The sequence below is a fragment of the Streptomyces sp. NPDC034111 genome, from assembly GCF_055575375.1.
Genome location: NZ_JBVIST010000012.1, coordinates 114,679 through 195,787 on the forward strand (window position 1 = coordinate 114,679; position 81,109 = coordinate 195,787).

74 protein-coding genes and 1 tRNA gene (1 of these 75 cut by a window edge) are annotated in these 81,109 nt (G+C 72.4%); 40 read left to right on the plus strand and 35 right to left on the minus strand.

Annotated features, from left to right (window positions below):
* On the plus strand, window positions 1-1,021 hold the 3' portion of the coding sequence (locus ACZ55A_RS24920; protein ID WP_468844010.1) for a Zn-dependent alcohol dehydrogenase. It extends 80 nt beyond the left edge of the window; the window shows 1,021 of its 1,101 coding nt (coding positions 81-1,101); the start codon falls outside the window, past its left edge; it ends in the stop codon at window positions 1,019-1,021.
* A 9-nt stretch (window positions 1,022-1,030) separates the two neighbouring features.
* On the opposite strand, the gene ACZ55A_RS24925 is transcribed toward ACZ55A_RS24920, so the two are convergent.
* Window positions 1,031-1,687 (minus strand): TetR/AcrR family transcriptional regulator, encoded by a 657-nt coding sequence (locus tag ACZ55A_RS24925; protein WP_468844012.1) that lies wholly within the window; start codon window positions 1,685-1,687, stop codon window positions 1,031-1,033.
* Window positions 1,688-1,765: 78 nt separating this feature from the next.
* Between ACZ55A_RS24925 and ACZ55A_RS24930 the strand changes: the two genes are divergently transcribed.
* A complete protein-coding gene (locus ACZ55A_RS24930) occupies window positions 1,766-2,926 on the plus strand; it encodes an acyl-CoA dehydrogenase family protein (RefSeq protein ID WP_468844015.1) in 1,161 nt (386 codons plus the stop codon).
* Between the two features lie 127 nt (window positions 2,927-3,053).
* On the plus strand, window positions 3,054-3,719 hold the full coding sequence (locus ACZ55A_RS24935; RefSeq protein WP_468844017.1) for a TetR/AcrR family transcriptional regulator: 666 nt from the start codon (window positions 3,054-3,056) through the stop codon (window positions 3,717-3,719).
* A gap of 4 nt (window positions 3,720-3,723) precedes the next feature.
* Here the strand turns inward: ACZ55A_RS24935 and ACZ55A_RS24940 are convergent, their stop codons facing one another.
* On the minus strand, window positions 3,724-4,185 hold the full coding sequence (locus ACZ55A_RS24940) for a MaoC family dehydratase (RefSeq protein WP_468844020.1): 462 nt from the start codon (window positions 4,183-4,185) through the stop codon (window positions 3,724-3,726).
* Between the two features lie 138 nt (window positions 4,186-4,323).
* Between ACZ55A_RS24940 and soxR the strand changes: the two genes are divergently transcribed.
* Entirely contained in the window at window positions 4,324-4,812 is a 489-nt protein-coding gene (gene soxR / locus ACZ55A_RS24945) for a redox-sensitive transcriptional activator SoxR (protein WP_468844022.1), read from the plus strand.
* A gap of 118 nt (window positions 4,813-4,930) precedes the next feature.
* On the opposite strand, the gene ACZ55A_RS24950 is transcribed toward soxR, so the two are convergent.
* Window positions 4,931-6,373 (minus strand): amidase, encoded by a 1,443-nt coding sequence (locus ACZ55A_RS24950; RefSeq protein WP_468844025.1) that lies wholly within the window; start codon window positions 6,371-6,373, stop codon window positions 4,931-4,933.
* A 317-nt stretch (window positions 6,374-6,690) separates the two neighbouring features.
* Entirely contained in the window at window positions 6,691-7,368 is a 678-nt protein-coding gene (locus ACZ55A_RS24955; protein WP_468844027.1) for a type III effector protein, read from the minus strand.
* A gap of 128 nt (window positions 7,369-7,496) precedes the next feature.
* On the opposite strand from ACZ55A_RS24955, the gene ACZ55A_RS24960 reads away from it, so the two are divergent.
* The 3 genes from ACZ55A_RS24960 to ACZ55A_RS24970 all read left to right on the plus strand — a co-directional run bounded on the left by ACZ55A_RS24960 (window position 7,497) and on the right by ACZ55A_RS24970 (window position 9,057).
* Window positions 7,497-7,931, plus strand: coding sequence for an Hsp20/alpha crystallin family protein (locus tag ACZ55A_RS24960; RefSeq protein ID WP_468844030.1), 435 nt, complete (start codon window positions 7,497-7,499; stop codon window positions 7,929-7,931).
* A gap of 101 nt (window positions 7,932-8,032) precedes the next feature.
* A complete protein-coding gene (locus ACZ55A_RS24965) occupies window positions 8,033-8,455 on the plus strand; it encodes a DUF2267 domain-containing protein (protein ID WP_468844032.1) in 423 nt (140 codons plus the stop codon).
* A gap of 206 nt (window positions 8,456-8,661) precedes the next feature.
* Window positions 8,662-9,057 carry a DUF2267 domain-containing protein gene (locus ACZ55A_RS24970; protein WP_468844035.1) on the plus strand — a complete coding sequence of 132 codons (396 nt, stop codon included), beginning with the start codon at window positions 8,662-8,664 and terminating at the stop codon, window positions 9,055-9,057.
* Here the strand turns inward: ACZ55A_RS24970 and ACZ55A_RS24975 are convergent.
* On the minus strand, window positions 9,041-9,766 hold the full coding sequence (locus ACZ55A_RS24975; RefSeq protein WP_468844037.1) for a 3-keto-5-aminohexanoate cleavage protein: 726 nt from the start codon (window positions 9,764-9,766) through the stop codon (window positions 9,041-9,043). The two genes, ACZ55A_RS24970 and ACZ55A_RS24975, sit on opposite strands and share 17 nt — an antisense overlap.
* Before the next feature lie 68 nt (window positions 9,767-9,834).
* A complete protein-coding gene (locus ACZ55A_RS24980) occupies window positions 9,835-10,437 on the minus strand; it encodes a hypothetical protein (protein ID WP_468844040.1) in 603 nt (200 codons plus the stop codon).
* Between the two features lie 259 nt (window positions 10,438-10,696).
* On the opposite strand from ACZ55A_RS24980, the gene ACZ55A_RS24985 reads away from it, so the two are divergent.
* A complete protein-coding gene (locus ACZ55A_RS24985) occupies window positions 10,697-13,516 on the plus strand; it encodes a penicillin acylase family protein (protein WP_468844042.1) in 2,820 nt (939 codons plus the stop codon).
* A 189-nt stretch (window positions 13,517-13,705) separates the two neighbouring features.
* On the plus strand, window positions 13,706-14,677 hold the full coding sequence (locus tag ACZ55A_RS24990) for a LysR family transcriptional regulator (protein ID WP_468844044.1): 972 nt from the start codon (window positions 13,706-13,708) through the stop codon (window positions 14,675-14,677).
* A gap of 80 nt (window positions 14,678-14,757) precedes the next feature.
* Here ACZ55A_RS24990 and ACZ55A_RS24995 read toward each other — a convergent pair whose 3' ends face one another.
* From ACZ55A_RS24995 to ACZ55A_RS25015, 5 genes are all read right to left on the minus strand, one after another.
* Window positions 14,758-14,976 carry a hypothetical protein gene (locus ACZ55A_RS24995; RefSeq protein ID WP_468844047.1) on the minus strand — a complete coding sequence of 73 codons (219 nt, stop codon included), beginning with the start codon at window positions 14,974-14,976 and terminating at the stop codon, window positions 14,758-14,760.
* A 135-nt stretch (window positions 14,977-15,111) separates the two neighbouring features.
* Window positions 15,112-16,470 carry an MFS transporter gene (locus ACZ55A_RS25000; protein WP_468844049.1) on the minus strand — a complete coding sequence of 453 codons (1,359 nt, stop codon included), beginning with the start codon at window positions 16,468-16,470 and terminating at the stop codon, window positions 15,112-15,114.
* Window positions 16,471-16,518: 48 nt separating this feature from the next.
* On the minus strand, window positions 16,519-17,757 hold the full coding sequence (locus ACZ55A_RS25005; RefSeq protein ID WP_468844052.1) for a glycosyltransferase: 1,239 nt from the start codon (window positions 17,755-17,757) through the stop codon (window positions 16,519-16,521).
* Window positions 17,758-17,821: 64 nt separating this feature from the next.
* Window positions 17,822-18,919: a class I SAM-dependent methyltransferase gene (locus ACZ55A_RS25010; protein WP_468844055.1), complete on the minus strand. Its 1,098-nt coding sequence runs from the start codon at window positions 18,917-18,919 to the stop codon at window positions 17,822-17,824.
* Entirely contained in the window at window positions 18,916-20,112 is a 1,197-nt protein-coding gene (locus tag ACZ55A_RS25015) for an acyltransferase family protein (RefSeq protein ID WP_468844058.1), read from the minus strand. Before ACZ55A_RS25015 ends, ACZ55A_RS25010 begins: the two co-directional genes overlap by 4 nt.
* Window positions 20,113-20,835: 723 nt before the next feature.
* On the opposite strand from ACZ55A_RS25015, the gene ACZ55A_RS25020 reads away from it, so the two are divergent.
* Window positions 20,836-21,339 (plus strand): dirigent protein, encoded by a 504-nt coding sequence (locus tag ACZ55A_RS25020; RefSeq protein ID WP_468844061.1) that lies wholly within the window; start codon window positions 20,836-20,838, stop codon window positions 21,337-21,339.
* A 111-nt stretch (window positions 21,340-21,450) separates the two neighbouring features.
* Here ACZ55A_RS25020 and ACZ55A_RS25025 read toward each other — a convergent pair whose 3' ends face one another.
* On the minus strand, window positions 21,451-22,740 hold the full coding sequence (locus tag ACZ55A_RS25025; RefSeq protein ID WP_468844064.1) for an exo-beta-N-acetylmuramidase NamZ family protein: 1,290 nt from the start codon (window positions 22,738-22,740) through the stop codon (window positions 21,451-21,453).
* Between the two features lie 196 nt (window positions 22,741-22,936).
* Between ACZ55A_RS25025 and ACZ55A_RS25030 the strand changes: the two genes are divergently transcribed.
* The 3 genes from ACZ55A_RS25030 to ACZ55A_RS25040 all read left to right on the plus strand — a co-directional run bounded on the left by ACZ55A_RS25030 (window position 22,937) and on the right by ACZ55A_RS25040 (window position 26,151).
* A complete protein-coding gene (locus ACZ55A_RS25030) occupies window positions 22,937-23,707 on the plus strand; it encodes an SDR family oxidoreductase (RefSeq protein WP_468844067.1) in 771 nt (256 codons plus the stop codon).
* A 111-nt stretch (window positions 23,708-23,818) separates the two neighbouring features.
* Window positions 23,819-25,513: a class I adenylate-forming enzyme family protein gene (locus tag ACZ55A_RS25035; RefSeq protein ID WP_468844069.1), complete on the plus strand. Its 1,695-nt coding sequence runs from the start codon at window positions 23,819-23,821 to the stop codon at window positions 25,511-25,513.
* A 26-nt stretch (window positions 25,514-25,539) separates the two neighbouring features.
* On the plus strand, window positions 25,540-26,151 hold the full coding sequence (locus ACZ55A_RS25040) for a TetR/AcrR family transcriptional regulator (RefSeq protein WP_468844072.1): 612 nt from the start codon (window positions 25,540-25,542) through the stop codon (window positions 26,149-26,151).
* 23 nt (window positions 26,152-26,174) lie between these two features.
* On the opposite strand, the gene ACZ55A_RS25045 is transcribed toward ACZ55A_RS25040, so the two are convergent.
* The 7 genes from ACZ55A_RS25045 to ACZ55A_RS25075 form a co-directional block, all read right to left on the minus strand.
* The gene (locus tag ACZ55A_RS25045; protein WP_468844075.1) at window positions 26,175-27,401 is read right to left on the minus strand and encodes an acyl-CoA dehydrogenase family protein; all 1,227 of its coding nucleotides are present in this window, start codon (window positions 27,399-27,401) and stop codon (window positions 26,175-26,177) included.
* A 6-nt stretch (window positions 27,402-27,407) separates the two neighbouring features.
* Window positions 27,408-28,460, minus strand: coding sequence for a phosphotransferase family protein (locus tag ACZ55A_RS25050; RefSeq protein ID WP_468844077.1), 1,053 nt, complete (start codon window positions 28,458-28,460; stop codon window positions 27,408-27,410).
* A gap of 198 nt (window positions 28,461-28,658) precedes the next feature.
* Window positions 28,659-29,588 (minus strand): MBL fold metallo-hydrolase, encoded by a 930-nt coding sequence (locus tag ACZ55A_RS25055; RefSeq protein ID WP_468844080.1) that lies wholly within the window; start codon window positions 29,586-29,588, stop codon window positions 28,659-28,661.
* Between the two features lie 119 nt (window positions 29,589-29,707).
* Window positions 29,708-30,070, minus strand: a complete 363-nt coding sequence (locus ACZ55A_RS25060) for a DUF202 domain-containing protein (RefSeq protein WP_468844083.1) — start codon at window positions 30,068-30,070, stop codon at window positions 29,708-29,710.
* Window positions 30,071-30,073: 3 nt separating this feature from the next.
* Window positions 30,074-30,484 carry a YidH family protein gene (locus ACZ55A_RS25065; protein WP_468844086.1) on the minus strand — a complete coding sequence of 137 codons (411 nt, stop codon included), beginning with the start codon at window positions 30,482-30,484 and terminating at the stop codon, window positions 30,074-30,076.
* Between the two features lie 43 nt (window positions 30,485-30,527).
* A complete protein-coding gene (locus ACZ55A_RS25070) occupies window positions 30,528-31,061 on the minus strand; it encodes an NUDIX hydrolase (RefSeq protein WP_468844088.1) in 534 nt (177 codons plus the stop codon).
* A gap of 423 nt (window positions 31,062-31,484) precedes the next feature.
* The gene (locus tag ACZ55A_RS25075; RefSeq protein ID WP_468844090.1) at window positions 31,485-32,378 is read right to left on the minus strand and encodes a DMT family transporter; all 894 of its coding nucleotides are present in this window, start codon (window positions 32,376-32,378) and stop codon (window positions 31,485-31,487) included.
* A 211-nt stretch (window positions 32,379-32,589) separates the two neighbouring features.
* Here ACZ55A_RS25075 and ACZ55A_RS25080 point away from each other — a divergent pair, with 211 nt between their 5' ends.
* The 6 genes from ACZ55A_RS25080 to ACZ55A_RS25105 all read left to right on the plus strand — a co-directional run bounded on the left by ACZ55A_RS25080 (window position 32,590) and on the right by ACZ55A_RS25105 (window position 38,581).
* Window positions 32,590-34,245, plus strand: coding sequence for an FAD-binding dehydrogenase (locus ACZ55A_RS25080; protein WP_468844093.1), 1,656 nt, complete (start codon window positions 32,590-32,592; stop codon window positions 34,243-34,245).
* Between the two features lie 334 nt (window positions 34,246-34,579).
* On the plus strand, window positions 34,580-35,575 hold the full coding sequence (locus ACZ55A_RS25085) for a hypothetical protein (RefSeq protein WP_468844096.1): 996 nt from the start codon (window positions 34,580-34,582) through the stop codon (window positions 35,573-35,575).
* Window positions 35,576-35,641: 66 nt separating this feature from the next.
* Window positions 35,642-36,400: a molybdopterin-dependent oxidoreductase gene (locus ACZ55A_RS25090; protein WP_468844098.1), complete on the plus strand. Its 759-nt coding sequence runs from the start codon at window positions 35,642-35,644 to the stop codon at window positions 36,398-36,400.
* Complete coding sequence (locus ACZ55A_RS25095) at window positions 36,384-37,022, plus strand: cytochrome b/b6 domain-containing protein (RefSeq protein WP_468844101.1); 639 nt, start codon at window positions 36,384-36,386, stop codon at window positions 37,020-37,022. The genes ACZ55A_RS25090 and ACZ55A_RS25095 overlap by 17 nt, the downstream gene beginning before the upstream one ends.
* 99 nt (window positions 37,023-37,121) lie before the next feature.
* The gene (locus ACZ55A_RS25100) at window positions 37,122-37,307 is read left to right on the plus strand and encodes a hypothetical protein (protein ID WP_468844104.1); all 186 of its coding nucleotides are present in this window, start codon (window positions 37,122-37,124) and stop codon (window positions 37,305-37,307) included.
* Complete coding sequence (locus ACZ55A_RS25105) at window positions 37,304-38,581, plus strand: MFS transporter (protein WP_468844106.1); 1,278 nt, start codon at window positions 37,304-37,306, stop codon at window positions 38,579-38,581. The genes ACZ55A_RS25100 and ACZ55A_RS25105 overlap by 4 nt, the downstream gene beginning before the upstream one ends.
* Here ACZ55A_RS25105 and ACZ55A_RS25110 read toward each other — a convergent pair.
* The 3 genes from ACZ55A_RS25110 to ACZ55A_RS25120 all read right to left on the minus strand — a co-directional run bounded on the left by ACZ55A_RS25110 (window position 38,557) and on the right by ACZ55A_RS25120 (window position 41,095).
* Window positions 38,557-39,735, minus strand: coding sequence for a sensor histidine kinase (locus ACZ55A_RS25110; RefSeq protein WP_468844108.1), 1,179 nt, complete (start codon window positions 39,733-39,735; stop codon window positions 38,557-38,559). The two genes, ACZ55A_RS25105 and ACZ55A_RS25110, sit on opposite strands and share 25 nt — an antisense overlap.
* A complete protein-coding gene (locus ACZ55A_RS25115) occupies window positions 39,732-40,499 on the minus strand; it encodes a response regulator transcription factor (RefSeq protein WP_468844110.1) in 768 nt (255 codons plus the stop codon). Before ACZ55A_RS25115 ends, ACZ55A_RS25110 begins: the two co-directional genes overlap by 4 nt.
* 188 nt (window positions 40,500-40,687) lie before the next feature.
* Entirely contained in the window at window positions 40,688-41,095 is a 408-nt protein-coding gene (locus tag ACZ55A_RS25120; protein ID WP_468844112.1) for a (2Fe-2S) ferredoxin domain-containing protein, read from the minus strand.
* A 144-nt stretch (window positions 41,096-41,239) separates the two neighbouring features.
* On the opposite strand from ACZ55A_RS25120, the gene ACZ55A_RS25125 reads away from it, so the two are divergent.
* Window positions 41,240-42,670 carry a cytochrome P450 gene (locus ACZ55A_RS25125; protein ID WP_468844115.1) on the plus strand — a complete coding sequence of 477 codons (1,431 nt, stop codon included), beginning with the start codon at window positions 41,240-41,242 and terminating at the stop codon, window positions 42,668-42,670.
* Between the two features lie 366 nt (window positions 42,671-43,036).
* Window positions 43,037-44,734 (plus strand): ABC-F family ATP-binding cassette domain-containing protein, encoded by a 1,698-nt coding sequence (locus ACZ55A_RS25130; protein ID WP_468844117.1) that lies wholly within the window; start codon window positions 43,037-43,039, stop codon window positions 44,732-44,734.
* Between the two features lie 84 nt (window positions 44,735-44,818).
* On the opposite strand, the gene ACZ55A_RS25135 is transcribed toward ACZ55A_RS25130, so the two are convergent.
* From ACZ55A_RS25135 to ACZ55A_RS25150, 4 genes are all read right to left on the minus strand, one after another.
* Complete coding sequence (locus tag ACZ55A_RS25135; protein ID WP_468844120.1) at window positions 44,819-45,241, minus strand: NUDIX domain-containing protein; 423 nt, start codon at window positions 45,239-45,241, stop codon at window positions 44,819-44,821.
* A 16-nt stretch (window positions 45,242-45,257) separates the two neighbouring features.
* Window positions 45,258-45,935: an HAD family hydrolase gene (locus tag ACZ55A_RS25140; protein ID WP_468844123.1), complete on the minus strand. Its 678-nt coding sequence runs from the start codon at window positions 45,933-45,935 to the stop codon at window positions 45,258-45,260.
* Between the two features lie 163 nt (window positions 45,936-46,098).
* The gene (locus ACZ55A_RS25145) at window positions 46,099-47,091 is read right to left on the minus strand and encodes a pseudouridine synthase (protein ID WP_468844125.1); all 993 of its coding nucleotides are present in this window, start codon (window positions 47,089-47,091) and stop codon (window positions 46,099-46,101) included.
* A 303-nt stretch (window positions 47,092-47,394) separates the two neighbouring features.
* Window positions 47,395-47,479 (minus strand) — tRNA-Leu (locus ACZ55A_RS25150).
* Between the two features lie 407 nt (window positions 47,480-47,886).
* Between ACZ55A_RS25150 and ACZ55A_RS25155 the strand changes: the two genes are divergently transcribed.
* The 3 genes from ACZ55A_RS25155 to ACZ55A_RS25165 all read left to right on the plus strand — a co-directional run bounded on the left by ACZ55A_RS25155 (window position 47,887) and on the right by ACZ55A_RS25165 (window position 50,671).
* Window positions 47,887-49,212 (plus strand): M20/M25/M40 family metallo-hydrolase, encoded by a 1,326-nt coding sequence (locus tag ACZ55A_RS25155; RefSeq protein ID WP_468844127.1) that lies wholly within the window; start codon window positions 47,887-47,889, stop codon window positions 49,210-49,212.
* Between the two features lie 231 nt (window positions 49,213-49,443).
* Window positions 49,444-49,677, plus strand: coding sequence for a chaplin (locus ACZ55A_RS25160; RefSeq protein ID WP_468844130.1), 234 nt, complete (start codon window positions 49,444-49,446; stop codon window positions 49,675-49,677).
* A gap of 184 nt (window positions 49,678-49,861) precedes the next feature.
* Window positions 49,862-50,671 (plus strand): chaplin, encoded by an 810-nt coding sequence (locus ACZ55A_RS25165; RefSeq protein ID WP_468844133.1) that lies wholly within the window; start codon window positions 49,862-49,864, stop codon window positions 50,669-50,671.
* A 191-nt stretch (window positions 50,672-50,862) separates the two neighbouring features.
* Here the strand turns inward: ACZ55A_RS25165 and ACZ55A_RS25170 are convergent, their stop codons facing one another.
* On the minus strand, window positions 50,863-51,051 hold the full coding sequence (locus tag ACZ55A_RS25170; protein ID WP_006607658.1) for a DUF5703 family protein: 189 nt from the start codon (window positions 51,049-51,051) through the stop codon (window positions 50,863-50,865).
* Window positions 51,052-51,098: 47 nt separating this feature from the next.
* Here ACZ55A_RS25170 and ACZ55A_RS25175 point away from each other — a divergent pair, with 47 nt between their 5' ends.
* Entirely contained in the window at window positions 51,099-51,785 is a 687-nt protein-coding gene (locus tag ACZ55A_RS25175) for a hypothetical protein (protein ID WP_468844137.1), read from the plus strand.
* A gap of 442 nt (window positions 51,786-52,227) precedes the next feature.
* Here the strand turns inward: ACZ55A_RS25175 and ACZ55A_RS25180 are convergent, their stop codons facing one another.
* Window positions 52,228-54,834, minus strand: a complete 2,607-nt coding sequence (locus tag ACZ55A_RS25180; RefSeq protein ID WP_468844166.1) for a helix-hairpin-helix domain-containing protein — start codon at window positions 54,832-54,834, stop codon at window positions 52,228-52,230.
* Window positions 54,831-55,814, minus strand: a complete 984-nt coding sequence (locus ACZ55A_RS25185; protein ID WP_468844170.1) for an aldo/keto reductase — start codon at window positions 55,812-55,814, stop codon at window positions 54,831-54,833. Before ACZ55A_RS25185 ends, ACZ55A_RS25180 begins: the two co-directional genes overlap by 4 nt.
* 293 nt (window positions 55,815-56,107) lie before the next feature.
* On the opposite strand from ACZ55A_RS25185, the gene ACZ55A_RS25190 reads away from it, so the two are divergent.
* A complete protein-coding gene (locus ACZ55A_RS25190; protein WP_468844172.1) occupies window positions 56,108-57,163 on the plus strand; it encodes an LLM class F420-dependent oxidoreductase in 1,056 nt (351 codons plus the stop codon).
* A 267-nt stretch (window positions 57,164-57,430) separates the two neighbouring features.
* A complete protein-coding gene (locus ACZ55A_RS25195; protein WP_468844175.1) occupies window positions 57,431-58,219 on the plus strand; it encodes a ferritin-like domain-containing protein in 789 nt (262 codons plus the stop codon).
* A 39-nt stretch (window positions 58,220-58,258) separates the two neighbouring features.
* Here the strand turns inward: ACZ55A_RS25195 and corA are convergent, their stop codons facing one another.
* The gene (gene corA, locus ACZ55A_RS25200; RefSeq protein ID WP_468844177.1) at window positions 58,259-59,254 is read right to left on the minus strand and encodes a magnesium/cobalt transporter CorA; all 996 of its coding nucleotides are present in this window, start codon (window positions 59,252-59,254) and stop codon (window positions 58,259-58,261) included.
* Window positions 59,255-59,313: 59 nt separating this feature from the next.
* Here corA and ACZ55A_RS25205 point away from each other — a divergent pair, with 59 nt between their 5' ends.
* The 5 genes from ACZ55A_RS25205 (at window position 59,314) to ACZ55A_RS25225 (ending at window position 66,190) form a co-directional block, all read left to right on the plus strand.
* Window positions 59,314-60,012 (plus strand): histidine phosphatase family protein, encoded by a 699-nt coding sequence (locus ACZ55A_RS25205; RefSeq protein WP_468844179.1) that lies wholly within the window; start codon window positions 59,314-59,316, stop codon window positions 60,010-60,012.
* Window positions 60,013-60,121: 109 nt separating this feature from the next.
* A complete protein-coding gene (locus ACZ55A_RS25210) occupies window positions 60,122-60,712 on the plus strand; it encodes a DUF3090 domain-containing protein (protein ID WP_468844181.1) in 591 nt (196 codons plus the stop codon).
* Window positions 60,676-61,614 carry an SCO1664 family protein gene (locus ACZ55A_RS25215; RefSeq protein ID WP_468844183.1) on the plus strand — a complete coding sequence of 313 codons (939 nt, stop codon included), beginning with the start codon at window positions 60,676-60,678 and terminating at the stop codon, window positions 61,612-61,614. Before ACZ55A_RS25210 ends, ACZ55A_RS25215 begins: the two co-directional genes overlap by 37 nt.
* Before the next feature lie 119 nt (window positions 61,615-61,733).
* A complete protein-coding gene (gene mshC, locus ACZ55A_RS25220) occupies window positions 61,734-62,963 on the plus strand; it encodes a cysteine--1-D-myo-inosityl 2-amino-2-deoxy-alpha-D-glucopyranoside ligase (protein ID WP_468844185.1) in 1,230 nt (409 codons plus the stop codon).
* 170 nt (window positions 62,964-63,133) lie between these two features.
* Entirely contained in the window at window positions 63,134-66,190 is a 3,057-nt protein-coding gene (locus ACZ55A_RS25225) for an NPCBM/NEW2 domain-containing protein (protein ID WP_468844188.1), read from the plus strand.
* 109 nt (window positions 66,191-66,299) lie between these two features.
* Here the strand turns inward: ACZ55A_RS25225 and ACZ55A_RS25230 are convergent, their stop codons facing one another.
* Window positions 66,300-67,370 carry a PAC2 family protein gene (locus tag ACZ55A_RS25230; RefSeq protein WP_468844191.1) on the minus strand — a complete coding sequence of 357 codons (1,071 nt, stop codon included), beginning with the start codon at window positions 67,368-67,370 and terminating at the stop codon, window positions 66,300-66,302.
* A 262-nt stretch (window positions 67,371-67,632) separates the two neighbouring features.
* On the opposite strand from ACZ55A_RS25230, the gene ACZ55A_RS25235 reads away from it, so the two are divergent.
* From ACZ55A_RS25235 to ACZ55A_RS25270, 8 genes are all read left to right on the plus strand, one after another.
* Window positions 67,633-69,012 carry an enolase C-terminal domain-like protein gene (locus tag ACZ55A_RS25235; RefSeq protein ID WP_468844194.1) on the plus strand — a complete coding sequence of 460 codons (1,380 nt, stop codon included), beginning with the start codon at window positions 67,633-67,635 and terminating at the stop codon, window positions 69,010-69,012.
* Window positions 69,009-69,815 carry an SDR family NAD(P)-dependent oxidoreductase gene (locus ACZ55A_RS25240; protein WP_468844196.1) on the plus strand — a complete coding sequence of 269 codons (807 nt, stop codon included), beginning with the start codon at window positions 69,009-69,011 and terminating at the stop codon, window positions 69,813-69,815. The genes ACZ55A_RS25235 and ACZ55A_RS25240 overlap by 4 nt, the downstream gene beginning before the upstream one ends.
* A 97-nt stretch (window positions 69,816-69,912) precedes the next feature.
* A complete protein-coding gene (locus tag ACZ55A_RS25245; RefSeq protein ID WP_468844199.1) occupies window positions 69,913-70,944 on the plus strand; it encodes a sugar ABC transporter substrate-binding protein in 1,032 nt (343 codons plus the stop codon).
* A complete protein-coding gene (locus ACZ55A_RS25250) occupies window positions 70,944-72,566 on the plus strand; it encodes a sugar ABC transporter ATP-binding protein (protein ID WP_468844202.1) in 1,623 nt (540 codons plus the stop codon). The genes ACZ55A_RS25245 and ACZ55A_RS25250 overlap by 1 nt, the downstream gene beginning before the upstream one ends.
* On the plus strand, window positions 72,563-73,597 hold the full coding sequence (locus ACZ55A_RS25255; RefSeq protein ID WP_468844204.1) for an ABC transporter permease: 1,035 nt from the start codon (window positions 72,563-72,565) through the stop codon (window positions 73,595-73,597). The genes ACZ55A_RS25250 and ACZ55A_RS25255 overlap by 4 nt, the downstream gene beginning before the upstream one ends.
* Before the next feature lie 44 nt (window positions 73,598-73,641).
* Entirely contained in the window at window positions 73,642-74,637 is a 996-nt protein-coding gene (locus ACZ55A_RS25260; protein WP_468844237.1) for an aldo/keto reductase, read from the plus strand.
* Window positions 74,637-75,470 carry an amidohydrolase family protein gene (locus ACZ55A_RS25265; protein WP_468844207.1) on the plus strand — a complete coding sequence of 278 codons (834 nt, stop codon included), beginning with the start codon at window positions 74,637-74,639 and terminating at the stop codon, window positions 75,468-75,470. Before ACZ55A_RS25260 ends, ACZ55A_RS25265 begins: the two co-directional genes overlap by 1 nt.
* A gap of 150 nt (window positions 75,471-75,620) precedes the next feature.
* Entirely contained in the window at window positions 75,621-76,403 is a 783-nt protein-coding gene (locus tag ACZ55A_RS25270) for an SDR family NAD(P)-dependent oxidoreductase (protein ID WP_468844209.1), read from the plus strand.
* 48 nt (window positions 76,404-76,451) lie between these two features.
* On the opposite strand, the gene ACZ55A_RS25275 is transcribed toward ACZ55A_RS25270, so the two are convergent.
* The 4 genes from ACZ55A_RS25275 to ACZ55A_RS25290 all read right to left on the minus strand — a co-directional run.
* Entirely contained in the window at window positions 76,452-77,123 is a 672-nt protein-coding gene (locus tag ACZ55A_RS25275) for a FadR/GntR family transcriptional regulator (RefSeq protein ID WP_468844211.1), read from the minus strand.
* Window positions 77,124-77,183: 60 nt separating this feature from the next.
* A complete protein-coding gene (locus tag ACZ55A_RS25280; RefSeq protein ID WP_468844214.1) occupies window positions 77,184-78,230 on the minus strand; it encodes a glycoside hydrolase family 18 protein in 1,047 nt (348 codons plus the stop codon).
* 181 nt (window positions 78,231-78,411) lie between these two features.
* Window positions 78,412-80,016 (minus strand): glycerol-3-phosphate dehydrogenase/oxidase, encoded by a 1,605-nt coding sequence (locus ACZ55A_RS25285; RefSeq protein ID WP_468844216.1) that lies wholly within the window; start codon window positions 80,014-80,016, stop codon window positions 78,412-78,414.
* A gap of 13 nt (window positions 80,017-80,029) precedes the next feature.
* Window positions 80,030-81,109 (minus strand): FGGY family carbohydrate kinase (locus ACZ55A_RS25290; RefSeq protein ID WP_468844218.1); only part of this gene is annotated, 1,080 nt, incomplete at its 5' end.

Here is an 81,109-nt window from a genome sequence, read left to right on the forward strand (position 1 = left end):
GCAGGTCCGGATCCGGCTCGCCGCCGCCGGCGTCTGCCACTCCGACCTCTCGCTGTCCAACGGCACGCTGCGCCAGCCCGTCCCGGCCGTCCTCGGTCACGAGGGCGCGGGCACCGTCACCGCGGTCGGACCCGACGTCACCACAGTGGCCCCCGGCGACCCCGTCGTCCTCAACTGGGCGCCGTCCTGCGGGGACTGCCACTTCTGCGGACTCGACGAGCCCTGGCTGTGCGCCAACTCCGGCCTCGCCGCGAACGCGCCGTACGCCACGCTGGCCGCCGGTGCCGGTGAGCTCTACCCGGGCCTGGGCACCGCCGCCTTCGCCGAGGAGACGGTGGTGCCCGCGCACGCCGCGCTGCCGCTGCCGGCCGGGGTGCCGCTCGCCGACGCCGCACTGCTCGGCTGTGCGGTGCTCACCGGCTGGGGCGCCGTGCACCACAGCGCCGCGGTGCGCGCGGGGGAGTCGGTGGTGGTCTTCGGCGTCGGCGGGGTGGGCCTGGCCACGCTCCAGGCGGCCCGGATCGCCGGTGCGGGGCCGATCGTCGCGGTGGACGTCTCCCCGGCGAAGGAGGAGCTGGCCCGTGCGGCGGGCGCCACCGACTTCGTGGTCGCCGACGGGCCCGCGTTCTTCGAGAAGGACGGCGCCAAGCGGATCCGCAAGCTCACCGGGGGCGTCGGCGCCGATGTCGCCATCGAGTGCGTGGGCCGCGCCGACACCATCCGTACGGCCTGGTCGGCCACCCGGCGCGGCGGCCGGACCACGGTCGTCGGCATCGGCGGCCAGGACCAGCAGGTCTCCTTCTCCGCCCTGGAGCTCTTCTACTTCGGCCGGACCCTCTCCGGCTGCGTCTACGGCAACAGCGACCCGGCCCGCGACCTCCCCGTCATCGCCGAACACATCCGCTCCGGTGCCCTGGACCTCTCCATGCTGGTCACCGACCGCATCGGCCTCGACGACATCCCGGCCGCCTTCGACGCGATGCTGGCGGGGAAGGGCGGGCGGGCGCTGGTGGTCTTCTAGGGGTGTCGTCTAGGGGGCGCCGGGCGCCGGGGTGAGGTCCGGGTGCTGGAGGGACAGGCCGTCCACGAGGGCCCGCAGGCCGGTTTCGAAGGCGCCCTCGTCCACCTGGCGTTGATGCTCCGCCAGGCGGTGCGCCTGGCCCAGGTGCGGGTAGTCGGCGGGGTCGTAGGCGCTCGGGTCGTCCACGAAGCCGCGGGCGAACGAGCCCAGCGCGGAGCCCGCGACGAAGTAGCGGACCATCGCGCAGACCCGGGTGGCCTGCGCGGGCGGCCAGCCCGCCCCGACCATGCCGCCGAACGCCGCATCGGCCATCCTCAGCCCGGCCGGGCGGCGGCCCGGGCCCTGGGCGAGGTACGGCACGATGTGCGGATGCGCGGCCAGCGCCGCGCGGTAGGAGCGGGCCCAGCCGAGCAGCCCGGTGCGCCAGTCGCCCTGTTCGAACGCCGACACATCGACCTTGGCGATGACCGTGTCGGCGACCGCGTCGAGGATCTCGTCCTTGGTCGTGAAGTGGTTGTAGAGGGACGGCCCGCTGACCCCCAGCTCCGCCGCCAGCCGCCGGGTGGAGAGCGCCGCCAGCCCCTCGGCGTCGATCAGCTCCAGCGCCGTGGAGACGATGCGCTCGCGGCTCAGCAGGGGCTTGCGGGGTCGGGCCATGCCGCACATAGTAGAGGCTGCCCAGCGAAAACTAGCAGTGCTAATTAATCGTCCGCGGCGCTGCTGTCGTCCACGAGGGGGGCCGGGATGGATCTGGAGCTGACCGCGGAGCAGACCGCGGTACGGCAGCTCGCCAAGGACTTCGTCGACCGCGAGGTCGCGCCGTACGCCGCCGCCTGGGACCGCGCGGAGCAGGTCGACCGCGGCATCGTGCGCAAGCTCGGTGACCTCGGCTTCCTGGGGCTGACCGTCCCCGAGGAGTACGGCGGCTCCGGCGGCGATCATCTCTCCTACGTCCTGGTGACCGAGGAGCTGGGCCGCGGCGACTCCTCGGTGCGCGGCATCGTCTCGGTCTCCCTGGGGCTGGTGGCCAAGACGATCGCCTCCTGGGGCGACGAGCGCCAGAAGAGGGAGTGGCTGCCGCGGCTCACCTCCGGCGAGGCGGTCGGCTGCTTCGCCCTGACCGAGCCCGGCACCGGCTCCGACGCCGCGGGCCTCGCCACCCGGGCGGTCCGCGACGGCGGCCCCGACGGGGACTGGGTCATCGACGGCGCCAAGATGTTCATCACCAACGGCACCTGGGCCGATGTCGTACTGCTCTTCGCCCGCACCGGCGACGCCCCCGGCCACCGGGGCATCAGCGCCTTCCTGGTCCCTGCCGACAGTCCCGGCCTGGCGCGCCGCGAGATCCACGGGAAGCTGGGGCTGCGCGGCCAGGCCACCGCCGAGCTGGTCCTGGACGGCGTACGGGTGCCCTCCTCCGCCCTGCTCGGCCCCGCCGGCAAGGGCTTCTCGGTGGCGATGTCCGCCCTGGCCAAGGGGCGGATGTCGGTCGCGGCCGGCTGCGTGGGCATCGCCCAGGCCGCGCTGGACGCCGCGGTCGGCTACGCCGGTCAGCGCGAGCAGTTCGGCAAGCCCCTCGCGCGCCACCAGCTGGTGCAGGAGCTGATCAGCGATATCGCGGTGGATGTGGAGGCGGCGCGGCTGCTGACCTGGCGGGTGGCCGATCTGATCGAGCGCGGCGAGCCGTTCGCGACCGCCGCGTCCCAGGCCAAGCTGTTCGCCTCGGAGGCCGCGGTGCGCGCCGCCAACAACGCCCTCCAGGTCTTCGGCGGCTATGGCTATATCGACGAGTACCCGGTCGGCAAGCTGCTGCGGGACGCCCGGGTGATGACCCTGTACGAGGGCACCAGCCAGATCCAGAAGCTGCTCATCGGCCGCGCGCTGACCGGGGTCTCCGCCTTCTGACCCGCCCGTCGGGCGCCGGTCGGCCCGGCCGCCCGCCGGACAGCCCCTAAGCGCTTGCTCAGTGGCGCGGTATGGTGTTCGATCCGTCAGGGGAACGTCCCTGGCGGATCGAGGAGCGGGGTACGCGATGGGTGCGGCGGCACAGCAGGCTGCGGAGGAGAACGAGGAGTGGGCCGGGGTCACCCCGGATGCCGCCCGGCGGCTGGTCGGCGCCGCCGTCGAGGCGTTCGCCGAGCGCGGCTACCACGCCACCACCACCCGCGACATCGCCGGCCGGGCCGGGATGAGTCCGGCCGCCCTCTACATCCACTACAAGACCAAGGAAGAGCTGCTGTACCGCATCAGCGGCATCGGCCACGAGAAGGCGCTGCGCATCATGGGCGCCGCCGCGGAGGCCGGCGGCACGGCCACCGAGCGGCTGCGCGATGCGGTCCGCACCTTCGCCCGCTGGCACGCCGAGCACCACACCACCGCGCGGGTCATCCAGTACGAGCTCCAGGCGCTGAGCCCGGAACACCTCGACGAGATCACCGGGCTGCGCCGCCGGACCGACCGGCTGCTGCGGCAGATCATCCAGGACGGCGCGGACACCGGGGAGTTCCGGGTCGACGACGTACCGGGCACCACCCTCGCGGTGCTGTCGCTGTGCGTGGACGTTGCCCGCTGGTTCTCCGCGGACGGCCGGCGCACGCCCGACGAGGTCGGCACGCTCTATGCCGACCTCGTCCTGCGCATGGTGGGCGCACCGCCGGGCGCCGCTGCCGGGGCGGGCCCCGCTGCCGGCAGCGGCTGACCGGCTACAGATAGAAGCGGCTGACCGACTCCGCCACGCACACCGGCTTGTCGCCGCCCTCCCGCTCGATCGTCACGACCGTGGTGAGCTGCACTCCGCCCTTGACCTCGGCGACCTCCGCGAGCCTGGCGGTGGCGCGCAGCCGCGAGCCGACCGGCACGGTGGCGGGGAAGCGCACCTTGTTCGTGCCGTAGTTGATCCCCATCGTCACGCCGTCGACCCGCATCAGCTGCGGTACGAGGGCGGGCAGCAGCGACAGCGTCAGATACCCGTGCGCGATGGTGGTGCCGAAGGGGCCGGCCGCCGCCTTCTCCGGGTCCACATGGATCCACTGGTGATCGCCGGTGGCGTCGGCGAACAGATCGATCCGCTTCTGGTCGACCTCCAGCCAGTCGCTGGGGCCCAGCTCCGCGCCGACCGCGGCCCGCAGCTCGTCGAGCGATCCGAACACTCGGGGCTCTGCCATCTCCGTCTGCCTCCTTGGGATCCGTCCGTCATCTGCACCGGCCGCACGCTTACTAAGCGCTTGCTCAGGATGCTGAGTGCGGGCACCCGCTGTCAACGGCTGCGGAGATCGGGAAGAGGAGCGCCTAGGGTTGAAGGCGTGCCCCAGCTTCCGTACAAGGTCCATGAACTCACCGTCGGCCAGCTCTCCGCGCGTAGCGGCGCCGCGGTCTCCGCGCTGCACTTCTACGAGTCCAAAGGGCTGATCAGCAGCACCCGGACGGCCGGCAACCAGCGCCGCTACACCCGCGACGCGCTGCGCCGGGTCGCCTTCGTGCGGGCGGCGCAGCGGGTCGGGATCCCGCTCGCGGTGATCCGCGACGCACTGGCGGAGCTGCCGGACGAGCGCACCCCCAACCGCGACGACTGGGCCCGGCTGTCCCAGGTCTGGCGCTCCGAACTGGACGAGCGGATCAGCCAACTCGTCGAACTGCGCGACCGGTTGACCGACTGCATCGGCTGCGGCTGCCTCTCGCTGGAGAGGTGCGCCCTGTCCAACCCGTACGACAACCTCGGCGAGCAGGGCCCCGGCGCCCGGCGGCTGCGGGTCGACCGGGGCGCCAAGGACCCGGAGTGCACGGGGGAGTGAGCGCCGCGGCCCGGCGGTGAGCGCGGCGCCCCGGCAGTCGGTGGGCGTGGCGCCCCGGCAGCCGGTGGGCGTGGCGCGCCCGCCCCGGTGCGGGACGGGCGCGCGCCCTACGGTCCGCTCACCACACCGCCGGCTTGCGGGCCAGCCACGGGCGGGCCTGCTCCAGCTGCGCGGACAGCGCGATCAGGGTGGCCTCGTCGCCGTACCGCGCGGCCAGCATCACCCCGATCGGCAGGCCCTCGGCGTTCCACTGCAGCGGGACGTTCACCGCAGGCTGTCCGGTGGCGTTGTAGAGCGCGGTGAACGGGGTGAAGGCCCCCATGGCGGCGAACTCGGCCTGAAGGTCGGTGTCGTTGCGCAGCCCGCCGACCGCCGGCGGGGGCGCGGCCAGGGTCGGCGAGAGGATCACGTCGTAGCCGGTGCCCGCCGGCATCAGACGGTCGGCGATCGACTGGGCGAGCGCACGGAAGGTGTACACCGAGCGGGCGAAGTCGGTGCCCGGCACCTCGGCGCCCCGGCGGCGCAGATACCGGGTGAGCGGCATCAGCAGCTCCTCGCCCTCCGCCGGCACCGGGCGGATCGCGGCCAGGACGGACCAGACGCGGGTGAAGGCGTGCAGGACCGCGCCGTCGGGCGGCAGCGTCAGCTCCTCGACGTCATGGCCGAGTCCGGTCAGCAGCGCCGCGGTGTCGGCGGCCGCCGTACGGCAGTCGGGGTGCACCGCTACGTCGGGGTCGGGGGCCTGGGCCAGCCAGGCGATCCGCAGCCGGCCGGGGTCGCGCAGCGCGTACGAGGCGAAGGTCTCGCCCGGCGGCAGCGAGGGCGCCGTGTACGGGTCGCCGGGCATGGTGCCGGCCATGACGTCCAGCAGGGCGGCCGCATCGGCGACCGTACGGGCCAGCGGGCCGGAGGTGGTCAGGCCGGTGACGTCGTGCAGCAGCGGGCCGCCGCTGATCCGGCCGCGGCTGGGCTTGATGCCGTACAGCCCGCACACCGACGCCGGGATCCGGATCGAGCCGCCGCCGTCGCTGGCGTGCGCGAGGGGCGCCAGCCCGCCGGCCACCGCCGCGGCCGCCCCGCCACTGGAGCCGCCCGCCGAGCGGGAGAGGTCCCAGGGGGTGCGGGCGGGGGGTGCGACGCCGTTCTCGGTGTAGCAGGGCAGCCCGAATTCAGGGGTGTTGGTCTTGCCGAGCAGGATCGTGCCGCCCGCGCGCAGCTTGGTCACCACATGGTCGTCGACGGCCGGCACCTGCCCTTCCAGCGCCCGTGAGCCCATCGTGCAGCGCACCCCGGCGACCTGGTTGAGGTCCTTCACCGGCACCGGAACGCCGTGCAGCGGCGGGAGTTCGCGGCCCTCGCGACGGGCCGCGCCGGCCTCGCTCTCGGCCTCCGCAGCCTGCTTGCGGGCGATCTCCGGGGTGCGGGTGAGGAAGGCGCCCAGGGTGTCGTCGAGCCGGTCGATCCGCGCCAGGTAGTGCTCGGTGAGCTCGACGGGGGAGAGCTCACCGGACCGGATCCCCTCGGCCTGTTCGAGCGCGGTCAGATCGTGCAGTTCGGCCATGGACGTCCACCCTCTCCTACGGGCGCCCGCGCGGCCCTGCTGCCGCACGGGCTGAAGGGCCGACGTCCGCCCGGTGCGAGGCGGGTGGGTGGCGGCCCTGAACCGTTGTTTCAGTTTCCGGGCGCGTTCGTAAAGGCCGTACCGAGGCGGGAGGGTGACGCACAGCCATACGAGGACGAGGGGGCAGCGCGCCGGGTGGTGCGGTGCCCCCTCGGACGGTGGGAAGGAGGGCCCGGGGCCGTACCGGGCGGGGGTCGCCGGGACGGCGAGGATGGCCGGAATCCGTCCGGGGCCTGGTGCGCCGTCCGCGGTGGGCCTCAGGAGGTGCGGCGCGCGTCGTCGCTGTTCCGGCGGAGCTGAGCGGTGTGGCGGGTGATGGCGTCGATGCGGGTGGCGAGGTCGGGGTGGTGCTTGTGCAGATGCGGCCGGGCCTCGGCCAGCGGGCCGACCAGGTTGGCGGCGTCGTTGTCGGCGAGTGCCCGGCCGAGGTGGTCGAGGGGACCGCGGGCGGTGGCGGGCAGGTCGGTCAGGGCGGTGATCTGGCCGGCGAGCCGGCGCAGTTCGGCGGCGTTGTGGCGGGCCCAGGCGGTGACGCTGCGGTCCGCGGCGCGCCGGTCCCGGGTGGCCTTGACGCGCTGTTCGCCGGTGGTGTCGGCGGCCCCCGGGCGCAGGCGCAGATAGCGGCGTTCGGCGGCCTGGCGGCTGGCGACGCCGAGCGGATGCGCCAGGTCTGCCCAGCTGGCGCCCGCCTGGCGGGCCGCCTCGATCAGGCCCGTCTCCCAGCCCGCCAGCTTCTCGCGCACCTCGCGCAGCAGCAGCAGGGAGGCCAGCGCCTGCTCGGGTCCGTCGCCGGCCGGCGGATCGGTGGCCGCTTCCGTGGCGTGCGCGGCGCGTACGGCCCGGTCGATCGCCTCCAGTGCCGCGGCGGCGGCGAGGAAGGAGGCCGGGGTGGGCTGCGGGTCCTGGGGCGGGGCGGACTGGTGGGGCGCGGTCACCGTGGTCTCCTCCGATCTTGTCACCCTTTGGATGACTTCTTCGTTTGTCATCGAATGGATGACATGATACAACGGTGTCAGGTGAAGCGCATTGGCAGTAGTGCCCGACTCACTGGAGGTGTTTTGCGATGTTGATGCGCACCGACCCGTTCCGCGAGCTCGACCGGCTCACCCAGCAGCTCCTGGGTACGTCCGGCACCTGGTCCCGGCCCTCCCCGATGCCGATGGACGCCTATCGCGACGGTGACGAGTATGTGATGGCCCTCGACCTGCCCGGTGTCTCGCCGGACGCGATCGACATCGATGTCGAGCGGAACATGCTGACCGTCAAGGCCGAGCGCAGGCCGGTCGCCAAGGGCGACGATGTGCAGGTGGAGCTGTCCGAGCGCCCGCTGGGCGTCTTCTCCCGCCAGGTCGTGCTGGCCGACACGCTCGACACGGAGCACATCAAGGCCGACTACGAGGCAGGTGTGCTGACCCTGCGCATCCCGATCGCCGAGCGTGCCAAGCCCCGCAAGATCGCCATCGGCGGGGACGCGAAGCACAAGCAGATCAGCGGCTGACCGAGCCGCGCCCGCAACGGCGGAGGACGGGGAAGTGACCTCCCCTCCCCTTCGGCCCCGTCCTCCGCGCTCCGGAGAAGAAGGGGGAACGAGCGGTGTCCATGCGATGGGAGGTGTTCCTGGACCGGGTCCAGGAACGTGGCGAATACGGCACACAGCAGGAGGCGGAGCGGGCGGCCCGGGTCGTCCTGGCGCTGCTGGGTGCCCATCTGGTCGGCGAAGAGCGGGCCGAGCTGGCCGCCCGGCTGCCCGAGGAGTGCGCCCTGATCCTGCTCAACCCGCTACAGGCCGCCGAGCCGTTGTCCCCCGAACGGTTTGTGCGCGCCACCGCGGCCTGGATCGAGGGAGCCACCGAGGAGACCGCCAAGTGGGATACCGGCGCCGTGCTCAGTGTGGTCGCGGACGCCGCGGGCGAGGAGCTGATGCGCCGCCTGCTGCTCCAGCTCCCACCGGGCTACGACCTGCTCTTCGGCGCCCCCGTCCGGCTTGACGCGCAGAGTGCACCGGGCGCGGGGCATGGGTGAACCAGAGCCTTGCGTCCGGCCGCATCACCGAACCGTGTTACCGAGAACCACCACCCTTCAGGGCCCGTCAACCGGGCCCTTCACAAAGCCCTCCTGAAGCACCTTGAGAAATCCGTCAAGAGGCCCTTCAGGAGGGCCCGTTGAGGAGAAAGGCGACCACTCCACCGATGTTCACCCCGTCCGAACCGGTACGGCCCGCACCGGGCATGACATTCCCTCAGATGCTGGAACGCGTACGGTACGAAGGGGCGTACCCCACCCGCGAGCGGGCCGAGGAAGTCGTCCGCGGGGTACTGGCGGCACTCGGCCGGCAGATCACCGGCGACGAACGCGTCGATCTCGCGGCCCGCCTGCCCGTCGAGGCGGCCCGGGTCTTCACCGCCCAGATCCCCGACACCGAACAGCTCACCGGCTGGGGCTTCGTGAAGGACCTCGCCGAGCGCACCGGCGGCACACCGGCCACCGCGCGCTGGGACACCGGGGCGGTCCTGACGACCGTGGCCCAGCTCGCCGGTCCCGAACTCCTCACCCGTATCCTCGCCTCTCTCCCCTCCGGGTACGCCCTGCTGTTCGGCCGCGCCGAACTCACCCGGGCAGCCTGAGCGCCACCGCCGCCCGCACCAGCTGGGCGTTGCCGGCGGCCGGGCGCCCGTCGGGGAGCAGCAGGGTGTCCTCAAGGCCTATCCGGGTGTCCAGGGCCAGTTCCCGGGCCAGTTGCAGCACCGGCCAGGCGCTGCGGTCCGTGCCGTGCAGCAGCACCGGGCGGCCGTGCCCGGCCGCGGCCAGTGTGGCCAGCAGCTCCCGGGCCGTGCTGCGGGCGGACGCGGCGTCGGCGTCGCGGTCGGTCACTTCGGCCAGGACCCGCAGCACCCGGTGCGCCAGCGGTGAGCGGAGGAACAGCTCCGGGGCGTCCGTGCCCGACCAGAGGCCGGCCTCGATGCCGACACCGCGCTTCAGGAGGGTGGCGGCGACCTCCTCGGCGCCCGGCTCATGCCAGTTCACCGAGGCGTAGTCGGGCAGCACCGTCCAGGACCCGATCTGTTCGGCCCTGCGGAGGGGATCCGGCTCGACCCAGGCACCGGTCGTCACGCCTATCGGGACGTCCACCGCCGCCCGGACGGCTTCGACGGTGGGGCCGACCACGTGCGGCGAGAGCGACTCACTGCCGCACGGGGCCTTCGGGTGGACATGGACCTCCTCGGCGCCGGCCGCCACCGCCTGCCGCGCCGCCTCGGCGAGCGCGGCAGGCGACATCGGCACGGCAGCCGAATCGGCCGCGGTACGGGGGCCGTTGAGACATACCTGAATCATGCACCCAGCATCGCATCAGGGTCTGACAACGGACCGTGCTGCGGTGTTCCCGCCCGCGGCCGGGCCGCTCAGGCGGCCGCGAACCGGGCGTGGGCCGCGGCCGTCAGCGCCTCGGGTGCCAGCACCGCGACCGGGGGCAGCACTCCGCACTGCCGGCAGGCGGGCCCGGACGCCGCGACGTCCGTGGTCTCGGGAAGCCAGGCGAAGCGGGTGCAGCCGCACACCGGGCAGTCCCGGCGCGGCCGCCCCGACTCCATCGCCGTGATCATGCTGTGCAGCACCACCGCGAGGCGTGCCGCCGGGTGCCGTTGCGGAGATTCGCACGGCACGATGTCACAGCCGCCCCAGGTCCGGCGGTGCCAGTCGTCGAGCGCGCTGGGCTGCCGGATGCCGTCGTGCTTCTCCTTGCGGCGCCGGGCGGCGAACTCCTCCTCGTACGCGAGCCAGAGGCTACGGGCCTCCTCGAGCTCGGTGAGCGCGGCGATCAGCCGCTCCGGGTCAGGGTTGCGGTCCTGGGGTGCCATACCGGCCCGGGTGCACAGGTGGTGCCAGGTCGCCCGGTGCCCGTAAGGGGCGAAGCGTTCCAGGCATTTGCGCAGGGCGGTGCGCCGCTGAGCTGCGACGAGTCGTGGATTGCGGACCTGTTCTGCGAGGGCTCTGAAACCGGCCATTTCATCCCACCTCCGTGGGGAGGACCCGACGTGGACGGGGGTGGGACGTAACCGATCACCAGCTGGATCCACCGAACTTATGTGCGGTTCGGCTGACGGTCCCTCCGGAGGGTGCTCCGCGGTGCCGGGCGGACGTCTGTGGGGAATTGGCAAACATGACTGTTGTTCATCTTCCGGTGAGGGATAACCGCCGGTAACGTCCCGCCCGCCCTCCCCCGAGCTCTTGAACGAGCAGGGGGACCCCCATCGAGGAGCAGGAATGCGACGACGTACCGGACGGCTCAGGACTGCCGCGGCGGCAGCCCTGTTCGCGTTGGGGGCCACGGTGGTGGCCCCGCCCCCCACCGTGGCCGCCGCGCCGAACGAGGCCCATGACTACTGCCAGGGCCAGTGCGGCGACATCCTGCCGCCCGGCGCCACCGGCAACGCCACCCTGGTGGAGATCCTCGGCCACAAGCTGTTCGGCACCCACCCCGAGCACTCCACCGACCAACTCGCCCCGTACGCCGCCCTGGCGAACGGCTATCAGTCGCTCACCGACGAGACGCTGACGAACTTCTTCAACGATGCCTCCTTCGGTGTCCCCCAGGATCAGGTGGGCAAGGTCACCGCGCCCCGTGACGACGTCACCATCACGCGCGACAAGAAGACCGGCGTCCCGCACATCAAGGGCACCACCCGCTACGGCACCGAATTCGGCGCCGGGTACGCCGCGGGCCAGGACCGGCTCTGGCTGATGGACCTCTTCCGGCACATCGGCCGCGGCCAGCTGACCTCGTTCGCCGGCGGCGCGCTCGCCAACCAGGGCCTGGAGCAGCAGTTCTGGCCGCAGGCGCCGTACACCGAGAAGGACCTCCAGGAGCAGGTCGACTACATCAAGGACCACAACGGCGCACGCGGAAAGCAGGCCATGGCGGACGCCCAGGCCTATGTCGACGGGATCAACGCCTACCGCGAACAGTCCAAGAACGGCCGCTACTTCCCCGGCGAGTACGTGCTCACCGGCCATGTCGACGCGATCACCAACGCCGGTGAGATCGAGCCCTTCAAGATGACCGACCTGATCGCGCTGGCCTCCGTCGTCGGCGGGCTCTTCGGCAACGGCGGGGGAGGGGAGGTCACCAACGCGCTGTCGCTGCTCGCCGCCCAGCAGAAGTACGGCGTCCAGAAGGGCACCGAGGTCTGGGAGTCCTTCCGGGAGCGCAACGACCCCGAGGCCGCCAAGACCCTGCACGACGGCCAGAGTTTCCCGTACGCCGTCAAGCCGGCCAAGGCCAAGGGCACCGCGCTGCCCGACCGCGGTTCGGTCACCCCCGAGCCGCTGGTCTTCGACCGCACCGGCGCGGCCACGTCCAAGGACCGGACACCGCCCCAGGACCCGGTCAGGGCCCCGAAGAAGTACAAGAAGCTGGAGGGGCTCTTCAAGGACGGCGTGCTGCCCGAGGGGAGCCTCAACCCCACCCAGCGCCGCGGGATGTCCAACGCCCTGCTGGTCTCCGGCAAACACACCGCCAGCGGCCACCCGGTCGCCGTCTTCGGCCCGCAGACCGGCTACTTCGCGCCCCAGCTGCTGATGCTCCAGGAGATCCAGGGACCCGGCATCAGCGCCCGCGGCGCCTCCTTCGCGGGCGTCGGCATGTACGTCCAGCTCGGCCGCGGCCAGGACTACGCCTGGAGCGCCACCTCCGCCGGCCAGGACATCACCGACACCTACGCGGTCGAACTGTGCAACGCCGACGGCTCGAAGCCCACCCAGGACTCCACCTCCTACCGCTACCGCGGCGCCTGCCTGCCCATGGAGAAGCTGGAGCGCACCAATTCCTGGAAGCCCACCATCGCCGACCCGACGGCGGCCGGCTCGTACCGGATGCAGGTCTTCCGCACCAAATACGGAACCGTCACCCATCGCGCGGCCATCGGCGGCAAACCCGTCGCCTACACCGCGCAGCGCTCCACCTACCGCCACGAGGCCGACTCGATCATCGGCTTCCAGATGTTCAACGACCCCTCCGCCGTCCATGACGCGAAGTCCTTCCAGAAGGCCGCCCAGCACATCGGCTACGCCTTCAACTGGTTCTACGCCGACTCCCGCGACATCGCGTACTACAACAGCGGCCTCAACCCGGTCCGCAACCCCGCCGTCGACCCGTCGCTGCCCGTCAAGGCCGACACCGCCTACGAGTGGCAGGGCTACGACCCCGCCACCAACACCACCGACTACACCCCGCCCGCCCAGCACCCGCAGTCCATCGGCCAGGACTACTACATCTCCTGGAACAACAAGCAGGCCAAGGACTACGACTCGGCCGGCTTCGGCAACGGCCCGGTGCACCGCGGCAATCTGCTCGACGACCGGGTGCGCGCCCTGACCGAGGAGGGCGGGGTGACCCGGGCGTCGCTGACCCGGGCCATGTCCGAGGCCGCGGTCACCGACCTGCGCGGCGAGGACGTACTGCCCGAACTCCTGCGGGTGCTGGGCAGCAAGCCGGTCACCGACCCCGGCCTGAAGACCGCGGTCCAGCAACTGGCGGCCTGGCGCAAGGACGGCGCACAGCGAAGGGAGACCGCCGCGGGCTCGCACACCTACACCCACCCCGATGCGGTGCGCCTGATGGACGCCTGGTGGCCGCTGCTGACCGAGGCCGTCTTCAAGCCGGGCCTCGGCGACGACCTCTACACCGCGCTCACGGCCGGCCTGGCCATCGACGAGTCACCGTCGGCCGGCCACGGCCCCACCGGCGGGCACGCCGGATCGGCCTTCCAGTACGGCTGGTGGAGCTACGCCGACAAGGACCTGCGCGCGGTCCTCGGCGAGAAGGTCAACGGCCCGCTGGCGCAGCCCTACTGCGGCGGCGGCGACCTCTCCACATGCCGTGACACCCTGCTCAGCACGCTCCGGCAGGCCGCCGCAAAGACGGCCGAGCAGGTCTACCCGGGCGGCGCCGGCTGCAAGGCGGGCGACCAGTGGTGCGCGGACGCGATCATCCACCGCGCGGTGGGCGGGCTGACCCACGACACCATCAGCTGGCAGAACCGGCCGACCTATCAGCAGGTCGTGGAGTTCCCGGCACACCGTTAGCCGGCCGGCAGCACCCCCCACTGAGGGCCCCGGGCGCGCACCCGGGGCCCTCGTGCCTGCGCGGCCGGGACGGGCCCGCCCCCTCGGGCTATGCTGCACAGTCCTGAATTCCAGGGGACGGGACGCGAGTAGGGGTGCATGGCCTTGTCAGGTCCGCAGCAATACCCGACGGAGCTGCTTGATACCACCATGGACCAGCTGCGTACGCTGATCGTCGTCCACGAGGCGGGTACCGCGCTCGGTGCCGCCCGCCGGCTGGGACGCGAACAGTCCAGTGTGCAAAAGCAGTTGGACACGCTGAACCGCACCTTCGCCGCGCTGTGCGGTGAGGAACTGGTCCTCAAGCAGGGGCGGGGGCGCAACGCCCTGTTCACCGCGACCGGGGAGGCGATGGTCGGTCTGGCGCGGCGCACGCTCGGCGAGTGGTCGGACGCGGTGCACGACGCCCGCCGCCGGCTCGGCCGGACGCTGTCGGTCGGCACCACCCGCTACACGCTCGGCTTCCTGCTGGACGCGGTGGAACGCGTCAGCGAGGACTACGAACGCGATGAGGTCGACCTCAAGGTCACCCACGTCCGCACCGGCGACCTCTTCACCAAACTGCGCTCCAAGGAGCTCGATCTGGTCTGCGGCAGCGTCGTCGTCACGGAGGGCGACGAAGCGGAACTGCTGGCTCCGTACGAGGTCATGGAGTGGCGGCGCAGCGGTCTGTCGCTGCTGACGAATCTGCCGCCGGACCAGCTCCCCGGCACCTCCTTCGGCGCCCACGAACTGTCCGGGCTGCCGCTGGTGATCTCCACCCGCGGTCTCATCGGCCGCTTCCTGACCTCGTGGTACGGCCCCGACTTCCGCCAGAGGCTGTCCGTCGCGGCCGAGATAGAAGCCGCGCACTACGGCTTCGAGCTGCTGCGTTCCGGGGTGGTGAGCGGGGCGATGCTGGTCACCCGTGGCATCGGGGAGGCGGCCGCGGACGGCCGGCTCCCGGAGGCCGGCGGGCTGCGCACCCTGGAGATCGTCGGGGAGGTCGGGCCCCGGACCGAGGTGCTGGTCGGGGTCTTCATCCGGCGCGGTGAGCGGGCCTCGAGTCCGCCCGGCCACCCCCTCAACCTGCTGTGGGACGCGCTGTCGCGGGAGAGCGAACGGTGGTGGCTCAAGCCGTGACGGCCGGGCCCGGGGCGCTCAACGGCCGCGCCGCTCCGGCACCTGTTCCAGAGCGCGTTCCCCGTAAGGGCGTTGCATGATTACTGCTCTGCTGGTGGTTGATTCCTGTTCTCGCACTCGGGATTCAGGCAGAACGCGGTGAGAACGACCATCGGAGGTGTCTGCCCGTTCACCGGCCGCTCACGGCCGACGATCTGAAGCGGGCCGGAACACCGGTCGCAGCACACGGCCTTGCCGTCTCGCCCCCGCTGGGCTGCCTTGAGGATGCGGTTCACGTGATCGCCATCGTGACTGGTCATGTACTCACCGTAGCCATCTTCGGGGGTGGGACGGGGGCCTTCTTGCCACCCGCCCCGACCGACGACCGGGGCCGGGTGACCGCGTCGCGCTCCCCTCTTCGTCTCCGCGTACATCTCGCGCGCCCAGTGGGGCGCTCAGCGGCCGCGCCGCTCCGGCCCGTCTTCCAGATCGCGTCCCCGGGTCTCCGGCAGCGCCAGCACGCACCCCAGCGAGACCACCGCCATGGCGCTCACGTACCAGCCCACGGAGGCGGAGCCGAACGCCGACTGGAGCCGGGTGGCGACCAGCGGAGCCACCGCACCGCCCAGCACCCCGCCCAGGTTGTAGGCCAGCGAGGCGCCCGAGTACCGCACCGTCGTGCCGAACAGCTCCGGCAGATACGCGCCCATCGGGCCGTACACCACGCCCATGCAGAACAGCGCGCCACCGAGGCCCAGCGCGATCAGCACCGGCGCTCCGGTGTCCAGCAGCGGGAAGAGGGCCGGCCCCCAGACCACCGCGAGCCCGCTGCCGGCGAGGATCAGCCTGCGGCGGCCGGCCCGGTCGGAGCGGGTGGCGGCGAGCCAGGTACCGGCGGCGAGGAAGAGGCAGGCGACCAGGGAGAGCCCCAGCATCGTGTTACGGGAGATGCCCAGGGTGGCGGTGGCATAGGCGAGACAGTAGGTCGTCGCGGTGTAGAAGAGGCCGTAAGCGACGATCATGCCGCCCGCGCCCAGCAGCAGTTCGCGCGGATGCCGGCGCAGCACCTCCACGGCCGGGACCCGCCCGGCCTCCTGGGCGTCCCGCACCTTCGCGAACACCGGTGTCTCGCTGATCCTCAGCCGTACGAACAGCCCCACCCCGACCAGCAGGAACGACAGCAGAAACGGCACCCGCCAGCCCCACGCCCGGAACGCCGCGTCATCGAGCACCGACGACAGCAGCCAGAACACCCCGGTCGCCGCGGAGAACCCCACACAGGGCCCGAGTTGCGGGAAGGCCGCATACAGCCCCCGCCGCCCGCGCGGCGCATGCTCCACCGCGAGCAGCGCGGCCCCGCCCCACTCGCCGCCCAGCCCGATGCCCTGGAGGAAGCGCAGCGCGGTCAGCAGCAGCGGCGCCCAGACACCTAACGTGCCGTACCCCGGCAGCAGCCCGACGCACGCCGTCGACAGCCCCATCAGCAGCAGCGACACCACCAGCACGGACTTACGGCCCACCCGGTCCCCGAAGTGCCCGAACACCAGCGACCCCAGAGGCCGCGCGGCGAAGGCCACCGCATACGTGGAGAACGAGGCGAGCGTGGCGTTGACCGGCGCGAGCGTCGGGAAGAACGCCTGGTTGAGGACGAGCGCGGCGGCTGTCCCGTAGATATAGAAGTCGTAGAACTCGACAGCCGTCCCGACGAACGAGGCAACAGCCACCCGCCGCAGGCTCTCGGAGCCGTCCGCCCCGTCGGTCCGGGCCCGGTCGTCGGCCGCTGCCGGTGCTGATGTCGCATCACTGTTCTTCACGAGCGCACTTTCCCGGTGGGCGCGGGAGCCGGTCAAGAGGGGCCAAGGCTAGACATCCCGGTCCCCCTTACGGCCCACGGGGTCCGTCAGGTGTTCCACCGCCGTGACGACATGGCCGGCGCCGTCCTCGGCGTTGATCAAGGTGGCGAGCCGGCGGGCGCGTTGGGCGTAGCGAGGGTCGTGCACGGCCTTGCGGAGGGCGGAGGCCAGGCAGCGGGCGGTCAAGTTGGGGAAGGGCACGCGGGCCGGGCTGACGCCCCGGGCGGTGAGACGCGAGGCCCAGAAGTACTGGTCCAGCATCACCGGCACCGGCACCGCCGGGACCCCCGCGCGCAGGCCGGCGGCCGTGGTGCCGGCGCCCGCATGGTGCACCACGGCCGCCATCCGCGGGAACAGCTGGTCGTGCGGGACCTCTCCCACGGTCAGGACATCGTCCCCCGTCACGTCCAGACCGGCCGATCCGGTCTGGACGACACCGCGTACCCCGGCGAGCTCGAACGCGCGCTTGAGGAGATCGCCGAGTTGCTCCGGGTCGCCGGGCGCCATGCTGCCGAAGCCGACGAACACCGGTGGCGGGCCGGAGCTGAGGAAATCGGCCAGCCGGGGTTCCGGTGTCCAGTCGGGGCTCTCCGACGGCCACCAGTAGCCCGCCACCTCCAGCGCCGGCCGCCAGTCCGCGGGCCGGGGCACCACCGTCGGGCTGAAACCGTGGTGGACGGGCCATGTTGTGCTCCGCCGCGCGAGGGCGGCCCGGGTCACGCCCAGTTGCCGCCGGAGATGGCGTACCCCCGGAGCGAAGGCGAGCTCCAGCACGGACCGGGCGCACCGCCACGCGGCCCGGTTTCCCAGCGGCCCCCATGACGGCATGTCGAAGAGGACCGGCGGGAACTCCCGGGTGGGGGCGAGCGGTTGCAGAAAGACGCCGGCGCTGGGCAGCCGCAGGCCCTCGGCCGCCACCAGCCCCAGGGGGGCCAGACTGCCGGACACCAGCAGCGCCTCCGTACCCGACAGGCATGCCTCGGCCAGCGCATCCGCCATTGTGGGCGCCCACTCCCGCGCCAGCCGCATCTGGTCGGCGAGGGAAAGGCGGGACCCCCGGTCGCCCTCGGCGGCGTAACGGTCGAGCGGCAGGGCGTGGAAGGCCAGGCCGCTGCGGCGGACCAGTTCGGCCGAGCGGGAGTCCGCGGCGAGGGTCACCGTGTGACCGGCCTCCTGAAGACGGGTCCCCAGGCCCGTGTAGGGAGCCACGTCCCCGCGTGAACCTGCGGTGGCGATCAGAATCTGCATGGTGGGTACCCCGCTTCCCGGGAGTCTGTGTGGTGGTGGTGGCGGTGCGGCCGGCCGTGGTGGGTCAGGCCCTGCGGGCGATCACCCGGTAGGCGTTGGACAGCCGGGTGCGCCGGGCGAGGGGCGCCAGCAGGAGGTCGAGGGCGAAGAGGGTGAGGACGGCGGGTACGGCGGCGAGCAGCGAGACGGCGCGGACACACCGGCTGAACGGGCCAGGACTCCGCGGCAGCCAGGGCAGGTCCTCGCCCGGCAGTACGGCCTTGAGCACGTTCAGCGCCGCGGACGTCAGGTCGGTGGGGACATGGGGCTGCTGCCGGTCGGTGGCCACGACGGTGAAGCCCTGCTCGGCCAGTGCGCCGCGCAGGTTGTCCAGCGGGACCAGATGCAGATGCTGCGGCTGGAGCCAGGGGCCCCACCACCGTCCGAGCAGCCGGGCCGCCGCGGACTGCGGGTCGGGCACTTCGATCAGGAGGTGCCCGCCGGGGCGCAACACCCGGTGCGCGGCGGCCAGTTCGCGCCGCGGGTCCAGTGTGTGCTCCAGGTAGTGATGCATGCTCACCACGTCGTACCGGCCGGCCAGTCGGCCGGCGAGGTCGGGGAAGGAGCCCCGGTGGGCCCGGGTGATACGGCCGTTGCGCTCGGCGAGTTCGACGCCTTCGCCCAGGTCGAGCCCGTGGAACTCGGAACCCGGGTGGATCTTCCCGGCCTCCGCGCAGAAGTGGCCGTGGCCGGTGCCCACGTCCAGCCAGCGCGCCGCGGGGCCGAACGGCAGCAGCGCCCGGGCGCGGGACCGGTAGAGCCTGACGGCGAGCGGCGAACCGGCCGTCCGCGCCATCGTCGCCTCGCCCAGGCCGTCGTAGCAGTCGCGGTAGTAGAAATCGAGCCCGGCCGCGCTCAGCCGCGGGTTCTGGAACACATGCCCACAGCCGAGGCATTGATCGAGCACAAAGGTTCCCGGTTTGCCCTGGGGGTCGGCGGTGGTGCGCAGGCGCCGGCCCAGCCGGGCGGAGCCGCACCAGGGACAGGTGGTGCGCCGGGCTTCGAAGAACCGCTCCAGCCCGTGCTTCAACTCGTCCTGGTAGGGGGCGCGGCGGGCGGCGATCTGCTCACTCCGGGCCGTCCGGGCCCTGGGAGCCCGCCGTGTCCCGCGCGTCCTCTTCACAGCGACCCCCGTCCGGCCGCCCGTCCGGGCGAGCGGTGCCGCCCCCGGAGAGCGGCACGCGGCGCGGAGAAGCGGCGCGTGCACGGCCGCTCCACCCGGGCGTACAGCAGCCATGAGGCCAGGACCACGACCGGGAGGGCGGCCGCCACCGCCGCCACGGCGCTCCAGCCCTGGTGGGTCAGACCCAGATACGCCGGTCCCAGCACCAGGAGGTGCACGAGGTACATGGCGTAGGAGATCTCACCGAGGAAGACCAGCGGCCGGGTGCGCAGCAGCGACGGTTTGCCGCGCAGGTCGAGATCCGCGACGGCCAGGACCAGCACCACGAGCGGGGCCACGGTCGAGGCCGCGTACATATAGGTGTGCGGCAGGAACGAACTGTTCACCACGATCGTGCTGATGACGCCCAGCCCGGCGGCGAGCGCGCCCATCCGCGGCAGCCGGACGCCCGTCGCATGGATACGGGCCGCCAGCATGCCGAGGACGAACTCGGGCAGCCGGGACAGCGGCAGCATGTGCACGAACCAATACCCGGGAAAGGACGATCCGCCGGGGTCGCTGAGCGAAGTGCACAGCAGCGGAAGGGCCCAGACGAGGGCGACGGCAATCCCCATGCCGATCAGCAGTCCACGACGCGTCAGCCGCTCGACCCGTGGCCGGAGGAGCGGGAAGAGCGCATAGAAGAACATCTCGGCGGCCAGCGACCAGGAAACGGGATTTCCCGCGGAGAGGAAACGCTGACTGGGCACCCAGGTGTTCACCAGAAAAAGGCTGGAAAGGTTGGCCACCGTACCGGAATTGTGCGCGGCCGTACCGACGCAGGCGAGTGCCACCATCACCACACACCAGGTAAGGACATGACCGGGCAGAATTTTGGCGGCCCGCCGCCGCCAGAAGGTGCGTGCGGTGTCGCCCGGCCGGGCGGAGTGGGTAAGGACATAGCCGCTCAGGATGAAGAAGAGCGATACCGCACTCGCCCCCACCCATACCTCGGGGCCGGGTGACGCGGCGAGGTGCGGGTCGATCAGCAGCATGCTGTGTGTGAAGACGACTCCGCCGGCCGCGGTGAAACGCAGCCCGGTCAGCGAAGGCAACCGGCGGGGGCCGTTGCCGGAGCCGGCGGGGGAGGGGGAACCGGAACCGGTACCGGAGGGGGAGCCCGAGCGGGACGACGACCGGGAGAGATGACGCATACAGGCCTCCTGCGCGGAAACGCCCAGGCCGATGACCGTCACCCACCTGCGGAGGGTTGCGTGAGAGGGCCGCCCGGGGATCGGTGTGCACGACTGATCCGGTGTCCGTGCAGCGGAATGGGCGGCCCATAGCGCGAACGGGTCGATTCACCCATCGCGACGCACCCCCGGCATAGGGTGGTGACCCGATTTCACCCTTACGGCCTAGAGACCTTCCGGCGGGCCCCGCGCCCGCCCCGGCGCGACGGTGCAGGCCGTGGCGCGGCCGGTGCGGATCCGGGTGCGGCGGGCGGCGCGGAGTGCCTCCCGGTTAAAGCGATTATCCGAGTATCGGAGTTTTTGAACGGCCTTTAAAGGGTTTCCCGGGGGCGGTACTCTCAATTTGCTGAGTGCATTTAGCCGGTGCGGTTCATGGCCGGTCATCTGCTCGCTGTCAGCCCATACGGCGAAGCAGGCATTTCCATTGTCGGGATGCGAAGTCCCGTCTGTTCAAGGGAGTGTCATGTTCGCCTTTACTTCGCGGTCGCCGCTGCATTTCTGGCGCGCGGCCTCGATTCCGGTTCCGCGTTCGTGGCAGGAACCGAAATTCCCTTAGGTGTCCATGCCGGGGAATCGCTCGCACCGGCGGGGCCGGCGTGTATGCGGCCGAACCGGAGCCCGAACGTCTCACCGCTCACGGCAAAAGCCAGTGAACCTCTCCTCTAGTCCCACAGGAGTCCAACTGTGCGTTACTTCAAGCATGTCGGTCTGGGCGCGGCCACCGCTCTGGCGGCCCTCCTCGTCGGCACTCACCCGGCGTCGGCTGCCACCGACCACGGAGGCGGACGCCATCTGCCGGGAGAAGAAGTCTTCCAGCTGGTCGCGGAGACGACCCAGTTCAACTTCATCGATGTGGACGGTTCGTCAGGGTCCAGCCAGGGGGACGAACTCGTCGTCTCCGGGAATCTGCGCCGCGGCAGCGTCACCGTCGGCACCTTCAGCGAGGTCTGCACCATTACCCGGACCGCGCCCGCGGACGAGTTCGACCTCCAGTGCGCGGCCGACTTCGCCCTTCCCCTGGGGCAGCTCACCCTCCAGGGCCGGTTCACCATCACCAACGCCGGCCCCGGCAACATCGACCTCGCGATCACCGGAGGCACCGGGCGCTACCGCACCGCCCACGGCTATGTGCACGCCACCAACGTCAGTGACACCGTGACACAGCTGGACGTCCACCTCATCCGCTGACCGGCCGGACACCATGTCCCAGGGGCAGCCATCGGCGAGGTGGCTGCCCTCCCGGGCCGGGTCACGGCAGTGTGACCCGGCCGGTGCCGTACGGGCCCGTCCGCCGTCCCGTCAGGGTCCCGCCGGGTAGCGCAGATAGCGGGCCCGTACGGCACGGAACGCGGCGAGGCCGGTCTGCCAGGCGGCGACGATCTCGTCCGCCCCCGCGCCCGCGTCGATCATCTTCCGTACCGTCGACGAGCCGGTCAGCCGGTCGATGGCGTTGTCCGGGCGCCAGGCGAAACCGCTCCAGACCCGTTTCGCGGTCACCAGCAGAGCGATGCCGGTGCGTACCGGGTCGTACGACTCCCGGTCGTGCACATGGAGTTGGACGCCGCCGATCGTCCTGCCCTGGAACTTGGAGAAGGTGGGGGTGAAGTAGGCCTCCCTGAAGTGCACTCCGGGCAGGGCGAGTTCGCTTGCGGCCTCGGCCCAGTGGCGGTCGATGCCGTCGGCGCCCAGCAGTTCGAAGGGGCGGGTGGTGCCGCGGCCCTCGGAGAGGTTGGTGCCCTCGAAGAGGCAGGTGCCCGAGTAGACCAGGGCGGTGTCCGGGGTGGGCATGTTGGGGCTCGGGGGCACCCAGGGCAGCCCCGTCGCGTCGTAGAGGTCGCGGCGCCGCCAGCCGGTCATCCGGACGGTCTCCAGCTCGACCGGGCCCCCGGCGGCCTGCGGCACGAACTCGCCGTTGAACAGCAGCGCCAGCTCGGCCACCGTCATGCCGTGCGCCTGTGCGATCGGCTCCCGGCCGATGAAGGAGGCGTACGCCTTGTCCAGCACCGGGCCGGTGGCCGCGCGGCCGGTGACCGGATTGGGCCGGTCGAGGACCACGAAGCGTTTGCCGGCGAGCACGGCCGCCACCATGCAGTCGTAGAGCGTCCAGATGTAGGTGTAGAAGCGCGCGCCGACGTCCTGGATGTCGAAGACGAGGGTGTCGACACCGGAGGCGGTGAAGATGCCGGCGAGTTCCCGGCCGCTCTTGTTGTAGGTGTCGTAGACCGGCAGTCCGGTGGCCGGATCGTCGTAGCGGCCCTCGGAGCCGCCCGCCTGGGCGGTGCCCCGGAAGCCGTGCTCGGGGCCGAACACGGCGGTCAGCCGTACCCGCTCGTCGGCGTGCATCACGTCCACGATGTGCCGCACCTGCCGGGTCACCCCGGTGGGGTTGGTGATGATGCCGACCCGGTGGCCGTCCAGCAGGCGGTAGCCGTCGGCGGCCAGCCGCTCGAAACCGGTGTGCACCCGGCGCCGGCCCCCTCCGGCCACCGGCCCTGCCGCCCGGGCGGGCGCCGCGGCCGTGGTCAGGGCCGCGCCGGCCGCTCCGGTCGCCGCCAGTTGCCCCAGCAGCGCGCGTCTCGACAGAGCCATCCGCCACCTCCGTGATCAGAGAATCACCCGGATATGTGTCGTGTGCACGCTAACGCGCCCGGGGGCGCCGGGGAACAGGCCTCGCCATGGCACGCACCCGCGGCCCTCCCACGGCGCAAACGCACCCTTTCGCTCCGACATACCGACTGGTTAGTCTGCCCTGGGCCGAGCCGATCCGACCGAGGGAGACCCAGCAGTGGAAGCCGTACGGGACAAGGCCGTAGTCGTCACCGGGGCCGGCGGGGGGATCGGTGCCGCCCTGGCGCGCCGGTTCGCGGCCGAGGGCGCCCGCGTCGTGGTCAACGATCTGGACGAGGCGAAGGCCCGGCAGACCGCCGAGGAGATCGGGGCGGTCGCGGTGCCCGGCGATGCCTCCGGCGTCGTCCCCGCCGCCCGCGAGGCACTGGGCGGCGCCATCGACGTCTTCTGCGCCAACGCCGGGGTCGGCACCGGCGGAGGGCCCGACGCGCCCGAGGACGACTGGGCGCTGGCCTGGGACGTCAATGTGATGGCCCATGTCAGGGCGGCCCGCGAGCTGGTGCCGGAGTGGCTGGCGCGCGGCAGTGGGCGTTTTGTCTCCACCGTCTCCGCAGCCGGCCTGCTCACCATGGTCGCCGCGGCCCCGTACAGCGTCACCAAGCACGGCGCCTACGCCTTCGCCGAGTGGCTTTCGCTGACCTACCGGCACCGCGGCATCGACGTCCACGCCATCTGCCCCCAGGGCGTACGCACCGACATGCTGGCCGCCACCGGGGCCGCCGGGGAGCTCGTGCTGACCCCCACGGCCGTCGAACCCGACCACGTCGCCGACGCGCTCTTCGCGGCGATGGCCGACGGCCGCTTCCTGGTACTGCCGCACCCCGAGGTCGCGGAGTACTACACCGCACGGGCCGCCGACCCCGACCGCTGGCTCGGCGGGATGAACCACCTCCAGCGGAAGCTGGAGCAGGCCGAGGGCCGCTCCTAGGACGGTCCGTACGGGGGTGGCGCACGGCCCGGGCCCGGGCGCCACCCCGCTTCTTCGCAGGTGTTCCCCGCAGTGCATGATCTGGCGAGCAGGAAGAAAGGGCCGCACCCGATGACCTCCTACCAGGACAAGCCGTGGCTGGCACAGCTGACCGACGCCCAGCGCGCCCCCGTACAGCCGCCCCCCTCGGCCCTGCACGCCTTCCGGACCGCGGTCCGCGCCGACCCCGGCCGTACGGCGCTGGCGTACTTCGACGGCCGGCTGTCCTACGCCGAGACCGATGCGCTCTCCGACGGCATCGCCGCCCACCTCGCCGCGCAGGGCTTCCACCGCGGCGACCGGGCCGCGGTCATGCTCCAGAACACCCCGCACTTCGTGCTCGCGCTGCTCGGCGTCTGGAAGGCCGGCGGCGTGGTCGTGCCCGTCAACCCCATGTACAAGTCCGCCGAGGTGCGGCACATCCTGGACGACGCCGAGGTCACCGCCGTCCTCTGCGCCGACCGCACCTGGGACGGCTTCCTGCGCACCACCGCCGCCGAGGCGCCGTCCGTCCGGATCGCGCTCACCACCTGCGAGAAGGAGCTCCAGACCCGGGATGACGCGCGGGTGCTGCGCTTCGACACGCCCGGGCCGCAGGAGGGCGCCGAGGACCTGCTGGCCGTCGCCCGCGCCGGCGGCCAAATCCTCCCCCACCGCCTCAAGGGCGTGGGAGGTGCCCCCATGGTCCCCGACGGCCCGGAGCTCACCGCCGACGACATCGCGCTGATCAGCTACACCTCCGGCACCAGCGGCACCCCCAAGGGCGCCACCAACACCCACGGCAACATCTCCTTCAACGCCGAACGCCAGCGCACCGGCCTGGGCCTGCCCGAAGGCGCCACCTACTTCGCGCTCGCCCCGCTCTTCCACATCACCGGCATGGTCTGCGAACTGGCCGCCTGTTTCGCCAACGCCGGCACCCTCGCCCTCGCCTACCGTTTCGAGGCGGGCGTCGTCCTGGACGCCTTCCTGGAGCACCGCCCCGCCTACACGGTCGGCCCGTCCACCGCCTACATGGCGCTGATGGCCCACCCCGGCGTCACCCGCGACCACTTCGCCTCCTTCGTCACCCTCTCCTCCGGCGGCGCGCCGCTGCCGCCCGCCCTCGTCGAGAAGTTCCGGTCCGACTTCGGCCCCTACGTGCACAACGGCTACGGGCTCACCGAGTGCACCGCCCCCTGCGCCAGCGTCCCGCCCGGCAAGCAGGCCCCGGTCGACAAGGTCTCCGGGACGCTCGCCGTCGGGGTGCCCGGGCCCGACACGGTCGTCCGGATCATCGGCGAGGACGGCGCGGACCTGCCGTTCGGCGAACAGGGCGAGATAGCGGTGCGCGGCCCGCAGGTCGTCCCCGGCTACTGGCGCCGCCCGGACGCCACCGCCGAGGCCCTGCCGGACGGTGAACTGCGCACCGGCGACATCGGCTTCATGGACACCGACGGCTGGCTCTACGTCGTCGACCGCAAGAAGGACATGATCAACGCCGCCGGCTTCAAGGTGTGGCCCCGCGAGGTCGAGGACGTGCTCTACAGCCACCCCGCGGTGCGCGAGGCGGCGGTCGTCGGGGTGCCCGACGCCTACCGCGGTGAGACCGTCAAGGCGTACGTCAGCCTGCGGCCCGGCGCCACGCCGCAGCCCGACGAGCTGGCCGCGTACTGCAAGGAACGGCTCGCCGCGTACAAATATCCCCGTGAGGTGGAGATCCTGGCCGAGCTCCCGAAGACCACGAGTGGCAAGATCCTGCGACGGGAGCTGCGCCACCGCGCATGACGTACGACGAAGGACAGGTGAGGGCGATGGCCGGCACGAAGGACGGCAACGGCAACGGCAGCGGCGGCGCGAAGCCGGTGGCCCGGCGGCTGCTGGCCACCGCCACCAAGCTCTTCGCGGAGCAGGGCTATGACCGCACCTCCGTCCAGGAGATCGTCGATGCGGCGGGCGTCACCAAGGGCGCGCTCTACCACTACTTCGGCTCCAAGGAGGACCTGCTCCAGGAGGTGTACGCCCGTGTGCTGCGCCTTCAGCAGGAGCGGCTGGACGCGTTCGCGGACGCCGACGAGCCGGTCGAGAAGCGGGTGCGGGACGCCGCGGCCGATGTCGTGGTGACCACCATCGAGAACCTCGACGACGCGTCGATCTTCTTCCGCTCCATGCACCACCTCAGCCCGGAGAAGAACAAGCAGGTACGCGCCGAACGCCGCCGCTACCACGAGCGGTTCCGGGCGCTGATCGAGGAGGGACAGCGCAGCGGCGTGTTCTCCACGGCCACCCCCGCCGACCTCGTCGTGGACTACCACTTCGGGTCGGTGCACCACCTGTCCACCTGGTACCGCCCCGACGGCCCCCTCAGCCCGCAGCAGGTCGCCGACCACCTGGCCGACCTCCTGCTGCGGGCACTGCGCCCGTAGGACGGATCCGCAGGGAAGCCGCCCTACAGGTACTGCTTCAGCTCACGCCGCGCCAGCGACCGCTGGTGCACCTCGTCCGGGCCGTCCGCCAGCCGCAGCGTGCGCGCCGCCGCCCACAGCTCGGCCAGCGGGAAGTCCTGGCTGACCCCGCCCGCCCCGTGCAGCTGGACCGCCTTGTCGAGGATGTCCACGACCGTGCGCGGGGTGGCGATCTTGATGGCCTGGATCTCGGTGTGCGCGCCCTTGTTGCCGACGGTGTCCATCAGCCAGGCGGTCTTCAGCACCAGCAGCCGCAGCTGCTCCACCGCCACCCGGGCGTCCGCGATCCACTCCTGGACCACGCCCTGCTGGGCCAGCGGCTTGCCGAAGGCCGTACGGGACACCGCGCGGCGGCACATCAGCTCGATGGCGCGCTCGGCCATGCCGATCAGCCGCATGCAGTGGTGGATCCGGCCGGGGCCCAGCCGGGCCTGGGCGATGGCGAAGCCGCTGCCCTCCTCGCCGATCAGGTTGCCCGCCGGCACCCGTACGTCGTGGAAGACCACCTCGGCATGGCCGCCGTGGTAGTGGTCCTCGTAGCCGTAGACCTGCATGGCCCGCTTCACCTCCACACCGGGGGTGTCGCGCGGGACCAGGATCATCGACTGCTGGCGGCGGATGTCGGTGGCGTCAGGGCCCTCGCCGGTCGCCGTCCTGCCCATCACGATGAAGATCCGGCACAGCGGGTTCATCGCCCCGGAGATGTACCACTTACGGCCGTTGATGACGTACCGGTCGCCGTCCCGCACGATCCGCGTCTCGATGTTGGTGGCGTCCGACGAGGCCACCTCCGGCTCCGTCATCGCGAACGCCGACCGGATCTCACCCGCCAGCAGCGGCTCCAGCCACTGCTTGTTCTGCGCCTCGTTGCCGAACTGCGCCAGCACCTCCATGTTGCCGGTGTCCGGCGCCGCACAGTTCAGCGCGGTCGGCGCCAACTGCGGGCTGCGGCCGGTGATTTCGGCCAGCGGCGCGTACTGGAGGTTGGTCAGCCCGGCGCCGTGCTCCTCGTCCGGGAGGAAGAGGTTCCACAGCCCCTGCCGGCGCGCCTCGGCCTTCAGTTCCTCGACGACCGGCGGGGTGTCCCACGGCGAGGCGAGGGCGGCCCGCTGCTCATCCGCGGTCCGCTCGGCCGGGTAGACGTGTTCGTCCATGAACGTCAGGAGCCTTGCGCGCAGCTCCTCGGTACGGGCGTCGAATGCGAAGTCCATGGTGCCTCAGCCTTCCTTGAGGGTGGTGAGTCCGCGGTCGATGAACACGGGGACGAGCTCGCCGATCCGGTCGAACCCGGCGCCGACGGTCTGGCCGAGGGTGAAGCGGTAGTGGATGCCCTCCAGGATCACGGCGAGCTTGAACCAGGCGAAAGCGGTGTACCAGGCGATCGCGGAGGTGTCGCGGCCGGAGCGGCGGGCGTAGCGCGCGATCAGCTCGTCGGGGGAGGGGTGGCCCGGCGCACCGCTGGTGGTGCTGACCGGCGACTCGGGCAGGCCCAGGTCCGAGCTGTACATCACCAGCAGTCCGAGATCGGTCAGCGGATCGCCGAGCGTGGACATCTCCCAGTCGAGTACGGCATTGATGGTGTGGTCGGCGCCGACCAGGACGTTGTCGAGGCGGTAGTCGCCGTGCACGACGGTGGGCGCGGGGGAGGCGGGCAGCGCCCGGCCCAGCGCCTCGTGCAGCTCGTCGATCCCCGGCAGCTCCCGGTTCTTGGAGGCCTGCAACTGCTTTCCCCAGCGCCGCAGTTGGCGCTCCAGGAAGCCCTCAGGGCGCCCGAAGTCGCCCAGCCCGACCGCCTGCGGGTCCACGGCGTGCAGCTCCACCAGGGTGTCGACCAGGGAGAGCACCACGGAGCGGGTGCGCTCGGGGCCGAGCGGGGCGAGCTGCGCCGCCGTACGGTACGGGGTGCCCTCGACCAGCTCCATCACATAGAAGGGCGCCCCGATCACCGAGTCGTCCTCGCACAGCAGCAGCGTCCCGGGCACCGGCACCGGAGTGTCGTGCAGTGCGCTGATCACCCGGTGCTCGCGCCGCATGTCGTGCGCGGTGGCCAGCACATGGCCCAGCGGCGGCCGGCGCACGACCCAGGAGGAGGAGCCGTCGGTGACCCGGTAGGTGAGATTGGAGCGCCCGCCCTCGATCAGCTGCGCCCGCAGCGGCCCGCCGGCCAGCCCCGGCCGTTCCCGGTCCAGATGCGCGCGCAGGCGGGCCAGGTCGAGACCGGGGGGATCCTCCCGGTCCGGTGCCGGCGGGGGAGGGGTGCTCTTGCTCATCGTGCTCCTCCGTACGGAGTGGACGGTCCATCGGTCGGTCGATCGCTGCCCCGATCATGCCGACTAGTCGGTATGGAGTCCAGTGCCGAAGCATGGGGCATCGGTCACGCGAGCGCCGAGGCGAGACTTTTCCGCCACGCCACAGGGCCGGCCTGCGACCCTTTCCGACGGATCAGCACCGCACAGTGCCCCCGGCCCTCACGCGTGACAGGCCACCGGCACCCCGCCGTTCATCGCCGTCATATCGCCGAACCCCGCCATCGGATCGAGCGGCGCGCCCGGCTCCCCGCCCGCCAGCTCCGCATACGCCCGGTGCAGGTTCGCCACCAGCCGCTCGCTCTCGGCCAGCTCCCCGAACGGGCCGAGATCCGCCTCCCGGGCCACCTCCAGCGGCGTACGCCCGGCCGCCCGGCCCTCCTCGGCCAGCCGGCCGACGAACTCCAGGTAGCGCTCGATCCCGTCGTACACCTCGGGGCCGGTCACCGGCCCGTGCCCGGGCACGACGGTGGTCGCGTCCAGCGCACGCAAGCGCTCCAGGGCCCGCAGCGAACCGGTCAGCGACCCCATGAAGATGAACGGGGTCCCGCCGTGGAAGACCAGGTCGCCGGTGAAGACGATGCGCTGCCGCGGCAGCCAGACAAGGGTGTCGCCGGTGGTGTGCGCCACGCCCGGGTGGAGCAGCCGCACCTCGATGTCCCCGACGTGCAGGGTGAGTTCGTCCTGATAGGTGACGGTCGGCGGAGTGAGCCGGATGTCGCCGTACTCCACCTGCGGCCACACCGCATGCAGCTGATGCCCGGCGGCCAGCAGCTCGCGGCGGCAGGCGGAGTGCCCGATGACCGTCGCCTCGGGCGCGAAGACGCCGTTGCCGTAGGTGTGGTCGCCGTGGTGGTGGGTGTTGACCACCACGCGGGGCGCCGGCGCGCCGCTCTCCGCGATCCGCCGCTGGAGCAGCCGCGCCCGGCGCTCGGTGGCGGCGGTGTCCACGAGCAGGGTGGTGTCCCCGTCGGTGACGAAGCCGGCGTTGTTCAGGCACCAGCCGCCGTCCGGCTGGATGAAGGCATGGACACCGGCGGCGAGCTCGGTGAGGTACGGCTCCGCCGTGGTTCCTGCGCTGGTGTCGCCCATGCGGGTGCTGCCCTCCGTGTGATGTCCCGTCACGCTCCCCCGAAGGGACCGGAATTGGTCCGTACCGGGGTCGCGTTACGGTACCCCGCGGCACCCCGCACCGGGAGCCGGGTCCGCCGTCAGTGCCCCGGCCGCACCAGCAGCATCCCACCGCCCAGCGCCAGCGCCAGCGTGCAGCCGACCAGCAGCAGGGCGGCCCGCGGCGGCAGATCCGGCGGGCGGCCGGTGGCCATGGCCCGCATCCGGCGGTGCGCAACGGCCAGAAACGCCAGCCACAGCAGCCCCATCAGCACCGCCAGGACCACCTCCACCGGCCCCGGCGCCGCACTCTCCAGCAACTGCCGGCCGGCCAGCACCGCCACCGCCGTGGCGGACAGCGTGGTACGCCGCCAGGCCAGCCTGGTCCGCTCCGGCTGAAGCCCGGGATCCCGGTCGGACGCCGGACGCGGTCCCGCACCGCCCGGCCGCGCGCCACCGGCCATCGGCTAGCCCGTCCAGCCCAGCAGCACCAGCACGACCACCGCCACCGCCAGCAGCCCGACGGCCAGCGCCAGCACCGTCGGGAAGCGGGAGACCGGCAGGTCCTCACCGCGCCGCATCGCCCGCTCACAGCGCACCCAGTGGTTGACCGCCCGCAGCGCACACAGCGCCCCGCCCGCCAGCAGCACGACGGTGAACCCCAGCCGCACCCCCTCGTGCAGCCGGGGCAGGAACTGATCCACCGCGAACCCGCCACCCACCAGCGCCAGCCCGGTACGCAGCCAGGCCAGGAAGGTGCGCTCATTGGCGAGCGAGAAGCGGTAGTCGGGAGTCGTGCCCTCCGCACGGACCCGCGCGGGCGAGAACCACAGCCGTACGGCCGCGACCGCCGACCGCAGCCCGTCGGCGAGGGTCACGGCCGCACCCGCCTCGGCCGGCCCGTTGCCCGCTCCGCCCGCATCAGACCGTCCCCGCCTCCCGCCGGGCCAGCAGCTCCCGGTACGCGGCCATCCCGTCCGGCGTCCACCGCCACCGGTCCAGCCGCCCGATCAGCTCCTCCTCCGTCAGGAACGCATACCAGTCGATCTCCTCCTCCTGCGGAGCCACCGGCAGAGTGCAACGCACCTGGTAGACCGCGGACCACCAGGTGTGCTCGGCCGTCTCGTAGAGGAACTTGAACAGCGGTTCCGGCGGCTGGAGCCCCTGCACACCCAGCTCCTCCTCGGCCTCCCGCAGCGCCGCCTGGTCGTAGCTCTCACCGGTGCCGACCACACCGCCCACGAACATGTCGTAGTGCGCGGGGAAGACCAGCTTCTGCGGGGTGCGGCGATGCACGAAGATCCGGTCCTCGGCGTCCCGGACCAGCACGAACGTGGCCCGGGTCCGCATTCTGCGGGCGTACGTCTCGGCGCGCGGGGCCTGCCCCACGACCTGATCGTTCTCGTCGACGACATCGAGGATCTCGTCCGCGTTTCGCGCTTGCGTGTTGGCCATGTGGCTATTCTCCCCACGTTGTCGGCCGTCCCGCCGTGTGTCGTCTCGCCGTTGCGCCTGCGGCGGGCGTTGGTTTGTCGGGTGCGGTGACGGTCCTCCGGGGCAGGGTTTCCGGACTGCTTCGCTTTACGTCCGGAAACCCTGCCCCTCCGGCCCGTCCCCTCCCGTTGAGGGGAGGGGAGAAGCCCGGTGGGGGTGCCCGTAAGTGGGCGGGTGCACGCTAATGGATCCAGTCACACGGGACACTCAACGCCCGCCCCCACTCAGGTTTTCCCACCCACCACGGGAGGGGCCGCGCCGCAGGACGAAGTCCGGAGGAGCGGCACCGCACCCGACAACCCACGCCCGCCGCAGGCGTTACGGCGAGACGGAACACGGCGCCGCAGCCGAAAACGTGGGAGGCCCCAAAAACGTGGGAGGAACTCAGCCCGGCTGGAGCTGCCGTACGTCCTCCGTCCGGCCCGCCCCCGGCGGCATCGCCGGATGTGTGCCGATCAGGACGATGCCTGAGACCACGGCCACGATTCCGGCTGCCTCCCATGCCAGTGCCCCGGCCGTCACCTGCAACCGGTCGCCGAGGAAGCCCACTCCGCAGGCGATCCCGGCCAGGGGCTGGGCCGCGGTGAGTGCCGGGAGGGACAGCCGCAGGGGGGCCGACTCGAAGGCGCTCTGCACCATTACCAGTGCCAGCACGCCGAGCACCACGATCGCGTACGGCTGCCAGCTGGTCAGCAGCGCCGACCAGCCGCCCTTGCCGAAGTGCTCCCCGCTGATCCGGGTCAGCGCGTCCTGGAGGCCGTAGATCAGGCCGGCTGCGACGCCCAGCAGTGCGGCCTCCAGGCTCACATGGGTGCGCTCGCGTTTGGCGACGGCTGCCAGCAGCAGGGCGGTGCCCAGCACGATTCCCATGATCAGCCACTGCCACAGATGGTCGGCGCTGCGGGTCCCGCCCTGTGGCCGGCCGGCCACGATGAAGGCCGTCACGCCGCCCGCCAGCAGCCACAGTCCGGCCCAGCCGGTGCGGCCGAGCCGCTGCCGGGTCAGCCGTCGTGACAGTGCCATCGCGAAGAGCAGATTGGTCGCCAGCAGTGGCTCCACGAGAGTGATGTCGCCCATCCCCAGCGCCACCGCGCCGAGTGCCATCCCCACCACCATCAGGCCGATACCGGCCACCCACAGCGGCATCCGCACCAGATCGAGCAGCAGCCGCAGCGAGAGGTAGTCCTTCATCGGGGCGTGCTGTGCGGCGGCCTGCTGAAGAACGAAGCCGAGTCCCAGACAGCAGGCCGCACCAAGGGCGAGCAGTATCACCGTCACGTCGCACACCTCATATCGCGCGTGGGCGGGGGATGCGCCTGAGGATAGTCATCCGGCGGCAGGCGGGGCGTGGCCCTGGTCACTCACCATTCTCCCGCGCGCCCCCGCGTACTGCGCGGTAATCAAACGGTTGACGCGCCGCTCGGGCGCCTTGAAGATCGTGCCACCACGGTGGCCGGTGCCGGCCGGCGTGCCCCGGTGAGGAGAAGAGATGGCGTACGACGCTGATGTGATCGTGATCGGAGCGGGCCTCGCGGGGCTGGCGGCCACCGCGGAGCTGGCGGACGCCGGACGCAAGGTGATCCTGCTGGACCAGGAGCCCGAACAGTCCCTCGGCGGGCAGGCGCACTGGTCCTTCGGCGGTCTCTTCCTGGTCGGCTCGCCCGAGCAGCGCCGGCTGCGGATCCGTGACAGCCATGCGCTGGCCTGGCAGGACTGGCTGGGCACGGCCGGCTTCGACCGGCCCGAGGACCACTGGCCGCGCCGATGGGCCGAGGCGTACGTCGACTTCGCCGCGGGGGAGAAGCGTTCCTGGCTGCACCGGCAGGGCGTACGGTTCTTCCCCGTCGTCGGCTGGGCCGAGCGCGGCGGCTATGACGCCACCGGGCACGGCAACTCCGTGCCCCGCTTCCACGTCACCTGGGGCACCGGACCGGGCCTGGTCGCACCGTTCGAGCGCCGGGTGCGGGCCGGTGTGGCGCGCGGCCGGGTGGAGCTGCGCTTCCGGCACCGGGTCACCGGCCTCACCCGCAGCGCCGGCGGCGTGGACACGGTCAGCGGCGAGATCCTGGAGCCGTCGGACGCCGCACGCGGCAGGCCCAGCAGCCGCGAGGTCAGCGGCGCCTTCGAGCTGCGGGCCCAGGCGGTGATCGTCACCTCGGGCGGCATCGGCGGCAACCATGAGCTGGTGCGCGCCAACTGGCCCGCGCGGCTGGGCAAGCCCCCCGAGCGGATGCTCTCCGGCGTCCCGGCACATGTGGACGGCAAGATGCTCGGCATCGCCGAGGAGGCCGGCGGCCGGCTCATCAACCGCGACCGGATGTGGCACTACACCGAGGGCATCGAAAACTGGAACCCGATATGGCCGATGCACGGCATCCGGATCCTGTCGGGCCCCTCCCCGCTGTGGCTGGACGCCCGCGGCAAGCGGCTGCCGGTGCCGCTCTTCCCCGGCTTCGACACCCTCGGCACGCTCGAACACATCATGACGACCGGCCATGACCACACCTGGTTCGTGCTCACCCGGAAGATCATCGAGAAGGAGTTCACCCTCTCCGGCTCCGAGCAGAACCCCGATCTGACCGGCAAGAGCATCCGCGAGGTGCTCGGCCGGGCCAGGGCCGGCGCCCCGGGCCCGGTGCAGGCCTTCATGGACCACGGCGCGGACTTCCTCGTCGAGCGCTCGTTGACCGATCTCGTACGGCGGATGAACGAGCTGACCGGGGAGCCGCTGATCGACGAGGCCGCGCTGCGCGACGAGATCGTGGCCCGCGACCGGGAGATCACCAACCCCTTCACCAAGGACCTCCAGGTGACCGCGGTGCGCGGGGCCCGCAAGTACCTGGGCGACCGGCTGATCCGCACCGTGGCCCCGCACCGGCTGCTCGACCCGAAGGCCGGCCCGCTGATCGCCGTACGGCTCAGCATCCTCACCCGCAAGACGCTCGGCGGTCTGGAGACCGACCTCGACTCCCGGGTGCTGACCGACGGCGGCACACCGCTGCCCGGCGTCTACGCGGCGGGTGAGGCGGCCGGGTTCGGCGGCGGCGGGGTGCACGGCTACCGCTCGCTGGAGGGCACCTTCCTCGGCGGCTGTCTCTTCTCCGGGCGTACCGCGGGCCGGGCGGCGGCCAGGGCGGTGGGCTGAGGGGACGGTGGGCGGGGGCGGTGCGTGGGGCGTGCGTCAGGTGGGGCGTGCGCCACACCGGAGGCTCCGGGGCGCCCCCGAAGGCGCCGGTTGCGGGCGGGTTTCTCCAGGTCGCGAACCAAAGCCGTTGCCGAGGTGGAGAGTTGGCGGATCCGGCCAATCCTCGTTCCGTCTTGACGCGGAGCTCTGCGTACCGCTTTGCTGTGGGTGATGACTGGTGCGGACCAATCCGTCACCCTCTGTATATGCGCGCGCAGATCCGGCCCCGCCCCGACCGGCACGACGGTGCGGTGCCCCGGCCCCTGCCGCGCGCCATGGAGCCCCCTGACCCGTGATGTCCCTTGCCCCTTCGCCGCCCTCCCCGCCGCCCCTCGCACCCACCTGCCACCCCCCGGCCCCGGCCCCGGACGACACCCAACTCACCGAGGCAGCCGAGGCGTTGGCCCTCGGCCAGTGGGCCCCGGTGCGTACCCTGCTCGCCGGTACCGGCACCGACTGGGACCGTCGAGGCCACCGTCTGACGGTCCTGGCCACCTGCCCGGGCAGCGCTGCCTGGGCCGCCGACTGGCAGCTCGCCGAACCGGACAGCGGCGACGCCGCCACCCTGCTGGCCCTCGCCACCGTCCGGCTCGCGCTGCGCGGCAAGGCCGGCCCCCGCGCCGCCGCCGAGGCCTGCGCGGCCGCCGCCCGGATGCTGCCCGACGACCCCACCCCCTGGCTCGGCACGCTGCTCCTCGCCCGGCACACCGGCACCCCGGACGAGCGCGCCCACGCCTTCCACCAGATACGGGCCCGCCACCCCGACCACCACCACGCCCACCACCTGATGGCCGCCTGCCTGGCCGAAGCGCCACCGGACGCCACCGGCCCCGCCGACGGCCCGCGGCACCCCGCCGACGCCTTCGCCGCCCGCGCCGCGGCCCGCGCACCCGCCGACTCCCCGCTCGCCCTGCTCCCCGTCGTCGCACACGCCGAGCGCTACCGCGTACGGGCCGCCGCCGGCCTGGAGCCCGCCGACCCCGCGCACTCCGGCCACTGGTCCACCCCGCGCGCCCACCGTCTCCTCCAGGGCGCCTTCGACTGGTGGCTGGAATGGGAGGGCGAGGACCACCCGCGCCGCCGGGTCGATCTCAACTTCCTCGCCCACGCCACGTTCTGCGAAGGCCGGATGGCCGAGGCCGCCGCCCTCTTCCAGCGCATCGGCCCGCACCCGACCCGTGCCCCTTGGTCGTACCCGGCCCGCGACCCCGAGGACGCCTTCCGCGCCGCCCGCGACACCGCGCTCCGCCGGGCCTGCGCCCGCGCGGCCCGCCGGGCCGGGCCCACCTGATGACGAAAGTCTGACGCCGGGGCCGGGACGCTGGCCCCGGCGCCCGCGGAGTGTTCGAATCGAAGGGTGACCAAGGAAGCGAATCCGGCCGGAGCGGCGGACCACGGAGGCGGCGCGGACGGCCGCGGCACCCCCATCGGCCGCCGGGTCGTGCTCGGCATGCTCGCCGCCGGCGCCGCCGGCGTCGCCACCGCCCCCGTCCTTCAGCGCGCCTACGACAACACCCTCGGCGCCGCCGCCCAGAAGGACCCCACCGGCCTGTCCGGACTGCTCCCGGCCGGCGGCGGCTTCCGCTACTACTCGGTGACCGGCTCCGTACCGCACAAGGACGAGCGCAGCTACCGCCTCACCGTCGACGGCCTGGTGCGCCACCGCGCCAGCTACCGCCTCGCCGACCTGCGCGCGATGCCGCAGACCCGGCTCGTCCGCGACGTCCAGTGCGTCACCGGCTGGCGGGTGCCCCACACCCCCTTCGAGGGCGTCCGCCTCTCCGCCCTCCTCGACGCCGCCGGCGTCCGCCCCGGCGCCAAGGCCGTCCGCTTCACCTGCTTCGACGGCGCCTACAGCGAATCCCTCACCCTCGAACAGGCCCGCCGCGACGACGTCCTGGTCGCCCTGCGGATGCAGGACCGGCCGCTCGGCCACGACCACGGCGGGCCGGTGCGCCTCTATGTCGCGCCCATGTACTTCTACAAGTCGGCGAAGTGGCTCTCCGGGATCACCGTCACCGACCACGTCCAGCCCGGATACTGGGAGCAGCTCGGATATGACGTCGACGCCTGGGTCGGCCGGTCGAACGGACGCGACGATGTCCCGACCACCTGAAACCCCCGCACCCCGCCCCCGCGTGCCGCGCTTCACCCCCGCCGAACACTGGGTGCACCGCACCACCGCCACCCTGATGGCCGTCTGCGTGCTCACCGCCGCCTGCCTCTACCTCCCCTTCCTCGCCCAACTCGTCGGGCGCCGCGCCCTGATGGTCACCGTCCACGAGTGGTCCGGCATCCTGCTCCCCGCCCCGCTGCTGCTCGGCCTCGGCTCCCGCGCCCTGCGCGCCGACCTCCGCCGCCTCAACCGCTTCGGCCCGCACGACCGCCGCTGGCTGCGGCTCGCCCTGCGTCGCCGGCACGGGCGTACCGCGGGAAAGTTCAACGCCGGCCAGAAGCTCTACGCCGCCTGGATCGCCGGTGCGGTCCTGGTCATGATGGGCACCGGCCTGCTGATGTGGTTCACGCACCTTGCCCCGCTGGTATGGCGCACCGGCGCGACCTTCGTCCACGACTGGCTCGCCCTCGCCGTGATCATCGTGATCGCCGGCCACGTCTGGAAGGCGTACGCCGATCCCGAGTCGCGCCGGGGGATGCGTACCGGTTCGGTGGACGCGGAGTGGGCCGGGCGGGAGCACCCGCTGTGGGAGCACGAGGGCGAGACCCACAAGTCCCGGTAGCCCGTTGCGTTTTGCTGCCTCCGCACGTTTTCGGCCCTGCTGTCGTGCGCCATCGGTGGGGGCGCGCGTTCCGGGTCCCGTTCCCGTATCTTCGTCCACATGGCGCGGCCGATCACTTACCTGCACCCTCAGGCCACCACCTGCCTCGCCGAGGACGGCGAGGCGCGGTGGCGGGACGCCGGAACCCTCCTGCGCCGACCGGCCCTACGCCTGACGCTCCATCACCTCGCCCCGTTCAAGGCGGAGTTGCCGCAGGTCATCGGCCGGCACCGGGACGAACGGTGAGCGGACTGCTACGCCGGCACCGGGACTTCCGGCTGCTGTGGTGCGGTGAGACGGCGGGGAAGTTCGGGGCGGCGGTCACCCAGGTGACCATGCCGCTGATCGCGGTCTCCACCCTGCACGCCTCGCCGTTCGCGGTCGGACTGCTCGGCGCGTGCAGCTGGCTGCCCTGGCTGCTCATCGGCCTGCCCGTCGGCGTATGGGTGGACCGGCTGCGCCGCCGCCCCCTGATGCTGGCCGCCGCCGCCGTGTCACTGGTGCTCTTCGCCGCGGTACCCGTCCTGGCCCGGGCCGGCGGGCTCGGCCTCGGGCTGCTGATCACGGTGGCCCTGCTGACCGGCGCCGCGGCAGTGGTCTTCCAGACCGCCTACAGCGCCTACCTCCCCACCCTGCTCGCGCCCGCCGACCAGCCCGAGGGCAACGCCAAACTGCACGGCAGCGCCTCCGCCGCACAGATCGCCGGGCAGGGCGCGGGCGGCGCCGTTGCCCAACTCGGCGGCGCCGTCAACGGACTGTCCGCCCACGCCGCCACCTTCCTCGTCGCGCTGCTCTGCCTGCTCGGCATCCGCCACCGCGAACCGCATCCGCGGGCCCACGGCCGCACACCGCGGCCCCTGACCACGGAGGTCGCCGAAGGGCTGCGGCTGATCGCCGGCGACCGCTGGTTCCGTACCCTCACGGTCTTCGGCGCCACCTCCAACCTCGCCCTCATGGGCTATCAGTCCCTCCTGGCCGTCTTCCTCGTCCGCGAGGTCGGCCTGGCACCCGGCGCGGTCGGCGGGCTGATGGCGCTCGCCGGTACGGGCGGTGTCGCGGGCGCCTTCGCCGTCCGCCGCACCGCCGCCCGGCTCGGCACCGCCCGCGCCATGCTCCTGTTCGAACTGGCCGTGCCCAGCGCCGCGCTGCTCATCCCGCTCACCACCTCCGGCGCCGGGACGCTGCTCTACGTCGCGGGCAGCTTCGGCGTCTCCGCGGGCGTGGTGGCCGGCAACATCCTCAAGGCCGGATTCCAGCAGGGCTACTGCCCGCCGCAGCTGCTCGGCCGGCTGGTCGCCGGCAGCTCCTTCCTCAACTACGGCACCCTGCCGCTGGGCGCCCTGCTCGGCGGCGCGCTCGGCTCCGCCCTCGGCCTCCGCCCCGCCATGTGGATCACCACCGCCGGGGTGCCGCTGGCCGCCCTCATCCTGCTCTTCTCACCGGTCCGCACCGTCCGCGACCTGCCCCGGCGCCATGCCGGCGCGGAAGCCGAGGCTCAGACCGTCGGCGGCTCGGTATGACCCTCCACCGGCTCCGCAGGCGTCTGTGTCTGCGCCTCCGCCGCCGGCAGCGCCACCTCGAAGCGGCAGCCCGCGCCGGTGTTGCACACCGTCGCCCGGCCCTCATGGGCCTCCACGATGCCGCGGACGATCGCCAGCCCGAGACCCGCACCGCCCTTGCCGTCCGCACGCGGGGTACGCGCACTGCCGCCGCGCCACCCGGTGTCGAAGACCCGCGCCAGATCCTCCGGCGGGATACCGCCGCAGCCGTCCTCCACCGCCAGCACCACCCGGCCCTCCTCGTGCCGCGCACTGACCGCGACCGTCCCGTCGGCCGGCGTCGCCCGGATCGCATTGACCAGCAGATTGCCCAGCACACGGGTGATCTGCTGGGCGTCCACCCGCACCGGCAGTGGCGCCACCCCGCCGTCCACCAGCCGCACCCCGCCGGCCCTCGCCAGCGGCCGCGCCCCCGCCAAGGCGTCGTCCACCAGGTCGTACACCGACACCCGCGACAACGTCAGCGCCAGCGCCCCGGCCTGGATACGGGAGAGCTCGAAGAGGTCGTCGACCATCGCGGCCAGCCGGTCCACCTCGATCCGCATCCGCGCGTGATAGCGCGCGGTGTCCTCGGCGACCCCGTCCTCCAGCGCCTCGGCCATCGCCCGCAGCCCGGCGAGCGGGGTCCGCAGATCGTGCGAGATCCCCGCGATCAGATCGCGCCGGGAGGCATCCAGCGCCCGCTCCCGCTCCCGCGCCTCCGCGAGCCGCCTGCTGGTCTCCTCCAACGCCCCTGCCAGCGCGGCCAGTTCGGCCGTCGCCGGCTCGGCGGGCGCCACGAAGCCGCCCTCACTGCCGACCGTACGGGCCGAGCGCGCCAGCTCCCGGCTGCCCGCCGCGATCCGCCGCCCGAAGAGCAGCGCGGCCGCCAGCGACACCACGGCGGAGACCGCGACCACGGCCATCACCACGCCGAGGTCGTGCCTGGACAGAAACATCGCCTGGGCGACCGCCACCGTCCCCGCCGCCATCGCGGCCACCGCCAGAGCCGCCACCGCGAACAGCGACAGCGCGACCGAACGCCGCCGCAACGCCCGTACCGCAGGCGCGGCGAGCAGCCCCACCAGCGCCGCACCGAGCGCCGCCAGCGCCACGATCACCAGGAAGTCCGTCATGCCTGCGCCCCGTCCGCCACCGGGTCGAAGCGGTAGCCGGCGCCCCAGACCGTCGTCACCAGCCGCGGCGCCGCCGGGTCCGCCTCGATCTTCTCGCGCAGCCGCCGGACATGCACGGTCACCGTCGACAGATCGCCGAACTCCCACCCCCACACCCGGTGCAGCAGCTCCTCCCGCGAGAAGACCCGCCCCGGGTTGCGCATCAGGAAGATCAGCAGGTCGAACTCGCGGGCGGTGAGGGAGAGTTCCCGCCCCGCCCGGTCGGCCCGCCGCCCGCCCGGATCGGCACTCAGATCACCGGCCCGCAGTACGGGGGAGGGCGCCGCGGCCGGCGGCGCGGACTCCGCGCGGCGCAGCACCGACCCGATCCGCAGCACCAGCTCCCGCGGGCTGAACGGCTTGGTCACATAGTCGTCCGCGCCCAGCTCCAGCCCCAGGATGCGGTCCGCCTCCTCGCCGCGCGCGGTCAGCATCACCACCGGAACGTCCGGCCCGTCGTCCGCGCGGCGCAGTCTGCGGCACACCTCCAGGCCGTCGAGGCCCGGCAGCATCAGATCGAGCACGATCAGATGCGGGCGGAACTCCGCCGCCCGGTCGAGCGCGGCGAAGCCGTCGGCGGCGTGCTCGGTGGTGTAGCCGGCGCGGGAGAGATAGCCGGTGACGACCTCGGCGACGGTCGGATCGTCCTCGACCACCAGGACACGGCGCGGCGGCCCGGGCGCGGGGACGGCCGGGGACGCGGCGGGCGGCGATGCGCGGTGCATGGGGTCAGCGTGCCCTTGCCGGGAAGTACGTCATGCCTCCAGCCAACACCAGCCGCCGCCGCGATGCGCACCCCGGCCCGCCCCCGTAAGACTCCGGTAACCCGCGCCCGGTAACCGGTTGACGGCACCGGCAACCGGTAACCCGCACCCGGCCCGGTAATCGGTAGCGGCCAGGAGCAGCCGGCGCCTCAGCCCTCCAGCCCCTCCCGCACCCGCCGCGACACGGTGATCGCGTACAGGTCGAGCACCCCCGGCGGCTCCGCGAGCCCGGGCCCGCCGGCCCGGATCCAGGCCGCGATGTCCGCCAGCGCGTCCTCGTCGTTGACCAGCCCCAGCCAAACCGGCCGCCCGCCCGCCGCCCGCCCCGCGGCCGACGGCTGGACCACAACCACATTCGCCTGGTCACAGACGTCCAGACACTCCGAGGCCCGCACCGGCGCCGCGCCGTCCAGCGCCACCCGCAGCCGCGGTATCTGCCCGGCGTGGTCGACGCCCGGAATCTTGGCCGCATCGCCGCAGCAGCAACCACGGCACACGGTGACCCGGCACGGGGCTCCGCCGGCGGCATCCGCCCGCCCGGCACGCTTGTTGATCATCCGCCCCATGCTACGCGGACCCTCCCCGCCCTCCGCAGGCTGCCCTCGGGAACCTCCACCGCCGCACTCCCGGACCGGAAGGGAGGCGCATCCAGGCGGGCGTCGGCGGATAGGAACGCCCGTCACCGGGATAGACATCCGGGCATGCCCTTAACCGAACCCCACCCCCAGCCCGGCTCCGCACCGGGGACCGCAACCGGGATACCCGGCCCGGCCGGCCTCCCCCTCCTCGGCTCGATGCTCGACCTGCGGCGCGACTCCCTCAGCACCTTTGTGAACGCCCAGCGCGAGCACGGCGATGTGGTCCGCCTGGTGGCCGGGCCGCCCGGTATGCGCAGCGTCTTCCACGCCGTCTTCGCACCCGACGGCGTCCAGCAGATCCTCGCCACCCAGGCCGCCAACTTCCGCAAGGACCACCCCCTCTACGAGGAGGTCCGGCAGTCCTTCGGCAACGGCCTGCTCACCAGCCAGGACGCCGACTACCTCAGACAGCGACGGCTGGTGCAGCCGCTGTTCACCAAACGCCGGGTGGACGGCTACGCCTCGGCCGTGACGACCGAGGCCGGCGCCGTCGTCGACCGCTGGCGGACCGCGGCGGCGAACACCGTCGACCTGGTCCCCGAGATGAACCGGCTCGCGCTGCGCACCGTCGCCCGGATCCTGTTCGGCCTCGACACCGAGGAGGCCGTGGACGCCATCCACCGGTGCGCCCCCCTCATCAACGCCTATGTCGTACAACGCGCCTACGTACCCGTGAAGATCCCGCGGCACTGGCCCACCCCCGGCAATCTGCGCGCCCGCGCCGCCACCGACGAACTCAACGCCCTGTGCGACCGCATCGTCGCCGCCCGCCGCGCGGGAGCGGCGGGCGACGGCCACGGCGACGATCTGCTCTCCCTCCTGGCCTCCACCGGCAACGACGAGGACGGCTCCCTCGACCCGACCGAGGTCCGCGAACAGGTCCTGATCTTCCTGCTGGCCGGGCACGAGACCACCGCCACCTCCCTGGCCTTCACCCTCCACCTCCTCGCCCGGCACCCCGACGAACAGGCCAAGGTCCACGAGGAGATCGACCGCGTCCTGGCGGACCGCACCCCCACCGCCGCCGATGTGGACCGGCTGCCGTGTCTGACGCAGGCGCTCAAGGAATCCATGCGGCTGTATCCGGCGGCGCCGGTCATCAGCCGCCGGGCCGTGGCGGCCACCGAGATCGGCGGATTCCGCATCCCGGCCGGCGCCGACGTGATCGTCGCGCCCTGGGTCACCCACCGCCACCCGGCGCTGTGGCAGAACCCGGAACGCTTCGATCCGGGCCGCTTCACGCCCGAACGGGAGGCGGACCGGCACCGCTACGCCTGGTTCCCGTTCGGCGGCGGCCCGCGCGCCTGCATCGGGCAGCACTTCTCGATGCTGGAGTCGGTCCTGGCGCTGGCCACGCTGCTGCGCGGCTACGAACTCCAGGCGGTGGACCACGAGGTCCCGGTGGCCGCCGGAATCACCCTCCAGGCCACCGGCCCGGCCCGCGTACGGCTGTCCCCACGCGACGCCCCGCCGCCCGGAGGTTCCGCCCGGTAGGGCACTTCCCCGTAAGCCCTCCCTCGTACAGCACTCACCACCGAGGCACACCACACCCCCACGGGGGCGCCGCCACCCGACCCCTCCGCCAAACGCAACGAAAATAGCGTTTGCATTTCGGCGGCGCCCCCCGTACCGTCATCACCGGTCCCATTGCCGCCGATTGGAGAAGGCCGTTGCTCGTCTGAGGTCCGCAAGACACCGCGCCCGCGCATGCTCTGCATCGCGCGGCGTCGTCCGCGACCTCGGCGTACCGCACGGCCACCCGCGCCTTCCGGCATACCCCGACGCGCGCTCCGGCGTTCCCCCGCGGTGTCTCCCCGCGCAGTTCCCCGTTCACGCACCACGCGCACCCAGGAGACCTGTATGTCAAAGCCGCCCCTCACCGCATCCACCGCGACCCCCGCCGGCCCCGCCTCCCTCGTCTGCACCGGACTCGGCTTCAGCTTCCCCGACGGCAGCCCCGTCCTGGAGGACCTGAACTTCACCGCAGGCCCCGGCCGTACCGGCCTCATCGGCCTCAACGGAGCAGGAAAATCAACCCTGTTGAAGCTGATCGCGGGCGAACTGACCCCGACCACCGGCAGCATCAGGACCACCGGCGACATCGGCTACCTCCCCCAGCACGCCCCCCTCGATACCCACCTCCGCGTCGACCAGGCGCTCGGCATCGCCGCCACCCGCACCGCCCTGCACGCCATCGAGAACGGCGACCCGAGCGAAGAACACTTCACCGCCGTCGGCGACGACTGGGACGTCGAGGAACGCGCCCGCGCCACCCTCGACCAGCTCGGGCTGCCCGGCCTCGACCTCGACCGCACCATCGGCGAGGTCTCCGGCGGCGAGTCCGTCCTCCTGCGGCTGGCCGCCCTGCTGCTGCGCCGCCCGGACGTCCTCCTGCTCGACGAACCCACCAACAACCTCGACCGGTCCGCCCGGCAACGGCTCCACACAGCGGTCAGCGGCTGGTCAGGAGTGCTCGTCGTGGTCAGCCACGACCGTGAACTCCTCCAGCTCGTCGACCGGATCGCCGACCTGCGCGTGACCAGAGAGGCGGCGCGTAGCGCCTCGACCCGGGGTGGTGGTGGGCGACGGGCGGGCGGCATCCACTGGTACGGCGGCAACTTCAGCGCCTACGAACACGCCCTCGCCGTCGAACAGGACGCGGCCGAGCGGATGGTGCGGACCGCCGAGGCCGACGTACAACGCCAGAAACGCGAACTCTCCGACGCCCACGTCAAGTTGGCGCGCAGGGTCCGCTACGGCAACAAGATGAACGCCACCAAGCGCGAACCCAAGATCATCATGAATGCGCGCAAGAGGGAGGCCCAGGTATCCGCCGGCAAACACCGCATCATGCACACCGAACGCCTCAAAGAGGCCAGAGAACGCCTCGACGAAGCCGCCCAAGCGGTCCGCGACGACGACGAGATCCGGATCGACCTGCCGCACACCGCCGTGCCGCCCGGCCGCACCGTGCTCACCCTGCACGCCCTGCGGGCCCGTTACGGCGCCCACGCCGACCTGGAGGTACGCGGCCCCGAACGGATCGCACTGACCGGCCCCAACGGCTCCGGCAAGACCACCTTGCTGCGGACCGTCGCCGGCGAACTGCCACCCCAGGCCGGCGAGGCCCAGGTCCATGTCCCCTACCGCTTCCTGCCCCAGCGCCTGGACGTCCTCGACGACACGCGCACCGTCGTGGAGAACGTCGCCCGCTTCGCACCCGATGCCACCAACAACCGCATCCGGGCCCGGCTCGCCCGCTTCCTCTTCAACGGCGCCCGCGCCGACCAGCAGGCCGGCACCCTCTCCGGCGGTGAACGCTTCCGCGCCTCACTCGCCGCACTGATGCTCGCCGAACCGGCCCCGCAACTGCTGATGCTCGACGAACCGACCAACAACCTCGACATGGCCTCGGTCCGCAGCCTGGTCACCGCCCTGGAGTCCTACGAAGGCGCGCTCCTGGTCGTCAGCCACGACCTGCCGTTCCTCCGCGAACTCGGCATCACCCGCTGGCTCACCCTCGAGGACGGTGAACTGACCGACATCGAACCGCTGTAGCCACACCGGGCCCCGACCCGGCCCACCGAGCGGGCGGCGGCCCGGCCCACGGCCCGGCCGCCGCCCGCCGGCCTCGGGCGGCGGCTACCGGCCGGCGAACAGCGCCAGACTCTCCCCGCACTGCGAATGCAGCGGCACCGGCAGCGCATCCGGAGCGAACCAGTCGAGCGCATCGAACTTGTGCGGCTCGCCGATCCCCACCCCCGCCGGATCCACCCGCACGGCAAAGACCACCGCGACCCAGTGCGAATCGACGGGATCACCGCGCAGCACATTGCGCACCCCGAGCTGCTCGATGCCGAGCGGCCGTACCCCGTACTCCTCGTACACCTCCCGGGCCACCGCCGCCTCGAAACTCTCGCCGAACTCCAACGCCCCGGCACCGCAGTCCCAGCTGCCCGGCTCGTCCCTGGCACCGGCACTCCGTCGCGCCAGCAGCACCCGCCCACGGCCGTCATGGCACACGAACACACACGACACCGCCGGCCGCCGCACCACAGCAGTCACGTCCCCCACCCCTCACTCAGAAGTGCCGCAGCAACTCACCGAACGCCGACAACCGGAGCACTTTTCCATCGCCCGGATCGAGCTCGTCGTGCTCCAGCACCCAGGTGTGGTCATTCGGGATGAACACCGCATTCAGGCCCGCCGAACGGGCCGGAAGAATATCCGACTTGGGGGAGTTCCCGATCATCCAGGCCGAGGACGGCACCAGATCGTAGGCGCGGATCAGCTCCTCGTACGTGCCCACGTTCTTCTCCGGCACGATGTGCACGTCCCGGAAGTGCAGACTCAGCCCGGACGCCGCCACCTTCCGCTCCTGCTCCTCGGTGTCCCCCTTGGTCAGCAGCAGCAGTTCATGCCGCCGGGCCAGCTCCGCAAGGGTCTGCGCCACCCCCGGAATCAGCTCCACCCGGCCGCCGTCGAAGGCCGCCGCCCACCCCGCGATCCGCGCCGACTCCTCGGCCGTCGCCGCCCGCCCCCGCAGCCGCGCCACACACTCCCCGAGGCTGTGCAGAAACACCTTGCTGCCGTACCCGAGCGTCGCCGCGTTCGCCGCCTCGATCCCGTCGAGCACCGCCCGCACCCCGGCCCGGTCGAGCCCCGACGGAGGGGTCATCCACTCCAGGAACTCGTCGATGACCCGCTCGAAGATCACGTTGTTCTCCCACAACGTGTCATCCGCATCAAAGATCAGCATCCGCCGGCCAGCCCTTCCCACACTCCATCGACCCGCGCACCCTACGCACCCCGCCCACCCACCCGCACCACAAATTCCGCGCCCACCACCCGCCTTCGGCGCGACCGCGCACCCACGCCCCAACACGGGCCGCCCCCCTCATCACCCTGGCCCCGCCCCCCGCTCAGCCCCTCGGGCCCGCGTCCTCCACCACCGGGTCCGCGTCCCACGCCGACAGCCGCAGCCGGCTCTCGAACCGGCGCTCCCGCCCGTCCACCGGATCCCTGAACTCCAGCACCCGCGCCAGCAGTTGCAGCGGCGCCCCGAAGCCCGCCGGCTCCACCCCACCCGCACCAGCGGCCTCATCGATATCCCCCGAAGGGCCCGGAAAGAGCGGATCATGCAGAATCGGCAAGCCAAGGCCGTTCATATGCACCCGCAGCTGATGCGTACGCCCCGTCGTCGGCGTCAGCCGGAACCTGCCCAGCCCGCCCCGCCGCCCGACCAGCTCGATCCGGCTGACCGCATTGACCTCACCGGCCACCTCCCGCGCGGCCGGCACCCCCCGCTCCTTCACGATCCGGCTGCGCACCGTCACCGGCAGCGCCACCCGCCCGTCGTACCGCGCCACCGCCTCGTACTCCTTGCGCACCCGCCGCCCGCCGAACAGGCCCTGGTACGCACCCCGGTCCTCCGGCCGTACGACGAACAGCGCCAGCCCCGCGGTCAGCCGGTCGAGCCGGTGCGCGGGCTGGAGCGCCGGCAGCCCGAGATCACGCCGCAGCCGCGCCAGCGCGGTCTCGGTGATATGCCGCCCCCGCGGCGTGGTGGCCAGGAAGTGCGGCTTGTCGGCGATCACGATCCGCTCGTCCTGATGGACGATCCCCACCTCGAACGGCACCGGCACCTCCGGCACGAAGTCCCGGTGGAACCACACGAACCGCCCGGCCACGTACGGCTCACCCCCGGTGAGCACCCCCTCCACCCCGACGAACCGCCCCGTCCGCAGCATCCCCTCCACCCGCCCGGCCCCGATCGCCCCCGCGAACCGGTCGATCAGATGCTCCCCGACCGTGCCCCACACCCCGCCCGGATCGGCCGGCAGCCGCACCCGTACGGGATCGATACCGTCACGCTGGGGGAGCGGCGCGGGCGGAACGGGGGATCTGCGTCTCATGGCGACAAGCGAACCTCGGTCGGGCGGCGGGCTCAAGCCACACCGGACGAAAACGGTCAGGCGGGATCACACTGGAAGCAACAACAGCCACCTCGGAAGGCCGGAACCACCGACCCCGAACGGACGGCACGCGCACGGAATGAATCCCGTCACACCCAGCCGAAACCGGCCAACATCATCGGTGGCCTCGGTGGCCTCGGTGGCCTCGGTGGCCTCGGTGGCCTCGGTGCCGTCGGGCCGTCGAGGACCGGAAACGGCCAACGCCCGCCTGGCCGGAGCCGAGACGGGCGTTGATCTGCGAAGTGTCCGAGGGGGGACTTGAACCCCCACGCCCGATAAAGGGCACTAGCACCTCAAGCTAGCGCGTCTGCCATTCCGCCACCCGGACAAGGTGTCTGCCGTTGCGGCCTGGGCCGTTCCGACGTGGAAAACAATAGCAAACCTTCGAGGGTGGTCGATCACCCGCACAGGCAGCCGGGGGCACCCGCGCAGGCGGCCCACCGCACCGCTGTGACCAGCGGATGTCGGCAGTATTGCGGCCTTGGGCCCAGCGGCCGCCGGGTGGAGGATGGCGGTGGACCCCCGCCGCGGAGCGCGCTCCACGGGGCACACGACGCGGCCGTGAACCAAGAGGAGGCACTGTGAGCGAGCTCCGCGAGCGAACCATCGAAAGGTGCGAGCCCCGCGCATGCGGGCCCGAGCGAAGCGAGGTGTCGGCATGAGCGAGCTCCGCGAGCGAACCATCGAAAGGTGCGAGCCCCGCGAATGCGGGCCCGGGCGAAGCGAGGTTCCGGCATGAGTGAGTCGCAGCCGTCCCGTACGGTCACCGGCGAGGACGAGGTCGTCGACCTGTGCCGGGACCTGATCAGGATCGACACCAGCAACTACGGCGACCACTCGGGCCCGGGTGAGCGCGCCGCCGCCGAGTACGTCGCCGAAAAGCTCGCCGAGGTCGGCCTCGAGCCGAAGATCTTCGAGTCCCACAAGGGCCGCGCCTCGACCGTCGCCCGCATCGAGGGCGAGGACCGCTCCCGCCCCGCACTGCTCATCCACGGCCACACCGACGTCGTACCCGCCAACGCCGACGACTGGACACACCACCCCTTCTCCGGTGAGATCGCCGACGGATGCCTCTGGGGACGCGGCGCGGTCGACATGAAGGACATGGACGCGATGACGCTGGCCGTCGTCCGTGACCGGCTGCGCACCGGGCGTAAGCCGCCGCGCGACATCGTGCTCGCCTTCCTCGCGGACGAGGAGGCCGGCGGCACCTACGGCGCGCGCTACCTCGTCGACAACCACCCGGAGCTCTTCGAGGGTGTGACGGAGGCGATCAGCGAGGTCGGCGGCTTCTCCTTCACGGTCAACGAACAGCTGCGGCTCTATCTGATCGAGACCGCCCAGAAGGGCATGCACTGGATGAAGCTCACCGTGGACGGCAACGCCGGACACGGCTCGATGATCCACAAGGACAACGCCATCACCGAACTCTCCGAAGCCGTCGGACGGTTGGGCCGCCATGAGTTCCCCGTACGGGTGACCAAGACGCTGCGGGCCTTCCTGGACGAGCTCGGCGACGCACTGGGCACCGAACTCGACCCGGAGAACATGGACGAGACGCTGGCCAAGCTCGGCGGTATCGCCAAACTGATCGGCGCCTCCCTGAAGAACACCGCCAACCCGACACAGCTGGGCGCCGGCTACAAGGTCAATGTGATCCCCGGACAGGCCACCGCGCACATCGACGGACGCTTCCTGCCCGGCTTCGAGGAGGAGTTCCTGGCCGACCTGGACCGGCTCCTGGGCCCGCGGGTCAAGCGCGAGGACGTCCACGCCGACAAGGCGCTGGAGACGACGTTCGACGGCGCGCTGGTGGAGGCGATGCAGTCGGCGCTGCGGGCCGAGGACCCGATCGCACGCGCGGTGCCGTACATGCTCTCGGCCGGAACGGACGCCAAGTCCTTTGACGATCTGGGGATCCGCGGCTTCGGGTTCGCCCCGCTGAAGCTGCCGCCGGAACTGGACTTCGCCGGAATGTTCCACGGGGTGGACGAGCGGGTCCCGGTCGACGGACTCAAGTTCGGGGTCCGGGTGCTCGACCGCTTCATCGACCAGAGCTGAACCGGCCCCGAAACCCCGTCCGAAACCGCATCCGAACGACCCGGACCGCCCTGGGGCGACCCGGACCCGACCCCGATTCCGGAGCTGAATTCGGCGCGGATTACCTGCCGTTCGCGCCGACTTCCCCGAAAAGAGTGAACGCACCGATGTGTTCGTAGCTTCAACGGTCTTTTCCTCGTTGCAGTGGGTGTGATCCGCGGCTGGGATCGCATTTGCCAACAAGGAGGAACAATGATCAAGCGGATCGTCGCTGCTGTGGCGGCGTCCGGCGGGCTCGTGCTCGCCGGTGCCGGCCTGGCCGCTGCCGACTCCGGTGCCCAGGGAGCTGCCGTGCACTCCCCGGGCATCGTTTCCGGCAACAACATCCAGGCGCCGGTGCACGTTCCGGTGCACGTCTGCGGCAACACGATCTCCGTGGTCGGGCTGCTCAACCCCACCTTCGGCAACTACTGCGTAAACGAGTGACTTTCTGACGTCATTTGACGTTGTACCTGCACCCGTAAGGGTCTGATCCGGCTCGGCTCCGGAATGCTCGCCATGCATTGCGGAACCTCGGGGTATTTCGGCGGGCGGGTGGATCTCTCGGTTCCCTCCAAAGGGGCCGCTACTCGCACGTATTCCTGTAAGGCACTAGGCAGGGGAACAATCTATGAGACAGGTCGCACGAAAGGGCCTGATCACGATGGCGGCGGCCGGCGGCGTACTCGCCGCAGCCGCCGGCTACGCATACGCGGATGCGGGGGCCGCCGGAGGCGCGGCCAACTCACCCGGCGTGGGATCCGGCAACAACGTCCAGGCACCCGTCCACGTACCGGTGAACGCCTGCGGCAACACCGTCAACGTGGTCGGACTGCTCAACCCGGCGTTCGGCAACGGCTGCGCCAACGACGTCGGCGGTAACCACCACGGCGGCAACCATCACGGTGGCCACCAGGGCGGCGGCAACCACCACGGCGCCGGCGCCGCCGGCGGCACCGCGAACTCGCCCGGTGTCGGCTCGGGCAACAACGTCCAGGCACCCGTCGACGTACCGGTGAACGCCTGCGGCAACACCGTCGACGCCGGCGGGGTGCTCAACCCGGTGTTCGGCAACGGCTGCGCCAACGAGACGCCGTCGGTGCCGCACCACCCCGGGCACCCGGAACACCCGGGCAAGCCCCACCACCCGGGCAAGCCGCACCACCCCGGGAAGCCGCACCACCCGGGCAAGCCCGAGCACCCGAGCAAGCCGCACCACCCGGGAACGCACCACCCGAGCACCCCGCACCACCCGGCGCACCCCGGAACGCGGCCGCAGACCGGACCGCACAACCCGACCGTGACCCCCGCGAAGCCTGCCGCGCCGCAGCAGCTCGCGCACACGGGCGCCGGGACGATCGGCTACGCGGTACCGGCCAGCGCCGGACTGCTGCTCGGAGGTGCCGTGCTCTACCGCAGGGCACGCGCCGCCCGCAGGTAACCACCTGCGGTAGCACCACCGCGCCCACCGTCCGCCACTGAACAACCGCGGACAGTACGCAGGCGCACCGGCGCGCCCACGCACCGCTGCCTCCACGCTCGGTGCACCGGCGCACCACAGAGCGGGCCCCACCACGGGGCCCGCTCTGCTGTACTCACCCGGCCTCTGCTGCACTCACCCCGCCGGGGCGCTCACCACGTGGCGCGAAGCTGGCGGATGATCCGCCGGCGCAGCCGCACCTTGCGGCTCCCGTCCGGATTCAGCCGCAAGCGGTCCAACTCCCAGTGTCCGTACTCGGCATGGTCGGTCAGCAGGCGTGTGGCGGCCTTCCGGGACACTCCCCGTGGCACATACACATCGCAGAATTCGTATTCCGGCATCGCATCTATTGTGCGGGACCGGCCCAGGTACGGATAGCGTCTGCACTATGTCTGATGCTGCGCAGCCTTCCGCTGCCGAGGTACGTGCCGCCGCCGAGGCGGTCAAAGCCGCGCTGGACCGTCACCTCGACGCGGTCGAACGCCGCTCGGGGCAGGACGACCCGGCTGTCTACGCCGCGTTCGACGAGCTCGCCGCGGCGGCTGAGGTCTATGACGAGCTGCTCTACGACACCTACGACGAAGTCACCCCCTTCGAGATCCCGGGAAGCGACACCCTGCCCGCCTACGCGGGCCCGGACGAGCCGAGCGCGCTGAGCGTGCTGATCCGCCGCGACTACACCGTCGCCGAACCGCAGCGCCTGCTGCACCAGGCCCAGCGCATCGCCGACCTCGACCCCGACGCCGCCGACGAAGCGGTCGGCAACGGCGGCGAGCGAGCCGACGCGGCCGCCGTCGTCGGCAGCAGCGTCCACGCGGCCCTCGGCGTCCTGTTCGGCGAGTTCGAACCGGACGAGATCGCCTCCCGCCACAAGGAGTTCGGCCTGGAGGAGGGCGACTCCACCCTCTGGGTAGCCGCCGCCGACGAACCGGCCGAACCCGGTGAGTGGCTGTCCGCCCCCTTCGACCAGGCAGATCCCCAACGCGTCGTCTGCCGCTTCGACGTCAGCGCAGTCTTCGACGAGGAACTGGGCGGCGACGACGACCTACTGGAACCGCTCGACCGGGAACGGTGACGGCGTAGCCAGGCGGATCCACCCTGGGCGTACCCACGAGCGAGGGAGAGAGCTGGCCGCTGCCCCACTTCGAGGCGGCAGGGTGGTGTCCGCCGGGCCCGTCCTCGGGTGGGTGTGGGTGGGTTGGGTGGGGGGTGGGGTGGGTGACGGGCTGGCGGCCGGGCCGCTAGGTCGTTGTCAGGGTGCGAGCTGTGGCCTGGAGTGGCTGGGCGCGGGGCGTGGTGCTGTGTTGAGGGGTGCCCAGGCCTGTCCGGGTTCTGGAGTTTTGGGGTTCGGTGGCGTGGGCGGGGGGGGGGCTTGTGTGCTGGCTTTGTGGGTGCCTGGGGGCCTCTTCTTTTCCGGCAACGATTACGGAGAGTTATTAGTTCCGGGTCGTTGTTGCATTGTGTGACGGGTGGTGGGGGGTGGGGTGCGTTGGGTTGTTGGGTTGTTGGGTTTCGGGTTAGGCGGGGGTGTCGGAGGTGGGGGCGGGGGTTAGGAGGGTGCGGAGGCGGGTGGTGCGGGGCTTGGCGGGGATGTTGGTGACGGCTTGGGCGAGGGCTTGGTCGGCGCCCTGGACCACCGATAGGTGTTGTTCGCCGCGGCTGAAGGCGGTGTAGACCCAGGGCCGGGTCAGGCCGCCGGTTGCGTCACCGGGCAGTACGACCACCGCGGCCGGCCAGCGCATTCCGGCGGCCTGGTGGGCGGTGAGGGCCCAGGCGTGGCGTACGGCGCCGGCGGCGACCTGGTCGCGCGGGACCACGAGGGTGGTGCCCTCGCAATCGAGGTGGAGGCCTGCCGTGTCCGCGCCGGTGATCGTGCCGGGGAGCGTACGGCCGGGTGCCAGGGAGTATGCGGCGCGGTCGCCGGGGTCGAAGCCGCCGAAGCGTCCGGGGCCGGGGTTGAGGCGTTCCTTGAGGGCGGCGTTCAGGACGCGGGTGCCGGCCGCACCGCCGTGGCCGACCGTGATGACCTGGGTCTGGTCCGCGGGGACACCGAGTGCGCGGGGCACGGAGTCGGCGACCAGTTGGACGGTGCGGTGCACCGCTTCGCCGGCATCCCGGACCGGGACGATCACCACCTCCTTGCCGGGCGCCTCGACCTGGCTCAGTTCGCCGATGCCGATGCCCGACACCAGCTCGCCGATCGGGCCGAAGTCCGGGGTACGGGAGGCGACCTGGGGGCAGCAGCGGGCTGCGAGCAGGTCGGCGAAGAGGCGGCCGGGGCCGGCGGACCACAGGACACCGGGGTCGCCGCTGAGGATGAGCCGGGTGCCGTCGGCCAGCGACTCGACGAGCAGCGCGGCGGTCTCCAGATCCAGCTGCGGGGCGTCCAGCACGACCAGCACATCGAGGGCGAGCGCGCCGTCCGCGTCCCGGCCGGGGCCCTCCTTGCCGGAGAGCAGGCCGGATACGGTCACCGCCGCTGCGCCCGGGGCGGCGGCCGTGGTGGGGGGCGGCGCCGCAGCCGTGGTTGAGGCCGGGGTTGGGTTTGTTCCGGGTGAGTCTGTGGGGGTGGTGCCGGCGGGCGTGGTGCCGACGGGTGTGGTCTTGGTGAGGTCTGCGGCCAGGCGTTGGCGGCCGTTCTCGGTGTGGGTGGCGCCGTAGGCCCGGAGGCCCAGGGAGCGGGCGGCGGCGATCAGCGCGGCGGGCTCGGCGCGGGCTGCCTCGGCGCCGGTGTGTGCGACCAGGCCGCTCGTTGCGGCGGCGCGGATCAGCTCCGCGGCGCAGGGGGAGGGGACGGCGGCAGCTGCGGCCTCCCAGTCGGCGGGGGAGGGGGCCAGGCGGGCGGGTGCCGGGCCCTCTGCCTCCGCTGCGTCGTGCCGAGCGTCCTGTGGGGGGCTGTTGTCGGTATCGGTAGTGGGGGTTTCGGTGTCGGCTGGTGTGTGTGCGTCGGCGTCCGTGCTGGTGTCGGCTGGTGTGCGTTCGTCGGCGTCCGCCCCGGAGGCGTCCGCTGTGCGTTCGTCCGCGTCCGCGCCGGTATCGGCTGCCGTGTGGTCGTCCGCGCCCACGCCCGCGTCCGCGCCGGCGTCCGCCCCGGTGGCGGTTTCGGGCTCGGCCCGGTCGCTCGTGGCGTTCTCGGGGCGGTCGTCTGCGGCCTCGGCGGCGGTCTCGGTGGGGGTGGGGGGTTCGAAGGTGTTGAGCAGTCTGGCCAGGCCGTCGGCGACGCTCTCCTCGGCCATGGCGAAGCGGTCCAGGCCGAGCAGGATCCGGACCGGCTGCTCGGCCTCCTCGTCGTCGTCCGTGGCGGGGCGGGGGCGGCCCGGCTCTTCGATGGCGTCCTGGAAGACCAGCACCGCGCCTTCTGCGATGGCGGTCTGGAGGGCGTCGTCGGGTTCGGGTACCGAGCGCTGGGTGAGCGCCGCACGCAGGGCGGTGGCTTCGAGGGCGGAGTGCCCGGCCACGGCTGCCTGTTCCAGCAGCCAGATGATCAGTGCCTGGGCCCGTCGGTCGTCGCCGGGTCCGGCCGCGGCGCCCAGGAGTGCCCGCGCGAAGCCGTCGGCCTGTTCGGGGCGCACCCCGGGTACGCCGAGCAGCTGCCAGGGGTCCTCGCGCAGGGCCTCGGCGGCCTGTTCGCCGAGCACCGCGAGGGCCTTCTCCGCCAGCGCCTCCGGAGCGCCGCCCGCCGCGAGGATCTGCCGTACGCCGTCGATGCCGGGAGCGGTGGGAGCGGTGGGAGCAGTGTTGGCAGGGGGAGCGGTGGTGGGGGCCGGGGTGGGGCCTGCTGTAGCTCCTCCGGCCGGGGTCGGGGCCGAAGTTGGGGTGGGCCTGGACGCCGTCTCGGGTGCGGTGCGGTGCTGGGGCGGCTGGGGGGCCAGCGGTGTGGGGGAGGTGGGCTGAGGGGTGTTGGTGCTGGTGGCTGTGGGGGGCTGGGGGGTGGTGGGAGTGGCTGTTTTGGTGGGGCGGGGGGTGTCGTTGAAGAACGAGGCGGCTGAGCGTTCGCCGCTCTCCACGGCCCGTACGGCCGCCGCCAGCGCCGCCGCGGTCGCCTTGTCCGGTCCGGCCGCCGAGGGCTCCTTCGCTCCCTGCTGCTCGGGCGGGGTTTCGCCGGCGCGGCGGTCGGTACTCACAGCGTGCTCCAGTCGTGATCGGGGTAGTGGTGCACCGGAGCCGACACATCGTCCAGCGCCCGGCGGATCTCGTCAGGAAGACTAAGGGTCTCCACTGACAATGCCGCTCTGAGCTGCTGCGCTGTGCGCGCGCCGACGATCGGCGCGGCCACTCCGGGGCGGTCGCGGACCCAGGCGAGCGCGACATGGAGCGGAGTGACGGCGAGGCCGTCGGCGGCGGTGGCGACGGCGTCGACGACCCGGCCCGCGGTCTCGTCGAGGTAGGGCGCGACGAATCCCGCCAGATGGTCCGAGGCGCCGCGTGAATCGGCCGGGGTGGCGTGGCGGTACTTGCCGGTCAGGACGCCTCTGCCGAGCGGTGAGGAGGGCAGTACGCCGATGCCGAGGTCCAGGGCCGCGGGCAGGACCTCGCGTTCGATGCCGCGCTGGAGGAGGGAGTACTCCATCTGTGTGCCGGCCAGGCGGTTGCGTAGGCCGGGTTCGGCGAGCTGCCAGGTGGCGGCCTTGGCGAGCTGCCAGCCGGAGAAGTTGGCCAGCCCCACGTAGCGGGCCCGGCCGCTGGTGACGGCGAGGTCGAGGGCCTGGAGGGTCTCCTCCAGGGGGGTGTGGGGGTCGAAGGCGTGCAGTTGCCACAGGTCGACGTAGTCCGTGCCCAGCCGCTCCAGGGAGGCGTCCAGGGCGGCGAGGAGGTGGCGCCGGGAGCCGTCGACCCTGCGGTCCGTCTCCAGGACGCTGCCGGCCTTGGTGGCGATCACCAGGTCGTGGCGTGGAACGAGTCCTTCGGTCAGCCGGCCCAGGAGGTACTCGGCGCCGCCGTCGGCGTAGATGTCGGCGGTGTCCACGAGGGTGCCGCCGGCCTCCCAGAACGTCTTGAGCTGGTCGGCGGCTTCGTGCTCGTCCGTGTCGCGGGCCCAGTTCAGGGTGCCGAGCCCGAGCCGGGACACGCGAAGGCCCGTTCGGCCCAGGTGCCTTTGCTCCATGGGGCTTGAGATTACGCGCCACGCGGCCGGAACAGTGGACCTGTGGACAACCCGCCGAGGGCGCCCGGCGTGCGAGGGGGACGCCGACGAAGTCCTGGCGGTCCTGCCGTCCTTCGTGGCCTGCGCGGGAGCTACGGGGAGGGCGGGGCGTGCGGCCGGGTGGGGTGCCTGGAGGGGGGCGGCGGCGCCGGTTCCGGTGTGCGGGAGGAGCCTCGGGGAGGGGCTTTGACGAGACTCGGGTGCGCGCTACAGTCCCCGCAACAGTGACGTTACTGATCGGTAAGGGGAGCGGCATGAGGCTTGGCATCAACCTCGGCTACTGGGGCGCGGGGATGGACTCCGACAATCTCGCGGTGGCGCAGGAGGCCGATCGCCTCGGTTACTCCGTCTGCTGGGCTGCCGAGGCCTACGGGTCCGACGCCGCGACCGTGCTCTCCTGGGTCGCCGCCCAGACCGAGCGGATCGACATCGGGTCGGCGATCTTCCAGATTCCGGCGCGTACGCCCGCGATGACCGCGATGACGGCGGCGACCCTGGACTCCCTCTCGGGGGGCCGGTTCCGGCTGGGCCTCGGTGTGTCGGGGCCGCAGGTCTCCGAGGGCTGGTACGGCGTCAAGTTCGACAAGCCGCTGGGGCGCACCCGTGAGTACGTCGACATTGTCCGTAAGGCGATGACGCGCGAGCGGCTGTCCTACGAGGGCGAGCACTGGACGCTGCCGCTGCCCGGCGGTCCCGGCAAGCCGCTGAAGCTGACCGTCCATCCGCAGCGCGAGCACATCCCGCTCTACATCGCCGCGATCGGCCCGAAGAACCTTCAGCAGACCGGTGAGATCGCCGACGGCGCGCTGCTGATCTTCCCCTCCGCCGACCACCTGGAGGAGACCGCCCTCGCTCACCTCCGGGCCGGCCGGGAGAAGGCGGGCCTGACGATGGAGGGCTTCGACGTCTGCCCGACGCTGCCGCTGGCCGTGGGCGCGGACAAGGACGTCAGCGCGCTGGTCGACATGTTCCGCCCGTACACCGCGCTGTACGTCGGCGGTATGGGCAGCCCCAAGCAGAACTTCTACAACCAGCTGGCGCAGCGGATGGGCTACGAGAAGGAGGCGGCCGAGATCCAGAGCAAGTACCTGTCCGGCGACAAGGAGGGCGCTGCCGCGGCGATCCCGGAGCGGCTGATCGACCAGACGACGCTGCTGGGTTCGGTGGAGCGGATCGCGGAGCGGATGCAGGCCTATGCGGCGGCCGGGGTGACGACCCTGACGGTGGCCCCGGCCGGCTTCACGCTCGAGGAGCGGGTGGCCTCGCTGCGGGCCGGCACCGAGGCCCTGGAGCGCGCCGGGCTGGCGTGAGCCGCGGGTGAGGAGCGGTGCGGGGCGTGCGGGGCCCGGCGCGTCCGTGGCGCCGGGCCCGGGGCCCCACGGCCGTGGTGGGGGCTCGGGGGTCTTCCCCGCCACGGCCGTCGCGCTGCTCAACGGGGCGACGGGCGGGCTGGTTACGCCGCGACGGGCGGCGCGATTCGTCCGAACGGGGGAACGGGAGAACCGCTGCGGTTGCCCCGGCCGGAACACACCCTTTGACTCGTTCTTTACGGGTGTGTCCATTCGGAGGTGGCGCAGATGCTCTCGGCCCGAAGCCTGTTCCAGGAGATCGTGGACAACGACAACTCCTACCGTCTGTTCTGCTCCATCGCGGCCAGCGGCGAGGCCCAGGGCGGGTGGGAGAACGGCCGGATCGCGGCGCTGCTGCCGGCGTCGATGCGGGAGCTGGCGCCCAAGGCCGCCCGGCACGGCGCCGACGAGGACAAGCACGGCCGGATCTTCCAGGCGCTGATGCGCCGGCGCGGACTGACGCCCACCGAGGTGCCCGAGGAGACCGACTACACCATGCTCCTGGAGCGGGCGGGCATCGGTCTGGCGCACGACAAGCTGCGCCGCGACGAGCCGCTGACCGAGCTGGACGTCATCACCTACCTCGCGCACAGCCGGGTCACGGAGCAACGGGCGGCGGACCAGATGGCGATGCTCAGGAAGCACTTCGGTGATCATCCCGAGGTGGGCAAGGCGGTCCGGATGATCTGCGACGACGAGGAGAACCATCTCGCGTACTGCCACGAGGAGTTGCTGAAGCTGGCCCGCGCGGGGCACGGCCGGACCATCCAGCGGACCCTGCACGAGTGTGCGCGTACCGAGATCGCCGTCTACCGGGACGTGAGCCTGGCGGTGATGGACCATATGAGCCGGCTGCTGCACTGGCCGAGGGCGAAGTCCATGGTGCTGGCCGCGGCGATCCGGGCGGCGTACGGCTATGAGCGGCTGGCCGGCTGGCGGCGGATGGTCACCCTGGAGATGCCCGAGCGGCGGGATGCGCTGGGTGGTCCGGCCACGTCCGAGCCGGAGTTCGCCTAGGTCGCGCGCCCTGAGGGCCGGCCACCGGCGGTCAGGGCGTCACAGCCAGCCGCGGCGCTTGAAGAGGCGGTAGAGCGATACCTCGATGAGGGCCATCACGGCGAGGATCACCGGGTAGCCCAGGTGCCATTTGAGTTCGGGCATGTCGTTGAAGTTCATGCCGTAGATCCCGGCGATCAGGGTCGGTACGGCCGCCAGCGCCGCCCAGGCCGAAATCTTGCGCATGTCGTCGTTCTGCCGTACGCCCATCTGTGCGAGATGGGCGGCGAGGATGTCCGAGAGCAGCCGGTCCAGGCCGTCGACCGACTCGTTGGCGCGGGTGAGGTGGTCGTCGACGTCGCGGAAGAACGGCCGGGCGTGGTCGTGCACGAACGGCACCCCCGGGCCTTGCAGCCGTGCCATCGGCTCTGCCAACGGGCCGGTCGCGCGCCGGAATTCCAGTACCTCGCGCTTGAACGCGTAGATCTCGGCGGCGGTGTTCCTGGTGTCCTTGCCGCGTACCGGAGCGAATACCTCCGCCTCCAACTCCTCCAGGTCCACCTGGAGTTCGGCGGCCACCTCGATGTAGTGGTCGACCACCGCGTCGCTGATCGCGTACAGCACCGCCCCGGGGCCGTGCCGCAGGATCTCCGGGTGCTCCTCCAGCCGGTGCCGCACCGCCGCCAGGGGGCTGGCCTCGCCGTGCCGTACGGTCACCACGAACGAGTCGCCGACGAAGACCATCAGCTCCGAAGCGGTCACCGTGTCGGCCTCGACGTCGTAGGTGATCGGCTTCAGCACCATGAACAGGGAGTCGTCGTAGACCTCCAGCTTGGGCCGCTGGTGCGCCTTGAGGGCGTCCTCGACGGCCAGCGGGTGCAGGGCGAATTCGGATCTGACGAGCTCGAACTCGTCCTCCGTGGGCTCGTACATCCCCAGCCACATGAAGGAGTGCCCCTCGGTCCGCGCCGCCTCCAGGGCGTCGGAGAAGTCCGTCGCACACTCCGTGCGGCGGCCTTCCTGGTAGATGGCGCAGTCCACGATCACACCTGGCATTCTCGCGCGTCCTTGGGACGCCTGCCAGGAAGGCGGCCGGGGAACGTAGGCTGGCGGTCATGCCCACGCTGATCCTGCTGCGGCACGGCCGCTCCACCGCCAACACCGCCGGGGTGCTCGCCGGGCGGGCGCCCGGTGTCGCCCTCGACGAGCGCGGCGCCGAACAGTCCGCCGCGCTGCCCGCACGGCTGGCCCAGGTGCCGCTGACCGCCGTCGTCTCCAGTCCGCTCCAGCGCTGCCGGGAGACGGTGGCCCCGCTGCTGGAGGCCCGGCCCTGGCTCACCCTGCACATCGAGGACCGGATCAGTGAGTGCGACTACGGCGACTGGTCGGGCCGCAAACTCGCCGAGCTGAACGACGAGCCGCTGATGGAGGCCGTCCAGCAGCACCCCTCCTCGGCCGCCTTCCCCGGCGGCGAGTCGATGCGGGCGATGCAGGCCCGCGCGGTGGACGCGGTGCGCGACTGGAACGCCCGGATCGAGGAGGCGCACGGCCCCGAGGCGGTCTACGCCATGTGCTCGCACGGCGATGTCATCAAGGCGCTGGTCGCCGACGCACTGGGTCTGCACCTCGACCTCTTCCAGCGGGTCTCCGTCGAGCCCTGCTCGGTGACCGTGGTCCGCTACACCCGGCTGCGGCCCTACCTCGTACGCCTGGGGGACACCGGCGACTTCGCGTCCCTGGTGCCCCGGGAGGGCGGCGCCGTGCCGGGGGCCGACCGGGACGCGGCCGTCGGTGGTGGTGCAGGCGCAGCGTGATCAGTCGGCGCAGTAGGGTGGTGCGACGGCGCTGCCCGCCACGCCCCTGCGTTCCGCAGGACGTGCAGCGACCGCAGTGACCCCGCAGTCGAGCAATCGGAGCAGGACGTTGTCCCGTCAGGTGTTCTTCTACGACTCGCCGGACCGCTTCGTGGCCGGTACGGTCGGGCTGCCTGGCCGCCGTAGCTTCTACCTCCAGGCCACCGCGGCCGGCCGCACCACCAGCGTCGCCCTGGAGAAGACGCAGGTCGCGGCGCTCGCCGAGCGGATCGACGAGCTGCTGGACGAGGTGGTGCGGCGCAGCGGCGGCAACGCGCCGGTGCCCGCCGTGTCGCCCGCCGAGATGACCGACACCGCTCCGCTGGAGACTCCCGTCGAGGAGGAGTTCCGGGTCGGCACGATGGCGCTGGCCTGGGACGGCGAGGACGAGCGGATGATCATCGAGGCGCAGGCCCTGGTGGAGCTGGACGCGGACAGCGACGAGGACCTCGCCGACGCCGAGGAGCGGCTGCTCCAGGACGACGAGAACGGCCCGCCGATGCTGCGGGTGCGGCTCACCGGAACCATGGCCAGGGCGTTCGCCAAGCGGGCGCTGGAAGTCGTCAACGCGGGCCGCCCGCCGTGCCCGCTGTGCAGTCTGCCGCTCGACCCGGAGGGACATGTATGTCCGCGCCAGAACGGATACCGACGGGACGCCTGAGCGCCGGGGAGCCCGCCGTGGAGCCGGCCGGGCCGCTGCCCGGTCCCGCGGGCCCGTCCGGCGCGACGGCGTCCGCCCCGGAGCCGGCCCCGCGGGCAGGTGCCGGGCTGTCGCCCGCCTTCCTCGCCGAGGGGGAGCTGACCGTCCGCGGCCGCATCCGGGAGGCGTCCAACGCCGTACTGTTCTGCACGGTCGAGTACGACGGCCGCAGCGCCGACTGTGTCTACAAGCCGGTCGCCGGCGAGCGGCCGTTGTGGGACTTCCCCGACGGCACGCTCGCGCAGCGCGAGGTCGCCGCGTACGAGGTCTCCCAGGCCTGTGGCTGGGACCTGATCCCGCCGACGGTGCTGCGCGACGGCCCGTACGGCACCGGAATGGTGCAGGAGTGGATCGATCCGCCGGAGAGCAGCGACGAGGTGCCCGAGCTGCTGGCGCTGGTGGAGGACGAGGAGCCCGGGCCCGGCTGGAAGGCCGTCGGGTTCGCGGAGCTCGGCGAGGGGCGGACCGCGCTGCTGGTGCACGCCGACCATCCGCGGCTGCGCCGCCTCGCCGTCCTGGACGCGGTGATCAACAACGGTGACCGCAAGGGCGGCCATCTGCTGCCCGGCGCCGGCGGACAGTTCTTCGCCATCGACCACGGGGTGACCTTCAACGCCGAGGACAAGCTGCGCACGCTGCTGTGGGGCTGGGCGGGGGAGCCGCTGACCGACGAGGCGGCCGAGGTCCTGCGGGGCCTTCGCAAGGCGCTGGAGGATGCCGCGCCGCTCGCCGCCCGACTGGCCGAACTGATCACGGACGCCGAGATCGAGGCGCTGCGGGCGCGGGTGGACGCGCTGCTGCGCAGCGGCCGGCACCCCGAGCCGAGCGGTGAGTGGCCCGCCATCCCCTGGCCGCCCGTCTGACCGCCGGCGCGGTGCGGGGCGCCCCTTGCATGTCGAGCTGTCAAACGCAAGAGCGCCTTTCCGGCCAAGACCCGTGGTCCGGTTCGTATGCGGAACATCCGTCCGGTTACGCTCAAGGCATGCATGCATGGCCCGCTTCTGAGGTCCCCGCCCTGCCTGGTCAGGGCCGCGACCTGAGGATCCACGACACCGCGACCGGCGGACGGGTGACCCTCGACCCCGGTCCCGTCGCCCGTATCTACGTCTGCGGCATCACGCCGTACGACGCCACCCACATGGGGCACGCGGCGACCTACAACGCGTTCGACCTGGTTCAGCGCGTGTGGCTCGACACGAAGCGCCAGGTGCACTACGTGCAGAACGTCACCGACGTGGACGATCCGCTGCTGGAGCGGGCCGACAAGACCGGTGACGACTGGACCGCGCTCGCCGAGCGCGAGACCGCCCTCTTCCGTGAGGACATGACGGCGCTGCGGATGCTGCCGCCGCGCCACTACATAGGCGCCGTCGAGTCCATACCCGGCATCGTCCCGCTGGTGGAGCGGCTGCGCGACGCCGGCGCGGCCTACGAGCTGGACGGTGACATCTACTTCTCGGTCGCCTCCGACCCGCACTTCGGCGAGGTCTCCGGTCTGGACGCCGAGGCGATGCGGCTGCTGTCCGCGGAGCGCGGCGGCGACCCCGAGCGGGAGGGCAAGAAGAACCCGCTCGACCCGATGCTGTGGATGGCCGCCCGGGACGGTGAGCCGAGCTGGGACGGCGGCTCGCTGGGCCGCGGCCGGCCCGGCTGGCACATCGAGTGTGTCGCCATCGCCCTGGACCACCTCGGCATGGGCTTCGACGTGCAGGGCGGCGGCTCCGATCTGGCCTTCCCGCACCACGAGATGGGCGCCTCGCACGCCCAGGCGCTCACCGGCGCGCACCCGTTCGCCAAGGCGTATGTGCACGCCGGGATGGTGGCCCTGAACGGCGAGAAGATGTCCAAGTCCAAGGGCAACCTCGTCTTCGTCTCCACGGTCCGGCGCGAGGGCACCGACCCGGCCGCGATCCGTCTCGCGCTGCTCGCGCACCACTACCGGGCCGACTGGGAGTGGACCGACGAGGTGCTGCGGGACGCGGAGGCGCGGCTGGCGCGCTGGCGCGCCGCGGTCTCCCGCCCTGACGGTCCGTCCGCCGATGCCCTCCTGGAGGAGATCCGTACGGCGCTCGCCGACGATCTGGACGCGCCGGCCGCGCTGGCCGCGGTGGACCGCTGGGCCGCCGCCCAGGAGGCCGGCGGCGGCACCGACGAGGGCGCTCCCGGTCTCGTCTCCCGCGCGGTCGACGCGCTGCTCGGTGTGGCCCTGTGACGGCCGGCCGCTGACCTTTCCGTCCTCAGGGGCGCTTCCGCCACCCGGCGGGGGCGCCCCCTTTTTTCCGTGCGGGCGGGGTGTTTCCCGTGCGGGCGGGCGCGGAAATCCAGCAGTCCGGCCCCAAGAGTCCATGGTGGGCCGCCACGGCCGCGCGCTACAGCTGCGGCATGAGAAAACCAACAGGACTGCGGGCGGCGGTCGTTGCCGCGCTGCTCGGGCTCGTGGTGTCCGTCGCCGGCCCGGCGGGCAGCGTACGGGCCGCGGATCCCGCGCCCGCCCGGACCGTCGGTGACCTCACCGGCTTCGCCGCCGACGGGCCCGTCTACCATCTGCACGCCGGCCCGGCCGAGGCGCGCGTCAGCTTCGTCACCGACCGCACCTTCCGCCTCGAACTCGCCCCCGACGGCACCTTCTCCGACCCCACCGGCAAGGACATCGTGCTGCCGCAGGGCGCCCCGCCGGCCACCCACTGGCGCGACGCCGGCGTCGCCTACGAGATCAGCACCGCCCAGGTCACCCTGAAGGCCTTCAAGTCCCCGCTCCGCTTCGAACTGCGGCGCGCCGACGGGTCGTTGGTGTGGTCCGAGACGAAGGGGCTGAGCTGGGACGACAAGACCACCACCCAGACCCTCGCGCGCGGCGCCGGTGAGCAGTTCTACGGCGCCGGGATGCAGAACGGACGCGGCAACACCTCGCACCGCGGCAAGGCCGTCGAGGTCGGCGTCGACTACAACTGGAACGACGGCGGGCACCCCAACTCCGTCCCGTTCTACCTGTCGTCCGCGGGCTACGGCGTCTTCCGCAATACCTATGCGCCCAACACCTATGCCTTCAAGGACCCGGTGACGACCTCCGCCAAGGAACGGCGTTTCGACGCCTATTACTTCGCCGGGCCGAGCACCAAGGACGTCCTGGGCCAGTACACCGCGCTGACCGGAAAGCCCTTCCTGCCGCCGCTGTACGGTCTGGAGCTCGGCGATTCGGACTGCTATCTGCACAATGCGAACCGCGGTGAGCGGCACACCCTGGACGCCCTGAAAATAGCCGACGGATATACCAAGAACGATCTGCCCAACGGCTGGATGCTGGTCAACGACGGCTATGGCTGCGGCTACGAGAACCTCGCCGAGACGTCGAAGGGCCTCGGCGAGCGGAAGATGAAGCTCGGACTGTGGACCGAGGACGGTATCGGCAAACTCGCCGAGCAGGTCAAGGCGGGCCAGCGGGTCGCCAAACTCGATGTCGCCTGGGTCGGCGAGGGCTACAAATTCGCGCTGGACGGCTGCAAGGACGCCTACCGGGGCATCGAGGACAACAGCGATGCGCGGGGCTTCACCTGGGCCCCGGAGAGCTGGTCGGGTGCCCAGCGGTGCGGTGTCCAGTGGTCCGGTGACCAGAGCGGAACGTGGGACTACATCCGCTGGCAGATTCCGACCTACGCGGGCGCGACCATGTCCGGACTCGCCTATACGACCGGCGATGTGGACGGCATTTTCGGCGGCAGCCCCAAGACCTACGTCCGCGATATGCAGTGGAAGTCGTTCCTGCCGGCGGTGATGACGATGGACGGCTGGGCGGAGAGCGACAAACAGCCCTATCGCTACGGCGATCCCTATACCTCCATCAACCGGAAGTATCTGAAGCTCAAGGAGTCGCTGCTGCCGTACATGTACTCCTACGCGGCCGAGGCGACCCGGACCGGGGTCGGGCCGGTGCGTCCGCTGTCGCTGGAGTACCCCGGGGACGCCAAGGCCGGTACGGACGCCGCCAAGTACGAATTCCTCTCCGGCCAGGATTTCCTGCTCGCCCCCGTCTACCGGGACAGCGACACCCGCGACGGCATCTACCTGCCGAAGGGCACCTGGGTCGACTACTGGTCGGGGCGCACCTATCAGGGGCCGGTGACGGTCAACGGCTACAGCGCACCGCTGGACACCCTGCCGCTGTTCGTCAGGGCGGGCGCCGCGGTGCCGATGTGGCCGGGCATCAGGTCGTACCAGGACCGGACGGCCACCTCGCCGCTGGCCTGGGACATCTATCCGCAGGGGCGGTCCTCCTTCACCCTCTACGAGGACGACGGGGTGACGCGGGCGCACCGGGACGGGGCGAGCGCCACCCAGCTGGTGCAGGTCACCGCGCCGCGCTCCGGCGGCGGGGAGGTACGTATCGACGTAGGCGCCCTCAAGGGCTCCTACCGGGGCAAGCAGACGGCCCGGCCGTACCGCTTCACCGTGCACACCGGGGACGCGCCGCGCGGGGTCGAGCTGGCGGGCCGTCCGCTGAAGCGGCTGCCGTCCGCGCGGGCGTTCCGGGCGGCGGACGAGGGCTGGTACCACGACCCGGCGGACCGCGCGGGTGTGGTGCAGATCAAGACCGCCTCCCGCAGCACCGCCCGCGCCTTCGGCCTGGTGCTGAAGGGTGCGAGTGCGGTCGGCGGCAAGGTGCCCGGCGCCGGGGTCGCGGTGTCGACGCCGGGCGGCCAGGAGGTCACCAAGGGCACGCCGACGACCGTACGGACGGCGGTGACGGCGGGCACCCGTGCCGCCACGGATGTGTCGGTGTCGCTGTCCGCGCCGAAGGGCTGGCGCGTCTCCGGGCCGGTGCGCCACGGCCGGATCGCGGCCGGTGCCACCCAGCGGGACGCCCTGCGGCTGACCGCGCCCAAGGACGCCAGGAGCGCCGACCCGGTGACCGTCACCGCGACCGTCCGCTACCGGGCGGCGGGGGCGCTGCGCACCGCGGTGCACCGCTTCGAGGTACGGGCCGTCCCGGCGGCGCCCACCGCGGACAGCTGGGCCGGCGATATGGAGTGGCTGAGCGCGGTCAACGGCTACGGGCCGGCGGAGCGGGACCGCAGCAACGGTGAGTCGGGGCCCGCGGACGGCCGCCCGCTCACCCTCGCCGGGAAGACCTACGCCAAGGGCATCGGGGCGCACGCCGCGTCGGACCTGGAGTTCTTCGCCGGCGGGCGCTGTTCGTCGTTCACCGCGGACGTCGGGATCGACGACGAGATCGGCGACCACGGGGAGGTGGCGTTCTCCGTGGAGGCGGACGGCAAGGTGCTGTGGACCTCGCCGAAGCTGACGGGGAGGTCGGCGCCGGTGCCGGTGGACGTGCCGCTCGGCGGCGCCCGGCACGTACGGCTGAAGGTGACCGACACCGACGGCAAGAAGTCCGGCGATCACGGTGACTGGGCGGGGGCGCGCTTCCACTGTTCGCGCTGAGCCCGCCGCCCCGGTATTCGCAGCGGTGACCCGCGGGGAGGGGCAGGGGCGCCGGACCGGCTCGACGGCCGGTCCGGCGCCCCTGGTGTGCGGTGCGGTGCCCGCGCGGTCAGCTGTCCTCGGGGCCGTCGTCCTCGGGCCGGTCCGCGGAGTCGGCCGGGCCGGACTCCTTGGGGCCCGGGCCGGTCTCGTCGGCGGGCCGCTGCTCGCGCGGCTCCTTGGGGGCCGGCCGGGGCGGGCGGGTGCGCCCGCTGGTGGTGTCGCGGAGGTAGGAGCTGTCGCGGCCGTCGGCGAGCCCGCCCTCGGTCGCCACGCCGGGGCCGGACTGCGGGTCGCGGCGGCGCAGATAGCGCTCGAACTCGCGGGCGATGGCCTCGCCGGACGCCTCCGGCAGATCCGCGGTGTCCCGCGCCTCCTCCAGCGACTGGACGTACTCGGCCACCTCGCTGTCCTCGGCGGCCAGCTGGTCCACGCCCAGCTGCCAGGCCCGCGCGTCCTCGCTCAGCTCGCCGAGCGGGATGCTGATGCCGAGCAGGTCCTCCAGGCGGTTGAGCAGGGCGAGGCTGGCCTTCGGGTTGGGCGGCTGGGAGACGTAGTGCGGCACCGCGGCCCACAGGCTCACCGCGGGCACTCCGGCGTGTGTGCAGGCCTCCTGGAGGATGCCGACGATGCCCGTGGGGCCTTCGTAGCGCGACTCCTCCAGATCCAGCCGGCGGGCGAGGTCCGCGTCGGAGGTGACACCGCTGACCGGCACCGGCCGGGTGTGCGGGGTGTCGCCGAGCAGCGAGCCCAGCACCACCAGCATCTCCACGCCCAACTCGTGGGCGAAGCCGAGGATTTCGTTGCAGAACGAGCGCCAGCGCATGCTGGGCTCGATGCCGCGGACCAGGACCAGGTCGCGGGCCCGCCCCTTGCCGTTGGCGTTGCCGACGCGGACGACGGAGAGCCGGGTCGTCGGCCAGGTGATCTTGCGCACCCCGCCGTCCAGGAAGACGGTCGGGCGGTTCACCTGGAAGTCGTAGTAGTCCTCGGCGTCCAGCGCGGCGAAGACCTCGCCCTTCCACTCCCGGTCCAGATGTGCGACCGCGGCGGAGGCGGCGTCGCCGGCGTCGTTCCAGCCTTCGAACGCGGCCACCATGACCGGGTCGATCAGCTCGGGTACCCCCTCGAGCTCGATCACCCAGCGCCTCCTTCCGACCGGTTCGGCCGTGTGGGGGCGGCCGCCGGCAGCAGTTCCATTGCGTGCGTCACCAAGACTACGGCGTGTGCCGTGCCGGTCCGCAGCCCCTGTGCACGAATGAGATCCGATTCATCCGATCTGTTTCCGGGGCTGATCGCCCAACTTCCGTACGGGGTCTGGACGTCGTCTTGTGCGCGGGTCTATACATCGGATGACCGGGAAAGGTCCGATGTTCTTCCGCACAGTCCCAGGGGGCATGCGTATGGCCGTGACCGACACCGTCACCCGGCTCGAGGTGCACGACGTCCGCTTCCCCACCTCGGACCGGCTTGCCGGCTCCGACGCCATGAACCCGGACCCCGACTACTCCGCCGCCTATGTGGTGCTGCACACCGGCGGCGGGCCCCAGGGGCACGGCTTCTGCTTCACGATCGGGCGCGGCAACGAGGTGATGGCCGCCGCGATCCGCTCGCTCGCCCCGTACGTCGTCGGCCGCCCCGCGCCCGCCACCGCCGCCGATCTCGCCGCGCTGCACCACGACCTCACCCACGACTCCCAGCTGCGCTGGCTCGGCCCCGAGAAGGGCGTGATGCAGATGGCGGCCGGCGCCCTGGTCAACGCCGCCTGGGACCTGGCGGCCGGCCGGGCGGGCCTGCCGGTGTGGGAGTTCCTGGCCGGGCTGACGCCCGAAGAGCTGGTCTCGCTCGTCGACTTCCGCTACCTCTCCGACGCCCTGACACCCGACGAGGCGCTGGCCCTGCTGCGCGCCGCCGAGCCCGGCCGCGCCGAGCGCACCGCCCGCCTCAAGGCCGAGGGCTACCCCGCGTACACCACCTCGCCCGGCTGGCTGGGCCACGACGACGGCACGCTGGTACGGCTCGCCAAGGAGGCGGTGGCGGACGGCTTCGGGCAGATCAAGCTGAAGGTGGGCGCCGACCTCGACGACGACACCCGGCGGATGCGGCTGGCCCGGGCCGCGGTCGGCCCCGGCGTACGGATCGCCGTCGACGCCAACCAGCGCTGGGACGTGGCCGAGGCGGTCCGCTGGATGACCGCGCTGGCGCCGTACGCCCCGCACTGGATCGAGGAGCCGACCAGCCCGGACGACGTCCTGGGGCATGCCGCGGTGCGCTCCGGGCAGCCCGTGAAGGTCGCCACCGGCGAGCATGTCGCCAACCGGGTGGTCTTCAAACAGCTGTTGCAGGCCGGGGCGGTGGACTTCGTACAGATCGACGCGGCACGGGTGGCCGGGGTCAACGAGAATCTGGCGATCCTGCTGCTGGCCGCCAAGTACGGCGTCCCGGTGTGCCCGCACGCGGGCGGGGTGGGGCTGTGCGAGCTGGTGCAGCACCTGGCGATGTTCGACTACGTGGCGGTGTCCGGGAGCTGGGAGGACCGGGTCATCGAGTACGTCGACCATCTGCACGACCACTTCACCGACCCGGTCGTCGTCGAACGCGGCCGCTACCGCGCCCCGACCGCCCCCGGCTTCTCGGCCCGGATGAAACCCGGTTCGGTCGCCGCCCACCGCTTCCCCGACGGGCCCGTGTGGCGCGCCCGGCAGCGCCCGGACGCCGGAACCGGCCGGCACCGCGCGCACGATCCCCATCCGCACCGAGGTGAGCAGGAGGTCTCCGCATGAGCACAGCGCCACCCCCACCCGCAGGCCGGCCGCCGGCCGACTTCGCGGGCATGGGTGCCCTCGTCACCGGCGGCGGCTCCGGGATCGGGGCGGCCACCGCCGCGCTGCTGCTGGCGCGCGGGGCGCGGGTCGCCGTCCTGGACCGGGACCCGGCCGGCGCGCCCGCCGGGGCGGTGCGGCTCACCGCCGATGTGACCTCCGACGCCGCGGTACGGGCCGCGGTGGAGGAGGCGGCCGGAGAACTCGGCGCGCTGCACTGCCTCGTCGGCAATGCGGGCATCGGCGCCGTTGGCACCGTCGAGGACAACGACGAGGCGGAGTGGGGCCGGGTGCTGGACGTCAATGTGCTGGGGCTGGTGCGCACCGCCCGCGCCGCGCTGCCGCATCTGCGCCGCACCGCCGCCACCGAACGGCCCGGCCGGGTCTCCCTCACCCACACCTGCTCGATCGCCGCCACGGCCGGTCTGCCGCAGCGCGCGCTGTACAGCGCCAGCAAGGGCGCGGTGCTCTCCCTGACCCTCGCGATGGCCGCCGACCACCTCCGCGAGGGCATCCGCGTCAACTGCGTGAACCCGGGCACCGCGGACACCCCGTGGGTCGGCCGGCTGCTGGACCGGGCCGACGACCCGGCCGCCGAGCGCGCCGCCCTCCACGCCCGCCAGCCGATGGGCCGGATGGTCACCGCCGACGAAGTCGCCGCCGCCATCGTCTCGTTGGCCTCCCCGGCCGCCTCCGGCATCACCGGCACCGCGCTCGCCGTGGACGGCGGGATGCAGGGGCTGCGCCTGCGCCCCGCCACCTGACCGCACCGCCACCCGACCATCCGACCGCCCGGCCGCCTCACCCGTTCCGCCGCGAGGCGGCCCGACCCAGCCGCACACCACGACCGAGGGACCACCCATGAGACTGCGAACCACCGGCGCGGCGGCCTGTGCCGCGGTGCTCGCCACCGCCCCACTGGCCGGCTGCAACCGCGGCGGCGACACCGCCGGCGGCCGGATCGGCATCGATATGCCCCGTACGGACACCGACTTCTGGAACTCCTACCAGCAGTACCTCGAAAAGGACCTGGACCACGGCGGTCCGGCCGCGCTGCCGCTGTCCAACTCGCAGAACGACATCGCCAAGGTCGTCTCCAACGTGCAGGCACTGACCGACCAGGGCGCCAAGGCCATCGTGATGGCCCCGCAGGACACCGGCGCCATCACCGCCGCACTCCAGCGCCTGGAGGAGAAGAAGATCCCCGTGGTCAGCGTGGACACCCGCCCCGACGAGGGCAAGGTCTACATGGTCGTACGCGCCGACAACCGCGCCTACGGGGAGAAGTCCTGCGCCTACCTCGGCGAGAAGCTGGGCGGCAGGGGCCGGGTCGCCGAGCTCCAGGGCGACCTCAGCTCCGTCAACGGGCGGGACCGCTCCGAGGCGTTCGCGTCCTGCATGAAGAAGAGGTTCCCGAAGATCACCGTGCATGAGCTGGCCACCGACTGGAAGGGCGAGGTGGCCTCCGCCAAGTTGCAGAGCCTGCTCGCCCAGCACCCCGACATCGACGGCCTCTACCTCCAGGCGGGCGGCGCCTTCCTGCAACCGGTCCTCGCCCTCCTGGAACAGAAGAAGCTGCTCAGGCCGGCCGGCTCCGACGGGCACATCACCGTGATCTCCAACGACGGCATACCCGACGAACTGGAGGCGATCCGGGCCGGGAAGATCGACGCCACCCTCTCCCAGCCGGCCGACCTCTACGCCAAGTACGCGCTGTACTACGCCAGGGCCGGCCTGAAGGGCAAGACGTTCACACCCGGCCCGACCGGCCACGGCTCCACCATCGTGAAGATCAAGAACGGTCTGGAGGACCAGCTCCCGGCCCCGCTGGTCACCAAGGACACCGTCGACGACCCGAAGCTGTGGGCCAACCAGCTGGAGAAGAAGAAGTAGTGGCCGGCGGGAGCGACCACCGGGATACCGGCGTCCGGGCGGCCGAGGACCGGCCGGCGGCGGTGCACGCCGAGGGGATCGTCAAACGCTACGGCCCCACCGTCGCCCTCGACGGCGCCCGGCTGACCGTACGGCCCGGCGAGGCGCACGCCCTGGTCGGCCGCAACGGCGCCGGCAAGTCCACCCTGGTGTCGGTGCTGACCGGTATGACCCGCCCGGACGCCGGCCGCGTCACCTTCGGCGGTGCGCCCGCGCCCGGCTGGGGCGACACCGCCGCCTGGCGGCGCAGGGTCGCCTGCGTCTACCAGAAGCCGATGACCGTGCCGGAGCTGACCGTTGCGGAGAACCTCTTCCTGGGCCGCTTCCAGGGCCGGCACACCATCCGCTGGCGGACGCTGCGCGAGCGGGCCGGCGAACTGCTCGCCGAGTACGGTGTCGAGGCCGATCCGGCCGCCCGGGTCAGGGAACTCGACGTCGAGCAGCGGCAGTTCGTGGAGATCGCCCGGGCGCTGTCGTGCGGCGCCCGGCTGATCGTCCTCGACGAGCCGACCGCCCGCCTCGACGCCGCCGGCATCGGCCGGCTCTTCGGCAAGCTGCGGGCGCTGCGCGCCCAGGGAGTGGCCTTCCTGTTCATCTCGCACCACCTCCAGGAGGTCCACGAACTGTGCGACACCGTCACCGTCCTCCGCGACGCCCGGCATGTGCTGACCGCGCCCGTCCGGGAGCTGGCCGGGGACGAGCTGGTGGCGGCGATGACGGGGGAGCGGGCGGGCACCGCGCGACCGGGGCGTAAGGCGGCGCGTACGGCGGGGGAGCCGGTGCTGCGGACCGAAGGACTGGCGCTGGAGGGGCACTTCGCACCGCTCGACCTGACCGTGCGGGCCGGTGAGGTGGTCGGGCTTGCGGGCGCCACGGCCAGCGGGAACACCGTGATCGGCGAGACGCTGGCGGGGCTGCGCGCCCCGGACAGCGGGCGGATCGCGGTCCGCGGACGCCCGGTCCGTACCGGCAGCGTGCCGCACGCCCTCGACGCGGGCATCGGCTACGTCCCCGAGGACCGGCACCGTGAGGGGCTGATCCCCGGCCGCAGCGTGGCCGAGAACGCCACCCTGACCGTCGCGGACCAGTTGGGGCCGGCGGGAACCGTACTGCCCTCCAGGACCCGCGCGTTCGCCCGGCGGATGATCGCCGCGCTGGACATCAAGGCGACCGGTCCTGACCAGCCGGTCTCCGGGCTCTCCGGCGGCAACCAGCAGAAGGTGGTGATCGCCCGCGCGCTGGCCCGTGAGCCCGCCGTACTCGTCGCCGTCCGGCCCACCAACGGTGTGGACGTCAAGTCCAAGGACGCGCTGCTGGGCGTCGTACGGCAGGTCGCGGACGGCGGCAGCGGCGCGCTGATCGTCTCCGACGAGCTGGACGACCTGCGGGTCTGCGACCGGGTGCTGGCGGTCTTCCACGGCCGGGTCACCGCCGTCTTCGGCAGCGGCTGGCGCGACCACGAACTGGTCGCCGCCATGGAGGGCCTGGGCAGCGAAAGCCCCCCGGACACCGACGTTCCCCCGGACACCGACGGCCCCCGGGACCCGGAGGACACACAACGAACGGAAAGGAGCGCGCCATGACCGAGACCGCCTCGCCCCCGGCCGCCGGAGCGGTGGACCGCCCTCCGGTGCGCCGCCGGCCCCGGACCGTACCGGCCCGCTGGCGGGATCTGTCCCTGGTGCCGGTGATCTTCGTACTCGGCGTCATCGGCTTCATCGTCTCGCCCGCGTTCCTGACCCAGGACAACCTCATCGGCGTCATCCAGCAGTCCACCGAACTGGGCCTGCTGGTGCTCGGCGAAGCGCTCATCCTGATCAGCGGCCGAATGGATCTGTCGCTGGAGTCCACCATCGGGCTGGCGCCGGTGCTCGCGCTGTGGCTGGTGATGCCCGCGCACGGCGCCCGCTTCGCCGGACTGGAGCTGCTGCCCGCCTGGACGGCGGTCCCGCTCTGCCTGGCCGTGGGCGCCGCCGTCGGCGCCCTCAACGGCTTCCTCATCCTCGTCCTGCGGGTCAACGGCTTCATCGCCACCCTCGGCATGCTCACCATGCTGCGCGGCCTGCAAGTGGGCATCTCCGAGGGGCAGTCCATCGGCAACGTCCCGGAGTCCTTCGCCTATCTGGGCAAGGCCGACTGGCTGGGCGTCCCGGCCGCCGTGTGGATCTGCCTCGCCCTCTTCGCGTGCGGCGGCGCGGCCCTGGGCTACCTCCGGCACGGGCGGGCGCTGTACGCGATCGGCGGCAACCCGGAGGCGGCCAGGGCGGCCGGCATACGGGTGGACCGGATCACCTGGACCGTGCTGGCCGTCGGCGGGCTGCTGGCCGCCTTCGCGGGCATCCTCTACACCGGTCACTACGGCGCGGTCTCCGCGAGCCAGGGCAACGGCTGGATCTTCCAGGTCTTCGCCGCCGCGGTGATCGGCGGGATCAGCCTCAAGGGCGGCCGCGGCACCCTCTTCGGCGCGCTCACCGGTGTCCTCACCCTCCAGCTCGTGATCAATGTGATGACCCTGGGCGGGGTGCCGCCCCTGTGGACGCAGTTCCTCAACGGCATGATCATCATCGTCGCACTGGTCATCTCCCGCTTCACCAGCGGCGAGAAGCAGGACTGAGACGGAGGCCCGCCGTGGACCATCCCCCTTACGGGACACGGGAGCTGGGGCGCAGCGGCGTCACCGTCCCGCCGCTCGGCCTGGGCTGCGCACCGCTCGGCAACCTCTACCGCGCCGTGCCCGAGCGGCAGGCGCAGGACGTGGTCAGCACCGCCCTCGCCGCCGGCGCCTGCTACTTCGACACCGCGCCGCACTACGGCCTGGGCCTGTCCGAGGAGCGCCTCGGCCGGGCCCTGCGGGGCCGCGACCGGGCCACGTACACCCTGTCCACCAAGGTGGGCCGCCGGCTGCGCCCACTCGCACCGGGGGAGGAGAGGGCCGGCGAGGGCTTCGTCGACACCCCCGCTCTGGCCCGCGTCCGTGACCACTCCCGCGACGGCATCCGCGCCACACTGGAGGCCTCCCTGGAACGGCTCGGGGTGGACGCCGTCGACATCGTCTACCTGCACGACGTCGAGGACCATCTGCCCGAGGTGTACGAGACCGGCTTCCCGGCCCTGGCCGAGCTGCGCGCCCAGCAGGTCGTGCGCGCCATCGGCTTCGGCATGAACCACAGCGGGGTGCTGGCCCGGCTGGTGGCGGACCTCGACGTGGACGTGGTCCTCTGCGCCGGCCGCTGGACGCTGCTGGAGCGCACCGCCTACGACGATCTGCTGCCGCTGTGCGCGCGGCGCGGCACCTCGGTGGTCGTCGGCGGCGTCTACAACTCCGGTCTGCTGGCCGACCCGTCGCCCGGCGCGCCCTACGACTACGCGCCCGCGCCCGCCGCGCTGGTCGACCGGGCGCGTCAACTCGCGGACGTCTGTGCCGCGTTCGGGGTACCCCTGAAGGCGGCGGCGCTCCGCTTCCCGTTCGGGCACCCGGCCGTGGCCTCGGCCGTGGTCGGCGCCGCCACACCGGGGGAGATGGCGGAGAACGCCGCCCTGTTCACCCGGGAGATCCCCGACGCGCTGTGGCATACGCTCGTCGCCCGCGGACTGCTCGACCCCGACCTGCCGCTGCCCCTGAACGACCGAGCCCGCCCCGGGAGGGCGCCCTGATGCGTATCGACGCCCATCACCACCTGTGGGATCCCGGCCGGCGCGCACAGCCGTGGATGGACGGCCCCTGGGCCGATCCCCTCCGCCGCCGCTATGCGCTGAGCGACCTCGCCCCGCATCTGTCCGAGCACCACATCGACGCCACGGTCCTCGTCCAGTCGTCGTCCTCGTACGAGGAGACCGCCGAACTCCTCGCCGTCGCGGCGGGGGAGGGGCCGGTCGCCGGGGTCGTCGGCTGGGCCGATCTCACCGACCCGGCGCTCGACGAAGCGCTCGCGGCGCTGCCGGCCGGGCTGGTCGGCGTCCGGCACCAGGTCCAGGACGAGCCGGACCCCGGCTGGCTCACCCGCCCCGATGTCCTGCGCGGTCTGGGGGTGCTGGCCGACGCCGGTCTGGTCTACGACCTGCTGGTCACCCCGCGCGAACTGCCCGCCGCACTCACCGCGGTACGCGCCCTGCCGCAGCTGGACTTCGTCCTCGACCACGCCGGCAAACCGGCGGTGGGGAAGGGCGACTGGCAGCCGTGGGCCGATGCCCTCGGCGCCCTCGCCGGGCTGCCGAACGTCAGCTGCAAACTGTCCGGGCTGGTCACCGAGGCCGACTGGGACGCCTGGCGGCCGCAGCAGATCCTGCCCTACGCCCGGCATGTGCTGGACGCCTTCGGCCCCGGCCGGGTGATGTTCGGCTCCGACTGGCCGGTGTGCACCCTGGCCGCCGGCTACGAGGACGTCATCGCCCTCGCGGAGGCCGCCACCGGCCGGCTCGGCCCGGCGGAGCGGTCGGCGGTCTTCGGGGGGACCGCGGCGCGGGTGTACGGAGTCGGGACGCCGTAGCCGGAACAGCCGCCGGGGCCGCGGTGTCGGCGTCCGGATTCCGCCAGCTCCGGGCCCGTCCGCGCCCGAGGATCGAGTCGTACCGCGACGAGCCGCGGTGCTCGTCCCGAGGGGACGACCGAGGTACGACGAAGGTGACGGGTGAGGACGATGGCAGCGACCGTACTGGCGGCGCGGGCGGTGGAGAGCGGCAGCGGGCCGCTCACCGGCAAGGTGGCGCTGGTCACCGGCGGCAGCCGGGGGATCGGCGAGGCGATCGCGCGGCGGCTGGCCGCCGACGGGGCGGCGGTGGCCCTGACGTATCAGAGCCGGCAGGAGGCGGCCGACCGGGTCGTCAAGGAGATCGAGCGGGCCGGCGGGCAGGCCTGGGCGGTGCGGGCCGACAGCGGCGACGCGGAGGCGGTGTGGGCCGCGGTGGCCGGCACCGCGGACCGCTTCGGACGGCTGGACATCCTCGTCAACAACGCGGGGACCGGGGTGCTCGGCCCGTTCGAGGCGTTCTCCCTGGCCGATGTCGACCGGGTGCTGCGGACCAATGTCCGGGGACCGTTCCTGACGGCGCAGGCCGCGGCCGCCCATCTGACCGAGGGCGGGCGGATCATCTCCATCGGCAGCTGCATGGCCGAGCGGGCCGCCTTCCCCGGCGGCACCCTCTACGCCACCAGCAAGGCCGCGCTGAGCGGCCTGACCAGGACGCTGGCCAGGGAGTTGGGACCGCGCGGGATCACCGCCAACCTCCTCACCCCCGGCCCCATCGACACCGACATGAACCCGGCCGACGGCGAGAGCGCGGAGTTCCAGGCCGGACTGACCACGCTGGGGGTGTACGGCCGGGCCTGGGACGTCGCGGCGACCGTGGCGCATCTGGCGGGCGAGGGCGGACGCTACATCACGGGCGCCTCGATCGCGGTGGACGGGGGCTTCGCCGTCTGAGGACGGGACGGGGCGGGGCGGCAGCGGTGTCCGGGCCGCCGGCCCCGCTCACAACGACGCGCGCAACCACTGCTCCACGCTGGCGATATGCACCGTCGACCAGGCCCGCGCCGCCTCCGCATCGCGGTCGCGCAGCGCGCCGAGGATCGCCCGGTGCTCGGTGAGGGTGCGGGTCACCGCGTCCTTCTGCGTCAGCCCGCGCCAGATCCGGGCCCGGGTGGTCGGTCCTGACAGCCCCTCCAGCAGCGAGCAGAGCACGGAATTGCCGGACGCCGCGACGATCCCGCGGTGGAACTCCAGGTCGCAGGCGACCAGATCCTCCACCGAAGGGTCCGGCCCCAGCGCGTTCAACTGGGTTTCCAGGGTGTCCAGTTCGTCCGCCCCGATCCGGCCGGCCGCCATGGCCGTGGCGGCCGGCTCCAGGATCCGGCGGACCGCAAGGAACTCCAGCACGGTGTCGTCGCGGTGGAAGTCCACCACGAAACTCATGGCCTCCAGCAGGAGTTGCGGATCCAGGCTGGTGACGTAGGTGCCGTCGCCCTGGCGCACGTCCAGGATGCGGATGAGGGAGAGCGCGCGCACCGCCTCGCGCAGCGAGTTGCGGGACAGGCCGAGCTCGGCGGCCAGCTCGCTCTCCTTCGGCAGCCGGTCGCCCGGCCGCAGCGCACCGGAGACGATCATGCCCTTGATCTTCTCGATGGCCTCGTCCGTGACCGCCATGCCGACCTCCCCGCTCCGGGCCCGCCCGGATGCCGCACAGACATCCGATGTCTGAGGTCATTATGACCTCCGGGACCCGCCCCAACCGCTCCGGTACGCCGCCCAGTCCTCCTCCGTGGCCGCGAAATCGACATACAGCGCCATACCGAACCGCCGGCGGCCCGGGTCCTCGCGGGTCAGCCCCAGCCGTATGCCCCGCACCGCCGCCCGTACCGTCTCCGCCGAGGCGTGATGGCCGATGCCTTCGGTGTGGAAGAACGGCAGCCCCATCAGCAGATCGGTGTGCCGCCCGGTCACCTCCAGCGCCAGCCGGGTCTGCTGCGCCACATAGCCGCCGTACAGGCTCTCGGCCGGCAGACCGGTGTCGTACGACATCAGCGCGATCTGGTCGACCCGGCGCGCCACCTGCCCGAAGAACCGCTGGGATATCCACTTGCGATGGCCCGTCACCGCCCCGCTGACCGTGTGCAGCCCGGGCAGCGGATCGATCTGATGGACCGCTACGGACAGGATCCCGCCCCGGCGGTGGACCGCGGGCCCGAGCCGGTCCAGCAGCCGCAGATAGTCGGGGTTGTCGGAGTGCAGCGGCTCCACATCCAGATGGACCCCGGTGAAGCCGTCCGCCAGCACCTGACGGGCGCTCGCCACGATCGCCGCACGGGACGCCGCGTCCGACAGCCGCAGCCCGCCCCGCTGCCCGGGCTCGTACACCAGCCGGTCGCCCAGCCAGGCGTGCACCCGCACCGACGGCAGCTCGCGGTGCACCGCGGCGATCAGCCAGCGCGCCCGCGGATAGGCCCGGCGGGCCGGCGGCAGGGTGCCGTCGTGCTCCAACGGCCCTGCGTGGACGTACAGATCACGGATCCCGGTGCCCTCGATGCGCCGGCGCAGCGCCGCCACATCGGCGTCGTCCCGCCGTCCGTCAACCCAGGCGTGCCCGAGCCAGAAGGCGTCCCGCCCGCGCGTGGTGGCCTCCGGCGCGGCCGCCCCCGCGTACTGGGCGCGCAGCGCCGTCGCCGCCACCGTCAGCGGCAGCACGATCAGTACGGCGACCGTCCAGGCCGCCCATTTCGCCACCCGCCGCACACGCCGCCGAGCCATGGTCATCCCCCCGTTGAATCCCCCGTTGTTTCTCTCGGTGACCATCATGGCACCCGCCACTGACAGTCACCTCCGGCCCCTGGCCCACGCCCAAAAGCGCAGACGACGAGGGGGCGGCCCCTCGCGGAACCGCCCCCTCGTCACCCGGCGTTACGGCACGCCGTCTGCCGGACCCTCTGCCGGACCGTCAGCCGGCCAGCATGTCCTTGACCTTGGTGCGGACATCCTCCGTGTCCAGACCGCGGATCATCAGCGTCGTACGGCGGCGCAGCACATCGTCGACCGTCTCGGCCCACTCGTTGTCGCGGGCGTAGGCGACCTGTGCCCAGATCTCCGGCGCGTCCGGGTGGATGCGCTCGGCCAGCGCCGGGTCCTCGTTCGCCAGCCGGGCGATGTCGAAGGAGAGCGAACCGTAGTGGGTGGCCAGGTGGCGGGCGGTGTCCGGGGCCATGTGCGGGCCGGGGGTGCCACCGTCGACGAGGAGCCGGTGGGCGACCGCGTTGGGGTTGGCGATACCGGGCAGCGGCAGCTTCTTCGGCAGGCGGGAGACCGGCTCCATGTCCTCGGCCAGCGGGTGGCCGGGCAGCGCGGCGAGCTTGTTCATGACCGTACGGCCGATGTGCCGGAAGGTCGTCCACTTGCCGCCGGCGACCGACAGCATGCCGCCGCTGCCCTCGGTGACGACCGTCTCGCGCTTGGCCTTGGAGGTGTCGCCGGGCCCGCCGGGCAGCACCCGCAGACCCGCGAAGGAGTAGGTGATCAGGTCACGGGAGAGCTGCTGGTCACGGATGGAGAAGGCGGCCTCGTCCAGGATCTGGGCGGTGTCCTTCTCGTTGACCGCGACGTCCGCCGGGTCGCCCTCGTACTCCTCGTCGGTGGTGCCCAGCAGCAGCATGTCCTCCCAGGGGAGGGCGAAGGTGATGCGGTACTTGTCGATCGGGGTGGCCAGCGCGGCCTTCCAGGGGGCGGTGCGCTTGAGGACCAGGTGCGCGCCCTTCGACAGCCGGATGGAGGGGGCCGCGTTCGGGTCCTCCATCTTGCGCAGGTGGTCGACCCAGGGGCCGGTGGCGTTGAGCACCAGGCGGGCGTTGACGCCGAACTCCTCACCGTCCATCCGGTCCTTGAGCTCCGCGCCGGTGACCCGGCCCTGGGTGAAGCGCAGTCCGGTGACCTCGGCGTGGTTGAGGACGGTGGCGCCCGCCGCGACCGCCGCGCGGACGGTCATCAGGGCCATCCGGGAGTCGTTCATCTGGTCGTCGCCGTAGACGGCCACGGCCTTGAGGTTGTCGGTACGCAGCTCGGGAACGTCGCGCTGCGCCTTGGCGGGGGATATGACGTGCCCGACGCCGTCACCGAACGCGGAGAGCGCGGAGTAGGCGAAGACACCGGCGCCGAGCTTGGCCGCGCCGTGCGGGCCGCCCTTGTAGACGGGCAGGTAGAAGGTCAGGGGGTTGGCGAGGTGCGGTGCGACCTGGCGGGACACCGCACGCCGCTCGAAGTGGTTCTCCGCGACCAGCTTGACCGCGCCGGTCTGGAGGTAGCGCAGACCGCCGTGCAGCAGCTTGGAGGAGGCGGAGGAGGTGGCGCCGGCGAAGTCACCGGCGTCCACCAGGGCCACCCGCAGCCCGGCCTGCGCGGCGTGCCAGGCAGTGGAGATGCCCAGGATGCCGCCACCGATCACCAGGAGGTCGTATGTCGCCTTGGAAAGCTGCTCCCGAGTCTCGGCGCGGCTCGCGTTCGAACCGTAGGCCGGGTGCGTCCCGAGTGCCGGGACGCTCTGCAGGGTGCTCATGATGTGCTCCTCGTCAGCTCTCGTCGTCGAGCCAGCCCATGGTCCGCTCGACGGCCTTGAGCCAGTTCTTGTATTCGCGGTCACGGGTGGCCGCTTCCATCCGGGGGGTCCATTCGGCGGCCCGGCGCCAGTTGGCGCGCAGCTCGTCGGTGCTGGACCAGAAGCCGACGGCCAGTCCGGCCGCGTAGGCAGCGCCGAGGCAGGTGGTCTCGGCCACCATCGGGCGCACCACGGGCGCGTCCAGGAAGTCCGAGATGGTCTGCATCAGCAGGTTGTTGGAGGTCATACCGCCGTCGACCTTGAGCGCGGTCAGTTCGACGCCGGAGTCCTTGGTCATGGCGTCGGTGATCTCGCGGGTCTGCCAGGCGGTGGCCTCGAGCACGGCGCGCGCGATGTGCGCCTTGGTGACATAGCGGGTCAGGCCCGCGATGACACCGCGTGCGTCCGAGCGCCAGTAGGGGGCGAACAGGCCGGAGAAGGCCGGTACGAAGTAGGCGCCGCCGTTGTCCTCGACCGTGCTGGCGAGGGTCTCGATCTCGGCCGCGCTGTTGATGAGGCCCATCTGGTCGCGCATCCACTGGACGAGCGAGCCGGTGACGGCGATGGAGCCTTCCAGGGCGTAGACCGGCTGCTGGTCGCCGATGCGGTAGCCGACCGTGGTCAGCAGCCCGTTGTAGGAGTTGACCGGCTCGTGGCCGGTGTTCATCAGCATGAACGTGCCGGTGCCGTACGTGGACTTGGCCTCGCCCTGCTCGAAGCAGGTCTGGCCGAAGAGCGCGGCCTGCTGGTCGCCGAGCGCCGAGGCGACCGGGACCCCGGCGAGCACGCCGCCGGCGGAGTGGCCGTAGACCTCGGAGGAGGACTTGATCTCCGGCAGCACGGCCGCGGGGATGTCCATCGACGCGAGGATCTTCTCGTCCCATGCCAGCGTGTGCAGGTTCATCAGCATGGTGCGCGAGGCATTGGTGACGTCGGTGACGTGGTGGCCGCCGTCGACGCCGCCGGTGAGGTTCCAGATGACCCAGGAGTCCATGGTGCCGAAGAGGATGTCGCCGGCTTCGGCGCGCTCGCGCAGGCCCTCGACGTTGTCGAG

Coding starts and splice junctions, on each gene's coding strand:
- ACZ55A_RS24940 (WP_468844020.1), bottom strand. CDS start 4,185: ATGGCAGAGCCCCGAGTGTTCGGATCGCTCGACGAGCTGCGGGCCGCG.
- ACZ55A_RS25235 (WP_468844194.1), top strand. CDS start 67,633: ATGGCCGTGACCGACACCGTCACCCGGCTCGAGGTGCACGACGTCCGC.
- ACZ55A_RS25080 (WP_468844093.1), top strand. CDS start 32,590: ATGGCGTACGACGCTGATGTGATCGTGATCGGAGCGGGCCTCGCGGGG.
- ACZ55A_RS25170 (WP_006607658.1), bottom strand. CDS start 51,051: ATGCCGGAATACGAATTCTGCGATGTGTATGTGCCACGGGGAGTGTCC.
- ACZ55A_RS25185 (WP_468844170.1), bottom strand. CDS start 55,814: ATGGAGCAAAGGCACCTGGGCCGAACGGGCCTTCGCGTGTCCCGGCTC.
- ACZ55A_RS24965 (WP_468844032.1), top strand. CDS start 8,033: ATGCGATGGGAGGTGTTCCTGGACCGGGTCCAGGAACGTGGCGAATAC.
- ACZ55A_RS24985 (WP_468844042.1), top strand. CDS start 10,697: ATGCGACGACGTACCGGACGGCTCAGGACTGCCGCGGCGGCAGCCCTG.
- ACZ55A_RS24975 (WP_468844037.1), bottom strand. CDS start 9,766: ATGATTCAGGTATGTCTCAACGGCCCCCGTACCGCGGCCGATTCGGCT.
- ACZ55A_RS24990 (WP_468844044.1), top strand. CDS start 13,706: ATGGACCAGCTGCGTACGCTGATCGTCGTCCACGAGGCGGGTACCGCG.
- ACZ55A_RS25225 (WP_468844188.1), top strand. CDS start 63,134: ATGAGAAAACCAACAGGACTGCGGGCGGCGGTCGTTGCCGCGCTGCTC.
- ACZ55A_RS25025 (WP_468844064.1), bottom strand. CDS start 22,740: ATGGCTCTGTCGAGACGCGCGCTGCTGGGGCAACTGGCGGCGACCGGA.
- ACZ55A_RS25265 (WP_468844207.1), top strand. CDS start 74,637: ATGCGTATCGACGCCCATCACCACCTGTGGGATCCCGGCCGGCGCGCA.
- ACZ55A_RS25095 (WP_468844101.1), top strand. CDS start 36,384: ATGTCCCGACCACCTGAAACCCCCGCACCCCGCCCCCGCGTGCCGCGC.
- ACZ55A_RS25045 (WP_468844075.1), bottom strand. CDS start 27,401: ATGGACTTCGCATTCGACGCCCGTACCGAGGAGCTGCGCGCAAGGCTC.
- ACZ55A_RS25050 (WP_468844077.1), bottom strand. CDS start 28,460: ATGAGCAAGAGCACCCCTCCCCCGCCGGCACCGGACCGGGAGGATCCC.
- ACZ55A_RS25205 (WP_468844179.1), top strand. CDS start 59,314: ATGCCCACGCTGATCCTGCTGCGGCACGGCCGCTCCACCGCCAACACC.
- ACZ55A_RS25190 (WP_468844172.1), top strand. CDS start 56,108: ATGAGGCTTGGCATCAACCTCGGCTACTGGGGCGCGGGGATGGACTCC.
- ACZ55A_RS25175 (WP_468844137.1), top strand. CDS start 51,099: ATGTCTGATGCTGCGCAGCCTTCCGCTGCCGAGGTACGTGCCGCCGCC.
- ACZ55A_RS24925 (WP_468844012.1), bottom strand. CDS start 1,687: ATGTGCGGCATGGCCCGACCCCGCAAGCCCCTGCTGAGCCGCGAGCGC.
- ACZ55A_RS25130 (WP_468844117.1), top strand. CDS start 43,037: ATGTCAAAGCCGCCCCTCACCGCATCCACCGCGACCCCCGCCGGCCCC.
- ACZ55A_RS25110 (WP_468844108.1), bottom strand. CDS start 39,735: ATGACGGACTTCCTGGTGATCGTGGCGCTGGCGGCGCTCGGTGCGGCG.
- ACZ55A_RS25145 (WP_468844125.1), bottom strand. CDS start 47,091: ATGAGACGCAGATCCCCCGTTCCGCCCGCGCCGCTCCCCCAGCGTGAC.
- ACZ55A_RS25280 (WP_468844214.1), bottom strand. CDS start 78,230: ATGACCATGGCTCGGCGGCGTGTGCGGCGGGTGGCGAAATGGGCGGCC.
- ACZ55A_RS25275 (WP_468844211.1), bottom strand. CDS start 77,123: ATGGCGGTCACGGACGAGGCCATCGAGAAGATCAAGGGCATGATCGTC.
- ACZ55A_RS25120 (WP_468844112.1), bottom strand. CDS start 41,095: ATGATCAACAAGCGTGCCGGGCGGGCGGATGCCGCCGGCGGAGCCCCG.
- ACZ55A_RS24980 (WP_468844040.1), bottom strand. CDS start 10,437: ATGGCCGGTTTCAGAGCCCTCGCAGAACAGGTCCGCAATCCACGACTC.
- ACZ55A_RS25240 (WP_468844196.1), top strand. CDS start 69,009: ATGAGCACAGCGCCACCCCCACCCGCAGGCCGGCCGCCGGCCGACTTC.
- ACZ55A_RS25040 (WP_468844072.1), top strand. CDS start 25,540: ATGGCCGGCACGAAGGACGGCAACGGCAACGGCAGCGGCGGCGCGAAG.
- ACZ55A_RS25125 (WP_468844115.1), top strand. CDS start 41,240: ATGCCCTTAACCGAACCCCACCCCCAGCCCGGCTCCGCACCGGGGACC.
- ACZ55A_RS24970 (WP_468844035.1), top strand. CDS start 8,662: ATGACATTCCCTCAGATGCTGGAACGCGTACGGTACGAAGGGGCGTAC.
- ACZ55A_RS25165 (WP_468844133.1), top strand. CDS start 49,862: ATGAGACAGGTCGCACGAAAGGGCCTGATCACGATGGCGGCGGCCGGC.
- ACZ55A_RS25085 (WP_468844096.1), top strand. CDS start 34,580: ATGTCCCTTGCCCCTTCGCCGCCCTCCCCGCCGCCCCTCGCACCCACC.
- ACZ55A_RS24930 (WP_468844015.1), top strand. CDS start 1,766: ATGGATCTGGAGCTGACCGCGGAGCAGACCGCGGTACGGCAGCTCGCC.
- ACZ55A_RS24995 (WP_468844047.1), bottom strand. CDS start 14,976: ATGACCAGTCACGATGGCGATCACGTGAACCGCATCCTCAAGGCAGCC.
- ACZ55A_RS25015 (WP_468844058.1), bottom strand. CDS start 20,112: ATGCGTCATCTCTCCCGGTCGTCGTCCCGCTCGGGCTCCCCCTCCGGT.
- ACZ55A_RS25195 (WP_468844175.1), top strand. CDS start 57,431: ATGCTCTCGGCCCGAAGCCTGTTCCAGGAGATCGTGGACAACGACAAC.
- ACZ55A_RS25285 (WP_468844216.1), bottom strand. CDS start 80,016: ATGAGCACCCTGCAGAGCGTCCCGGCACTCGGGACGCACCCGGCCTAC.
- ACZ55A_RS25160 (WP_468844130.1), top strand. CDS start 49,444: ATGATCAAGCGGATCGTCGCTGCTGTGGCGGCGTCCGGCGGGCTCGTG.
- ACZ55A_RS25035 (WP_468844069.1), top strand. CDS start 23,819: ATGACCTCCTACCAGGACAAGCCGTGGCTGGCACAGCTGACCGACGCC.
- ACZ55A_RS24950 (WP_468844025.1), bottom strand. CDS start 6,373: ATGGCCGAACTGCACGATCTGACCGCGCTCGAACAGGCCGAGGGGATC.
- ACZ55A_RS25060 (WP_468844083.1), bottom strand. CDS start 30,070: ATGGCCGGTGGCGCGCGGCCGGGCGGTGCGGGACCGCGTCCGGCGTCC.
- ACZ55A_RS25270 (WP_468844209.1), top strand. CDS start 75,621: ATGGCAGCGACCGTACTGGCGGCGCGGGCGGTGGAGAGCGGCAGCGGG.
- ACZ55A_RS24960 (WP_468844030.1), top strand. CDS start 7,497: ATGTTGATGCGCACCGACCCGTTCCGCGAGCTCGACCGGCTCACCCAG.
- ACZ55A_RS25255 (WP_468844204.1), top strand. CDS start 72,563: ATGACCGAGACCGCCTCGCCCCCGGCCGCCGGAGCGGTGGACCGCCCT.
- ACZ55A_RS25115 (WP_468844110.1), bottom strand. CDS start 40,499: ATGCACCGCGCATCGCCGCCCGCCGCGTCCCCGGCCGTCCCCGCGCCC.
- ACZ55A_RS25155 (WP_468844127.1), top strand. CDS start 47,887: ATGAGTGAGTCGCAGCCGTCCCGTACGGTCACCGGCGAGGACGAGGTC.
- ACZ55A_RS25070 (WP_468844088.1), bottom strand. CDS start 31,061: ATGGCCAACACGCAAGCGCGAAACGCGGACGAGATCCTCGATGTCGTC.
- mshC (WP_468844185.1), top strand. CDS start 61,734: ATGCATGCATGGCCCGCTTCTGAGGTCCCCGCCCTGCCTGGTCAGGGC.
- ACZ55A_RS25100 (WP_468844104.1), top strand. CDS start 37,122: ATGGCGCGGCCGATCACTTACCTGCACCCTCAGGCCACCACCTGCCTC.
- ACZ55A_RS25005 (WP_468844052.1), bottom strand. CDS start 17,757: ATGCAGATTCTGATCGCCACCGCAGGTTCACGCGGGGACGTGGCTCCC.
- ACZ55A_RS25055 (WP_468844080.1), bottom strand. CDS start 29,588: ATGGGCGACACCAGCGCAGGAACCACGGCGGAGCCGTACCTCACCGAG.
- ACZ55A_RS25215 (WP_468844183.1), top strand. CDS start 60,676: ATGTCCGCGCCAGAACGGATACCGACGGGACGCCTGAGCGCCGGGGAG.
- ACZ55A_RS24935 (WP_468844017.1), top strand. CDS start 3,054: ATGGGTGCGGCGGCACAGCAGGCTGCGGAGGAGAACGAGGAGTGGGCC.
- corA (WP_468844177.1), bottom strand. CDS start 59,254: ATGCCAGGTGTGATCGTGGACTGCGCCATCTACCAGGAAGGCCGCCGC.
- ACZ55A_RS25245 (WP_468844199.1), top strand. CDS start 69,913: ATGAGACTGCGAACCACCGGCGCGGCGGCCTGTGCCGCGGTGCTCGCC.
- ACZ55A_RS25140 (WP_468844123.1), bottom strand. CDS start 45,935: ATGCTGATCTTTGATGCGGATGACACGTTGTGGGAGAACAACGTGATC.